The organism is Thioalkalivibrio sp. ALgr3 (assembly GCF_000377325.1).
GTDB lineage: Bacteria > Pseudomonadota > Gammaproteobacteria > Ectothiorhodospirales > Ectothiorhodospiraceae > Thioalkalivibrio.
This window is the reverse complement of sequence record NZ_KB897981.1, coordinates 1-111,660: the sequence shown is the minus strand read 5'-3', so window position 1 is coordinate 111,660 and position 111,660 is coordinate 1. Positions and strand designations below refer to the sequence as shown.

Here is a 111,660-nt window from a genome sequence, read left to right as displayed (position 1 = left end):
TGCTGGATGCAGGTGACGAAGCCGGCATTGCGTTCTTCGCCCTCGTCGACCTGCATGACGATGCCCGGACGCAGATCCACGCCCAGCGGCAGCAGCAGTTCCATCACGTGTCGGTCGCCCTCGCGCCGCACCGTGGTCTGCAGATACGGCCCCTGCTGGCCCTGGTCCTCCACCTGCAGGGTCTGCTGCATCTGGCAGAACTCGCCGCCGTCATCCAGTTCCCAGCAAAGGCTTTCCCAGTCCTGGTGGGTGGTCACCTCCGGTTCCTGCTGTACCGGCTGCGGCGCCTGGCCCTGCGCCGGGGCCGGCTGCTGGGCCTGCTGCCCCGTGGCCATCGCCGGCGCCAGCGCAAGGGCGCACAGCAGCACCGCGGGGCGAACAAAGGAAAAGAACAACGAAGGATGCGAGGTCGATAACATGCAACGGCTCCTGATTGATTAAGAGGATTTTACGTCATCCAGTAAGGGGCGGCCCGGGCTCATTCCACGGCGAGGGTCATGGAGCCGGCCAGCACCAGGGCGACCAGTTCCGCCTGGCGGTGGGTGTCGGTCTTCTGGAACAGGTTGCGCAGGTGGAAGGTGACGGTGGTATTCGACACGTCCATGCGCCGGGCGATGTCGGCGGTGCGCCAGCCGTCCGCCAGGGCCAGGGCGATACGGGCCTCGGTGGGGGTCAGGTCGAACAGGCGGGCCAGGACGTCTTCCGGCAGGCGGGCGCGCCGCTCGGGGTCGGACAGGAGGATTACGGCCGCGGGTTCCTCCTCCCCGGCCTCCCGCCCGGCCGGATCGCTGCCCCCGGGCAGGGGATAGATCATCGCCAGGAGTTCGCGCCGGTGGCCATCGCGCGGCAGGCGCATGCATTCAATGGCGTCATCGGCGGCCGGTTCCTCGGCAAGGACCCGGCGCAGGGCCTCGCGCAGGCGCCGGTCATCCTCGGTGTGTACCGGCTCCGGCGGGCGTCCTTCCTGCAAGGTCAGTGCGTCGCCGGCCATGCGCCGCGCCGCGCGGTTGGCCAGCAGCACGCGGTTGCCGTGGTCGAGCAGGACGACCCCGGGAGCGACCGGATCCAGGGCGCGCGCCGCGAACTCCAGGCTGCGGCGTCCCTGATCCCGGCTCTGGCCGAGTCCACCGAGGGTACGGCGCAGTTCGGCGAACTCGTCCTCTTTCTTCTGGCGCATGCGCCGCACCTGGCGCAGGCGGGCCTCCACGGTCGCCAGCAGCAGGTCGAAGTCCACCGGCTTGACCAGATAGTCGTCGGCGCCCGCGCGCTTGCCATCGACCACCTCGCGCGGGTCGGACAGCGCGGTGAGGAACACGAACGGGGTGTCCGCCAGTTCCGGGCCGCGTTCGCGCACCGCGGCCAGCAGTTCGTAGCCGTTCATGCCCGGCATGTTGATGTCGCACAGGATCAGGTCGGGGTGTACGGCGTCGATCTGCTCCAGGGCCTCGTCGCCGTGGGCCGCCTCGATGGCGACATGACCCGCCTCGCTCAGTTCTTCGCAGATGTCCCGGCGCAGCAGGGCTTCATCCTCGGCGCAGAGGATGCGTGCGGCCGGGACGGCGGCATCATTCGGTGTGCTGTGGTTCATCCGGATCCTGTCCTCGCGGGAGTTCCAGCGTGAATGTAGACCCTTCCCCTTCGCGGGAACGGACGGTCAGGTCGCCGCCCTGGGTGCGCGCGAGCTGGCGGGCGATGCCCAGGCCCAGACCGATGCCGGTATGGCGGGCGGCATTGCGGGCACGGAAGAAGCGGTCGAACAGGCGCGCCTGGTCTTCCTCGGGGATGCCGATCCCGTGGTCCGTGACGTGGCAGGTGATCTTCTCCGGTTCGGCGCGCAGCTCAACCTCGATGGACGCGGTCTCGGGCGAGTATTTTCCCGCATTCGACAGCAGGTTGGCGAGGATCTGCTCGACCAGCGCGCGATCGCAGCGCGCCATGACCGGTCCATCCGGGGTGACGCTCAGATGCATCGGATTGTCCGGGGTGATCTGCCGCTGGGTTTCGATCGCCTGCTCCACCAGCGGGCGCAGGTCGCAGGGACGGGTGGATGCCGATACGTGGCCGCCCTCGAGGCGGGCCGAGGTCAGCGCGTTCTCGATCAGACGGGTCATGTGGGCGACGGTGTCGCGCAGCTGACGGTAGCGCCCCTCGCGGGTTTCGCGGTCCATGGACTCCCCGCGCCGCAGCAGGCGCTGCAGGCCCGAGTCGATGATCGCCAGCGGGGTGCGGAACTGGTGCGAGGCCATCGCCGCGAAGCTGCGGTAGAACTCGCTGACGCCGCGTTCGCGCTCCAGCGAATGCTCGAGACTGCGCGCGGCGTCCTTGTAGCTGGTGATGTCGGCCAGACGCAGCACCTGGCCACCGTCATCGGTGCGGCGCAGGGTCATCTGCACCCAGCCGCGACCGGGGACTTCCAGGTCGTACTGCGCACCGTCGTCCGCGGTGATCTCCTCCGGGTCGCCGTGTTCGGTGTCCGGCCGGGTGACGGCGCGGATACGGTCGAGCAGGGTGTCCAGTGTCTGCCCCTCGTCCAGGGCCCCGTCGGGCAGCGGCAGCAGGCTGGCGAACTGCGGGTTGACCAGGATCAGGCGGTCATCGGAATCGAACGCGGCAAAGCCGTCGGGTGCGGTGTCGATGGCGTCCACCACGCGCCGGCGCTCGGCTTCCAGGTCGCGGGTGCGGTTGCGGACCTCGATCTCCAGCCGGTCGCGGTGTGCGGCCAGCGCCTCCTGTGCGTGGCGCCGCTGCCGCAGGGCATTCATCAGGAGGGCGGTCAGCAGGATCCCGGTGACCAGGATGCCGATCATCATCACAATGGCCTGGATCAGGCTGGCGCGGTGTTGATCCAGGCGTTCCCCCGTGCTCTCCCATTCCTCGATCATCACCGCGTTGGCGATGCGGTTGAGTGCCGACATCAGGGGCTTGAGTTCGGCATGGATCGCGTGGGCCGCCTCGACGTTGTCGGGGGCGACGTCGTCGATCATCGGCTCGATGCGCTCCAGCCGCTCGAAGGTGCCGTCCAGTGTTTCTTCCAGCCCGATGTCCTTGACGTAGCGCCGCTGTGGCCCGGCATCCAGCAGGACCAGGCGGCTGGTGAGGACGTCGTAACGCAGGCCGGGTCGGGCATCCGCGTCCCCCAGGGTCCGTCGGTGGACTTCCTCGTCCAGACGGTGACTGGCGACCTGCGCCTGGGCGGTGACCCACAGCATGTTCTCGTCCACGTTGCTGCGCATGTCCTGCTCCACGTCGTGCAGGCGCATCAGCGACACCGTCAGGAAGATCGCGAAGGTAAGGACCGCGAGCACCGGCAGCACATACGTCGAGACACGGCGCAGGCTGGGGACGGCCGAGGGATCCGGGGCATGGCCCCGCTCGGGTGCGGACTCGCGGGCCGGGCGCGCGATCATCGCACCTCCAGGTGCTCCAGCTGCCAGACCCAGCGGTAGTCGTAGCGGATGTCGTCCAGCTCCGCGTGATCGTCGCGTGGATAGACGATCCACAGCGGACCCTTGTCGCGCGGGGTCAGGGCCTCGCCGTCCCGGGTATGGGCGACGATCACGTCATAATCGTGGAAGTCTTCCATGGGGATGTCGACGATGTAGTCGTTCAGGGCCGTGGCCACCACCTCGTCACCCTCCGCACCGAGGGCTTCCAGCAGGTCGCGCATCAAAAAGCCCTCGAAGTGGTTGACCCCGTCGGTGACCACCGTGGAGGTCTCCAGTTCTCGCTCCGGGAGGCGGTCCAGCATTGCCCGGTCCAGCAGGGCCCGGTCTCCGTCGTTCGCATGCTCGATGGCCCCCTCGACCCGCAGAATCACCTCGCCCTCGGGTTCGGCTCCCGGATCGAACCCCGGAGCGGAGTCCCCGCGATCCGCAGCAGTCGCACTGAAGGGCAGGGTCAGCAGCATGGCCACCAGGGCGGCAAGAAGGCCGGGCGCATGCGCGCCGGGCGGATGAATTCGGACGACGGACATGACAAACCTCCGGACGGATGGTAACCACCAGTTCGAAGGCAGTGTCGCGCGAAATCCTGCCCCATGGAAGAAGGGGGAAATCGCGCGCTGGAAACAGTGTGCCGGAACGTGGCCCGGGACACCCCCTCCGGATGGAGGGGGTGTCCCGGGCCTGTATCGGACGGCCCAACGTCAGTGATCGGCGGTGTCGGCGTAGCGTTCGCGGAAGGCGCAGCGGCCCTCGGGGAGCCAGGCGGGGATGTCGTAGTAGCGTTCGAGGATCGGGCGCAGGACGTCCTCGTGGTAGGTGGCGTAGTCGAAGCCGTGGCCTTCGGCGACCTGCCAGGGGATGCCGCCGGCCTCGCCGGTGCGGATCTCGACGCGGTCGAAGAACGGTTCCAGGTCTTCGCGGTCGACCTCGCCGCGGCGCGGGATGAACACGAAGTCCTCGCCGTCGAGGGCACGGAAATCGGTGATCAGGTCGTCCTGACGGCCGTAGTGCGAGCCTTCTCCGAAGACCCCGAAGTAGTGCCCGGAGTAATGGCTCAGCATGGCCGAGCGCGAGTAGCTGCGGGTAAAGAAATGCCAGTCTGCGTCGGGCTGGTCCGCGTCGGCGTAGGGCTCGGTCAGCGCGGCCACCTCCTCGGGCGCGAGGTAGAACACCGCACTGGCGTGGTCGCCGTGGCCGCGCAGCCAGTCCACCGGCAGGGTGGCGATGGCCAGCAGCAACAGCGCGTGCAGCAGGGCCAGCAGGCCGGACAGCCAGACCGAGATCCGCAGGGCGCGGGTGGTGAGGAACAGCGCGGGCACCAGCAGCAGCGGGGCGAACACTGCCAGCCAGTGCAGCCCGATCCCGGCGAACGGCGAGAGCAGGGCGAACAGGCCCAGTGGGATCAGCCCGGCGGAGACGAACACCCCGAGGCGGTGTTCGCGCACGCCCTGCACCACGGCCCGGCGCTGGCGCGCGAGGAACCACAGCAGCCAGGGCGTGAACAGGTACACCAGCAGGGCGGCATAGGTCAGGGTGCCGCCGGGGTCGAAGCCGTCCCCGCCGTGGCGGTTCACCACGTTGAACATCACGTTGTACCAGCAGTTGTCCCAGTTCCAGTACAGGTTGAGGGCCACCGCCGGCAGTACGCCGAGGATGATCAGCAGCAGGCCGCGCCAGTGCCCGCGGGCGAACAGCACGATGTGCAGGCCGATGGCCACGCCCAGCAGCACGGCGAAGTATTTCGACAGGAACGCCAGCCCCAGCGCGACGCCGCCGAGGAAGAAGGCCAGGGCCGCCACGCCCGGGCGCGGTTCCCGCAGCGCATACCACACCAGTCCGGTGGCCAGCAGGCCGAACAGGATCAGCGGGGTGTCGGTGGCCACCAGCACGGCGATGAACAGCAGCGGCATGAACAGCGCCAGCAGCGAGACCAGGCGGGCGCGCACCGGGTCGTGCCGGTGCCACAGGGCGAGGATCAGCAGCGCCGGGGCCACGGAGACCAGGATGCCGGGGATGCGGATCACCAGCGGGTGTTCGGACACTGCGGTGACTGCGCTCAGCCACCAGCCGATCATCGGCGGGTGGTCGTAGTAGCCGAGATCCGGATGGGCGGCCCAGATCAGGAAATAGGCCTCGTCGCCGGTGATCGGCAGCAGCGTGGCGATCAGCGCCTTCAGCGCGATCACCGCGAGCAGCACCGCCGGGTAGTGGCGGGCGGGCCAGGGGGCGTCGGCGGGCAGGCTCACAGCCGCAGATGCCGGAACAGCGGGTCGGGGATGGCGCGGATGATCGTCATGATCACCCGCCAGAACCATGGCAGATAGGCCACTGAGCGGCCCCGGCGCAGGGCGCGCAGGATGCCGCGGGCCACGCTGTCGGGCGAGGCCCACAGCGGTCCCGAGCGGTCGAAGCCCTCGGTCATCGGGGTGGTCACGAAGCCCGGCTTGAGGGTGACCACGTCGACCCCGGCCGGCGCGAGGCGGTGGCGCAGGCCCTGAAGATAGGTGGCCAGCATGCCCTTGGCGGTGCCGTAGACGTAGTTGCTCTGGCGGCCGCGGTCGCCGGCGACCGAGCCGATGGCGCCGATCACGCCATGGCCCTGCGCCTCGAAGTCGGGGGCGATGCGGGTGAGCAGGGCGACGGCGCTGGTGCCGTTGATCCGCAGTGCCTCCTGGGTGGCCTCCACCGAGTCGTGGCAGGTGGCGGGATCGGGCAGGCTGCCCCAGGCCAGCAGTGCGGCATCCACCGTGCCCAGGTGCTCGCGGGCGGCGGTCCAGGTGTCGGCGTGGGTGGCCGGGTCGGCGGGATCGGCGGCCAGGCCGCGGATGCGCTCGCCGGCCGGGTCGTCGCCGCGCACCCGCAGGTCGGCCAGCAGGCTTTCCAGCCGTTCGGCATTGCGCGCCACACAGAACAGGTGCGCGCCATCGGCGGCCAGGCGGCGGGCCACGGCGGTGGCGATGGCGGAGGTCGCGCCGAAGATCACGACGTGGTTGAGCGGATTCATGCGGTCACCCGGCGCCAGAAGCTGGAGGAGAATTGAGGGTCGGTCAACTTAGCGAACTCGATCCATTCGGGAAACCCGGCACGGAACATCGCGCCGGACATGCGCGCGTCCTTGGCCGGGTACAGCGCCCCGTGCGCCTCGCGCACCACACGGTCGAGGCGCTCGAACAGCGCATGGGTCGCCGCCCCGCGATCGGGGAAATCCAGCGCCAGGGTAGTGCCGGGGCGCGGGAACGACAGCATCCCGGCCGGCGGCTGGCGGCCGAAGGTCTTGAGCACGGCGAGGAACGAGCCCTGGCCGCTGCGCGCGATCTGGCGCAGCAGCTCGGCGACGGCGTCGCGCGCGGTGCGTTCGGGGAGCACGCACTGGTACTGGTAGAAGCCCCGGCGGCCGTAGATACGGTTCCAGTCGCGGATCCCGTCCAGCGGGAACAGCCAGCCGCGATGATGCGCCGGATGCGGACTGCGCCGCAGCGGCTGGCGGAAATACAGCTCGTTGAACACGCGCAGGCCGGGGCCGTTGATCAGCGAGAACGGCGGGTCCACCGGCACCCGCCGCCGGGATTCGCGGAAGCGGGCGCGCGGGGGAGGGGTGACCGCGTGGCGCCCGGCGGAATAGATCCCGCGTCCGGCGGGCTGGCGGTGCCCGTCGGCCAGGCAGTCGATCCAGGCGACGGTGTAGGGCCACTCGCGGCGCGCGCGGGCATCCAGGGCCCAGAAATCGTCCAGGCTGTGGAAGCGTTCCGACCATACCGACATCCAGGCCGAGGACACCGGCACGAGCTGCAGGGTCACGGTCTCGATCAGCCCGGTCAGACCCAGCCCGCCGATGGTGGCGGCGAACCAGCGCGGGTTGTGCTCGGGGCTGGCCTCGACGCGGCCGGCATCGCTGCGGTGCAGGGTCAGGCGCTGCACGTGCGCACCGAAGCTGCCGGCGACGTGATGGTTCTTGCCGTGCACGTCGTTGGCCACCGCGCCGCCCAGGGTCACGAAGCGGGTCCCCGGGACAACCGGCGGGAACCAGCCGCGCGGCACGCTCAGTTCCAGCAGTTCGTCCAGCGTGACCCCGGCCTCGGCGGTGACTACTCCAGTGTCGGTGTCGAACTCGACGAAGCGGTCCAGCCCGCGGGTGTGCAGCAGGTGGCCGCCGGCGTTGAGGCAGCAGTCGCCATAGGAACGCCCCATGCCGTGGGCCAGCAGCGGCCCGTCCGGCAGCCGGTCCGGGCGGAACGCCGGCGCGCTGTGCGCGGCGTGTTGCACCCGCGGGATGCGGTTCCAGCCGCTGGTCGTCATGCCGGTCTCCCGGTGCCCTTTCCGTCCTGGTCATTGCGAGGCCCCGCAGGGGCCGTGGCAATCGCCGAGGGCCGCCCGGGATTCGGATCGTGCGACTGGGTCGCGAGATTGCTTCGCTGCGCTCGCAATGACGGGGTGACAGGTGACGTGGTGTTGTTCGGGTCGGGCATGGAACGCCTACGCATGGTGCTCGTCCGGGAGTGCCCGGCCACGGGCTTCGGGATTGGTGCTCAGCGCGATCAGGCCCAGCAGCACCGCGAACCACAGGGTGGTCAGGCGGATCAGCGTGGTCGCGGCCACCGCATCCGCCGCCGGCATGTCGTGCAGCAGGAGCAGGCCGATCATCACCGCCTCGGTGCCGCCCAGCCCGCCGGGCAGGAAGCTCAGGGCGCCGGCCAGCATGGCGAGGGCGAACACGAAGGCGGCAAACGCGAATCCGGCCTCGAAGCCCATCGCGTTGAGGATCCACCAGAAGGCCAGCGCCTCGGCGCTCCAGGCCACCACGCTCAGGACGGTGGCGCCGGCGAGCAGGTTTGGGGTGTGGCAGCGCCGCGCCTGCAGCAGGATGGTGGCGGCGTGATGCAGGCCGCGCCACAGCCGCCGGCCGGGGCGGTCCGCGTGGCGTTGCAGGGCCTCCAGCGGTCGGCGTTGCGACAGCACCAGCAGGCCCGCGGCCACGGCCGCGACGCCGGCCAGGATCAGCGATTCGCCGTGGGCCACCAGGGTCAGGCCCAGCAGTGTCAGCAGCACGACGGCGACCAGATCCGACAGGCGCTCGCTGACGAACGCCGCGAAGCTGTCCGGATAGGGGACACCCCGGCGCTTGAGCAGCACCCCGCGCAGGGCCTCGCCGGCCTTGCCCGGGGTGGTGGTCAGGGCAAAGCCGGCCAGGTAGATATGCAGGCTGGCGGGTGCGGCGACACGATGGGCCAGCGCCCGCAGGTACAGCTGCCAGCGGGCGAACCGCAGGCTGTAGTTGACCAGCGACAGCGACAGCGCCAGCAGCAGGCCGAACGGGCCGACCTGCACCAGCGCGTGCCAGACCTCTTCCGCACCGGCCCAGATGGCGATGCCCAGATACGCCGCGGCGGCCACGATCACCGACAGGATCAGTCCGCGCAGGCGCCAGCCGGTCAGGACCGGGTTCCCGCTCACGACAGCACCGCGAGGGTCACGCCCAGCCAGGCCACCACCGTCACCAGCAGATGGGCGTCGGTGAACAGGTCGCGCGAGGTGTCGCCGCCGCGCCCGCGAAAATGCAGCAGGAACAGGTAGCGGAAGATCCCGTAGATCACGAACGGCAGGGTATAGATCAGATCATCGGTGCCGTGCAGGGCGATGACCTCCGGGCTGACGGTGTACAGCCCGTAGGCGATCACCGTGCAGGCCGCGCTGATAGCGATGAACTGGTCCAGCAGCGCGGTGGAATAGTCGTCCAGCACGCGCCGGGTGTCGCCCCGCGTGTCGCCCCGGGTGTCGTCTCGGGATTCGGGTGCCGGGTCCGCGGGCGCCGGGCCGGCGGTCACGGCGGTTTCCGCCAGCTCCGAGCGGCGCTTGGCGAAGCCCAGGAACAGGGTCAGCATCAGGCCGCACAGCAGCAGCCACTGCGAGGGTTCGATGCCCAGCCCCAGGGTTCCGGCCAGGATGCGCAGCATGAAGCCGCCGGCGATGCTGAACACATCCAGGATGACGACATGCTTGAGCGCCAGCGAATAGGCGATGTTCAGCACCAGATAGCCCGCCAGCAGCCCGGTGACCCAGGCGCTGACGAGCAGGCCCAGGGCCAGTGCCAGCACCACCAGCACGCTCAGGATGACCCGCGCGGCCGGGATGCCGATGGCCCCGCTGGCCAGCGGGCGGCGGCACTTGGTCGGATGCCGGCGGTCGGCTTCGACGTCGAGGATGTCGTTGAGCACGTATACCGCGCTTGCCATCGCGCAGAAGGCGAGGAACGCGAGCGTGGCCGCCAGCAGGGTCTCGCCCTCCCAGGCATGCGCGAACACCGGTCCGAGGAACACGAACCCGTTCTTGATGTACTGGTGCGGACGCAGCAGTTTGAAAATCGGCTGGAGCATCGGTGCGTGCGGAAAGGCCGGCGGAACGGGCTGGCAGTGTAGGCAAATGCGCCGTCCGGTGCACCCGCGAAGATGGGCACGTGCCCGGTTTCGCAGTGTGCGCGGGTGCGATCGGTTACCATCCGGGACGTTTCTCCGATCAATCCGCTGTCACCGGGAGTCTGTCATGCAAGCACTGTCCGTCCTGAAGAAAACCGTCGTCCTGTCCGCCGGCCTGGGTCTGCTGCTGGCCGCCGCGCCGGCGGCCGCCGATCTGTCCGAGGGCGACGCCTTCCCCGACGTCACCCTCAACGACCAGCACGGGGAGCCGCTGGAGCTGCCCGGCGATGCGCGCGTGGTGCTGATGACCGTGGAGATGGCCCCGGCCGACATCACCAATGATGTCCTCGGGGACATGGGGCCCGAGGCGATCGAGGAGGCCGGCATCCGCTACGTAGCCGATACCCATGGCATGCCGCCGTTCGTGCTGGAGAACGTGGTCATGCCGCGCATGCAGGAGCGCCCCTATCGCACCGGGGTGACCGAGGGACCCGATGACATGGGCTTCATGCCGCATCAGCGCGATCACGTGAGCGTGGTGTTCCTGGATGGCGAGGGAACGGTGACCGGCACCGGCGCGGCCGCCAGCGAGGCCGCCCTGCGGCAGATGCTGGAGGGCGCCGGCGACTGAAATGGCCTTCCTGCTGGGCCTGCTGACCGCGCTGGGCTACGGCGCGGGGGATTTTCTCGGCGGTCTGGCCTCGCGACGGGTTTCGGCGCTGGTGGTGGCCTGCTATTCGCAGCTGCTGGTCACCGCGCCGTTGCTGGTGCTGGCATTGGTGGTGGCGGGGCTGCCCGGGGAGGCGGCCCTGTTGTGGGGCGCCGGCTCCGGCGTGGCGATGGCGCTGGGCCTGCTGGCCTATTACCGCGGACTGGCCGAAGGCTACATGGGGCTGGTCGCGGCGGTGACCGGGGTGCTGTCGGCGCTGGTGCCGCTGGCGGCGGGGCTGGCTCTTGGCGAACGCCCGGGATGGTTGTCGCTGGCCGGGATCGTGGCCATCGTGGTGGCGATCGCGCTGGTGTCGGGCGGGGCCCGGGAGGCCAGTCCGCGTGACCCGGACGCGCCGGTGCGGGGGGCGGATGGCCACGGTCACCGCGGGCCGCATCCGCTGCTGGGGGTGTTCGACGGCGTGCTTGCCGGGGTCGCCTTCGGCCTGGTGTTCGTGTTCCTTGACCAGGCCAGCGAAGGCTCGGCCCTTTGGCCGGTGGTGATGGCCGGCGGCGTGGGCGGGCTGGTGCTGCTGGGCGTGATGCTGCTGCATCGCCCCGAGCGACACATGGCCCGCAGCACGCTGGTGCTGGTCGCGCTGGCGGGCCTGCTGCAGGGGCTCGCCACCCTGGCCTTCGTGGTGGCCGTGCGCATCGGACTGTTGTCGGTGATCGCGGTGGCCGGGGCCCTGTCGCCGGCACCCACCGCACTGCTGGCGCGGTTCTTTCAGGCCGAGCGCATGAGCCGCCTGCAGCTGGCCGGCTTCGGCTTCGCGCTGGTCGGCATCGTGCTGATCGTACTGGGCGGGGCAGGGTGAGCCCCGTGGGCTCGAAGTCCTCCGCGCCATATTCGCGTGCGAGCACGCTCCCACAATGTATGAAGCCGGGCCAGCCGGGATCAGGAATCGGAGAAGGAGAGAGGCATGGAAACGGAACTGACGAATGAACCCCGCACCGACCGCACGTTCGTGACGATCATCTACGTGCTGTATTTCGTCGGCTTCTTCATCGCCATCACGGCCCTGGTCGGGGTGATCATGGCGCACGTGAAGCGCAGCGATGCGGATGCGATCAGCGAGACCCACCTGCAGTATCAGATCCGGACCTTCTGGATCGGTCTGCTGATGGCCGTGCTGGCAACCCTGACCGCGGCGATCGGGATCGGCCTGATCATCGGGCTGCTGTTCCTGGTGTGGGTGCTGGTGCGGTGCATCAAGGGCGTGATCCGCAACAGCGACGACCGGGCCATCGAGGACCCGGCCACCTGGCTCTGGTAAGCCCCGCAGTGCGGGGCTCCGGGCGGGTTCTCAGCGCTCCAGGTACTGCAGCTTGCCCTCGACGCCGTCCCATTCTTCCGCGTCTTCCGGCGGGTCCTTGCGCGCGGTGATCACCGGCCAGGTGCGCGCCAGTTCGGCATTGAGCTCGATCATGTGCACCTGGTCCTCGGGCACGTCATCCTCGGGGACGATCGCCTCGGCCGGGCACTCCGGCTCGCACAGGGTGCAGTCGATGCATTCGTCGGGGTCGATGGTGAGGAAGTTGGGACCCTCGTGGAAGCAGTCCACCGGGCAGACTTCGACGCAATCGGTGTACTTGCACCGGATGCAGTTCTCCAGAACGATGAAAGCCATTGCGCTTCTCCATTGGTCGTGTTGCGACGCCACGGCTCCTGTGTGCCGTCGCTCGGTCCGTTCGGCGTATTGTAACCGCTCCTCCCGAGCGGCCGGGAATCCCGGCTGCCGCGGCTGTTATTCCGCGACTCCCCGTTCCAGGGTGTCCTTGAGTCGGTAGATCGCGTCCAGCGCCTCGCGCGGGGTCAGGCCATCCGGGTCGAGTTCGGCCAGGGCCCGCGCGACGTCCCGCGCCGGCTCGGGTACTTGGGGTGCCCGCGGGGCGGGTTCTTCCGGCGCCGCGGGTGCGGGCGGCTCCGGCGGGAACAGCCCCAGCTGGGGCGAGTCGCTGTCCCGGGCACGGCTTTCCAGATCGGCCAGATGGGTGCGGGCACGCTGCAGCACGTCGGCGGGTACCCCCGCCAGCGAGGCCACCTGCAGCCCGTAGCTCTGGTTGGCCGGCCCCTCGCGGACCTGATGCAGGAACACGATGTCGTGGCCGTGTTCCACCGCGTCGGTGTGGATGTTGGCCACCGCCGGTTCGCGTTCGGCCAGCGCGGTCAGCTCGAAGTAGTGCGTGGCGAACAGGGTCAGCGCGCGGTTCTCCCGCGCCAGGCGCTCGGCACAGGCCAGCGCCAGCGCCAGGCCGTCGAAGGTGGAGGTGCCGCGCCCGATCTCGTCCATCAGCACCAGGCTGCGCTCGCCGGCGTTGTGCAGGATGCTGGCGGCTTCGGTCATCTCCACCATGAAGGTCGAGCGCCCGGAGGTCAGGTCGTCGGAGGCGCCGATGCGGGTGAAGATGCGGTCCACCGGACCGATGCGGGCCACGTCCGCGGGCACGAAACTGCCCATGCAGGCCAGCAGCACGATCAGCGCGGTCTGGCGCATGTAGGTGGACTTGCCCCCCATGTTGGGCCCGGTGATGACCAGCAGCCGGCGGCTCTCGGGATCCAGTCGGGTGTCGTTGGCCACGAACGGGGTGTCCAGGCTGGCCTCCACCACCGGGTGGCGACCCTGCTCGATGTGGACGCCGGTCTCGGGCACCAGTTCGGGGCGGCTCCAGTCGAGCCGTCGGGCGCGTTCGGCGAGGGTGGCCAGCACGTCCAGCCGGGCCACCGCGTCGGCGATCGCCCGCAGGCGGTCGGCGCGCCCCTGCAGGCCGGCGAGCAGGTCGTCGAACAGCTGGCGTTCGCGCGCCAGGGCCTGTTCCCGTGCGGACAGGATCTCGTCCTCGAAGCGCTTGAGTTCCTCGGTGGTGTAGCGCTCGGCGTTCTTCAGGGTCTGGCGGCGCATGAAGCGCCCGGGCAGCTCCTCCGATCGCGAGCGGCCCACCTCGATGTAGTAGCCGTGCACCCGGTTGTAGGCGACCTTGAGCGTGGCGATGCCGGTGGCTTCGCGTTCGCGTGTCTCCAGATCGCGCAGGAAGCCGTCGGCGTTGTGCTCCAGATCGCGCAGGCGGTCGAGTGCGGGATCGAAGCCGGGGCGGATCAGGCCGCCGTCGGTGACCCGGATCGGCGGCTCGTCGACCAGCGCGCGGGCCAGGGTTTCGCTCAGTTCCGTCTCCGGCGCGAGTTCGTCGCGCAGGGCGGCGAGGGTGTCGGCCTCGTCCGCGGCGGGCTGCAGTGCCGCGTGCAGGCCGGGCAGGCGTTCCAGCGCCGCCTGCAGCGCAACCAGATCGCGCGGCCGTGCGGAGCCCAGGCTGATGCGCGAGACGATGCGTTCGACGTCGGCCATGCCGGTCAGGGCCTCGCGCAGGCCTTGTTCGGCCGCGTGGTCCAGCAGCGAGGCGATGCCCTGCTGGCGTTCCCGCAGCAGGGCCCGGTCGGCCAGCGGCTGGTGCAGCCACTGCGACAGCAGTCGGGCGCCCATGGGGGTGCGGCTGGTGTCCAGCAGGTCGAACAGCGAGCCGCGGCGTTCCCCGCTCAGGGTGCGGGTCAGCTCCAGGTTGCGCCGGGTCGCCGGGTCCAGCATCAGCATCTGGCCGCGGTGTTCGCGCCCGAGCCCGGTGATATGGGCAAGGTTGCCGCGATGCTGTGCCTGCACGTAGGCCAGCAGCGCGCCCGCGGCGGCCAGGCCCAGCACCAGGTCGTCGCAGCCGAAGCCGGCCAGGTCCGTGGTGCCGAAATGGCGGGTCAGGGTGCGCTGCGCGGAGATCGCGTCGAAATGCCAGTCGGCATGATGCCGCGGGGCCCAGGCCTCGATCCCGGGGATCGCCGGGGCCGGGTCGGGGACGAGGCATTCCACCGGGTCGAGACGCGCCAGTTCGGCCTCCAGTTCGGTCGCGTCGGCGACCTCCAGCACCCGGAAACGGCCGCTGGCGAATTCCAGGCTGGCGATGCCGTAGCCTTCGTTGCGGCCGCGCACGGCGGCGCTGGCGGCCGGACACACGGCGACCATGCGATTGACCTGGCGGGCCTCCAGCAGGGCGTCCTCGGTGACCGTGCCCGGGGTCACGATGCGCACGACCTCGCGCTGTACCGGGCCCTTGTTCTCGCCCACCTGTCCGGTCTGCTCGCAGATCGCCGCACTCTCGCCCAGCTTCAGCAGCCGCGCGAGGTAGCTCTCCAGGGTGTGCACCGGGATCCCGGCCATGGGGATCGGCTCGCCGGCCGACTCGCCGCGGCGGGTGAGCGTGATGTCCAGCAGCCCGGCGGCGCGCTCGGCGTCGTCGTAGAACAGCTCGTAGAAATCCCCCATGCGGTAGAGCAGCAGGGTCTGCGGGTACTCCGCCTTGATCCGCAGGTATTGCTGCATCATGGGGGTATGTTTTGACAGGGCGTCCGCGTCGCTCACTGGCCGTTCCTGCTGTTCGGGGGCGTCGGTGGCCGGATTGTAACGGGTCCGGTGGGGGGTGCGGGGGGTTATGTGACGCAATCGCCGGAATGTCCGGGGGCCGCGGGACTTCCCTTGCTCAAGGATAAGAGAGTGCTTATATTAGAAAACACTAAATAACAGGAAAGGAGAGCCCGCATGATTCGGAAGAACCTCGGGGAAGAATACAGCCCGATGTATTTCCTGGGCGCACTGGGGGCCGGTGGCACGGCCGTTACGTTTTTCATGTTCCTGATGTTCATGACGCCCTATGACACCCCGATCCCCACATACGAGGCCATGATGGCGCTGATGGCGGGCGAGGGCCCGCTGATCGCCGTGCTGGTGGGTGCGGCCATGGCCGGCATCCTGTTTTTCGTGGCGCTGCATCTGCGCCTGCTGGTGTGGAACATCCGCGAATACCGGCAGTTTCGCCGGACCGAGGCCTTCACCCGGCTGCGCCGTTCCAACCAGGAAGTGGCCCTGATGGCGATCCCGCTGACCCTGGCCATGACCATCAACGCCGGCTTCATCGTCGGCGCGGTGTTCGTGCCGGGGCTGTGGAACGTGGTCGAGTACCTGTTCCCGCTGGCCATGCTGGCCTTCCTGGCGGTTGGCGCCTTCGCGCTGGTGATCTATTCGCGCTTCCTGGCACGGCTGTTCACCGAGGGGGATTTCGATTTCACCGGCAACAACAACCTGAGCCAGCTGCTGGCGGTGTTCGCGTTCGCGATGATCGCCGTGGGGCTGGCGGCGCCGGGCGCGATGAGCGAGAACCTGGCGATCAACGCCGCGGGGATCTTCTTCTCGCTGATGTTTGCCGCGCTGGCCCTGGTGCTGGGGCTGGTGATGTTCGTGCTGGGCTTCAAGTCGACGCTGCGCTACGGGATCGCGGAGGCGGCCAGCCCGAGCCTGTGGATCGCGATCCCGATCCTGACCCTGCTGGGCATTGCCTTCATCCGTCATCAGATGGGGCTGCACCACGGCTTTGGGGCGCCACTGAACGAGGCGATGCTGTTCGTGTTCACCTCGCTGGTGCTGGGCGCTCAGCTGGTGTTCGGCCTGATCGGCTACGTGGTGATGAAGAAGCTGGGCTACTTCCGTGACTACATCCACGGCGAGAAGAAGAGCCCGGTCAGCTACGCGCTGATCTGCCCGGGGGTGGCCCTGGTGGTCTTCTCCTGGTTCTTCATCAATCTGGGACTGGTGTCCAACGGGGTCGTCGAGCCGTTCAGCGTGGCGTATTTCGCCCTGCTGGCCCCGGTGGTCTACCTGCAGGTGGTGACCATCGCCACGCTGTTCCGGCTGAACCGCAAGCTGCTGCGGGCGGAACCGGCGACCGAGGGCGCCTCGCAGCAGGCGTGATCGCGCCGCCCGATCGGTGCCTGACGGGCGGTGTCCGGGGGTTCCCGGGCACCGCCTTTTTTTGTCCGGTCAGGCGGTGGCGGCGGGGCGTTCTTCGCGGCCCTCGCGCGACCCGGTGTAGCGCCAGGCCTTGCGGAAGGTGGTGCGCAGGGGCGATTCGAGATGCGCGCGGGCGCGTGCCGGGGCGATGCCGTGGTCGCGGCAGAACAGGGCCAGGGCCCAGGCGAGTTCGTCGCGGCCGAGGTCGGCGTCGCGATCGGCCGACGGGCCCTTGCACGCCCCGCAGCCGTTGACCCGCACGCGGAACGCGGTGTTGGCCAGAAAGATGCCGAAGCCCATGCGCGTGGCCACCAGCTCGGCAATGGCGTCGGCATTGCCCTCGGCGGCCGGGGCGGGTTCGCGGATGCCCTCCACCCACCAGGCCGCCAGTTCCTGCGCGAAGGTGCCGACCAGGGCCTGGCGATTCCCGATCAGCTGCGGGTCGTAATGGAAGATCCGCTCGCCACCGGCGCTGGCCGCGCCCAGCGCGGTGACCGGCTGCGGTGCCAGTCCTCCGGGTTCGGCCAGGCGGGCCGCGCGCTGCTCCAGGCCCGCATGCCGGCGGACGCTGGCGAACACCTGCTCGGCCATGCCGTGCGGGCTGTCCGCCTCACCCGGGAAGTGCTCACGGATGGGCTGCACCAGGGTCGGCGGGTCGAAGGGCCGGTCGGCGGCGGGCTGACGGTCCACCCACGCAAACACCGCGCGGATCCACTCGCGGGTATCGACATCAAGGACCGGATCGGGCTGGAACAGGCGTGCAAGCATGGCGGGCGCGTTTCTGGAGGTGGTTGATCCATCGTATGCCATTCCGTCCCGTCGGGGCAGCCCCTGCTGCAAACGAACCGGAATGTGTCAGACTCGGAGTCCGAATCCCCAGGGGCAAGGATGGAGACATGTTTGGCGAGGAGGACCGGCGACGGGATCGTCGCATCCCCGTGGGCGTGACCGGGGAGGTGTACTGGACCGGTTCGGGGCAGACCACGCGGGTGGAAATCCATGACCTGGCCGCCGGCGGCTGTGCGCTGATGACCGGCTTCGAGGTGGATGCCGGGGTGGGGGTGATGGTGACGGTGCCGAGCCCCGATCCGCGCATCGAGAACCTGCAGCGGCGGGGACGGGTGCTGCGCTGTGACAGCGCGGATCCCGACCGTGAGGGCCGGCGCCGATGGCGCCTCGCGGTGGCCTTTGAAGAAGAACCCACGGGAGACGCGACACCATGACCGAATTGCGCAAGGCGGATGTCACCGGGCTGTCGGCCCTGGTCTATGACCTGGGCGAGCGGATGACTGCGCGCGGGCTGGTCATGGCCACGGTGGAATCCTGCACCGGGGGCGGGATTGCCCAGGCACTGACCGATGTGCCCGGCAGTTCCGCCTGGTTCGAGTGTGGCTGGGTGACCTACAGCAACGCGGCCAAGACCCGTCTGGTGGGCGTGGACCCGGCGTTGCTGGAGGCCCATGGCGCCGTGAGCGAAGAGGTGGCGGCCGCGATGGCCACGGGCGGCCTGACGCACAGTGGCGCCGACCTGTCCCTGTCGGTCACCGGCGTCGCCGGGCCGGGCGGCGGTTCGCCGGACAAGCCGGTGGGCATGGTGTGCTTCGGCTGGCAGGCGCGCCACGGAGCCGTGCGCACCGAGACGCGGCACTTCGACGGCGAGCGCCACGAGGTTCGTCGCCAGGCCATGCTGCACGCCCTGGCCTCGCTGCTGGAGCACGAACTGGGCTGAAGCACGCGCCCGCGGAGCGGACCGTGGTGCGCGGAGGCCTACTTCGGTCCGAGCAGCAGCCAGGCGATCAGCCCCAGCAGGGGCAGGAACAGCAGGATCAGGATCCACAGGACCTTCACCACCGGGCCGGCGGGACTCTGTGCGGTCCGGACAATCGCCCAGATGATGATCAGCAGCCAGACAAGGCCCAGAATGCCGGTGATTTCAATGCCCATGCGGTGCTCCGGTAGCGGCGTGAATCGCGTCGAACGCACGGATATCACGTGCAGGGCCGGAACACCAGCCCGCCGGGGCGATGGTCTATACGTAAAAGTTACTGAAGGGCGCCGGCGGCACGGGAGGTATGGCCATGCAGAAGATTCCCGCAACGTCGGGTTCGGGTGCTCCCCCGGATCCGGGCACTCCGACGGGGCGAGCGGAAGAGTGCGACAGCGAGACCGGCGACGAGGGCACGCCGACGGCCGCCGCCCGGAGTCCGAGCATGCACGAGGGCGTGGAGGTCTGGTGCGACTGCTGCTCCTGCGAGGCCGAGCCCTACTGGCTTGCGGTGGCCGCGGACCTGGGAATCGATCCGGACTGAGCCGTCCGAACTGCCGAGAGGGAACCATGATAAAGGGGTCAGTGACCGACCGAGGGTCCCGCGTGCCCGTCCGTCGGATGTCGGGGCAGGCGAGGGCATCGGCATGAAGATCTGGGTGGACGCGGACGCCTGTCCGGCGGTCATCAAGGAGATCCTGTTCCGGGCCGCGAAGCGCACCGGGGTGGCGATGACCCTGGTGGCCAATCAGCCGGTGCGCACGCCGCCGTCGAAGCTGATCGACTCGATCCGGGTGGGCAGTGGCTTCGACGTGGCGGATAACGAGATCGTGCGGCGGCTCGAGGCGGGTGATCTGGTGATCACCGCGGACATCCCGCTGGCGTCCGAGGTGATCGAAAAGGGCGGCGAGGCGCTCAACCCGCGGGGCGAGCTCTATACCCGCGACAATATCCGCGAGCGCCTGAGCATGCGCGACTTCATGGACACCCTGCGCTCCAGCGGGGTCGACACCGGCGGGCCGGCGGCACTGGGCCCGCGCGACCGTCAGGCCTTCGGCAATGCCCTGGACCGCTGGCTGGCGCGTAACACCTAGGGCAGTTCCAGCTGGGTGTATGGTCCGTGTTCGACGATCCCGTCGTCGTCGAACTCGAAGGGCGGTCCGGGCGTCTTCGTTCCAGTGCAGAACCAGCCGAGTGTTGGAGGGCATGCGATGAAGTGGCAAGTACTGGCGGTGTTCGCGGGCCTGGCGCTGGTCTGCGCCCCGGTGGCGGCCTCGGACCGCGAGGATCCGGCGGAGCTCGACGGGGTCGCTGTCGAGGAGGTGGTGGAGGAGGATGACGGCGAGGAGGACGCGCTGTCGTTCGACCAGCGTCGGGCGGTGGAGCTGCTGGGCGAAGCGAGCCGGCACTTCGACGAGCTGACCGAGCTGCCGGAAAGCCGCTGGCTGCGGCGCGATCAGCAGAGCGCCCGGGAGGACATCGACGACCTGATCGATGACGCGCTGGAGGTCATGGACGTGCCCGAGATCGTGTCCATGCGCCGCCAGTACCGGGAGCTGGAAGACCGGATCATGACCGAGCAGGAACGTCGGGCCGATCTGCGCGAGGAGCGGATGTTCGCGCCGGATACGGATGCCAGCACGCTCGCTCGGTTCACGCCCACCGAGACCCTGCGCGAGATGACCGCCCGCACCCGGGGTGACTTCGACCGCCTGATCGAGGCACGCGAGCGCAACATCGCCGCCTACGAGGAGGAACTGGAGGCGCTCAAGGGCGAGATGGCCACGGCGCTGGAAGGCGTGGGGCTGTCCATGCCGCCGGACCAGCTGGAACTGTGGATGAGCTCGGCGATCGGCGACGACGTGGTGTCCATGGCGGTGGTGTTCCGCAGCATCCGCACGCTGACGCAGCGTCTCGAGGAGCTCACCCGCGAGAGCGGGGAAAATCTCAATGTGGCCGGTCGTTACTACGGCATGGTGGTGATCCTGCATCGGCTGGTGGTGACCATGCAGGAACGCTTTGTCGAACGGGTGGACGAGGAGATCGTCCCGCGCCTGGAGGCCTACCGCGAAGAGGCCGACGAGATCATCGCCGAGTCGCGGGAACTGATCCGCGAGGGCGGGCACCGCGACAGCCTGGAGTCCAATATCGCGGCCAACGAGCTGACCCGACAGGCGATCGACCTGTACCTGGAGGTGGTGACCGGCCAGCGCGAACAGGTGGCCGAGGCGCTGGAGATCAGCCGTTACGAGAAGCAGGTAGCGGTCAATACCTACCGGACCGTGCAGCTCAGCGCCAACGTGGCGGATCTGATCCGTGATGGCCTGGATACCTTCGAGACCCTGTCCGAACTGCAGGTCCCGGAGACCGCGGAATTCCGCAACGACAAGATCCGCGAGGAATTCCGCCGTCTGACCGAACGGCTGGAACGGTGAACGGCAGGAAGACCTCCCCGGCGCGCAACGCGTCCTGACCCTGTCCCGTCCCCTCAGCCTCGCGGCTGCTGGCGCACCCACAGGTGGGTGGCGCCGATCACTGCCGCCGGGACCAGCAGCAGGTTGACCACCGGCACCATCGCCAGGAGGGTCGTTCCGGCGCCGAACGCGAGGGTCTCCGGACGCCGTCGGCCCAGACCCTTGCGGATTTCGGCGAAGGTCAGGCCGTCGTTGGCCAGCGGCGGCTCCTGGAACTCCACCGCCAGAACCCAGCTGCCGAAGACGAACCAGGCGAGCGAGGCCAGCAGGTTGAGGCCGGGAATCACGGTAATCAGCAACACCGGGATGAACAGCAGCGCGTAATAGCCGAACTTGCGCAGGGCGGTGGCCGTGGCGTGGCCCATCTCGCCCGCCAGCGAGCGCGCGGGCTGGCGCGGTTCGTGGCCGAGGCCCCGGGCGGTGCGGTAGGCCAGCGGTCCGGAGAAAGGACTGGCGATGATCGCGGCCAGGGCCACCGCGGAGACCCCGAAGCCCACCAGCAGGGTCAGCACGAACAGCGGCCAGAGCAGCCAGGCGAGCCAGTCCCAGCCGGCCGGCAGCCAGGTGTCCAGCAGGATCTCGAAACCGAATCCGGCGGCGATGCCGATCCCGACGATGACCGCGATGTTGATCAGCAAGGGCCCGATGACGAGGCCGCGCAGGCCCGGGTCGAACACGCGCGCCAGCCCGCGAAACGGCGCGAGGAACGCGAACAGGGCGTTCATCCCGCCTGCCACTGGGCCAGCCACCGGGGAATCTCTGTGGCCGGCATCGGGCGTGCGATGCCGTAGCCCTGGACGACCTCGCAGCCGAGTGCCCGCAGGCGCTCGCCCTGCTCGGGGGTTTCCATGCCTTCGGCGATGATCTGTCGCTGGAACACCTGGGCGAGCTGGATGATGCCTTCCAGCAGGGCGAGGTCGTCGGGGTCCTCGAGCATGTCGCCGACAAAGCTGCGGTCGATCTTGACCACCTGCACCGGGATGCGCTTGAGGTAGGAAAGCGACGAGTAGCCGGTGCCGAAGTCGTCCAGCGAGAACTGCACGCCCAGCTTGGCGCAGCGTTCGATCACGCGCGAGACGTGGGCGAGGCTGGCGAGGGCGCTGGATTCGAGGATTTCCAGTTCCAGGCTGTTGGCGGGCAGATCGGGGAAATGTCCGAGCAGCCCGGCGATCTGCTCGGCGAAGTCCGGCTCCTGCAGGTGCAGCGCGGGGACGTTCACGCTGACCGGCAGGTGGATGCCGCCTGCCTGCCAGGCACTGACCTGCGCGAGGGCCTGTTCCATCACCCAGCGGCTGACATCCACTTCCAGCGGCTGTTCCAGCAGGTCGTCGAGGAAGGCGCCCGGGGGCAGCAGTCCGCGTTCGGGATGTTGCCAGCGGATCAGGGCCTCCGCGCCGATGACCTCGCGGGTACGCAGGTTCACCTTGGGCTGGTAGAACAGCACGAACTCCTCGCGTTCCAGCGCGAGCTTCAGCCGTTCGAGGGTCTCGTGGCGATCGCGCAGGCGACGATCCCCGGCGGCGTCGAAGAAGTACGGCCGGTTCTTGCCCTGCAGCTTGGCCTGGTAAAGGGCCTGGTCGGCCTGACGCAGCAACTGTTCGCCGTCCACGTCCTCGTCGGCCTGCGGATAGGTGGTCACGCCGATGCTGGCATTGCAGCTCAGGTTCTGCCCGTCGATCGGGATCGGCCGCTGCAGCGTGCGCAGCAGCTCGTCGATCAGGGCGCGGCACTGCTCGTCGCTGTCGAGGTTGACCAGGACCAGGACGAATTCGTCGCCGGCCAGCCGGGCCACGGTGTCGCCCTCGCGGCGACCGGCCTCCAGCCGCCGGGCGAGTTCCAGCAGCATCCGGTCACCGGTCGCGTGTCCCCATTGCTCGTTGATGTCCTTGAAGTCGTCCAGGTCCAGGTACGCCACGCACACCCGGCGGCTTTCGCGCGTGGCGAGCTGCATGGCCTGGCGCAGACGGTCGAGCAGCAGGACGCGGTTCGGGAGTTCGGTCAGCGGGTCGTAATGCGCGAGGAATTCGAGCTTCTCCTGGTATTCCCGGCGTTCGGTGATGTCGGAGAACAGGCCCACGTAGTGCAGCAGCTCTCCGTGTTCATCGCGTACCGCGCTGATGGTGCCCAGCTGCAGGTAGAGCTCGCCGTTCTTGCGCCGGTTCCACAGTTCGCCGTGCCAGTAGTCGTTCTCCTGCAGGTCCTGCCACATCCGGCGATAGAACGCTGCGTCCTGGCGTCCCGAACCGAGGATCGACGGGTTGTGACCCTCGACCTCTTCCGGTGTGTACCCGGTCAGCCGGGTGAAGGCCTCGTTGACCATCAGGATCCGGGACTGCGGGTCGGTGATGATGATCGCCTCGTTGGCGCTGGTGAACACGCTGGCGGCCAGTTTCTGTCGTTCCCGCGCCCGCTTGTGTTCGCTGATGTCGCGGAACAGGGTGACCGCGCCGGTCCGGACCCCTTCCTGGTACAGCGGCCGGCTGGACACCTCCACCGGGATCACGCGGCCGTCCTGATGGCGGAAGGCTTCCTCGCCCTCGAAAACCTGCCCCGTGGTCACGCGCTGGCGGATGGGGCAGTCGCGCTCATCGGGGTACAGGTTGCCGGCGTGCCGATGGAACCGGGTGTGGGCGTCCTTGCCCAGCAGGTCCTCCGGCCGATATCCCAGGATCTCGCTGGCTGCGGGGTTGATGAAGGTGATGCGGCCGGCCTCGTCCTGGGCATACAGGCCTTCGGCCATGGTGTTGGTGATGGCCTGCTGGTAGGCGCGCTGGTTGCGCAGACGTTCACGGGAAGTCACCAGCCGCAGCAGCAGGACCAGCGCCAGTCCGATCAGCAGCGTGGCGCCCAGCGCGGCGGCGGCGAATTCGCGCCGGAACACGCCGGTCAGCGGGTCCGGGGCGTAGGCGAGCACATAGGCCACGCGTTCCCCGGTCGGATCGGCAATCGGCAACAGGTTGGTTGCCCACATTTCGCCCTCCAGCCCCACGGAGAGGGCCCCCTGCGCACCTGCTTCGATCGCCTCGGCGGTCCTCGGGTCGTCGGCCAGTCGCTGGTTGATTGCGCGGATTTCTTCGGACGGCGGCCGCGGCGAGTCGGGGAACACCAGACTGGTGTCCTCGAGGACGTAATCCGGGTGCAGGCAGGAGGTCTCGTACAGCGAGAGGAAACCCGGCGGCACCTTGTCCTCCACTGCGTCGCGCCGCAGGATCAGCTGGAACTCCCGGGTTTCGTCCAGCTCGTTCATCATCTCGCGGACGTAGCGAAACGGGATGCTGAACTCCACGCTGCCGACGAATTCGTCCCCGTCGTGCAGCGGATAGACATAGCGAAAACCGGACAGCGAGCGCCCGGTCTCGAACCCGGCCGCCGGTTCGCGGGTGCGGTGAACTTCGCGGATCAGTGGTCGCGTCGCGTACAGGTCATCACCGTGGTATTCCGGCGAGAAAAAGCGCAGAAAGCTGATTCCCTCGGCGGTGTGGAAATGCAGTTGCCGCAGTTCGCCTTCGCGCAGGCGGTCATAGGTTGGCCACAGGGTGCGATACAGCCGCCCGCGCAGGCGGGCGCGCTCCGCCTCGTCCTCGGCCTGCTGGCCCGCGCGCAGCAGTTCCACGACCTCGGTGCGATTGACCGCTTCGCGGAAGTACGCCTGCGCGGCGAGGTCAAAACTGTTGACCGCGGCCTGGTAGGCGGTGTCGAGCGTCGCGGTCTGGCGCTGTTCGTGCATGCCTGCCTTGTCCTGCCAGTTCAGATACAAAAACAGCAGGACGAGCACCCAGGCCGCCGCGGCCAGCAGCCAGATGATACGACGGTCCAGGGTCATGGTGCGGGGGCCGTCAGGTCGGGGAGCCCGAGCTCGGGAATCGCGACCTCGCCGTGCAGCCGCCGTACCGCCGCGTAATCCTCATCGTCGACCGCCTGCGCGCCGTAGCGCAGGCTTTCGCCCCATTCGGCCATGCGTTCGGCGTCCTCGTCCGATTCTGCGGGCCGCAGACGAACCAGCGCCTCGCGCAGTTCCTGCAGCCGTGCGTCGCTGACGGTATCGCGATTGGCGACCAGAGCGAAGCCGGGCAGCGGTTCGCTCTCGGCCACCGTCACCAGGCCCAGGTGCGCATAATTGCGCGCGATGTGGGTCTTCAGCCCGCCGGCCAGGGCCTCGCCGCGCACCACGGCGAGGGCCACGTCGTCGTGGTGGCCGAGGTAGCGGTAGTCGGTGGCCGCGAGCCGGGTGCCGCCGTCGCGCAGCAGGTGCGCGGTGGCCAGATAGCCGCAGGTGGACAGGGGCTGGGTCAGTGCCACCGGCTGGTCGGTCAGATCGTCCAGCGGGCGGCGTTCGTCGGCGAACATCACCACCGAGCAGGTGTACTGCGCCTCACCTCCGGGTTCGCGGAAGGCCACCACCGGTGTGGTCTCGGGGTAGCGGGCGCGCAGCGAGACATAGGGCAGGGGACCCAGATAGGCCAGGTCCACCGTGCCGTTGTGGAAACGTTCGAGGATCTCGTCGTAGTCCGTGGCGTAGCGGATCTCGAAATCGACCTCCAGTTCCTGGCTCAGGTACTCGAGCATCGGCTGCGTCTCGCGCATCACCGTTTCCGGATCCTGCATCGGCAGCGGGGCAAACCGCAGGGTTCCGGCGAAGGCCAGACCAGGCAGCAGCCCGCACACCAGAAGCGGGATCCGGAAAAGTCGTGCGTTCAGCATGGACACAGGCTAACACTACTTCGGCGATGCGACGGCCAGGCAGGCGGCGCGTGCCCCGTGGCGTTGGATCACGGTCCATTCCTCGATGTACAGACCGGCGGCATCCAGCTGGGCGCGAAAGTCTTCCTCGTAGGTGACGCGGCCGAAGTCGATGCTGGTAAGCCTGCGCAGGGCGGGCTTGAGACGCTCCAGCATCGGTGACGGGCGCTGCTGGATGGTCTGGGTGAAGTAGATCCGGCCGCCGGGGCGCAGCAGGCCGGCACAGTGGCGCAGGGCCGCCCCGGGATCCGGCAGCAGCATGAAACTGGCGGAGAAATACACCGCGTCGTAGGGACCGCCGGCGTGCTCGTAGACCGATTGCCGGTGCACCGTGACCCGCTCGGCCACCGACGATGCCGCCAGCCGCTGCTGCGCGCGTTCGACGTAGTCCGGGTCGATGTCGATCCCCGTGATCGCGAGCTCCTTGCGGGTGACGGCATCGGCGTTCGCCAGCAGTGCGCCGGCGGTACCGATCCCGACGTCCAGCAGGGCCACCCGCGGCGGCATGCGCTCCAGAACCGCGGCGTACCAGCGCGCGGTCATGCGCAGGATCAGGCTGTCGTAGATGCGGCTTCGCAGCATGGAGCGTTCGAACCGTCCGATCACGGGGTGGCCATGCAGGATACCGGACCCCGCAGCGCGCCGTGGACCCCCTGCATCGGGACCATGCCCCAGTATGGTGCGAGGTCTTGGAAGACGTCCTGTCATTGTTTCATTTAAGTTTCAAGTTTCCGGGGCGTTAAATAATTCACAAAACTCGGGGCCGGCCGGATTCCGGTCGGTCGACCAACGGGGGGATACCATGCAATGGCTCGCCAATCTCAAGCTGCGCAGCAAACTTGGGCTCGCCTTTGGCGTGGTCCTGCTGCTGATGCTGGCCATGGCCTTTACCAGCCTCACCGGTGATCGCTACACCACGGCGCAGTATGAAGCCGCGATGGATCGCATGGAGGACGTGCAGTTCCAGATCCAGATGGAGACCCAGCACGTCAAATGGGCGCTGGATCTGTCGCGTTCGTTGCTGACGGGCAGCGAGTTCACCGGCGAGCTGGATCATACCCGGTGCAACTTCGGCCAGTGGTACTACGATTTTCAGGATTCCGAGGCCTACGAGATGGCCAGCCCGGAGTTCCAGCGGGCCTTCGACCGCCTGGAGCAGCCGCATTACAACCTGCATGCCAGTGCGCACGCGATCACCGATGCGGTACGTGACGGCGATGACAGCGAGGCGGAGGCGACCTACAGCCGCCAGACCCTGGCCCATCTGGAGACCATGGAAGAAGGTCTGCAGGACATGCAGCGGGTCCTGACCGCCGAGAGCGAGGCGATGTCCGAGGCGGCCCGCAGTGCGCAGGTTCGTGCAGCGGGCATCATGATCGGCACCTCGGGGGTGGCCATTCTCGCGGGCGTGCTGATGGCGGTGCTGCTGGCCGGTTACCTGGTACGTGCGATCGATGCCCTGCGGGCGCGGGCGGTGGAGATGGCGGACGGCGACCTGCGCGGCGATCCGCTGCCGGTCAAGGGTTGCGACGAGATCGGCGTGGCGACCGAGGCGTTCAACACCATGGAGCAGGACATGCAGACCCTGGTCCGTCAGGTGGTGGACTCCGGGGAGCAGGTGGCCTCGGCGACCGATCAGCTGGCCGCGGTGGCCGAGCAGACCCGCAACGGCGTCGCCAGCCAGAAGGAGGAGACCGATCAGGTCGCCACTGCGATGAACGAGATGTCGGCGACCGTGGCCGAGGTGGCCAGCAATACCCAGTCGGCGGCGGATGCGGCGGGGGCCGGCGATCAGGCGGCCACCGAGGCCAATGCGAGCACGCGCCAGACCGCCGATGCGGTGGATCGCCTGTCGTCCGAGATCCATTCCTCGGCGGATGCGGTGCGCGAGGTGGCCGAGAAGAGCGAGGAGATCGGCCAGATCCTGAACATGATTCAGGAGATCACCGAGCAGACCAATCTGCTGGCCCTGAACGCCGCGATCGAGGCGGCGCGGGCCGGCGAGGCCGGACGGGGCTTCGCGGTGGTGGCCGACGAGGTGCGCGTGCTGGCCGGTCGTACCCACGAATCCACCGAACGGATCGGGTCGATCATTACCGGCCTGCAGAAGGGTGTGAAGACCGCCGTGGGGGCGATGGAAACCAATGAAAACAGTGCCCGCAGCGTGGTGGACGAGGTCCACGGCGTGCGCGATCGCCTGGAGCAGCTCAGTCAGTCGATCCGCACCATCGACGAGATGACCACCCAGATCGCCAGCGCCGCCGAGGAGCAGAGCACCGTCTCCGAGGAGATCAACCGCAATGTGCAGAACATCAGCACGGTCGCGGACGAGAGCCTCAATGCTTCCAGCCAGGTGGCGACGGCCAGCGAGCAGCTTTCGCGACTGGCTTCCGAATTGCGCCAGCGTGTGGAGCGCTTCCGGGTGTAGGATAAGACGGGTTGAATGGTGGAAGGCCGGAGGCCCGCATGCCCACAGAAGGGAGAGAAGGGACGCCAGGGAATGGATCCGGAGAAGGCCCGCGGTCGCATGGGTGGTCGCGGGCTTTTTTGTGCTTGCGGGATGCGGCGTCGACGTGCCGCAGGACGAGCGGACCGTGCTGCATGTCGGGCTGTACGAGAACGAGCCCAAGATCTACACCGATGCCCGGGGGCAGCCGGCCGGGCTGTTCCCGGTGCTGCTGGAGGCCCTGGCCGAACGCGAGGGGTGGCGCCTGGAGTATCGGGACTGCCAGTGGGCCGAATGCCTGGCGCAGCTGGAGCAGGGCGAACTGGATCTGATGCCGGATGTGGCCCTGACCGGGGAGCGCGAGCAGCGGTTTCGTTTCCACGAGGTGCCGGTGGCGCAGTCATGGAGCCAGGTGTACGCCCCGCGCGAGGCGTCGGTGCACTCGCTGGAGGATCTGACGGAGCGGCAGGTGGCGGTGCTCGAGGACTCGGTGCACGAGGACTGGCTGTCGTCGGCGGCAGAGGGGGCACGTCTGGTGCGGCGCGAATCCCTGGACGGGGTGCTGGCAGCGGTAGGCGAGGGGGCCGCGGATCTCGCGGTCAGCAACAATTTCCACGGCGGACGACACGCGGCCCGGCATGGTCTGTTCGAAACGCCGCTGTCCTTCGACCACACGGGGCTCTATTTCGCCGCCTCGCCCACGCTGGATCCGGCCGTTCTGGAGGCCGTGGACGGCCATCTGGCGACCTGGAAGGGTACGCCCGATTCGCCCTATCACCGTGCCATGGTGGAAACGCTGAGTCCCGAGGTGCGGGGTGTGTTACCGGCCTGGGCCCTGCCGGTGCTGGGGGGCGTCGCGGGCGTGGCGGTGGCCCTCGGGGGGCTGGTGCTGACCCTGCGCTGGCAGGTGCAACGGCGCACGCGCGAGCTGGAACGCGCAAGCCGGCGCTTCCGGCACCTGCTGGACAGCTCCCCGGTGGTTATCTATTCGCTGCCTCCCGATACGCGCGACCTGACCTGGGTCAGCGGCAATCTTGCGTCGCTGTTCGGGTATTCGCCGGAAGAGGCCCTGCAGCCCGACTGGTGGCGCGAGCATGTCCATGCGGAGGACCGCACGCTGGCCCGGCGGGCGCGCGAACAGGCGCGGGAACAGGGGCATGCAGTGGTCGAGTACCGGTTGTTCGATGCACAGGGGCGGGTGCGACGCGTGCGCGACGAAATGCAGCGGGTCCCTGTGCACAACGGGCGCGGGGAGGCACGCGAGGAGATCATCGGCAGCTGGACCGATCTGACCCAGACCTTCGAACAGCGCGAGCAGCTGCGGCTGCTGAGCCATTACGACAGCCGGACCGGTCTGCCCAACCGGGCCCTGCTGCATGACCGTATTGGGCACAGCATCGAACTGGCGATGGGCCTGGACGGTGCGACCCGGTTGCTGGTGCTGCTGGATCTGGACCGGTTCAAGGGGCTGAACGAGACCCTTGGCACGGCGCTGGGGGATCAGCTGCTGCTCGGCGTGGCGCAGCGGCTGTCGCAGTATGTGGCGGCGCAGGACACGGTGGCGCGCTCCGGGCCCGACGAATTCGGTCTGTTGCTGGAAGCCCCGGCCGCGGGCGCGGCGCGGGAAGAATGGCTGAATGGTCTGCTGGCCGAGCTGCGCCGGCCCTTCGAGCTGGCCGGGCGTGCACTGCGGATCACGGTCAGCGCGGGCTGCGCCGAATTTCCCCGTGATGGCGCGACCACCGAGGAGCTGTTCACGGCCGCGGAACTGGCGCTGGACGAGGCGCGGCGTGGCGGCGGGGATCGCTGGGAGGTCTATGCCACCGGGCTGGGGGAGCGGACTTCGCGACGCACGCTGCTGGAGCACGACCTGCGCGAGGCCCTGGTGCGCGAGGAACTCGAACTGTTCCTGCAGCCGCAATACGGTCTGGATCCGTTCGTCCTGACCGGGGTCGAGGCCCTGGTGCGCTGGGAACATCCGGAGCGGGGAAGGCTATCGCCCGGCGAATTCATCCCTCTGGCCGAAGAGACCGGGCTGATCGGAGCGATCGACCGCTGGGTACTGGACCGGGCCTGTGCGCATCTGTCCACGCGCGATGCCGAGGGAAGCCACGTGCCGCGCATGGCCGTCAACCTGTCGGTGATGGAGCTGGAGGGCGGCGAGCTGACGCCGGTGGTGCGCGAGGCGCTGGAGCGTCATGGCCTGCAGCCCCATCGGCTGGAGCTGGAGGTCACCGAGACCATGCTGATGACCAGTCCGGAGGCCGCGATGGCCGAGCTGGGCCGGCTCAAGGCCCTGGGCGTGGCGCTGGCGATGGACGATTTCGGCACCGGCTATTCCAACCTGGCGCTGCTCCACCGCATGCCGCTGGACCGGCTCAAGCTGGATCAGTCGCTGGTGCGGGAAATCGGCCGTTCCGGTTCCAGCGAGGACATCATCCGCGCCATCATCGCACTGGCGCGAACCCTGGATCTGGAGGTGCTGGCCGAGGGCATCGAGACCGAGGCGCAGCGCGATTTCCTGCTGCGGGTCGGGTGTCGCGAGGGGCAGGGGTATCTGTGGTCCCCTCCGGTGCCGGCCGAGCAGTGCCCCTGCCGTGACTGAGCAGCCCGCGCTGGCTTGTAATGGGGCCGGGAAGGCCGTATGGTGGCGGATTACCGAACGCCTCGCCCGTCAGCGTCCGTTCACTTGATCGTTTCGATCCCCCCGATGTCGTCTTCCCCGATGGGTGCCCCTTGGCCGAGCGTTGAGCGGCGGGTTGCGCTGGAGCACTCATGTCTGACCAACCGACTTTTGCCGGCCTGAATCTGGCCGAACCCCTGCTGCGCGCGCTTTCCGCCGCCGGCTACACCCATCCCACGCCGATCCAGGCCGGGGCGATCCCTGAAGTGCTGGCCGGTCGTGACCTGCTGGCCGCGGCCCAGACCGGAACCGGCAAGACCGCCGGCTTCACCCTGCCGATCCTGCAGAAGCTCGCGGAAAATCCGCCGGCGCGCGCCGGCAACGGCCGTCCGCGCGCCCTGGTGCTGACCCCGACGCGGGAGCTGGCTTCCCAGGTTCACGATTCGGTGAAGACCTACGGCCAGCATCTGGAGCAACGCTCCATGACCATCTTCGGCGGGGTGGGCATGAATCCGCAGATCCGCGCGCTGCGCAGCCGCATGGACGTGGTGGTGGCCACGCCCGGGCGCCTGCTGGATCACGCGAACCAGAAGACGATCGACCTGTCCGGGGTGGAGATCCTGGTGCTGGACGAGGCGGATCGCATGCTCGACATGGGCTTCATCCGCGACATCCGCAAGCTGATCGCGATGCTGCCGAAGAAGCGCCAGAACCTGATGTTCTCGGCCACCTTCTCCAATGACATCCGCAAGCTGGCCGATGGCCTGCTGACCGACCCGGCCTGCGTGGAAGTCGCGGCGCGCAACACCGCCTCGGAGAGCGTGGAGCAGAAGGTCCACCTGGTGGAAAGCCATCAGAAGCGGGATCTCCTCAGCCATCTGATCCGCAGCAACGACTGGGAACAGGTGCTGGTCTTCACCCGCACCAAGCACGGCGCCGATCGTCTGGCGGACAAGCTCACGAAGGACGGCGTCCAGTCGGCGGCGATCCATGGCAACAAAAGCCAGAACGCCCGCACCCGGGCGCTGGAACAGTTCAAGTCCGGCCGCGTGCCGGTGCTGGTGGCCACCGATATCGCCGCGCGCGGGCTGGACATCGACCAGCTGCCGCAGGTGGTCAACTTCGAGCTGCCCAACGTGCCGGAGGACTACGTCCACCGCATCGGCCGCACCGGCCGTGCCGGCTGTGAAGGTTCGGCGCTGTCGCTGGTCGGTGGCGACGAGCTCAAGCTGCTGGCCGGGATCGAGAAGCTGATCCAGCGTCCGATCGAGCGGATGGAGACCGATGGCTACGCGGCGCCGCAGCCGGTGGCGGATGACCGCCCCCGCCGTGGCCGTGGCAAGGGCAACGGAAATGGCGCCGGCAATCGTTCCGGACGCGGCGGCGGTGGTCCGCGTCAGGGGCAGGGCCGCCGTGCCGAAGGTCGGGGTCGCGGTCAGGCCGCCTCCGGGCGCCGCTGACACGGTTTCCCCGGTGTCGCGGCGCGGCACCGGGGAATGCGGGGCGAGCGTCTTCCGTCCGCTCCCGAAGAAATGTGAAGTAGTACACGAAACGCACCTCCCGGGGTGCGTTTTTTCGTGGGCCTCAAGGCGGCTGGAGATTGGCCGTCAAAGGGATCAGGAACCGGAGGATGACGATGAAGATACAGGGCCTGCGCCTCAAACTGATCCTGCTGGTGATCGCGGTCAGCACCATCCCGCTGTCCATCATGGGCGGGGTGACCTTCCACAGCATGAAGGGCCAGCTGCAATCCAGCCTGGAACAGACGCTGGTGAATGTCGGCGAGCAGGTGCAGGCGGCAGTCGACCGGCGGGTGCTGGATCATGGTCGGGCCCTGCGCAGCGTGGCCCGGGCGGATATCGACGATCCGGCCGATGCACAGGCCGCGCTGGAGGGCATGCGCGAGGAATATTCCGGCTTCCGCTGGGCCGGCCTGCTGGATGAAGACGGCGAGGTTCTGGCGGAAACCGGTGATGCGGGCGAGCTTCCGGGGGTTGGCAGCGAGGGTACCCGCGACGAAATCCTCGCCGCGGCGCGGGCCGGTGAACGTCTGCTGGATGTGGACGTCGAGGCGGATACGGCCGACGGGCGCTTTATCACCTACCTGGAGTCCCTGAACGACGGTCGGGTGCTGGCGGCCCAGCTGCCGATGGACGTGATCCGCGAAGTCTCTGATCGGGTCACGATCGGCGAGACCGGCCGGGTCACGCTGTTCAATGGCGACGGACGGCTGATCGGGCACCGCGACATGGGCCGCTTCGGCTATGACATGAGCGACTACGCCATCATGGAGTCGCCGGTACACCACCGCGAAGGCGACCCGGGCGGGGAGTTCCTCAGTGGCGACGGGGACCGCAAATGGGGTCTGACCGTGATGTTGCCGGAGGTGGCGCAGGAGTATGACGTCCATTGGGGCCTGATCGTCGACCAGACCCTGGGCGAGTTGTACGCCCCGGTGAACACGCTGTGGTGGCTGTTGTGGGGGCTCTGGGTGGTGGCCTTCCTGGTCGCCCTGGCCATTGGCTGGATCTACGCCGGGGTGCTGACCCGGCCGCTGGAGCGCCTGGCCACCGGCCTGGAGGCGGTAGGCAGCGGTTCGGCGGATCTGGGGTATCGCGTGGATATCGCCACGCGCGACGAGATCGGCCGCACCGGCAGTGCCTTCAACCAGGTGATGGAACGGCTGTCCGCCCTGATCGGCCAGGTGGCGGACGCCGCCGACGGCATCGCCGCGTCGGCGCGTCAGCTGGAAGGCCGCAGTGCGGAACTGAGCCGGGCGACCGGCGAGCAGCGCAGCGACGTGGAGCAGGTGGTCACCGCGATGAACCAGATGTCGGCCACCGTGCAGGAGGTCGCGAACAACACCCAGAGCACCGCGGAGCAGGCCGATCAGGCGACTCAGGCGGTGCATGGCGGGCGCGAGGTGGTGACTGCCACGCAGGAGACCATCAATGCCCTGGCCGGGGAGATCAATCGTTCGCGCGATGTGATCGACGATCTAAAGGGGGACAGCGACAACATCGGCACCATCCTGCAGGTGATCGAGGAGATCGCCGACAAGACCAACCTGCTGGCGCTGAACGCCGCGATCGAGGCGGCGCGGGCTGGGGAGGCCGGACGGGGCTTTGCGGTGGTGGCGGACGAGGTCCGGCATCTGGCGCAGCGCACCAACGACTCCACCGGCGAGATCCGCGGGATCATCGAGAAACTGCAGGGTGCGGCGGGGCGCGCGGTGGAGGCGATGGATGCCAGTCAGCGGCAGGCCGAGTCCAGTGTCAGCAAGGCCGACGAGGCCCGCAATTCACTGGACGCCATCGACCAGTCGGTCAGCACCATCGACGACATGACCCGGCAGGTGGCCAGCGCCACCGAGCAGCAGAGCCAGGTCGCCGAGGAGATCAACCGCAACGTGCACCACATCAACGATCTGGCGGCGCAGAGTGCCGATGGGGCCTCCGACATGCAGCAGGCGGTGGAGGCCCTGGAGGCCCTCGCCCAGCAGCTGCAGCAGGAGGTCGCCGGCTACCGCCAGCAGGGCTGACGGGCCGCTACTCCGCCCCCAGGGCCCGGGCGTTCTCCGGGCCCCAGCCCAGCCTCACGCGGCCGGCGTGTTCGATCACCGGACGGCGGATCAGGGTCGGTTTCTCCAGCATCAGGGCCAGTGCGCTGTCCTCGTCGAGGGCCTCGCGCTGTTCCTTCGGCAGCTGGCGCCAGGTCGCGCCGCGGCGGTTGATCAGGGCCTCCCAGCCCAGCTCCATGGCCCATTCCCGCAGCCGTTCGGGATCCAGGCCGTCCTTGCGGAAATCCACGAAGCGATAGTCCACGCCGGCCGCCTCCAGCGCCCGGCGTGCCCGCCGCACGGTGTCGCAGTTGGCGATGCCGTGGAGGACGACCTCAGACATCGCGCAGCAGTTCGTTGATGCCGACCTTGGCCTTCGTCTGCTCGTCGACGCGCTTGACGATGACCGCGCAGTACAGCGAGTACTTGCCGTTCTCCGCCGGCAGGGTGCCGGGCACCACCACCGCGCCGGCGGGCACGCGGCCGCGGATGATCTCGTCGTTCTCGCGGTCGTAGATGCGGGTCGACTGGCCGAGGTAGACACCCATGGAGATCACCGCGCCTTCCTCGACGATCATGCCTTCGACCACCTCGGAGCGTGCGCCGATGAAACAGTTGTCCTCGATGATGGTCGGGTTCGCCTGCAGCGGTTCCAGCACGCCGCCGATGCCGACGCCGCCGGACAGGTGCACGTTCTTGCCGATCTGTGCGCAGGAGCCGACCGTGGCCCAGGTATCGACCATGGTGCCTTCGTCGACGTAGGCGCCGATGTTCACGTAGGAGGGCATCAGCACCACGTTGGGGCCGATGTAGCTGCCGTGACGGGCGGTGGCCGGCGGCACCACGCGTACGCCGCCTTCGCGGAAGTCGCGGCTGGAGGTGTCGGCGTATTTGGACGCGACCTTGTCGTAGTAGTTGGTGAAGCCGCCCTTGATGAACTCGTTCTCCGAGATGCGGAAGGACAGCAGCACGGCCTTCTTCAGCCATTCGTTGACCACCCACTCGCCATCCTTCTTCTCGGCGACGCGGGCACGGCCGCTGTCGAGCATGTCCAGCGCCTCGTTCACGGCGTCGCGCACGCTGGTCTCGACGTTGCGCGGGCTGATCTCGGTGCGGCGCTCGAAGGCGGTTTCGATGGTGTTCTGCAGGTCCGACATGGTGACGTTTCCTTGTGGTCGATCGTAGATGAAAAAACGAAAGGAACGGGTGCGGGAGGATCGGCGGAGCTGATCAGCGATACAGCCCGACGATGCGCTCTGCGGCCTCGACACAGGCCTCGGGTTCGGCGACCAGCGCCATGCGCACATGGCCGGCGCCCGGATTGTAGCCGCTGTCGGGGTGGCTGCGGCCGAGATAGCGCCCGGGCAGCACGGTGACCCCGGCCTCGGCGTACAGCCGGCGGGCAAAGGCCTCGTCGTCGCCGTCCGGTACCCGCGGCCACAGGTAGAACCCGGCTTCCGGCGTGCTGACCTCCATCACCTCCTGGAGCTTCGGCACCACGCGGGCGAACTTCTCGGCATAGAGGTCGCGATTGGCCTCGACGTGGGCCTCGTCCGCCCAGGCCGCGCGGCTGACCGCCTGGGTCGGGGTCGGCAGGGTGCAGCCGTGATAGGTGCGGTACAGCGCGAAGCGTTCGAGGATTCCGGCGTCGCCCGCCACGAAGCCCGAACGCAGACCCGGCAGGTTGGAGCGCTTGGACAGGCTGTGGAACGCGATGCAGCGCCGGAAGGTGTCGTTGCCCATGCGCGCGGCGGCGCCCAGCAGCCCCGGCGGTGGATGGCCGCGCGGATGGTAGATCTCGGAATAGCACTCGTCGGCGGCGATCACGAAGTCGTGGCGCTCGGCGAGTTCGATCAGGGTCTGCAGCTGATCCTCGGGGATCACCGTGCCTGCCGGATTGCCGGGGTTGCAGACATACACCAGCTGCACCGATTTCCACAGCGATTCCGGTACCTGCGAGAAGTCCGGGAGGCAGCCGCGCTCGGCATCCAGGTCGTAGAACGCCGGCTCCGCCCCGGCCAGCAGGGCCGCGCCCTCGTAGATCTGGTAGAACGGGTTGGGCATCAGCACGCGGGCCCCGGCATGCGGATCGACCACCGCCTGGGCGATGGCGAACAGCGCCTCGCGGGTCCCCGCGACCGGCAGGATCTGGCGCTCCGGGTCGACCCCGTCGGGCAGGGTGAAGCGCTGCTGCAGCCACAGGGCAATGGTCTCGCGCAGGGCCGGCGCACCACGCGTGGTGGGGTAGTGGTTGTAGCCGCTGACCGCTGCCTGCAGCGTGGGTTCGACGAAGTCGGGCAGCGGGTGCCGCGGTTCGCCGATGGACAGCGCGATCGGATCCACGCCCCCGGGCAGCTCCAGATCGGCGAACAGTGCCCGCAGGCGTTCGAACGGATAGGGCTGGAGCCGGTCGAGGTCAGGATTCATCGCTTGCTCGCAGTGGGCCGGAAAACCGGTCAGTATACGGAATGAGGCCGGCACGTCCCAGTATTCCCCGCACCGGCCGGGGCCGGGTCGGGCGGGATCAGTAGACGGGCATGTTCACGTCCACCTCGCGCGCCCAGGCGTCCACGCCGCCGCGCAGGTTGATGACGTGGCCGAAGCCGGCCCGTTCGAGAAATCCCGCCACCTGCTGGCTGCGTACGCCATGGTGGCAGATGACGACGATCTCGGCCTGCGGATCCAGTTCGTCCCGGCGCGACGGGATCTGGCCCATCGGCAGCAGGCGTGAGCCCTCGATATGGCAGTGCTCGAATTCCCAGGGTTCACGCACGTCCAGCAGCAGCGGCGGCGGGTCCGCCGTGGCGAGGTAGTCGTTCAGTTCCGGCGCGGTCATCTGGCGCATGCGGTCTCCGCTATGGTTCCCGGCTTATCGGGGTGTTACGCGCAGGGTGTCCGCTCCCAGGGCCTGCATGCGACCGTCCACACGGATGGTCAGGGTGCTCTCGCCGGCTTCCAGGGCAGGGGCGCTGGAGACCCCCTCTGAGCGTGCCATCATCGGCTGCGGTCCGTGACTGCGCTGGCGGGTCAGTTCCATCTCCAGCGGCCGCAGATGCGAGGCGCCGATGCTGCGCGCCATCGCGCGGGCCTGATCCGTCAGGTCCTCCACCGCATCGTCGATCATCTCGCGGCGTGCCTCCCGTTCGTGCTCGGCGGACACGCCGAAGCGGATGCCGCTGACGGTGAGCTCGTGTTCCTGCTGCAGCTCGCCGACGCGCTCGGTGAGGCTGTCGAAGTCGCCGCCGCGCAGTTCCAGACTCTGGCGCACCTGCCAGGCGGTGATCCGGCTGCGGTCATTGCGGTCCTGGATCGCGCGGGTGCTGTAGTCGAGGGTCCGGGTGTCGATGTGTTCGAATGCCTCGAGGTGCGCCAGGGCCCCCTCCATTCGCTGATTGACCTCGGCGGCGGCATCACGCGCTTCGGGCGCGCGGGCCTCGGCCACGAGGGTAGCGATCATGCGGTCGTTCTCGACCTGACGCTCGGCGGTGCCGGAGAGCTTGAATACCGTGGCCCCGTCGCCGCCCGCGGCGGCCGGCGTGGCGGTGGCGGCCCCGGCAAGGACCAGGCCGCAGAGCAGGGTGGTGATGCGGGTCGGAACGGAAGTCGGGGCAGGCATGGCGGTTCCCTCTCGGACATTCGTCCGGTCGTTGTCAATCCGTGCGCTCGCGCACCAGGCGCAGTCCGGCGAACACGTGGCGCTTCTCCGGGGTGAAGAAATTGCGCAGGCTGGGCCGGCACAGGATCGGATCGCTCCATTCGCAGCCGCCGCGCAGGACCCGGTGTTCCCCGTCGAACCACGGCACCGAGAACCCTTCATAAGGATAGGCCCGGAATCCCGGATAGGGAAAGAACGCGTTGTCGCACCATTCCCAGACCTGGCCGGTGGCCTGCAACGCACCTTCCCGCGCGGCGCGTTCCCATTCATGTTCGTGCGGCAGGCGGGCGCCGGCCCAGCGGGCGTGGGCGCGCGCGGCAAACCAGCACAGGCCCATCGCTGGCGCATCCGGGTCCAGCGGGGCCTCGCCATCCGGACGGGTCTGCCACCATTGCCCATCCCCTGCCCGCCACCATCCGAGCGGGCCGCGGGTACCCGATTGCCGGAGCCACTCCAGGCCGGCGCGATCCCAGAATTCGGGGCGCCGGTAGCCGCCCTGTTCGATGAACGCCGCATGATCGGCGTTGCTGACCGGGCGGGCGGCGATCTCGAAGGGTCCGGTGGTGGTTTCGTGGACGCCGCGTTCGTTGTCGAAGGCGTCGACGCCGGCGTAGCCGACGGTGTGGCGGGCGGCGTCGAACGGGATCCAGTCCCGGTCCGGCACCGGGGTGCCCGTGTCCGCGCCCGGCCGCGGCGGGGCGGGCGCCTGTCCGGGTTGCGCGCCGTGCAGCCGGGCGAACCAGCGAACCTGTTCCAGGGTTTCCAGATGCATTGCATGGTGCTGGGCAAGGAAGCCCGCGAGATAGTCGCCGACCATCAGCGGATGGTCCTGGATCGCGGGGTCCGCCAGCCATTCGCGGTGCAGGGTCTGGCGCTCGTGGCCCCAGGCCCGCAGCCGGCCCCGCGGGGGCAGACGACCGCCCCGGCGCCATTTGGGGCTCAGTTCGGGGAAGTACAGGTCGTGCCAGTCGCGCTGCGCCTCGGGCGGTTGCTGCGGCAGGCGCTCGCCCAGCCAGACCGCCTCGATGAAATGGCAGTGGGCATAGTGCCAGTCGACCGGGCTCAGATCGCGATGGTACTGGTTGCGGCCCGCCGTGGCCGGGGTGCCGTCGAGGGCGTCGTTCAGGCGCGCATGCTGGCTGGCCAGGCAGTCACGCAGATTGAGGGGCGGGTTCGCGGACATGTCGGCAAGAGCACGTTACAGGGCGAGAAGTTCCGGCGGGCTCTCGGGCTCCACGCACAGCAGATGATGCGGCGGCACCGCCCGCCAGGCCTCGCGGTCGGTCAGGGGTTCCGAGGCGATCACCACGCTGCCGTCCGGGAACGTCTCGTCATCGGTGGTGTAGTAAAGGCTGGGCGAGTCGGCATTCACCGCGTGACGACTGGCCACGATGCGCCGACCGTCGCCGATGATCACGTTGAGCAGGGCGTGTTCGTCCCCCAGCCATTCGGCCACCAGCGAGAAGGCCTCGCCCAGTGCGCCTTCCAGGGTGGTTTCCGGGTCGTCGGCCAGCAGCTGGCGGATCAGCGCGAACAGGTATTCGGAATCCGTGGTTCCCTGGATGCCCTCCTCGATCGCCGGTTCCAGGCGCTGCTGGATGCAGCGGCGGATGCGCGGGAGGAAGCTCCGGATCAGGCCGTTATGGCTGTACAGCAGTCCGTCGCGCGCGAACGGCTGGGCATTGGCGGTGTCGCCGCCGAAGCCGGGCGTCGCGCTGCGGATGGCCGCCACCCACTGGGGCTGGTGCAGGTGTCCGGCGAGGGTCTGCAGGTTGGGGTCCTGCCAGATGGGGTCGGCACGGCGATAGTTCAGCGGTTCGCCGCGCTCGTCGAACCAGCCGAAGCCGAAGCCGTCGGCGTTCACCCGGGCGTAGACCAGTTCCTGCGGTCCGATGGCCTGCTCGGTCAGCGAATGCGGCGGATCCATCAGCAGGGCCCGCAGGGGCAGGGGAGGACCGAGATAGGCGAGGTGGCGGCACATGGGAGTCGGCGGTTCGGGGTGGTTCGGAGAAAGTCCCGGCGAAGCACTCCGGTGCTGGGAGCCGTCGCGGTTTTCATGCTAGCGTGCCGGAAAACCCAGGACGACGGAACCCCCGATGGCCGCATCTCCCGCCGAGCGCATTCCCGAGCGCTATTCCCGCCGCACCGTCGAGGTTCGCGACGCGCACGCCGAACTGCTCGCCGACTTCCGCGCCGGGATGCTGGAACCCCCGCGCAGCCTGCCGCCCAAGTATTTCTACGATGCCCGTGGCTCCGCGCTGTTCGACGCCATCTGCGATACCCCGGAATACTATCCCACCCGTCTGGAGGCCTCGCTGCTGGAGCGCAACGCGGAGGCGATCATCGCGGCGGCCGGGGCGTCCACGCTGGTGGAGCTGGGCAGCGGCACCTCGCGCAAGACCGAATACCTGCTCGCGCCACTGGAACGCGCGGCCGGCGAGCGGGCGCATTACGTCGCCAACGACGTGTGTCCGGAGATCCTCGACGAGGCCGGTGCGCGGCTGGTGGAGCGCTTCCCGCAGCTGAGCATCCGGGCGCTGGCGGGTGATTACATCGCTGCCCTGGAGGCCCTGACCGATGACGAGGCGGAGAGCGGTCACGGCGAGGCCCGGCTGTTCACCTTTCTCGGCAGCAGCCTCGGGAACTTCGAGGATGCCGAGGCGATCGCGCTGCTGCAGACGATCCGCCGGACCATGGGGCCGGACGATCACCTGCTGCTGGGTCTGGACCGGGTCAAACCGGTGGACGTGCTGGAGGCGGCCTATGACGATGCGGCAGGGGTCACCGCGGCCTTCAATCTGAACCTGCTGTCGGTGCTCAACCGCGAGCTGGGGGCCGATTTCGACGAGCGCGGTTTCGTGCACCGCGCGCCGTTCAATCATCAGGCCTCGCGCATCGAGATGCATCTGGTGGCGCAGGCCCCGCAGCAGGTGCGGGTGGACGCGTTCGACACCACCCTGGAGCTGACCGCTGGCGAAGTGATCCGCACCGAGATCTCGCGCAAGTTCGACGCGACGATGATCGACCGGCTGCTTGCCGGCAGCGGTCTGCTGCGGGATCGCGAGTGGCTGGCCGGCGACGGCTGGTATTCGCTGCTGATGCTGCGCCCGGACCCGGAGGCCTGATCCCGTGAAGCGCCCCGATCTGGTATTGCTGCGCCACGCCCAGTCCGAGGATCCGTCGGCATTCGACGGCCCCGACCGCGATCGTCCCCTGACCCGTGAGGGTGAAGCGAGCGCGGCGGCCATGGCCCGTGCACTGGTGCCGCTGCTGGCGGAGCCGGCGCGGGTCTGGGTCAGCCCCTGGCACCGCGCGGCGCAGACAGCCGCGCCGCTGGCGCGGGCCCTGGCCTGCGAGGCGGAAACCGTGGACTGCCTGCGCCCGGGGCAGCTGGTGGGCCCCGAGCTGCAGGAGCGGCTGCAGACGGAGAAGGATGGCGGCAGCATCGTGCTGGTCGGGCACGAGCCGGATCTCTCGCGGCTCGCCGGCCGCCTTCTCGGGCTGTCCGGCGGCGCGGCACCGGTGGCCATGGGCAAGGGCGATGCCTGCGGCCTGGGCGGCCATCTGCCCGGCCCGCTGCACCTGGTGTGGCACCTGCCGCGCGGGGTGCTGGAACGCCTCGGCGGGGCCTGACCATGACGAACGAGGGGCAGGCTGGCCAGCCCGGGGAGGTCGAGACCGTCGCGGCGGTGGACCTGGGTTCCAACAGCTTTCACATGATCGTGGCACGCCGCCAGGGCAGCGAGGTCCTGATGCAGGACCGCCTGAAGGACATGGTGCGGCTGGCCAGCGGACTGGATTCGCGCGGCGGTCTTGACCCGGCGGTGGCGGAACGGGCGATCGCCTGCCTGGAACGCTTCGGCCAGCGCCTGCGCGGGCTGCCACACGGCAGCGTGCGTGCGGTGGGTACCAATACCCTGCGCCAGCTGCGCAATGCCGATCGTTTCCTGCAGCGCGCCGAGGCGGCGCTGGGTCATCCGGTGGAGATCATCGGCGGCCGCGAGGAGGCACGCCTGGTCTATCTGGGCGTCGCCCATACCCTCGCGGACGAGGGGGACCGGCGTCTGGTGATCGACATCGGCGGCGGCAGCACCGAGTTCATCATCGGGGCGCGTTTCGAGACCGAGCGGGCCGAGAGCCTGGAGATGGGCTGCGTGAGCTTCACCCGGCGGTTTTTTCCGCGCGGGCGCCTGACCCGGCGTGCGTTTGAAGCCGCGGAGCTGCAGGCCGGGCGCGAGCTGCAGCCGCTGGTCGGGACCTATCGCCGGCTCGGCTGGGCGCAGGCCCTCGGATCGTCGGGGACCATCCTGGCCCTCAGCCGGATGGTCGAGGGGCTGGAGCTGGATCCCGAACCGGGGCTCACGCTGGCCTCGCTGGAAGCCCTGCGCGAGCGCATGATCCGCAAGAAACGCAGCGCGGATCTGGACGACCTCCCGGGGCTCAACGAGGACCGCCGACCGGTGATCGCCGGGGGGCTGGCGGTCCTGATCGGGGCCTTCCGCGCGCTGGGGATCGAGCGTCTGCATCCCTCGGACGGTGCGCTGCGCGAGGGCGTGGTGCACGACCTGCTGGGCCGGATCCGCCACGAGGACGTGCGCGGACGTACCATCCATCACCTGCGCGAGCGCTTCGCGGTGGACGCGGAACAGGCGCGGCGCGTGCAGGCCACCGCCGATTGGCTGGCGGAGCAGGTGGCCGACGAGCTGGGCCTGGGGGCGGATGATCGCGATCGCCTCAGCTGGGCCGCGGAGCTGCACGAGATCGGCCTGGCGTTGTCGCACGCGAAGTACCACAAGCACGGGGAATACATCCTCGACTGGGCCGACCTGCCCGGGTTCTCGCGGCCGGAACAACAGGAACTGGCGCGCCTGGTGCGACTGCATCGGCGCAAGCTCAAGCCCTCGCTGCTGAAGGACCCGCGTCCCGGGGACGACGAAGGGTTTCGTCATCTCGTGGTGCTGCTGCGGCTGGCGGTGCTGCTGCACCGTCCGCGCACCGACGACCCGCTGCCGCTGGAAACGGTATGCCCGCGCACGGCGGGCCTGGAACTGATCTTCGCCGACGGCTGGCTGGACGCACACCCGCTGACCCGCGCCGATCTGGAGGCCGAGGCTGCGGAACTCAAACGGGTCGGGGTTCGCCTGGCCTTCGCCTGACCGGGTTCGGGTCGGCGCTGCGCGCCCGGGGGTTACCCGCTGGTGGTCTGGGTGCCAGAGAGCGTGTCCAGCAGCCACTGCTGCACCGACCACGGCGCTTCGCCTTCCGCTGGGGTCACGCGCTGGTAGCGACCGTCCGGCAGCAGGCGCCAGGCCGTGGCGGTATCCCGCAGATAGGCGAACAGCGACTCCTCCGCCACCCGCTCGCGCATGGCCGGATCCGTAACCGGGAACGCGACCTCGACGCGGCGGAAGAAGTTGCGCGGCATCCAGTCGGCGCTGGACAGGTACAGCTCCGGTTCGCCGTCGTTGCCGAACCAGAACACCCGCGAGTGCTCGAGGAAGCGCCCCAGCACCGAGCGCACCTCGATGTTCTCCGACAGTCCTTCCACCCCGGGGCGCAGGGCGCAGATCCCGCGCACGATCAGCTCGATGCGGACACCGGCCTGCGAGGCCTCGTACAGCGCCTCGATGATCGCCGCCTCGTTGAGCGAGTTCATGCGCGCGACGATGCGTGCCGGGCGTCCGGCGCGGGCATGTTCGGCCTCGCGGCGGATCTTTTCCAGCATCGCGTCGTGCAGCCGGAAGGGCGCCTGGATCAGCCGCCGCAGGCGGGACACCTGGCCCAGCCCGGTCAGCTGCTGGAACACCCGGTGGACGTCCTCGGTGATCACCGGATCGGCGGTCATCAGGCCGTAGTCGGTATAGGCCTTGGCGGTGCCGGAGTGGTAGTTGCCGGTGCCCAGGTGGGCATAGCGGTTGATGCCGTTCTCGTCACGGCGCACCACCAGCGCCAGTTTGGCGTGGGTCTTGTAGCCGACCACGCCATAGGTCACGTGCACGCCTTCGTCCTGCATGCGGTTGGCCAGCTCGATGTTGGCGGCCTCGTCGAAGCGCGCCCGCAGCTCGATCACCACGGTCACTTCCTTGCCGTTGCGCGCGGCCTCGATCAGGGTCTCGACCAGAGGCGAGCGGGTGCCGGTACGGTACAGGGTCTGCTTGATCGCCAGCACGTCCGGGTCGCTGGCGGCCTGGCGCAGGAACTCCACCACCGGCATGAACGACTCGTAGGGGTGGTGCAGCAGCAGGTCGTGTTCGCGCACGCAGTGGAAGATCTGTTCGGCGCCCACGTGCGGGCGCGGCAGCGCGGGCACGAACGGCGGGAACTTGAGATCCGGGCGGTCGACCAGGTCGTGGACCGCCATCAGCCGGTTGAGGTTGACCAGGCCGGTGACCTGGTAGAGGGCCTCTTCCGGCAGGTTGAACTGCTGCAGCAGGAAACGGGCGACCTCCTCGGGGCAGTTGTCCGCTACCTCCAGGCGCACGGCAGCGCCGTAGTTGCGCTGTGGCAGCTCGCCCTCCAGCGCGTTGAGCAGGTCGTCGATCTCCTCTTCCTGCACGAACAGGTCGGAGTTGCGGGTGAGCCGGAACTGGTAGCAGCCGGTGGCCTGCATGCCGCGGAACAGCTCGCCGACATGGGCGTGCAGGATGGAGGAGAGCAGCACGAAGTCGTTGTCCCCCGAGGCGACCTCCGGCGGCAGACGCACCAGACGCGGGAGCGAGCGCGGGGCCTGCACCACCGCGCGGCCGGATTCGCGGCCGAAGGCGTCCTTGCCCTGCAGGGTCACGATGAAGTTGAGGCTCTTGTTGAGGATGCGCGGGAACGGATGGGCCGGGTCCAGGCCGATGGGCGTGAGCACCGGCTGCAGCTGCTCGCGGAAGTAGTCCCGCACCCATGCCTGCTGCTCCGGTGTCCAGTGGGTACGGCGCACGAAGTGGATGCCCTCGGCGGCCAGCGCCGGGATCAGTTCGTCGTTGAGGATCGCGTACTGCTCGTCCACCAGCTGGTGCGCGGCCGGGCTGATGCGGCGCAGCTGTTCCTGCGCGGACAGGCCGTCGGGGCCGGGCGCGCTGACGTTCAGTTCGACCTGCTGCAGCAGCGAGCCGACGCGGACCTCGAAGAACTCGTCGAGATTGGTCGAGGAGATGCTGAGATAACGCAGGCGTTCCAGCAGAGGAAAGCCGGGTTCCCGCGCGAGTTCCAGCACCCGGCGGTTGAATTCCAGCAGCGAGAGTTCACGGTTGAGAAAACGGTCGTTGGCTTCCAAGTCGGTATCCTGCATCGGGGACGGGCATATGACGGAATCCGCCCAGTCCAGCACGGCGATGTTACGTTGCGAAGAAAAGGTATCACGATGCCCGCACCCGCGGCCCGGCAAAGGTCGAGTGTTGTACTCGGGAATTGCATCGCCCGCCCAAGGTGACTATCGTTAGCGGGTTCGGGATCGCCCGTGAAGGGGCGGTCCCCGCGAGACATCACCACGAATAACGAACGAACGCGAAGAAGGAGGTCCCATGACCTACGAACTGCCCGATCTGCCGTACGCGAAGGACGCACTGGAGCCCCACATCTCCGCCGAGACGCTGGAATACCATCACGACAAGCACCACGCGACCTACGTGACCAAGCTCAACGGCCTGCTGCCGGGCTCCGAGTTCGAGAACGCCTCGCTGGAGGACATCATCAAGAAGGCCCCGGCCGGCGGCATCTTCAACAACGGCGCCCAGGTCTGGAACCACACCTTCTACTTCAACTGCATGGGCCCGAATGCCGGTGGCGAGCCCTCCGGCAAGCTGGCGGATGCCATCAACAGCGCCTTCGGTTCGTTCGACGCCTTCAAGGAAAAGTTCAACGAGATGGCGGTCGGCAACTTCGGTTCCGGCTGGACCTGGCTGGTGCAGAATGGCGACGGCTCGCTGGAGATCGTCAATACCTCGAACGCCGCGAACCCGATGCGCGACGGCCAGACCCCGCTGCTGACCTGCGACGTGTGGGAGCATGCCTACTACATCGATTATCGCAACGCGCGCCCGAAGTACCTCGAGAACTTCTGGAGCGTGGTGAACTGGGACTTCGTCGCCCGGCAGATGCAGTAAGATCGGCGACGAGCCCGGCGGGTTCCCGCAAGAGGGTTCCGCGCCGGGTGTCCGACCCGCATTCCGGAAGCCGGCGGCACCACCGCCGGCTTTCGCGTTTGGAGAACGGAACATGAACGATTTCCTGCAGCAGACCTACAATCGCCTGCCGGTCGCCTTCGAGCGCGGCGAGGGTGCCTGGTTGTGGGACACCGAGGGCCGGCGCTATCTGGATGCCCTGTCGGGCATCGCGGTCTGCGGCCTGGGACATGCGCATCCGCGGGTGGCCAGCGCGGTCTGCGACCAGGCCTCGACCCTTGTGCATACGTCCAATCTGTACCGGGTGCCGCTGCAGGAGACGCTGGCCCGGCGGCTGTGCTCGCTCGCGGGTATGGGTCGTGCATTCTTCTGCAATTCCGGGGCCGAGGCCAACGAGGCCGCGATCAAGCTGGCGCGGCTGCACGGACGGGCGAAGGGCATCGAGCGCCCGCGCGTGATCGTGATGGACGGGAGCTTCCACGGGCGCACCATGGCGACCCTGTCCGCCACCGGCAATGCGAAGATCCAGGCCGGGTTCGAGCCGCTGGTCGAGGGGTTCGAACATGTGCCCTACGGCGATGCGGACGCGGTGGCGGCACTGGCCGGGCAGGAGGACATCGTGGCCATCCTGGTCGAGCCGGTGACCGGCGAGGGCGGCATCCGCATCCCCCCCGACGGCTATCTGCGCCGCCTGCGGGAGATCGCCGATGCCAGCGGCTGGCTGCTGATGCTGGACGAGATCCAGGCCGGCATCGGCCGTACCGGCCAGTGGTTCGCGTTTCAGCATGAAGGCATCACCCCGGACGTGGTGAGCCTGGCCAAGGGGCTGGGCAACGGCATTCCCATCGGGGCGAATCTGGTGGCGGGGGCGGCCCGCGACCTGTTCCGGCCGGGAATGCACGGCACCACCTTCGGCGGCGGTCCGCTGGTGTCGCGCGCGGCGCTGGCGGTGCTGGACGTGATGCAGGAGGAGGCCCTGTGCGAGCAGGCCGAACGCCAGGGGCAGGCACTGCGCCGGCAGCTGCAGGAGCGCCTGGGCCACCGGCCGGAGGTCGTGGAGATCCGTGGCCGCGGCCTGATGCTGGGGATCGAGCTGGATCGGCCGGCCGGCGAGCTGGTGGGACAGGCGCTGGAGGCCGGGCTGATCCTGAACGTGACGGCGGAGCGGGTGATCCGGTTGCTGCCGCCGTTGATCATCGACGACGAACAGGTCACGCAGATCGCGAACGGCGTGGCCGACCGGGTGGATGCGTTTCTGGCATCCGGGGCCACCAGGGAGGCTTCTGCATGAATCCGCGCCATTTTCTTTCCTTTCTCGATCTGTCCGCCGAAGAGACGCGCGCGGTGCTGCACCGCGCGATCGAGCTGAAACGCCAGCTGAAGGCGGGCGAACACCATGACGACCTGCTGCGGGGCAAGACCCTCGGAATGATCTTCGAGAAGTCGTCGACCCGCACTCGCGTGTCCTTCGAGGTGGGCATGCAGCAGCTCGGCGGCAACGCGCTGTTCCTGTCGCCGCGGGATACCCAGCTCGGGCGGGGCGAGCCGATCGAGGACACCGCACGGGTACTTTCGCGCATGGTGGACTGCGTGATGATCCGCACCTACGAGCACGAGAAGGTGGAGCTGTTCGCGCGGCATTCCTCGGTGCCGGTGATCAACGGGCTGACCGATCTGGAGCATCCGGCGCAGCTGCTGGCGGATCTGCAGACCTTCTTCGAATACCGTGGCGACATCCGCGGCAAGCGCGTGGCCTGGATCGGCGATGGCAACAACATGTGCCACAGCTACATGTACGCCGCCCATCTGCTGGGCTTCGAGCTGGTGGCGGCCTGTCCCGAGGGTTACGACCCGGAGGCCTCGGTGCTGGAGGCGACCCGCGATCACGTGAGCGTGACCCGCGATGCCGGCGAGGCGGCCGCGGGTGCGGATCTGGTGGTGACCGACGTGTGGGCGAGCATGGGCCAGGAACAGGAGAAGAGCGCGCGGCGCCAGGCGTTTGCCGGGTTCTTCGTGGATCAGGCCCTGATGGATCGCGCGCAGCCGGATGCCCTGTTCATGCACTGCCTTCCGGCGCATCGCGAGGAAGAGGTGGCCACCGACGTGCTGGAAGGCCCGCAGAGCGTGGTCTGGGACGAAGCGGAAAACCGCCTGCATGCGCAGAAGGCATTGATGGAATTCCTGGTGCGCGCGGCGGACTGACGCATGCAGGAGACGACCGGGGAGGGGGAGCGAACACCGCCGCCGGGCGCCGGGGGCGGCCCCGGACAGGATCACGGCGGATCCCCCGCCGGAAGCGCGCTGCGTGCGCGCATCGGTCTGTTCCTCGGGCCGCTGGTCTTCGTGGCCTTTCTGCTGGTCCCGCCGCCGGAGGCCTTCTCCCCGGAGGCCTGGCGGGTCCTGGGCCTGACCCTGTTCATGGCCGTGTGGTGGATCAGCGAGGCGCTGCCCATCCCGGTCACGGCCCTGCTGCCCATCGCGCTGCTGCCACTGACCGGCGTGGTGGCGATGGACGAGGCTACCGCACCCTACGCCAACCCCACCATCTTCCTGTTCATGGGCGGTTTCGCGATCGCCCTGGCGGTGCAGCGCTGGGGCCTGCACCAGCGGCTGGCGCTGGCGATCCTGTCGCGTTCCGGCCGCGGGCTGCACACCCTGGTGGGTGCCTTCATGCTGGCCACCGCGGGGCTGTCGATGTGGGTCAGCAATACCGCCACCGCGGCCCTGATGTTGCCGATCGCGCTGTCGGTGCTGGGGCTGATGGAGCGCGACGGGGGCCAGGGCCTGCAGGGCATGGCGCCGGACAGCCGCAGTCCGGCCCTGGCGCTGCTGCTGGGCATCGCTTTCGCGGCCAACATCGGCGGCATGGCCACCATCATCGGTTCCCCGCCCAATGCGCTGACCGTCGCGTTTCTCAATGACCGCTACGAGCTCGGGATCGGTTTCATCGACTGGATGCTGCTGGGCCTGCCGTTGTCGCTGACCCTGCTGGTCATTGCCTGGTTCCTGCTGACCCGCTGGGTGTTCCCGGTGCATCGCATTCGCCTCAACGGGCTCGACCGCATGCTGCAGGAGCAGGTAGGCGATCTGGGGCCGTGGAGCCATGCGGAGTTGCGCGTGGCGACGGTGTTCCTGCTGGTGGCGCTGGCCTGGATGTTTCGTCCCCTGCTGGAGGCGTGGCTGCCGCTGGAACTGACGGACGCCGGGATCGCGATCCTCGGGGCCGGGCTGCTGTTCCTGATCCCTTCCGGGGCCTCGGGTCAGCGGCGGCTGCTGTGCTGGGACAACACGCGGGAGCTGCCCTGGGGGGTGCTGCTGCTCGTGGGTGGCGGTCTCAGTCTCGGTTCCGCGATTGAATCCTCGGGCCTGGCGGAACTGACCGCCGAGGCGCTGATGGGCGCGCAGGCGTGGCCGCTGCTGCTGGTGATCGCGGGGGTGGTGCTGGTCACCATGACCCTCAGCCACGTGACCAGCAATACCGCCACCGCCGCCACCCTGCTGCCACTGGTGGCCGCGCTCGCGCTGCGCATGGACGTGCCGGTGGGGCTGATGACCCTGCCGGTGGCGTTCGCCGCGTCGGTCGCGTTCATGTTGCCAGTGGCCACGCCGCCCAACGCCATCGTGTTTGCCTCCAATCGCCTGCGCGTGGTGGACATGATCCGCGGCGGGGCCCTGCTGTCGGTGGTCGCCATCGTGCTGGTCAGCCTCGCGGTGTATGCGCTCGCCGAGCCGTTGCTGCTGCGGCACGTGGGCTGAGTGCGTGGGGAGGCGTGTGACCCGCGCGGCTCAAGTCAGGCCGCTGCCGGCCGCTAGCGGGAGCGAGAGACTCGCAGAACGGCGCCCGTAACTCCGGGCGCGAAGAAAGCTTCAAGGGAGAGAGAGATGCTCAGGAATATCCGGATCGGAACCCGCCTGATGGGCGGCGTCACCCTCGTGGTGGTCGCGGTCGTGGTGCTCACGCTGGTGGTGGTGATGAACAGCCTCGGCAACATGGCGGACCGTGCGGAACAGCGTGAACTCAATGACCTGAGTGAACTGCTGATCCGGCAGCTCGATCAGGAAGCCGATCGCGGGACCGCGATGGCACAGGCCGTGGCCGCCATTCCGGACGTGCAGCAGGCCTTCGCCCGGCGGGACCGCGAACAGCTGCATGCGATGACCGTACCGGGTTTCGATCACCTCTACGAGGAATACGGCGTACGCCAGTATCAGTTCCATACGCCGCCGGCGACGTCCTTCCTGCGGGCACACCGTCCGGATCGCTACGACGATGACCTCTCCGGGTTCCGCCAGACCGTGGTCGATACCAACCGCGACCGCCGGCCGATCTCCGGGCTCGAGGAAGGGGTGGCCGGCCTGGGCATCCGCGGCATCGTCCCGGTCTCCCACGAGGGTGAACATATCGGGTCGCTGGAATTCGGCATGGCCTTCGACGATGCCTTCTTCGAGGACTTCACGGCGGATACGGAAGCCCCGGTGGCCCTCTACCTGCAGCGCGACGGGACCTTCGAGGCGTTCGGCAGCACCATCAACGGCGACTCCACCTTCAGCCGTGACGAAATGGAGCGGATTGCCGGCGGCGAGGAACTGGTGCGCCGGACCGAGCACGACGGTCGTCCGATGGCGGTGGTCGGGCGTCCGGTGGAAGACTTCTCCGGCGAGCCGGTGGGCGTGCTGGAGCTGATGGTCGATCGCAGCGATTACGTGGCGATGGCCCGCAATGCCACGGCTACCGTGGTGGGCGTGGGCGTGGTCGCCATCGGTCTTGGCCTCCTGCTGGCCTGGCTGCTGTCGCGCAGTATCGTGCGGCCGCTGCGCGATACGGTCGAGCGTCTGGACGACATCGCGTCCGGCGACGGGGACCTGACGCGCCGGCTGGAGGCCGACGGCAACAACGAGCTGGGGGATCTGGCGGCGGCGTTCAACCGTTTTGTGGGCAAGATCCACGAGCTGGTGAAGGAAGTTGCCGCCGGCGGCGACCAGGTGGCGGCCGCAGCCAACGAGCTGTCCGCGACCAGCGAGCAGACCAACGAACAGGTCGGCCGCCAGCAATCCGAGATCGACCAGGTCGCCACGGCCATGAACGAGATGACCGCGACCGTGGCCGAGGTCGCCCGCAACGCCACCGAGGCGGCGGAAGCCGCACAGAGCACGGACAAGGATGCGACCCACGGTCGGGAGCTGGTGGAACAGACCGTCAGTGCGATCAACACCCTGTCCACCCAGGTGGAGAACACCGCGCAGGTGATCGAGCGGCTGTCGACCGATGCCGAGGAGATCAACAAGGTGCTGGAGGTGATCGGGGACATCGCCGATCAGACCAACCTGCTGGCGCTGAACGCGGCCATCGAGGCGGCGCGGGCCGGCGAGCAGGGCCGCGGCTTCGCGGTGGTGGCCGATGAGGTGCGGACCCTGGCGAGCCGGACCCAGGATTCGACCCAGGAGATCCAGGGGATGATCGAGCGGGTGCAGAACGGCACGCGCGACGCGGTGAAGGCCATGGAGGACGGCCGTCGACAGGCGCATTCCAGCGTGGAACAGGTCAACGATGCGGGGCAGTCGCTGCAGTCGATCACGCAGTCCATCAGCAGCATCTCGGACATGAACACGCAGATCGCCAGCGCGGCCGAAGAGCAGTCCTCGGTGGCCGAGGAGATCAACCGCAACGTCTCCAACATCACTCAGGTGCTGGACGAGACCGTGGCCGGATCGCAGCAGATCGCCAACGCCTCGGAGGAGCTGTCGAAGCTGGCCTCGGCGCAGCAGGAGCGCACCGGGCGCTTCCGTGTCTGACCGTGGGTCCTGCCGGCCGGGGTGTTGTGCCCCGTGCCGGAGGATGGGTTTTCGTGACGGCGGCCGATTCGGATCAAGGTTTCCGGATGGCCGCCGTTAGCATGTGAGGGCATGCTGATGTAGCCATCCGGCTGCGCAGGGCCCGGCGGAATGCGCATTGATCAGAATGCCGGAACACCAAAAGAGGGAAAGCCATGCTCAGGAATATCCGTATCGGAACGCGCTTGATGGGCGGCGTCACCATCGTTGTGGTGGCGGTTGTGGTGCTCACGCTGGTCGTCGTGATGAACAGCCTCGGCACGATGGCCGATCGCGCGGAGCAACGGGAGCTGAACGACCTGAGCGGGCTGCTGATCCGCCAGCTGGAGCAGGAAGCCGAACGGGGCGAGTCGATGGCGCGGGCCATCGCCGAGGTTCCGGTGATTCAGCAGGCGTTCGCCGAGGGGGATCGTGAGCGCCTGCTGGAACTGACCGAGCCGGGATATGGCGAGCTTCGCGCCGAGCACGACGTACGCCAGTATCACTTCCATACGCCGCCGGCGACCTCTTTCCTGCGTACCCACAGTCCCGACAACTACGGCGACGACCTGTCGGACGTGCGCCAGACGATCCTCGAGGTGAACCGCAATCGGCAGCCGATCACCGGCCTGGAAGAGGGCCCGTTCGGCATCGGGATCCGCGGGATGGTGCCGGTGTCCTACCAGAACGAGCACATCGGCTCGCTGGAATTCGGCATGGCCTTCGATGACGCCTTCTTCGAGTCCTTCACCGAGGAAACCGGATCACCCGTGGCGGTACACCTGGATCGTGATGGCGGTTTCGAGGTCTTTGCCGGAACCATCAATGGCGATTCGACCTTCAGTCGGGAGGAGATGCGGCGCATCCTCGACGGCGAGGAGATGATCCGCAACGTTCGCCACGACGGCCGCCCGATGGCCGTGGTCGGGCGCGCGGTGGAGGATTTCTCCGGTGAGCCGGTGGGCGTGCTGGAGCTGATGGTCGATCGCAGCGAATACGTGGCGATGGCCCGCAATGCCACCACCACCGTGGTGGCGGTGGGCGTGGTCGCCATCGGTCTTGGTCTGCTGCTGGCCTGGCTGCTGTCGCGCAGCATCGTGCGGCCGCTGCGCCAGACCGTCACGCGTCTGGATGACATCGCGTCCGGCGACGGAGACCTGACGCGCCGGCTCGAGGCCGACGGCAACAACGAGCTGGGAGATCTGGCGGCGGCGTTCAACCGCTTCGTGGGCAAGATCCAGGACCTGGTCAAGGAAGTCGCCGCCGGTGGCGATCAGGTGGCGGCCGCGGCCAATGAGCTGTCCGCAACCAGCGAACAGACCAACGGTCAGGTCACGCGGCAGAAGGACGAGGTCGACCAGGTGGCCACCGCGATGAACGAGATGACCGCGACGGTGGCCGAGGTCGCACGCAACGCCTCCGACGCGGCCACGGCGGCCCAGACCACCGACCAGGATGCCAACGCCGGGCGCGAGCTGGTGCAACAGACGGTGCAGTCGATCAACCACCTGACCTCGCAGGTGGACAACACCGCCGAAGTGATCGAACGGCTGTCCACGGACGCCGAGGAGATCAACAAGGTGCTGGAGGTGATCGGCGACATCGCCGATCAGACCAACCTGCTGGCGCTGAACGCGGCCATCGAGGCGGCGCGGGCCGGCGAGCAGGGCCGCGGCTTCGCGGTCGTGGCCGACGAGGTGCGGACCCTGGCGAGCCGGACCCAGGATTCGACTCACGAGATCCAGGGCATGATCGAGCGCGTCCAGAACGGCACGCGCGAGGCGGTTCAGGCGATGGAAGAAGGCAAGAACCGCGCGCATTCCAGCCGCGAGAAGGTGAACGAGGCGGGCGAGTCGCTGGAGTCGATCACGCAGTCGGTGACCACCATCTCGGAGATGAATACGCAGATCGCCAGCGCGGCCGAGGAACAGTCCTCGGTGGCCGAGGAGATCAACCGCAACATCTCCAACATCACCCAGGTGCTGGACGAGACGGCCAGCGGCTCGCGCGAGATCGCGAATGCCTCGGAAGAGCTGTCGAAACTGGCTTCCGAGCAGCAGCAGCGGGTGGGGCACTTCCGGGTCTGATCCGGTCCCGAGGGGGCGGCCACGTGCCGCCCCCTGTCATTTGCGGGTTCAGGAGCCCTCGGTATTGCGGTCGGCTCCGGCCCGGTCCGGATCAAAGCGCGACTCGAGGTAGTCGATGATCGCGCCCGACTCGTACAGCCAGCGCACGCTGCCGTCTCCTTCCTCGATCCGCAGGCAGGGGACCTGCAGCTTGCCGCCTTCCGTCTGCAGGGTCTCGCGGTGTTCGCCGGCCGGCTGGGCGTTGCGCAGTTCGATGTCCAGCGACAGCCGCTGCATGGCACGGCGCGCCTTGATGCAGAACGGACAGGCGGGGAAGTGGTAGAGCGCGAGGGCGCGGGTCTGTTCGTCCACCCGAGCCTGTTCTTCGGGGTCACGCTGGATTCCGCGCGGGCGGGTCACCTTCTCGCCCACGAGCATGAAGGGTGTGAGTACCAGGCGGACGCCGCGGAAAAAGAGTCGGATCAGGGGTCGCATCCGCCAAGGATGCCACAGCTCCGGTTTGCGACCAATCCGGACGCAGCGGCGCTCGGTGGCCAGGGTCAGCCGGCCAGCTCGAAGTGCTCGTCGCCGTCGAGAACGATCATGTCGCCATTGTTGCGCGCGGCCAGCTGTTCACGGATGGTCTGTTCGTAGCCCGGCTTGAGGTGGGTCACCGCGATACGCGGGCGATGCCGCAGATGGTCGAGATCGCGCGCCAGCTGCAGCGGGGTGTAGTGGCGGGTGGCACCGGCGAGATGGTCCATCTCGTCCGGCAGCCCGGTTTCGATCATCAGCAGATCGAGGCGGGGCAGGGCATTCAGGGTCTGCCACAGACCCCGGGTCGAAGTGGTGTCTCCGCTGAACGCAAAGGCTCCGGCATCCGGCCGGCTCACCGAATACCCTACCGCCGGGACGGTGTGCATCGCGGGAAGGGCCGTGACGGAGCGTCCGTCGATGTCCATCTGCTCGCCGGCATCCAGCGGGCGAAAGCGCAGCGCCGGTTGCTCGGGCGAGGGCAGGGCGGTGAAATCGGGCCAGATCACCCAGTTGAAGATGTGGCGCTGCAGGGCTTCCAGGGTCTCCGGCAGGGCGTGCACCGTGACCGGCGGGGCATCCACCCGGAATACCGTGTCGATCAGCAGTGGCAGGAATGCCACGTGGTCGAGGTGCGAGTGGGTCAGGAAGACGTGGCGAATGGCCTGCAGTTCCTCGAGCTCGAGATCGCCCACGCCGCTGCCGGCGTCGATCAGGATGTCCCGGTCGATCAGGATGGAAGTGGTGCGGCGGCCCGGCCCGATGCCGCCGCTGGCGCCCAGGATACGCACGGAGAGGCTCATTCCGGGCTCCGGCGAAGGGGTATGGGGCCAGTCATCAAGGGAAGATGCGCGTTCATGAGCTGTGGCAAATGACTCGATCAGGGATCTCATTCTAGGCGGCTGCCTGTCCTGCCGCACGCGAAACGGCGCACGGATTGCGGCACGCGTTGCCGAAATGCGACCCGGTCCCGGGAGCACCCGGATGGTCGCCGGGGTTCCCGTGGGCTCGGGTCCCTGCTAGAATGCGCAGCATCTCGAGGGGCGGTAGCTCAGCTGGGAGAGCGTCGCGTTCGCAACGCGAAGGTCGGGAGTTCGATCCTCCTCCGCTCCACCAAACACCTCGCAAAAAGGCCCCGTCGGTCGTAACCGGCGGGGCCTTTTTGTGTGTGTACCCATCCATGACCCCAACAAAAAACAAGAGGGCATGGGGTACGGGTGTCCCGAGGGGCTATATCACCCCGTCGAGGCGGAGGTAGCCGATCAGGAACAGGATCGCCAGCACCCCGGCCAGGGCGTACAGCCAGTTGGACAGGGTCGGATTGTTGGGGCGGCTGAAGAACGCCGCCCACAGCGCCAGCAGGATGAGGACAAAGAAGAAGAACAGAAAGCGCATGCGTCAGGCCCCTTCGGGAACGTCGTAGGGGAGGTCGCACAGCGTCACCGGCGCGCCGTCCGGGGCGCCGCAGCGCAGTTCGGCCTCGGCCGCGTCCACCTTGAGCACCGCCAGTGCGGAGTACTGGCCGTCGGGGTGCAGTTCGGCGGCCACCAGTTCGCCATCGGCCTGATCCGGGTTGCCATCGGCGCGGAATACCGGCATGCCCGGTGTCGGGGGTTCGCCATCCTGGATCGCCAGGCGGAACATGCGCCGCTTGAGCTTGCCGAGGTAGTGCATGCGCGCGACCACCTCCTGCCCCGGATAGCAGCCCTTGTCGAAGCTGATCGCGCCCAGGGCATGCAGGTTCAGCATCTGCGGCACGAACATCTCGGTGGTGGCCTCGAACACGCTCGGGATCCCGGCGAGGATGTCCAGCAGCTGCCATTCGTGCGGGCCCACCGGGGCGCCGCGCACGTTGAGGGCGTCCCACAGCCGACGCATCGCGTCGAAGCCGCCGAACAGTTCGAAACGCGGGTGCACGCCGTGCACGCGCACCGCCGTCACCCCGTCCTTTTCCACGACCTCGTGGATCTCCGCGGGACAGGCGCCCAGGGCGTCCTGCAGCTCCTTCTCGGCATCCGGACCGGACAGGCCGAAGCGGATGCGGCTGTCGCCGGCCTGCTCGATGATCACGTCGGAGCGCAGGACGAACATCTGCAGTCGTTTGGCGACCGGCTCCACGCGATCCGCCGGCATCTCCAGCAGATAGCCGTCCTGAGTGCGCAGGACACGGAACACCGCATAGGTGCGGCCCTTGGGGCTGGCGTAACTGGACAGCTGGGCGTGGCGCTCGTCCACCTGCCGGATATCGTTGCCGAACTGGCCCTGGAGGAATTCGGTGGCATCGGCACCGCGAATCTCCAGCAGCCCGCGATGGGAAAGGTCGCAGATGACATCGCCGTTGACGGCCATCTGCCGTTCACGCTCCGGGTTGCCGTAGTGGACGAGCTCGTCGCCCTCGAATTCGGCACCGGAATCGACAAGGTGTTTCTTCCAGTCTTCGCGCATCACGCATCTCCTGTAGCCGCGGGGGCGGCATTTCCCTGGCGGCCCGATAGTAGACGAACGCCGTGTCGGGTGTCAGGATCCCTTATGTCGCCCATCACGAGCGAGAGGTCGCATGCCCCGGTCACCGGTTCGTCCCGTTTTCCTCGATCTGCGCAGGATCCGGTTTCCGCTGAATGCCGTGGTCTCGATTCTGCACCGCGTGACCGGCGTGCTGCTGATTCTCGCGATCCCCGTGCTGTTGTGGCTGCTGCAGCTCTCGCTGTCCGGCCCCCAGGGTTTTGCCCGCGTGGCCGGCTGGGTCGGTCACCCGCTGGGCCTGCTGGTGCTGCTGGGTGTCCTGTGGTGGCTGCTGCATCACCTGTTCGCGGGCATCCGCTATCTGGCGATGGAATTCGGGATCGGCGAGGACCGCGAGGGGTCGCTGCGCACCGCGCGCCAGGCCCTGATTGCGGGGATCGTCGCCACCCTGATCGTCTGGGGAGGGCTGTGGCTGTGAGACTCCTGAGCGGACAGCGCGCCTGGCTGCTGCAGCGGATCACTGCGGTGTATCTGGGCGTGTTCACCGTGCTGATGCTGGGCTATTTCATCTTCTTCGCGCCGGCCGATCATGCCCGCTGGCTCGCCTTTGTCGGGCATCCGCTGGTGGGCCTGCTGACGGCGGTGGGCGTGGTAGCCCTGCTGCTGCACGCATGGATCGGCCTGCGCGACGTGATCATGGACTACGTCCATCCCTTCGGCACCCGTCTGACGGTGCTGATCCTGTCGGCCACCGGCCTGCTGATCCTCGGCCTGTGGGCCTTCGCAATCCTGTTCAAGGCATGGCTTTCATGAACGTGACCCGGCGCAAGTTCGACGCCCTCATCATCGGGGCCGGCGGGGCCGGCCTGCGGGCAGCCCTGCAGCTGTCCAACGCCGAGGCCAAGGTGGCCGTGGTGTCCAAGGTGTTCCCCACGCGCTCGCATACCGTGGCGGCGCAGGGCGGGGTGAACGCCGCGCTGGCCAACGTGCTGCCCGATTCCTGGCACTGGCACATGTTCGACACGGTGAAGGGTTCCGACTACCTCGGCGACCAGGACGCGATCGAATACATGTGTCGCGCCGCCTCCAGGGTGGTCTACGAGCTGGACCACTTCGGCGTGCCGTTCTCGCGCCTGGACAACGGCAACATCTACCAGCGGGCGTTCGGCGGGCAGAGCCAGAACTTCGGTCAGGACCAGGCCGCGCGCACCTGCGCCGCCGCCGACCGCACCGGCCACGCGATCCTGCACTCGCTTTACCAGCAGAACCTGCGCGCGCGCACCCATTTCTTCGACGAATATTTCGCTGTGGACCTGCTGCGCGATGCCGAGGGCCACGTGCTGGGGGTGCTGGCGTTCGAGATCCTCAGTGGCGAGCCGATCGTGATCGAGGCCAAGACCACGCTGATCGCCACCGGCGGGGCGGGGCAGCTGTTCCGCACCACCACCAATGCGCTGATCAACACCGGCGACGGCATGGCGATGGCCCTGCGCGCGGGGATCCCGCTGGAGGACATGGAATTCGTGCAGTTCCATCCCACCGGGATCGCCGGGCGCGGGATGCTGATCACCGAGGGCGCGCGCGGCGAGGGCGGCTACCTGATCAATTCCGACGGCGAGCGCTTCATGGAGCGCTATGCGCCGAACGCGAAGGATCTGGCCTCGCGCGACGTGGTCTCGCGTGCGATCGCCACCGAGGTGCGCGAAGGCCGCGGCTGCGGGCGCAACGCCGATCACGTGTTCCTCGACCTGCGCCATCTGGGGGCGGACACCATCATGCAGCGCCTGCCCGGGATCCGCGAGGCCAGCCAGACCTTTCTCAACGTGGATCCGATCGAGGCGCCGATCCCGGTGTTCCCGACCTGTCACTACAGCATGGGCGGGATCCCCACCAACCGCGACGGGCAGGTGGTCGCGCCGGTCAAGGACTCGCCCGAGGACCCGGTGCCGGGGCTGTATGCCGCCGGCGAGGCGGCCTGTGTATCCGTCCACGGGGCGAACCGGCTGGGGGGCAACTCGTTGCTGGACATCCTGGTGTTCGGCCGCGCCGCAGCCAATCACATCCTCGAATACCTCGAGGAAAACCGCTATCACCGTCCGCTGGACGAATCCGCGGTGGAGCAGGCCATGGCGCGGCTCGCCCGCTGGGATCGGCGGGATTCGGGCACCGGCGAGATCGAGTCGGTGGACGGGCTCAAGCGCGAACTGCGCAAGGTGATGGAGGACCACTGTTCGGTGTTCCGCACCGACCAGGTGATGCGCGAGGGTGTGGAGAAGGTACGAGAGCTGCGCCGGCGCCTGGACCACGCGGTGATCCATGACCACACGCCCACGTTCAACACCGCGCGGGTGGAGGCGATGGAGCTGGAGAACCTGATGGACTGCGCGATCGCCACCATCCGCTCCGCGCTGGGACGCGAGGAGAGCCGTGGCGCGCATTCGCGCATCGACTTCCCGGAACGCGACGATCAGCGCTGGCTGCGCCACAGCCTGTACTCGCTGGAGGACGACAGCCTCGACTACAAGCCGGTGCGGACCCGGCCGAATACCGTGGCCTCGTTCCCGCCGAAGGAGCGCACCTACTGATGGAATTCTCGATCTACCGCTTCAACCCGGAGACCGACACGCTGCCGAAGATGCAGCGTTTCACCCTGCCCGACGAGCAGATGGAGCCGGGGATGATGCTGCTGGATGCCCTGCTGCTGCTGAAGGAGCAGGACGACTCGCTGGGTTTCCGGCGTTCCTGCCAGCACGGGGTCTGCGGTTCCGACGGCATGAACATCAATGGCACCAACGGACTGGCCTGCGTGACGCCGCTGGAGGAGCTGGATACCCCGGTGACCCTGCGTCCGTTCCCGGGGATGCCGGTGATCCGCGATCTGATCGTGGACATGACCAATTTCTGGGACCAGTATCGCGCGGCCGAGCCCTGGCTGGTGAACGACAGCCCGGAGCCCGAGGTGGAGCGCAAGCAGGACCCGGCCGACCGCGACGAGCTGGACGGGCTGTACGAGTGCATCCTGTGCGGCTGCTGTTCGGCGGCCTGCCCGTCGTACTGGTGGAACCCGGACAAGTTCCTCGGCCCCGCCGCGCTGCTGCAGGCCGCGCGCTTCATCAAGGACACCCGCGACGAGGCCACCGAGCACCGGCTGGACCGGCTGGATGACGCCTGGAAGCTGTACCGCTGTCACACCATCATGAACTGCACCCAGGTCTGTCCCAAGGGCCTCAATCCGGCGAAGGCGATCAGCGACATCCGCCGCACCATGCTGAAGAGGTCACTGTGACGGAACCCGACAGCCGCACTCGCTGGCGCTGCCGCCGGGGCATGCTGGAGAACGACTGGCTGCTCGGGGAGTTTCTCGCGCAGGGATATGCGCAACTGGACCAGGAGGGTCGCGATGCCTTCGAACGGCTGCTGGATTATCCCGACAACGTGCTCTACGAGGTGGTCATGGGCCGCCAGACCACCGCGGATGCCGGGATAGCCCGGCTTGCCCCGCTCATCCGCGCCGCCGCTGCGGCTGCGCCTGCACCCTGATCCGGGGCTCGCGCGCCGGATCCTCGCCGGTCAGGTGCTGCTGAGCACCGCGGTTTTGCTGTACGCCCTGGTCTACACCGTATCGTGGACATGGCCGGTGGCGGGCGTACTGGTGGCGGCCGCGTTCGGCTGGTCCCGGCGTGGCCGCCAGCCGCACTTCGACTGGCTGGGGTGCACCGCGTACGGACGCTGGTGGCTGGCCACCGCCGAGGGCCTGCGCCAGGAACGCATCCACGATATCGAGATCCTGCCGGACACCCGGGTGTTCTCTACCCGCGTGGTGCTGCGCTATCGCCCCGCGGGTGGGGGGCGCCCGGGGACTCTGTGGCTGTACCCGGGGCGTGTGGACGCGGACGACCTGCGCCGGTTGCGCATGCGCCTGCGCTGGCCCGCGCCGGATCCGGCGGAATCCGGGGAGCCGGTGAGGCCTCGCGACGTGATCGCGCGCGGCGTTGCTATACTGGCCGCACTGCGAGCTAGCGGAGGCCGGATCATGGCGGGAGATCAAACGCGTCCCGATAACGCACAGGTCATGGTGGACGTGTCGCACCTGCTGAAGGACGACCCCGATCACGTCTACAGCGAGGAAGAGCTGGACGCGATTGAGGAGCTCGATCCGGAGCTGGCGCTGCGCCTGGACCGGGCCCAGACCCATGCGGCCCGGGAACAGGCCGACGTGCCGGCCGACGGCCCCATCGACGAGGACGCGGTGCGCGAGGCCATCGAGGAGGCGCGGCGCATCATGATGCAGGATGGCGGCGACATCGAGTTCGTCGAGCTGGACGGGCGCACCGTGCGCGTGCGCCTGAAGGGGGCCTGTGTCGGCTGCCCGCGTTCCACCCTGGATCTCAAGAACGTGGTCGAGCGCCTGGTGCGCTCGCGGGCGCCGGGCGTGGCCTCGGTGGCCAATACCTTCTGATCCCGCTGACCCCCCGCTCCTGACCCGGAGCCCCGCTCAGGGCCGGGTGTCGGCAGGCGTTTCCGCGTCCGTGGCCGTGGCCGGCCGGCGCCGCGGGATGCGGGCGAGAGTGGCCTTCAGGGCCTGGCGCTGTTCGTGTCGTCCCTGTCTGTCCAGCGGCGCGAAGCGCAGGGCGTTGTAGTGCCGGGCGAAAGCCTCCAGGGCTTCGCGGTCCTGCGGCCGGGCCGCGGCCACGCGCTGCACCCAGGCATCCACGCTCTCGTGCGGCTGGTGCGCCAGCCCCGCACCGCGCAGGCGCCGGGACAGCCGGTGGAGGGCGCGCTGCGCCGGATCCCGGCGCTCGCGTCCGCGCAGCAGCAGCCACAGCGCGACCCCGGCGGCCAGGGTGCCGAAGCTGACCCCCAGCGCGATCAGCACGCTGCGCCAGTCGCGCGGGTCCAGGCCAAAGCGCTCGAACAGCCGCTGCTGACGCTCGGGGGTGAACGCCAGCACCCAGGTCTCCCAGCGAAAGCCGATGAACTCCCGCCAGTCCTGCAGCTCGAAACGCGCCTGCTGCAGCCAGGAGAGGCCCTCGCGGCGCAGGAAGTCCGGTGTCTGTTCGCCCTCGGAGGGTGACAGGCCCTGCAGGCCCTGCTCGATGCGCTCGGGCGCGATCGCCGCAGTGGGGTCGACCCGCAGCCAGCCCTCGCCGTCGATCCAGACCTCGTTCCAGGCATGGGCGTCGGCGTTGCGCAGGCGCAGATAGCCACCGCGTTCGCGCCACTCGCCTCCGTGATAGCCAGTGACCACCCGCGCGGGGATGCCCGCCGCCCGCATCAGCACCGCGAACGCCGAGGCGTAGTGTTCGCAGTAGCCGGCGTGGGTATCGAACAGGAACGCATCGGTGTGATCGCCCGTCGTCTGCGGTGGTTGCAGGGTGTAGCGATAGGGTTCGCCGGAGAACCGCGTCAGGGCGGTTTCAACGATGGCGCGCGGGTCGTCGTGCGTGGCCGTCCAGAGTCCGGCCTGGGCGCGGGCCTGCGGCGCGGCGCCCGGGGGCAGCGCCAGCGCCCGCTCGCGGGTCTCGGGATCCAGGGCGGGAGTGTCGGCGTCGCTGCCCGGGGGACGCGTCAGATCGGCGCTAGCGGTGTACTGGATGCGTCCGGTGATGCGCTGGTCGCGGATGACCTGATGGTTCGCGCGCAGCTCGGCATCGTCGGGCAGGCGGGCGGGATATTCCAGAACCGGCAGGTAGCGGGAACGCGTGGGTTCCAGCGTGACTGTGTAGTCGACGGTATCGCCCTCCACCGCGGGCGGCTCGATCGAAGAATCTCCGCGATCGGCCCGCCACTGGCGGCCGTCGAAGTCGGTCATCACCATGCTCCGCCAGTACTGTGCGCGGGTCGGCGGGATCTCGCCGTCGAATTCGACCCGGGCGGCGACGGTTTCGTCCTGCAGCAGTTCGGCGATGTCGCCGGGGTTCATCTCGTCGGACAGGCCGGTCTGCGCGGTGTCGTCCCGGTCCTCGCGATCGCCCCAGAGCGGCCCTTCGATGCGCGGGAATACGATGAACAGGATGAGCATGAACGGCAGGGCGTGCACCAGCATGGTCCCGGCGCGGCGGGCCAGATAACCGGGCGTCAGCGGGCGGGCGGCGTGCAGCTGCACCAGGGCCGCGGTCAGCAGCAGCGCCCCCAGCAGCGACCACAGCCCGATCCAGAAGGCCTGGTCGAAGAAATACGTGGTGACGATGACGAAATAACCCAGAAACAGCGCAATGACCACGTCGCGTCGGCTGCGCGCCTCCAGCAGCTTGAGCGCGATCATCACCAGCAGCAGCGCGCTGCCGGCCTCCTGGCCGAACAGGGTGCCGTAATGTGCCAGGGTCATGGCGCCGGCACCCAGGGCGAGGAGGCTCATCACCCACAGCGAGGGCGCGCGGGTCCCGCGCCAGTGCACCCAGCCGCGCAGCAGCACGGCCAGGGCCATCAGCAGGGTCACCCAGGCCGGCTGGTACCAGGCGTGCGGCAGCGCGGCCACCGGCAGGGCGATCAGCGCGATGCCCAGCCCGCGCAGTTCCTCGCGCGGCGGGGCCGGGCGGGTGAGCCAGCCCTCACTCATGCTCCGTCCTCCAGCGGCAGGGGTGCCGGGGCAGTGCGAAAACGGGCCAGCGCCTGCAGGCAGTGGTCACGATGTTCCGGGCCCTGGCCGGGGTCGATGCGCTGGCCCGGCAGACGCAGGCCCCAGACGCGCTCCTGCGCATGGGCCTCCAGCACCTGATGGCAGAGCATCGACAGGCGGGTCTCGGTGTCGCCGTGGGGCAGCGCGTCGTAGTCGAACCAGAGGTCGTCCTGTACCCCGCCGGGACTTTCGCGCACGTGCAGCTTGCCGCTGCGGGCATAGGCCTTCCAGATGATGCGGCCGGGCGGATCGCCGGGGCGGTAGGGCCGGATGTGGTCGGGCGGTTCCTCGGACTGTCCGCGGGCGCCGGTGTCCTCGTCGCCGTCGCCGTGTCCGGCCAGGGGCCGGCCCGGGTCCACGGGCGACGGATAGACCAGGATCTCGGCGTCCAGATTGAGCCAGCTCCAGGCCTCCAGGACCCCCAGCGGGAAGCGCGTGTCCACGCGCTGGCGCGGCAGGCGGTAGACCCCGCGCGGCACGGCCGGCAGCACGATGCGGGCATCGCTCCGGCCACCCGCGGGGATCGCGACCGGTTCGCAAGCGTGTGCACCGACCCGCACGGTAATGGCTTCGCGCCCCCGGCCGTCGGTTTCATGAAGTCGCAGTTGCGCTTCGGGCGCGCTCCCGGCGAACACCGGGGCGATCGGCAGCGGGCGGATCTCCAGTCCCAGCAGGTTGCGATGGGTGTACCAGATGGCGTTGTGCCCGATCCCGGCCAGCAGGAAGGTCAGCAGGAACGCCATGTTGTTGGCGTAGTTGATCGAGCCCAGCAGCATGATCAGGATGATCCCGAGCAGGGTGTAACCGGCGCGGGTGGGCAGGATGTAGATGCGGTCGCGGCCCAGCCGCGCATGCTCGCCGTCGTGCGCGTGGCGGCGGTTGATCCAGCGGATCGCGTCGTCGCGCAGGCGCTGCCAGGCGCCGCGCAGGCGTCGCCGACGGTTCAGCGGCTGGGCACGCATTCCAGCAGGGCCTCCACGGTGCGGGCGGGATCCTGCGGCTCGCGGGCGCGTACGCGGTGGCCGGCCACCGCCGGCAGGACCCGGGCGATGTCGTCGGGGGTGATGTAGTCGCGCGCGTCGAGGAACGCATGGGCACGCGCCGCGCGCAGCAGGCCCACGCCGGCACGCGGCGACAGGCCGTGGGCAAAGCGGGCGGTATCGCGGCTGGCAGCCACCAGCTCCTGGAGGTAGTCGAGCACCTTGGAATCGGCGTGCACGGCATCCACGGATGCCTGCCACTCGGCCAGCTGTTCCGGCGTGGCCATGGTGTCCGGGGCCGGGTGGCCGGTGTCCCCGCGGCGTTCCAGCAGGGCGCGCTCGGCCCTTGGGTCGGGGTAGCCGAGTTCGATGCGCATCAGAAAGCGGTCCAGCTGCGACTCCGGCAGCGGATGCGTGCCGACCTGCTCCTCGGGGTTCTGGGTGGCGATCACGAAGAACGGCTCGGGCAGGTCGCGGGTCGCGCCTTCCACGCTGGCCTGGCGTTCTTCCATGGCTTCCAGCAGGGCGCTCTGGGTCTTCGGTGGTGCCCGGTTGACCTCGTCGGCCAGCAGCACCTGGGTGAAGATCGGCCCGGGATGAAAGCGGAATTCGCCGCTGCCCTGTTCGAACACCGACACGCCCAGCACGTCACCCGGTAGCAGGTCGCTGGTGAACTGGACCCGGCGGTAGTCCAGATTCATCGCGCGCGCCAGTGCGTGCGCCAGCGTGGTCTTGCCCACGCCGGGCAGGTCCTCGATCAGCAGATGGCCGTTGGCCAGCAGGCAGGTGAGCGCCAGACGGATGGCGCGGGGCTTGCCGAGCAGGATCTGGTTCAGGGCCTGTTCCACCCGCTGCAGGGCGTCCGTTCCCGAAGACATGGCGTTCTCGCGTTATGGGGGAGTTGCAGAAGAGTTTGTAGCGGCCGGATGGTTCCCCTGTATCTGCAGAGTGTCCCCCGCGCTCTGGCGCGGCTACCATGGTCGCGCACGAGTCGGGAAAACGGCATGGACACAGCGTCAGGGGCCCAGCGGCCAGCCTTCCAACATGATGCCACAGACGGGCCGTCCCCCGGTCTGCGCCTGTCGGGCAGCCTGGACACCGCCGCGGTGGAACGGTCCTGGGGCCCGCTGCGCGATCGCGTGCGCCTGCTGGCGCGCGAGGCGGGGGGCGGGACCCTGCCCGTGGATGTCACCGGTCTGAGCTATTGTGACGGCGCCGGGGCCGCCCTGCTGCACGCGCTGGAACGCGATGCCGCGGCCGGGGGGGTGACGCTGGAGCTGGTCGGCGCCACGCGCATGGTCGAGGAGCAGCTGGCTCCGTATCGTGAGCTGGATGCGGTGACGCCCGCGCGCGGTGAGGGCCGCAGCGACTGGCGCAGCCGCTGGACGAACGCGGTCGGACAGGTGGGACGCGCGGGCTGGGAGCAGATGGCGTTCATCGGCGAACTGGGCCGTGCCCTGGGGGCGGCGCTGCGCCATCCGCGGCAGGTGCGCTGGGGCGACACCTTTCGCGTGGCCGAGGTTGCCGGGTTCCAGGCCCTGCCGATCGTCTCTTTGATCGCCTTCCTGATGGGCGTGATCCTGGCGTTCCAGTCGGCGATCGCGATGCGTCAGTTCGGCGCGGAGATCTTCGTCGCCGATCTGGTCGCGGTGTCGCTGTTCCGCGAGCTGGGCCCGCTGATGATGGCGATCCTGCTGGCGGGGCGCTCGGGGGCTGCGTTTGCCGCCGAGATCGGGACCATGAAGGTGAACGAGGAGGTGAATGCCCTGCAGACCATGGCCCTGGATCCGGTGCGCTTCCTGGTGGTGCCCAAGGTGCTGGCGGGAATCCTGGTCGCGCCGCTACTGGCGCTGTACGCCAATCTGATTGGCCTGCTGGGTGCGGCCCTGGTGCTGCAGGGCTTCGGCATCCCGTGGGTTGCGTTTCTCAACCAGGTGACCGGCGCGGTGTCGCTTTCGGATCTGTTCTCCGGATTGTTCAAGGCCGGGGTGTTCGGCCTGCTGGTGGCCAGCGTTGGCTGCCTGCGCGGCCTGCAGACCGGCAACGGCGCGGCGGCGGTGGGCGGCTCCACCACCAGTGCGGTGGTTACGGCGATCATCCTGATCGTGGTGTTCGACGGCCTGTTCGCGGTCCTGTTCTATCACCTGGGGGTGTGAGGCATGGCGCAGTCCGATACGGATCCGGTGATCCGGGTGGAAGGCCTGACCATGGGCTTCGACGATTTCGTGCTGATGCGTGATCTGAACTTCGAGGTCCGCCGTGGCGAGATCTTCGTGATCCTCGGGGGCTCCGGGAGTGGCAAGAGCACGCTGCTCAAGCACATGATCGGGCTGTATACCCCGCAGGCCGGAAGGATCTGGATCGGCGACGCGGATATTGCCCACGCCGACGGCGAGCGTTTCGAGGCCATCCTGCGGGGTATGGGGGTGATGTATCAGATGGGGGCGCTGTTCGGGTCCATGACCCTGCTGGAAAACGTGCGCCTGCCGCTGGAGGTTCACACCGCTCTGCCGCGTCCGGTGATGGACGCTGTGGCTCGCGCGAAGCTGCAGCTGGTGGGGCTGGGCGCGTTCGCGGATTTCATGCCCTCGGAGATCTCCGGCGGCATGCAGAAACGTGCCGCGATCGCGCGGGCCATGGCGCTCGACCCCTCGGTACTGTTCCTGGATGAACCCTCGGCCGGGCTGGATCCGATTACCTCGCGCGAGCTGGATCGGCTGATCCGGCGGCTCGCGCGCAGCCTGGGCATGACCATCGTGATCGTGAGCCACGAGCTCGCGAGCATTTTTGCCATCGCCGACCGCGTGATTATGCTCGACAAGGAAACCCGGGGCATCGTCGCCGACGGGGATCCGCGACGCCTGCGCGAGGAGTCGACACACCCCTGGGTGCGGCGCTTTCTGGGCGGCGACCAGGACGAAGCAGCCAACGGCGAGGAGACCTCCGCATGAGTGCCCGACAGCATTTCCGGCTGGGCCTGTTCATCCTCGGCGGACTCGCCGCGCTGGTGATCATCCTGCTGATTGCGACGGCGGGGAATTTCTTCCGACCGTCGATGATGATCGAGACGTACATGGATTCGTCGGTGCAGGGACTGGAGGTCGGCGCCCCGGTGAAATTCCGCGGGGTCCAGATCGGCGAGGTCACCCGGCTGGGTTTCACCTCGGTGGAGTACGAACAGGATGTGCCTCCGGCGGAACGCAAGCGCTACGTGCTGGTGCGCGCGCGCCTGTGGCCGGACCGTTTTGCGACCACGCCGCAGGAAGCCCTGTTCGAGGACGATGTCCTGGAGCAGCTGGTCGAGGCCGGGCTGCGGGTGCGCATGGCGGCCCAGGGCATCACCGGCATGAACTACCTGGAGGCGGACTTCGCCGATCCCGCGGAACACCCGCCGCTGGACCACCCCTGGGATCCGGAGCACGCCTATCTGCCGTCGGCGCCCAGCATCACGATGCAGTTCATTGAATATGCCGAGAAGCTGCTGGAACGCATCGACGATATCGATATCGAGGGCGTGGTGGGGAATCTCAACAGCCTGCTGGTCAATCTCGACGACACCGTGTCGAGCATCGACGTGGAGGGCATCGCCGGACGGGCGGACGACCTGATCGGCGAACTGGAGACCACGGCCACCAGCGCCGAGCGCATCATGGAATCCGTCGAGAATCTCCTCGACCATCCCGATACGCAGGCCCTCCCGGGCGAGACCCGCGAGACCATGCGTCAGCTGAGGCGCACTGCGGAACAGGCCGAGATCGGCGAGCTGGTGGCCCGGATCGAGGGTATGGTGGAACGCCTGGATCGCGGCGTGGAAGTGAACGAGGCGAAACTGGCGGAGACCCTGGAAGAGCTGCAGAGCACCACGCGCAGCCTGCGCAGCCTTTCGGAAGACGTGCGGCGCAATCCGGCGGGTACCCTGTTCGGGGCGCCGCCGCCGCGCAGTATCATGGACCGGGACAACCGGGGAGAGGAACGCTGATGACACGCGCGCTACTGCTGGCGGTGCTGGCCGCATTCCTGCTGGGGGGCTGCGGTCTGCTGGCCGAACGCGAACCGGTGGAGCGGGCGTGGTTCCTGCTGGAACTGCCGGAAGACACCGGGCCGCCCGCAGCCGATGCCGGGGCGCCCGTGGCGGTGGAGCTGGGCTCGGTGCGCGTGGCTCCCGCCTATGCCGAGAAGGGGCTGGTGTACCGCCTGGGGCCGCACGAGTACGAATCGGACTACTACAACGAATGGTTCCTGCGTCCGGCGGAACAGGTGGAACAGCTGCTGCGTGAACGCTGGACCCGTGGCGACGGCGCCGTGGTTCTGGTGGACGACGCCCGCGCCGCGCGGGCGGCCGGGCAACCGGTGGTGGAACTGCACGTGCTGGTCACGGCCCTGTACGGTGACCTGGATACGAACAGCGGCCGCGATGCCGCCCGCGTGGGGTTGCGGACCCGGCTGGGTGGCGCTGACCGGGCCGAGCTGGCGCATTTCGAGGCCACCGAAGCCCTGCAACAACGCTCGCCCCGGGCCCTGGTGGCCGCCCTGTCCCGCGGCATGGCGGCCAGCCTTACGGACCTCGAGGCGGAACTCCAATCCTTCGCGCGACAGGAGGCGGACGGATAATGGCCGACCCGCAAGCCACGGTGTATGACTTCGAAGTGACCCGCGCCGACGGCGGGCGGCAGCGGCTCGGCGATTACCGCGGCGAGGTGCTGCTGATCGTCAACGTCGCCTCGCAGTGCGGTTTCACCCCGCAGTACGAAGGGCTGCAGGCGCTGCAGGACCGCTATGGCGAACGCGGCTTCCGGGTGCTGGGGTTCCCCTGCAACCAGTTCGGTCGCCAGGAGCCGGGCGATGCCGACTCCATCCGGGTCTGCGGCCTGCGCTTTGGCGTGAGCTTCCCGGTGTTCGCCCGCATCGAGGTGAACGGGGAGGGCGCCGATCCGCTGTTCCGCCACCTCAAGACGGCCGGCCCCGGTGCCCTGGGCACGCAGCGGATCAAATGGAACTTTACCAAGTTTCTGGTGGGGCGGGACGGCCGCGTGATCCGGCGCTTCGCCCCCACGCGGCGCCCGCAGGATCTGGCCAGCGCCATCGAACGGGCGCTGGACGAGCCCGCGCCCGCCAGCGCCGCATGAGCGAGCAGGATGACGTGCGCTGGATGGAACAGGCGCTCGCACAGGCCGAGGCCGCAGCCGCAGCCGGCGAGGTGCCCGTAGGCGCGGTGCTGGTGGATGCCGAAGGCAACGCCCTCGCGGCGGCCCACAACGCACCGATCGCCAGCCGTGACGCCACCGCGCACGCCGAGATCCGCGCCCTGCGCGCGGCCGGGGAGCGTGTGGGCAACTACCGCCTCCCCGGCACCACCCTCTACGTGACCCTGGAGCCCTGTTCCATGTGCGCCGGCGCCATCATCCACGCCCGCGTGGCTCGGCTGGTGTACGCGGCGGCCGATCCACGCACCGGGGCCACCGGCAGTGCCATCGACCTGATCCACCATCCGGCCCACAACCACCGCGTGGCGGTCACCGGCGGCGTGCTGGCCGAACGCGCCGCGACCCAGCTGCGCGACTTCTTCCGTGCCCGTCGGCGCAACACGCCGGCCGTCGGGGACGAAAATGGCGCGCAGCCCGAACCCGATCCGCAAAGGAGAACTTCATGATCCGAATCCGCCACATGCTGCTGGCCCTGCCGCTGGCTGCGGGCCTGCTGGCCACGGCCGTTGCCGCGAACGAGATCCACAGCGTGGAAGCCCTGAACCAGGCACCGGAAGAGCTTGAGGGCGAGACGGTGCGCCTGGAAGGCATCATCGCGCAGGTCAACAAGGACATCATGGGCCGTAATTTCCTGCGACTGGTGGACGGCACCGGCGAGCCCGGCGACTTCATTACCCTCACCAGCCAACAGACCGCCGATCCGGGTGACCGAGTGCGGGTGGAAGGGGTCTACGTGCTCGAAAGGGACTTCGGAGCCGGTTACGTCTACCCGGTCCTGATCGAACAGGCCCGCCTGGAGGATGCGGAAGATTGACGGTTGAATTCAGGGGCCTTGACGTAAGCGCAGGCACAGCCCATAGTGAAATCGTTCCCGCTCTGCTCCGGCATCGGGCATTCGAGACTACGCAAAGGTCCGCCCAGCGTAGCCGACTTGGGCAACGGCGATGACAAGTCAGCCTGAGTCGCGTTCAAGCCCCCTTCCTGGGGGCTTTGTCATTTCTTGGGCTCAGATGTGCGGGGCAACGTGTCCTAGATTAAGTCCATGCATGACGCAGCCGTATATTTCTCGCATTCGTTCTTTGCTAAGGCATCGGGTGAAGTACATTCGTTTCCCCGTGCGAGAGTCGCGTTTCCCGAGCTTTATGAGATCCAAACGGTGGAAACCCACCGAATAGACCATATCGCCCTTAACCCACGATGATTGCTCCTGGAATCGCCCCAGCTGAGGCAGCGCTGCGCGTGGTAATTCCAGGTGAAAAGGCATTATCGGGTCCGGCCGTTTCGTGCTTAGAGCCACTACGGTCACGAGATTAGGACGACCCTGCATAAGTGGGGACAGAACGACGACCGGGCGCCCGGACTTGACCATTTCCGGGTTCTTGAACCCGGCAGAGAAATCGCAGAGCAAGATCTGCCCGACTTTTGGGTGAATTGTTATCGCCATGCGACGACGATACCGAAAGTCGCCCAAAGCAGCCATCAATGTAGGGTTTTTGCTTGGCGGCGTTTGGGAACAAACCTGAAATTGGCCGGTGCATTGGCTGTCCGCCGTCGCACTGCTTCATCGCGACGTCCTTATGCAGTCACTCGGTCCTGGCCTGAAGCGATTATCTGAAGCTGCGCCACTCCTGAAGCTTGAGCGGCTCGGATGCATCCTGCCAGCCGCCGACATGAACCCCGAATTGCCGAATTCGTGGCACCACTCCGGTGCGGCCTGAGCTTCTTCTTTGGTATCGAACGGGCAGGCCAAGGGCACACCCAGCGGACGGCTACCGTCGGGGAGGTCCCGATCCAGCGCGACCCAGTGGGTACCGGTGTTCCGGCAGCGGGTGCCTCGCGCGGTGGCCGCCTGGCAGCGGTGGGATGATGCGTGTGAACGGATTCCGAACTGTCACACAACTGGCACACGGGTAAGTTATCGGGTGACCGACAAGCACATAAGTGATTGAAAAATTGGAGCCGGTGACAGGAGTCGAACCTGCGACATTCTGATTACAAATCAGACGCTCTACCAGCTGAGCTACACCGGCCTGGTGCCGGGAGTGGGACTCGAACCCACAAGGCCGAAGCCAGCGCATTTTGAGTGCGCCGTGTATACCAATTCCACCATCCCGGCGTGCAGCGCCCGTAGTGTAGCGCACGCAGGGGGTGTGGCAATACGGCCGAACGGTATCCCGCGAGCCGGGGCATGGTAGGATCGCGCGCCATGCGAGTTGCCGATTTTGATTACGAGCTCCCGTCCGAGCTGATCGCGCAGGATCCGTTGCCGGAGCGCACCGGGTCCCGGTTGCTGGTCCTGGAGGGCGGGGAGCCGGAGGATGCCGTGTTCGCGGACATCGGGCGCTGGCTGCGTCCGGGCGATCTGCTGGTCCTCAATGACACGCGGGTGATCCCGGCGCGGGTGTTCGGGCAGAAGGCGAGCGGCGGCCGGGTGGAGGTCCTGTTCGAGCGGGTGCTGGAAGGCGGGCGCGAGGCGCTGGCGCTGGTGCGTGCGAGCCGGGCTCCGGGCGTCGGAGTGCGGTTGTGGCTGGCGGACGGGGCCTTCGAGGTGGAAGTGACCGGGCGCGAGGGGCCGTTCTTCCGCCTGTCGCTGTGTGGCGAAGGAAAGGCGGGCGAGCAGGATCTGCCGGCCCTGTTGCATGCCCATGGTCAGGTGCCGCTGCCGCCGTACATCGAACGTGCGCCGGAGCAGGAGGACACCACGCGCTATCAGACGGTGTTCGCGCGGCGAGAAGGGGCGGTGGCGGCGCCGACGGCGGGGCTGCATTTCGACGACACCCTGCTGCGCGGACTGCGCGACAGTGGCGTGGAGACGGCAACGGTGACGCTGCACGTGGGCGCGGGGACGTTTCAGCCGGTCAAGGTGGAGGACACGACGGACCACGAGATGCACGCGGAGTGGCTGGAGGTCTCGCCGGAGCTGTGCGCGGCGGTGGCACGCTGCCGCGAGCGCGGCGGCCGGGTGGTGGCCGTGGGCACGACCTGCGTGCGTGCGCTGGAGTCGGCTGCGGCGGGTGGCGAGCTGGAGCCGTTCACGGGCGATACGCGGCTGTTCATCCAGCCGGGATATCCGTTCCGCGTGGTGGACCGCATGATCACCAATTTTCATCTGCCGCAGAGCACGCTGCTGATGCTGGTATCGGCGTTTGCCGGATATCGGCGGCTGTTTGCGGCCTACGCACACGCTGTGTCGCAGCGCTACCGGTTCTTCAGTTACGGGGATGCGATGTGGCTGGCACCCGGCGATCCGGACGATCAGCCGCCGAGCGCGGAGACTTCCGATGCAGTTTGAACATCTGGGCAGCGACGGTGCGGCCCGCCGCGGCCGGCTGACCTTCCCGCGGGGGGAGGTGGAGACGCCGGCGTTCATGCCGGTGGGAACCTACGGCACGGTCAAGGCGATGACCCCCGAGGAACTCACGGGGCTGGGGGCGCAGATCATCCTGGGCAATACCTTCCATCTGATGCTGCGCCCCGGGACGGAGATCATCCGGGCGCACGGCGATCTGCATGACTTCATGCACTGGGAGGGGCCGATCCTGACCGATTCCGGCGGGTTCCAGGTCTTCTCGCTGGCCGAGATGCGCAAGATCAGCGAGGAAGGTGTGCGCTTCCAGTCGCCGGTGGACGGCTCGAAGGTGCTGATGACGCCCGAGTCGTCGATGCAGGTGCAGCGCGAGCTGGGCTCGGACATCGTCATGATCTTCGACGAGTGCACTCCTTATCCGGCCACGCATGACGAAGCGCGCCGCTCCATGGAGCTCTCGCTGCGCTGGGCGGACCGCTCGCGTCAGGCCCACGGGGACAACCCGGCGGCGCTGTTCGGCATCGTGCAGGGGGGCATGATCCCCGAGCTGCGCCGGGAGTCGGCGGCCGGCCTGCGCTCGATTGGCTTCGACGGCTACGCGATCGGCGGGCTGTCGGTGGGCGAGCCGGAGGACGAGCGGCTTGCCACACTGGACGTGACCCTGCCGGAGCTGCCGGTGGAACAGCCGCGCTATCTGATGGGAGTGGGGCGGCCGGAAGACATCGTGGAGGCGGTGCGCCGCGGCGTGGACATGTTCGACTGCGTGATGCCGACCCGTAACGCCCGCAACGGTTTTCTGTATACCCGCGAGGGGGTCCTGCGGATCCGCAATGCACGGTTCCGCGACGATACCCGCCCGATCGACCCCGAGTGCGGCTGTTACGCGTGTCGCAACTACTCGCGGGCCTATCTCAAGCACCTCGACAAGTGCAACGAGATCCTCGGCTCGCGCCTGGCGACCACGCACAACCTGCATTACTACCAGGACCTGATGCGCGGGATGCGCGGGGCGATTGCCGAAGGGGCACTGGACGCCTTCGTGGCGGATTTCTACGGCCGGCGCGGCATGGACGTGCCTGCTGTGCCATAATTCGCGCCGCCTGTTTGACCGAACCGATTTGCTGAACGGAGAAGCTGCATGGATTTCCTGATTTCCGCCGCCCACGCGCAGGAAGGCCAGGCCGCCGGTGGTGGCCTGATCGAATTCCTGATCATGATCGTGATCTTCTTTGCGATCATGTACTTCCTGATCATTCGTCCGCAGAGCAAGCGGGCCAAGGAACATCGCTCCATGGTCGAGTCCCTGTCGAAGGGTGACGAGATCGTGACCAATGGCGGCATGGCCGGGAAGATCACGGAAGTCGGCGAAAACTTCATTCACGTCGATGTGGCCGATGGCGTGAACGTCGTCGTGCAGAAGCAGTCCGTGCAGTCCGTCATGCCCAAGGGTTCCCTGAAAGACCTCTGAAGGCCCGTAGCCGATGCGCAACTCCTATCCGGTGTGGGTGTATGCCCTGATCGTCGTGGTCGTGACGATCGGGCTTCTTTATGCCGCCCCCAACCTGTTCCCCGAAGATCCGTCCGTGCAGATCGACAACCCCATGGCGGGGGAAGTCGAGGAGAACATGGAGGGCGTGATCGGTACCGTGCTCGGTGCCCAGGGCCTGACCCCGATGCGGGCCGAGCGCCGCGACGGCCAGCTGCTGCTGCGGTTCGAAACCGCGGACCAGCAGTCCCGGGCCGCGGAAATCCTGCGGAATTCGCTGGATGACAACCATACGGTCGCGCTCAACATGGCGCCGGCCACGCCCGACTGGCTGCGTGCCATCAATGGCCAGCCGATGTCGCTCGGGCTCGATCTGCGGGGCGGGGTGCACTTCCTGATGGAAGTCGACCTCAATGCGGTGATCGGTACGGCCATCGAACGCTACACCAACGAGCTGCGCCCCCGTCTGCGCGAGGAACGCCTGAGTTTCTCCGCGCTCGAGGATGGCGGTGACGAGTTGCGCATTCGCTTTGCCAGTGACGGCGAGCGCGACGAGGCCGAGAGCTGGCTGAGCAGTGAATACCGCGGCGAGCTCGAGTGGGCCCCGCGCCGGGAGGACGACGACTGGTTGCTGGTCGGCACTCTCGAGGAGGAGCACCTGACTGAACTGCGCCGCCAGGCGCTGCAACAGAACATCTCCACGCTGCGCACCCGCGTGGATGAGCTGGGCGTGGCCGAGCCGCTGATCGCCCAGCAGGGCGAGCATCGCATCGTGGTGCAGCTGCCGGGCGTGCAGGACACCGCGCGCGCCAAGGAAGTGCTGGGTGCGACCGCGACGCTGGAATTCCGCCTGGTGTCCGAAAGCGGGGACCCCATGGAGGCCCGCGAAACCGGCGAGGTGCCTTCCGGGACCCGGCTGTACGAAGAGCGTGACGGCACCCCGGTGCTGCTGCAGCGGCAGGTCATGCTCACCGGGGAGTTCATTACGGACGCCTCGTCCGGCATCGCCGACGATACGGGCGGGCCGGCGGTCTTCATCAATCTCGACGGCCAGGGCGCTCGCATCTTCTCGCGCGTGACCTCGGACAACGTCGGCCGGCTGATGGCCACGGTGTTCATCGAGACCACGATCGAGACCGAGGAAGAAGACGGCGAAATCGTGATGCGCAGCTCGCAGAGCGAGGAAGTGATCAACGTCGCGCGCATCAACGAGCCGCTGGGCGGGCGTTTCCAGATCACCGGGCTGGATTCCACCACTGAAGCGCGCAATCTGGCGCTGCTGCTGCGGGCCGGCGCGCTGGCTGCACCCATGTCGATCGTGGAGGAACGCACGGTCGGCCCGAGCCTGGGTCAGGAGAACATCGACCGCGGGATCCAGTCGGTCATCATCGGCTTCGTGCTGGTCATGCTGTTCATGATCCTGTACTACCGGGTGTTCGGCGTGATCGCCAACGTCGCGCTGGCGCTCAATCTGGTGTTCATCGTGTCGGTGCTGTCGATGCTGCAGGCCACGCTGACGTTGCCGGGGATCGCCGGGATCGTGCTTACGGTCGGCATGGCGGTGGACGCCAACGTGCTGATCTTCGAACGCATCCGCGAGGAGCTGCGCAATGGCATGTCGCCGCAGGCGGCGATCGCGTCGGGCTACGACCGCGCCGTGACCACCATCGCGGATGCCAACGTGACGACCCTGATCGCCGCCGTGGTGCTGTTCATCTTCGGGACCGGCCCGATCAAGGGCTTCGCCATCACGCTGTCGATCGGGATCGTCGCCTCGATGTTCACCGCCATCGTGGTGACTCGGGCCATCGTCAATCTGACCTACGGACGCCAGCCGCGGCTGGCCCGTCTGTCCATTTAAGTCCGGGAGCCGGGGAATGCTGCCGCATCTCAACTTCGCCGAGTCCAACTTCGACTTCCTGGGCAAGCGCCGGGTCACCCTGGTGATCTCGGTGGTGCTGATCCTGCTGTCGGTGCTGATGCTCGCCACCCGCGGGATCAATTTCGGCATCGACTTCACGGGCGGAACCCTTGTGGAGGTCGGCTACCCGGAAGCGGTGGAGCTCGATCCGATCCGGGAAACCATCAACGAGGGCGGGTTCCAGGGAGCGCAGGTCCAGACCTTCGGGACCGCGCGGGATGTGCTGATCCGTCTGCCTCCGCGCGAGGACGAGCCGGACGAGGCGGCGCTGTCCAATCAGGTCATGCAGTTGCTGGAGGCCGGGGGCCCGGAAGGTGCCGAACTGCGCCGGGTGGAATTCGTCGGGCCGTCGGTGGGCGAGGAGCTGCGCGAGCAGGGCGGTCTGGCGATGATCTACGCCCTGGTCGGGATCCTGATCTATGTCGCCGTGCGGTTCGAATGGCGCTTCGCCGCGGGGTCCGTGCTGGCACTGGTGCATGACGTGGTGATCACGCTGGGGATCTTCTCGGCACTGCAGCTGGAGTTCGACCTCGGGGTCCTGGCGGCGGTCCTGGCGGTGATCGGTTACTCGCTGAACGACACCATCGTGGTGTACGACCGCATACGCGAGAACTTCCGGATACTGCGCAAGCAGGGCACCGAGTTCGTGATGAACAATGCGGTCAACAAGACCCTGGCGCGGACGATCGTGACCAGTATGACGACCCTGCTGGTGCTGTTCGCGCTGTTCTTCCTCGGCGGGGCGGCTCTGCAGAACTTCTCGGTGGCGCTGATCATCGGTGTCATCGTCGGGACGTACTCCTCGATCTTCATCGCGGCCACGGCGGCGCTGATGCTGGGGGTCGACCGCCAGGTGCTGCTGCCGGTGAAGAAGGAAGGGGCGGACGAGGAGGATGCGACGCCCTGAGAACGCCCTGATTCGGGGGAGGGCAGGGACGGACAAGGAAGCCCGCCCCCACAGGGATATGAGGGCGTGGCTGCGGGAGCAGAGCGGGGCCGATGACCGCCCCGGGCGATTCAGCCTTCGCCGTGCGGGCTTCCGGTTTTGCGTCCCTCCACCTCCGCAGCGTGCAGACGCTGCAGCATCGTTTTCAGGACCTTGGGGTTCCCGGCCACGACATCGCCCTTGCGAAAGATCTCGTTGCCACCCTGCCAGTCGCTGGTCAGGCCACCGGCTTCCTGCACCAGCAGCAGTCCCGCTGCCATGTCCCAGGGCTGCAGGCCCATCTCCCAGAAGCCGTCAAAACGGCCGCAGGCGACCCACGCCAGATCCAGCGCCGCGGAACCCGGCCGCCGAATGCCGGCCGTGCCCGGGATCATGTGGCGCAGGGTGCGCAGATAACGTTCCAGGTCCTGACCCTCGCGAAACGGGATACCGGTTCCCAGCAGCGCGCCTGCCAGATCCTTGCGCTGGCCTACGCGGATGCGCCGGTTGTTGAGGAAGGCGCCGCCACCGCGTGTTGCGGTAAAGAGTTCTTCCTTGAGGGGGTCGTACACCACCGCGTGTTCCAGGCGCCCCTTCTGCCGCAGGGCGATGGACACCGCGTACTGCGGGATCTCGCGCAGGTAGTTGGTGGTGCCGTCCAGCGGGTCGATGATCCACTCGTGTTCGGCGCCGGTGGCCCCGGGCTGGTTGCCTCCCTCCTCCGCGAGGATCGCGTGGTCGGGGTAGGCCTTCTTCAGCGTCTGGACGATCGCCTGCTCGGCGTTGACGTCGACATCGCTGACCCAGTCGTTGCGGGCCTTCTCGCGCGTGTTCATCCGGTCCGGCCGGCCCCAGGCGCGGGTGGTGATGCGTCCGGCCGCGCGGGCCGCCGATACCGCCGTGTTCAGCATGGGGTGCATGAGGGTTCTCCGACATCGCTTGGGAAGGAATCGGGGCCGGCGCACGGACGCCCCCGAAGGTCGCGAACGATACACAACGCATCGAGGCTTTGGAAGTGTGCGGGCCAGCCGGCGCGGGGCGGTGTACAATCGCGCCCGCATGGGAAGGGGCAGGGGTGCCATGGAATCAAAGACTGACGAGCATCGACAGATCGGTGCGGGCGCGGCCGCCCGGGTGCGGATCGTGCTGGTGGGCACGACCCATCCCGGCAACATCGGCTCTGCGGCCCGCGCCATGAAGGCGATGGGCATGCGCGACCTGGCGCTGGTGGCGCCGGAGCGCTTCCCGCATGCCGACGCCACCGCCCTGGCGTCCGGTGCCGACGACGTGCTGGCAGGGGCCACGGTGGTCGACACGCTGACCGAGGCGGTCGCCGACTGTCATCAGGTGGTGGGGACCAGCGCCCGCACGCGCACCCATTCGGTGCCGGTGCTGGAGCCCGACGGTGCCGCGGCTCGGGTGCTCGGCGGGGCGGCCGAGGGGCCGGTGGCACTGGTCTTCGGCCGCGAGCACAGCGGCCTGACCAACGAAGAGCTCGACCATTGCCACGCATTCGTCCGCATCCCGACCGACCCCGATTTTTCCTCCCTCAATCTCGCCGGCAGCGTCCAGATCATGACCTGGGCGGTGCGCCGGGCGGCGCTGGCCGATGTCGGGGAACCAAATGCCGTGGTGCGCCAGGCCTCGGCGGCGGAGCGGGATCCTGCGGCCACCCACGCGGAGCTGGAAGGTCTGTTCGAACATTACGAGAAGACCCTGGAGGCCATCGACGTGCTCGATCCGGAGAATCCGCGCCACACCATGCGCCGGTTGCGCCATCTGTACCTGCGCGCGGAACCGACGGCCTCGGAGGTGCGGCTGCTGCGCGGCATATTGACGCACACCCTGCGGGGCCGGTGAGCGCGGATTCCCGGCTGTGATACCCTACCGAATAACTCAGGAATGAGACCGTAACCATGTTCAAGACCCTGCGCGAGGATATCCGCTGCGTCTTTGCGCGCGATCCCGCCGCCCGTAATGCCTTCGAGGTGCTGACGGCGTACCCGGGTCTGCATGCGCTGTGGTTTCATCGTGCCGCGCACTGGTTGTGGAATCACCGCATGCGCTGGCTCGGACGGATCCTCGGTAACTTCGCGCGGCTGCTGACGGGCATCGAGATCCACCCGGGCGCGCGCATCGGGCGGCGCTTCTTCATTGACCACGGGATGGGCGTGGTGATCGGCGAGACGGCCGAGATCGGCGATGACTGCACGATCTACCACCAGGTGACCCTCGGCGGGACCAGCTGGGAAGGCGGCAAGCGCCACCCGACTCTGGGCAACGAGGTCGTGATCGGGGCCGGCGCCAAGCTGCTCGGCCCGATCCATGTCGGTGATCGTGCCCGGGTGGGTTCCAATGCCGTGGTCCTGAAGGACGTGCCGGCCGACGCGACGGCGGTGGGGATTCCGGCGCGGGTGCTGGGGCCGCGCCCGGAGCCGGATCCGCGTTTCCAGCAGGCGGCCAGTCGCATGGGTTTCGACGCCTATGGCGTCACCCGGGACATGCCCGACCCGGTGGCGAACGCCCTGCACCGCATCGTGGATCGCGTCCACGAGCTGGATGACCGCATGGAAAAGGCCTGTCAGGCGCTCAAGCGTGCGGGCATCGACCCGGGCGAGGCGATGGGCGAGGATACCGGCCATCCGCTGGAGCCCTGTGACCTCGAGGGGCTGGAACCGGATGACTGTGAAATCCCTCCCCGCAAACAGCAGGGTAATAGTTGACCTTTTTGCTCAGGTATTGCTAGGCTCTCGAGCAACCTGAACAAGAAGGCGCATCGAGCCATGAAACTGACGACCAAAGGACGTTACGCCGTCACCGCCATGCTGGACGTGGCGACCCATACCCGCGAGGGGCCGGTCTCGCTGGCCGAAGTGGCGGGCCGGCAGAAGCTGTCCCTGTCCTATCTGGAGCAGCTGTTCTCGCGTCTGCGCAAGAAGGGGTTGGTGGTGTCCAGCCGCGGCCCCGGCGGCGGTTACGCGCTCAGCCGCGATTCCGCCGAGATCAGCGTGGCCGAGATCATCGTGGCGGTGGATGAGCCGGTGGACGTGACCCGCTGTGGTGGCAAGGCCAACTGCAACAAGCAGTCGCGCTGCCTGACCCACGATCTGTGGGCGGATCTGAGCGATCAGCTCTATGATTTCCTCAGCAATCGTTCGCTGGCCGAGGTGCTGGAACGCCACGAGGCCAGCGTGCAGGCGCGCGAGCAGGGCGAACATCCGGTGACGGTGCACGGCTCGACCGGAAAAGAAAACGATCATGCGGGCGCCACGGTGGCGGCCGCGGACAGGAGCAATGCGTGATGAGTAACCTGAAACTGCCGATCTATCTCGACTATTCATCGACCACCCCGGTGGACGAGCGCGTCGCCGAGGAGATGAAGAAATTCCTGACGCGGGACGGTCTGTTCGGTAATCCGGCCTCGCGGAGTCACAGCTTTGGCTGGGACGCCGAAAAGGCGACGGAAAACGCTCGGGAGCAGGTCGCGGCGCTGGTGGGGGCGGACCCCAAGGAGATCATCTGGACCAGCGGGGCCACCGAGGCCGACAACCTGGCGGTCAAGGGTGCCGCGCACTTCTATCAGCGCAAGGGCAAGCACGTCATCACGGTCAAGACCGAGCACAAGGCGGTCCTGGATCCGGCGCGCCAGCTGGAGCGCGAAGGCTTCGAGGTGACCTATCTGGGGGTCGACGAAAATGGCCTGATCGACCTGCAGGAGCTGCAGGACGCCATGCGTGACGACACCATCGTGGTTTCGGTCATGCACGTGAACAACGAGATCGGCGTCATTCAGGACATCGAGGCGATCGGCAACCTGTGTCGCGAACGCGGCATCGTGTTCCATGTGGACGCGGCGCAGTCGACCGGCAAGGTGGCGGTCGACCTGTCGAAGCTCCCGGTGGACCTGATGAGTTTCTCCGCCCACAAGACCTACGGTCCGAAGGGCATCGGCGCCCTGTTTGTGCGCCGCAAGCCGCGCGTGCGGATCGAGGCGCAGATTCACGGCGGCGGGCACGAACGCGGCATGCGTTCCGGTACCCTCGCGCCGCACCAGATCGTGGGCATGGGCGAGGCCTTCCGCATCGCCGGCGAAGAGATGGGCAGCGAGCTGGAACGTATCCGCATGCTGCGCGACCGCCTGTGGGCAGGGCTGGATGACATGGAAGAGGTCTACCTCAACGGCGACAAGGAACGCCGCGTCGCCCATAACCTGAACGTCTCGTTCAACTTCGTGGAGGGCGAGAGCCTGATCATGTCGCTGCGCGACATCGCGGTTTCCTCCGGCTCGGCCTGTACCTCGGCCAGCCTGGAGCCCTCCTACGTGCTGCGCGCCCTGGGTCGCGACGACGAGCTGGCGCACAGCTCGATCCGCTTCTCCATCGGCCGCTACACCACGGTCGAAGAGGTCGACCACACCATCGACATCGTGCACAAGGCCGTTGGCAAACTGCGCGAACTGTCGCCGCTCTGGGAGATGTACCAGGACGGTATCGACCTCAAGAGCATCGAATGGGCGGCCCACTGAGGCCGTCCCGGAACATCCACCCACGGGTACGCGAACAGGAGAGATACCATGGCTTACAGTGACAAGGTGATGGATCATTATGAAAATCCGCGCAATGTCGGCAGCTTCGACAAGAGCGACGAGGCGGTAGGTACCGGCATGGTCGGTGCGCCGGCCTGCGGTGACGTGATGAAGCTGCAGATCAAGGTCAACGACGATGGCGTGATCGAGGACGCCAAGTTCAAGACCTACGGCTGCGGCTCGGCGATCGCGTCCAGCTCGCTGCTCACCGAATGGGTGCGCGGCAAGAGCCTGGAAGAGGCGAGCCAGATCAAGAACACGCAGATCGCGGAAGAACTGGCGTTGCCGCCGGTGAAGATCCACTGCTCGGTGCTCGCCGAGGACGCGATCAAGGCGGCGATCTCCGACTATCAGGAGAAGCACGACGCCGAGGAACCGGAACAGAAGACGGCCTGAAGACGATATGGCAATCACACTGACCGACAGCGCGGCCGACCGCATCCGGCACTTCCTCGAACAGCGGGGCAAGGGTGTCGGCGTGCGGCTCGGGGTGAGGACCACCGGCTGCTCCGGCATGGCCTACGTGGTGGAGTTCGCCGACGAGGTCGAGGAAACGGACACGGTGTTCGAGGTGGACGGGGTGAAGCTTGTGGTGAGTCCCAAGTCCCTGGTGTACCTCGACGGGACCGAGCTCGACTTTGGCAAGGAAGGCCTGAACGAGGGGTTCCGTTTCAACAACCCGAACGAGAAGGCCCGCTGCGGCTGCGGTGAAAGCTTCAACGTCTGAAGGTACCGGGCCAGCGCGGGGTGCGGCGGGATCGTCCGGATACGGGCGTCCCGCTCACCCCTTTTCTTTGCCGGGCCTGCGGGCCCGGTTTTCGCTACGGACAAGGGATGACAGTCGGCCGATGAACGATCCGTTTGAACAGTTCGATCTTCCGGTCGCCTTCGAGGTGGATCGCGATGCCCTGGAGGAACGTTTCCGGCGCCTGCAGGCGGAGCTTCATCCCGACCGCTTCGTGCGTCAGGGCGATCAGGCGCGGCGCATGGCCGCGGCGATGGCGGCGGACGTGAACGAGGCCCACGATATCCTGGCGAACGACTATCGGCGCGCCCTGCACATCCTGGAGCGGGCGGGGTTCGAATTCGATCCCGAACGCGACACCAGCCGGGACATGGGGTTCATCGAGGCCCAGATCGAATGGCGGGAACGCCTGGAAGATGCGGAACGTGCCGGCGATGCCGCGGCGCTGGATACCCTGGCCGACGAGCTGAATGGGGCGCGGGCCGAGGCACGCGAGAAAGTGGCCACGGCCCTGGCCGATCCGGAGAAACCGGCGGACGATGCCCGTGATCGGGTGCTCGAGCTGCGATTCTTCGACCGTTTGCTGGAGGAGCTCCAGCGAACCCGACAGTCGCTGGCGTCGTAACCGACGCCGGCGGAAGATTCCCCCCGACCGAGAGCTTCATCAGGAGCCGAACGCGATGGCGTTATTGCAGATCACCGAACCCGGCGTTGATTCCGCCCCGCACCAGCGTCACCTGGCCGCGGGCATCGACCTGGGCACCACTCACTCGCTGGTGGCGACGGTCCGCAGCGGCGAGGCCGATACCCTGCCGGACGAACAGGGCCGGCACATCCTGCCCTCGGTGGTGCACTATTCGGCGGACGGTGCGCAGGTCGGATACGAGGCCGCGGAGCATGCCGGCGATGATCCGCACAACACCATCGCATCGGTCAAGCGCCTGATCGGCCGCGCGGCATCCGACGTGGCGACGCTCTCGGGCGAGCTGCCGTTCCGGCTGAAGACCGGAGACGGTTCGAGCGTGCCGCGCATCGAGACCGCCGCCGGGGACAAGAGCGCCGTCGAGGTCTCCGCGGATATCCTCGGCAGCCTGCGGGCGCGCGCCGAGGAGAGCCTGGGTGATGAGCTGGAAGGCGTGGTGATCACCGTGCCGGCGTATTTTGACGACGCCCAGCGCCAGGCGACTCGTGACGCCGCCCAGCTTGCGGGCCTGAATGTCCTGCGCCTGATCTCCGAGCCGACCGCCGCGGCGGTCGCCTACGGGCTGGACCAGGGTGAGGAAAGCACCATCGCGGTGTACGACCTCGGCGGCGGAACCTTCGACATTTCCATCCTGCAGCTGCGTCGCGGCGTGTTCGAGGTGCTGGCCACCGGCGGGGATTCCGCGCTGGGGGGAGACGACGTCGACCGCAGCGTGGCCGAGTGGCTGCTGGAGCAGGCCGGCATGCAGGGCGAAAGTGACCCGCAGCGCCTGCGCCGCGTGACCCTGGAGGCGCGCCGTGCCAAGGAGGCGCTGACCGAAGCCGAGACCACCGAGGTGCGGGTGACGCGCGCCGATGGCAGTGAATGGCAGGGGCAGCTGGATCGCGCCGGCCTGCTGGAACTGGCGCGGCCGCTGCTGGACCGCACCCTCGACTCCTGCCGCCAGGTGCTGGCGGATGCCGGTCTGGAGCGCGACGCCATCGACGAGGTGGTGCTGGTGGGCGGATCCACCCGCATGCCGGCGGTGCGCGAGGCGGTGCAGGAATTCTACGGCCGCGAACCGCGCGCCGGCATCGATCCGGATCGCGTGGTCGCGATCGGGGCCGCGCAACAGGCCGACATCCTCGCCGGCAACAAGCCGGACACCGAGCTGGTGCTGCTGGACGTGATCCCGCTGTCGCTGGGACTGGAAACCATGGGCGGGCTGGTCGAGTTCATTGTCCCGCGCAACACCACCATCCCGGTCAGTCGGGCGCAGGAATTCACCACCTTCAAGGACGGTCAGACCGCCATGTCGGTGCACGTGGTGCAGGGCGAGCGCGACGTGGTGGACGCCAACCGTTCGCTGGCACGCTTCACCCTGTCCGGGATCCCGCCGATGGTCGCCGGGGCCGCGCGCATCCGCGTGAGTTTTCAGGTGGACGCCGACGGCCTGCTGAGCGTCACCGCGCGCGAGCAGACCCAGGGCGTGGAGGCCCACGTGGAGGTCAAGCCCAGTTACGGCCTGACCGATGCCGAGATCGAACAGATGCTGCGTGATTCCGCCTCGGCGGCGCGCGACGACATGGAGGCGCGCCGCCTGCGCGAGGAGCAGGTGGAGGCCGATCGCGTGCTGGAGGCGCTGAACGCCGCGCTGGAAACCGATGGGGACCGCTACCTGGACGCCGAGGAACGCGCGAGTATCGAGAGCGCCCGCGACGCCCTGGCCGAAGAACGCGGCCGGGGCGAGGATCCGGACGCGATCGAGGCCGCGCGCAAGCGCGTCGAGCAGGCCTCCGAGGCCTTCGTCGCGCGCCGCATGAACGACAGCATCCGCCGCGCACTGGCGGGGCACAACGTCTCCGAATACGACGACTCAGGGAACTGACCCATGCCACAGGTGATCTTTCTGCCGCACGAAGAAATCTGTCCGGAGGGCGCCTCCATCGAGGCCGAGCCGGGCATCAGCATCTGCGATCTCGCCCTGAAGAACGGGATCGAGATCGAACACGCCTGCGAGAAGTCCTGCGCCTGCACCACCTGCCACGTGTATGTGCGCGAAGGTATGGACAGCCTCGAGGAGCCCAGCGAGGATGAAGAGGACATGCTCGACAAGGCCTGGGGGCTCGAGCCCGATTCACGCCTGTCCTGTCAGGCGGTCGTGAGCGATGCGGATCTGGTGGTCGAGCTGCCGAAGTACACCATCAATCAGGTGTCCGAGCACCACTGATCAGCGGGAGAGTGCGGTCATGAAATGGACTGATACCAGCGAAATCGCGATGCAGCTTGCGGATGAGCATCCGGACGTGGATCCGCGCAACGTCAACTTCGTTGACCTGAGGAACTGGGTGGTGGAGCTGCCGGAGTTCGATGATGACCCGGACCGTTCGGGCGAGCGGATCCTCGAGGCGATCCAGCTCGCCTGGATGGACGAGGCGGACGTCGACGACTGAGCGGCGGTACCCGATCGCCGGATCGGCCAGGGGGCTGGCCTCCCACAGGTCGAACCCTGTCCCCGGTGGGAGGCCGGCCCTCCGGCCGATTGTGCGGGGTCGGCAGGTGCGGGGTCAGCCAGAGGCTGGCCTCGTACGGGGCGCGCGGCCGTTGCCGCGCGCCGGCCGGGCCGCTACACTGCGCGCCGCATGTTGCCCCGTGACCGCGTTCGCATCGGGAACCCGCCATTCGGCGGGTTTCGCGTTTGCGGGAGCGGGTGGCGACCCGAGTCGAATCATTGCCCCTACAGGAGAGCCGCCCCATGGCCGAAGAACGTACCCTTTCCATCATCAAGCCCGACGCCGTCTCCAAGAACGTGATCGGCGAGATCTACAGCCGCTTCGAGAAGGCCGGCCTGAAGATCGTCGGCGCGCGCATGATGCACCTCGACCGTGCCCAGGCCGAGCGTTTCTATGAAGTGCACAAGGAACGCCCGTTCTTCAACGACCTGGTCGAGTTCATGATCTCGGGTCCGGTCATGGTGCAGGTTCTGGAAGGCGAGGACGCCATCGCCAAGAACCGCGACATCATGGGCGCGACCAACCCTTCCGAGGCGGCCCCGGGCACCATCCGTGCCGACTACGCGGTCTCCATCGACGAGAACGCGGTGCATGGTTCCGACGCTGCGGACACCGCCGAACGCGAGATCGCGTTCTTCTTCGGTGATGACGGGGTTTGCCCGCGCACCCGCTGATTGCGAGCCGTATCCGGTGTCGGGGGCTGGATGTGCCCGGCCTCCGGCCGGGACAGGGTTCGGCCCGTTCGACCCGTAGGAGGCCAGCCCCCTGGCCGACCCGGCGTTGCCCGACCGGGCACAGGATGTTCCCCGGGCGCCCGATCGGCCGGAGGGCCGGCCTCCTGCCGATGGGGGTCGCCCTGTAGGCATGCGGTGCCCGGGCGAAGTACACTGTGGCATCTGCTCCAATCGGTCGTAGGAATGTCCTTGCCCAACCATACCCCCGTCAACCTGCTGGGTTACAGCCGCGATCAGCTGACAGAGCTGTTCGGGGAATGGGGCGAGCCGCGCTTTCGCGCCACCCAGGTCGCGAAATGGATCCATCAGGGCGGGGTCACGGAGTTCGACGCAATGACCAACGTCTCGCGCAAGCTGCGCGAGCGGCTGGCGCGCGAGGCGGAGATCCGGCCGCCCGAAGTCGCGCTGGAGAAGACCTCCGACGACGGCACCGTCAAATGGGTGCTGCGTCTCCCCGATGGCAACGCCATCGAGACCGTCTACATCCCGGACAGCGGTCGCGGCACGCTGTGCGTGTCCTCTCAGGTGGGCTGTGCGCTCGACTGCACCTTCTGCTCCACCGCGCAGCAGGGGTTCAACCGCAATCTGACCAGCGCCGAGATTATCGGTCAGGTGTGGCTGGCCATGCAGCGCCTCCCGGCGCCCGAAGGGCGTCCGCGCGCCGTGACCAACGTGGTCATGATGGGCATGGGCGAACCGCTGGCCAATTTCGATGCGGTGGTCCCGGCGTTGCAGCTGATGACCGACGACAATGCCTATGGCCTCAGCCGCCGGCGGGTGACGGTGTCCACCTCGGGCCTGGTGCCGGCGCTGGACCGCCTGGCCGGACACACCGATGTCGCCCTGGCTCTGAGCCTGCATGCCCCCAATGACGAGCTGCGGGACCGGCTGGTGCCGATCAACCGGAAATACCCGATTGCCCCGCTGATCGACGCCTGCCGACGGTATGTGGAAGCAACGGGGTCGCACAGCGGGGTTACCGTGGAATACGTGCTGCTGGCCGGGGTCAATGACCGGCCGGAACATGCGCGCGAGCTCGCGGCGCTGCTGCGCGAGCTGCCGTGCAAGCTCAACCTCATCCCGTTCAATCCGTTTCCGGGTGCGCCGTTCGACCGACCCTCCGAGGCGGACATCGAACGTTTCGAACGCCTGCTGCAGAAGGCCGGCTATGTGACGACCGTGCGGCGCACGCGCGGCGATGACATCGACGCCGCCTGCGGTCAGCTCGTCGGTCAGGTGGAAGACCGTACCAATCGCGGGATGCGCATGATTCGTCTGCATGCGGAGATCCCGGGAACCGAACGGAGGGCATCGTGATGATGCGCGGTGGCTGGCAGGGGAAGGCGGCCGCAATGCTGGTTTTGGTGGCATTGCTGCAGGGCTGTGCCGGGATGGATCGACAAACGGGGCGCGATGGCGAAGAAGCGGCGGATATCAATGCGGAGCTCGGCATCGGCTATCTGCGGGAAGGCGAAATGGAACAGGCCGAACGCAGCCTGAAGCGGGCGCTGGAGTTCGACCATCGGCATCCGATGGCCAATCTGGGGATGGCGACGGTGTATGAACGCCGGGGGGCGGTCGACGAGGCGGTCGAGCACTACGAGGTAGCGCTGGCGCAGGACCCGGACGATCCCCACATCCAGGTAAGTACCGGCGCGATGCTCTGCCGTCAGGGCGAGTTCGAGCGGGCCCAGGAGCTGTTCGACAAGGCGATCAACAACGTCGATTACGACCGGCGCGATGTTGCGCTCCTGAATTCGGGGTCCTGTTACGCCGATGCGGGTGAATACGAGCGTGCCGAGCAGCGCCTGCGGGATGCACTGGAACGCAGCCCGGAGAATCCGCGTGCGCTCCTCGAGCTGGCGTCGGTCAGTTATCAGGCGGGCAAGCCGATGCAGACGCGCGCCTTTCTGCAGCGACTGAGCGGACGCGGCATCGAGAACGCCGAGACCCTGCTGCTGTGTTACCAGTCGGAAACCGCGCTGGGACGGGATCGCAACGCCAGTGCCTGCGCCGACCGCCTGCGTGAAGAATACCCGGACAGTGACGAAGCCGAACGGCTGCGGCGCCTGGAGCGCGAGAGTGACTGAGCGGCGAAGCCGGGATCCGGATCTGGGGCGCGTCGAGGACGTCGACGATACGGCTTCCTCGCGGCCTCCGCTGAGCGGGGATCCGGGCGTGCCGGAGCCCGATGAACCGCCCGTGGCCGCGGGCCTCACGACTCGCGACCAGCCCGAGGACGATCCCACGAGCCAGGGTGGCGGCGAAGGCGACGAGCAGGATGCGCAGCCGGGACGCGGACTGCGCGTGGCCCGCGAGGGGGCCGGGCTCGAGATTGCCGAACTCTCGCGGCGCACCCATCTGGGGAAGGCACTGCTGCAGGACCTCGAGGCCAATCGCTTCGAGCACATGACCCCGGCCTACGTGCGCGGCTATCTGCGCTCATGTGCCCGGGAGCTCGGGGTGGATCCCGAGCCCTGGATACAGGCGTATGATCGCCGTGCCCCGGCGGAGCCGGCGCCGCGCCCGGTCGCGACCCGCAGGCATCGCCCCCTGCGGCGTTCCGTCTGGCCGTACTGGCTGGCGGCGGCGCTGGTGGTGGGTCTGCTGGCAGTCGCTACGGTGTTCTGGGCGGAAGACGTCTCGGTGGACGCGCTGCGGGAGTTCGGGATCGGGGACGGGCCGGAAGGCGTGCCGGCTCTGGAAACGGAGACCACACCGGAGGAGCCGGCGAGGCAGGAGCCCGCCGACCGGGCACATGACGAGCCCGGGGCCGCCGCCACCAATGGCGACACCGCCCCCGACACGGACGCCGATACCGAAACAGGGACCGTTGAGGCGGAAACGCCGGCGATCGGACCGCCGGAACCCCTGGCCCGGCCGGAACGTGATCCGGCTGCGGAGGAAGGTTCGGAGGAGACCGCGGCGGACACGCGCATGGATACCGTGCCCGAGGATGCGGGGATCGACGAACCGGTTGCGCCGGCCCCGCTGGATGAGGCCGGCACGGCCGGCGAGGAAACCGACATCGTCGAAGCCCCCGAGGAAATCACCGGGGAAATCACCGAGGGAACGACCGGGGCGGCCGAAACGGCGCCGGCCGCGGACGGGCAGGCCGAACTGATCCTGGAGGTTCATGAGACGTCCTGGGTCGAGATCCGTGACACGGACGGAGCGGTGGTTCTGACCGGCGTGCTCTCGCCGGGCACGCGCGAGGAACTGCAGCTGGAACTCCCCGGACGTGCGGTCCTGGGCAATGCCGCCGGCGTCGAACTCACGCTGAACGGCGAGCCGGTGGCGTTTGACGAGCATGTCCGTGACGACCGTACGGCCCGCTTCGATCTGGAAGAATAATCAGGCGCGCATCATCCGGCGCGCCCCAACCCGATACCAATCCGAATACACCCGATGAAAGCCATCCGATCCATTCGCGGGATGCACGACATCCTGCCCGACAGCGTTCACCTGTGGCAGCACCTCGAGGACCAGTTGCGTGACCTGCTGACGCGCTACGGTTACCGCGAGATCCGCATGCCGCTGGTGGAGGCCACGGAGCTGTTCGCGCGATCCATCGGCGATGTCACCGACATCGTGGAGAAGGAGATGTACACCTTCGAGGACCGCAACGGTGACAGCCTGAGCCTGCGCCCGGAGGCCACGGCGAGTTGCGTGCGTGCCGGCATCCAGCACGGGCTGCTGCACAACCAGGTTCAGCGGCTGTGGTACATGGGGCCGATGTTCCGCCACGAGCGTCCGCAGAAAGGGCGTTATCGCCAGTTCCATCAGGTCGGAGTCGAGGTGTTCGGACTGCCGGGGCCGGACATCGATGCCGAGGTCCTGGCGATGACCGCGCGTCTGTGGCGCATGCTCGGTCTGAGCAACGTGCGCCTCGAGCTCAACACGCTGGGAAGCCCGGAATGCCGCGCGCAGTATCGGGAGCACCTCATCGCGCACTTCGAGGCCCATCGGGAGCAGCTGGACGAAGAGGCCCGCAACCGGCTGTACGACAACCCGATGCGCATCCTCGACAGCAAGGATCCGGGGACCCGCGAGGTGGTGGCCACGGCCCCGTCGCTGATGGACCATCTGGACGCGGAATCGCGGGCGCATTTCGATGCGCTCTGCGGTCACCTGGATGCGCTGGGCATTGCCTGGGAGCACAACCCGCGTCTCGTGCGCGGGCTGGACTACTACACCCATACGGTGTTCGAGTGGATCACCGACGAGCTGGGGGCGCAGGGTACGGTGTGCGCCGGTGGCCGTTACGATGGCCTGGTGGAGCAGCTGGGTGGACGCGGGACGCCGGCAATCGGCATGGCCATGGGACTGGAACGCCTGGTGGCCCTGCTGGAGGCCCGCGAAGACGCGCCGGCGGCCGGGGTGCCGGACGCCTATCTGGTGGTGCCGGATACGGAACAGACGGGCGAAGCGCTGCGACTGGCCGAGGAACTTCGCGAGGCGCGTCCCGATCTGCAACTGGTACAGCACTGCGGCGGTGGCAGCATGAAATCGCAGATGAAACGCGCGGACCGGCTGGGGGCGCGCGTGGCGCTGGTACTGGGGCCCGACGAGGCCGCGGCGGGCACCGTGACCGTCAAGCCGTTGCGCGGCGAGGGCGGCGAACAGCAGACCGTGGCGCGTGCCGATCTGTCCGCGCATATGGACACCGCCCTGCAATCCTGAAGGAATACCTGACATGAGTTATCTCACCGACGAAGAAAAGGCGGAACGGATCAAGCAGTGGTGGTCCGACAACGGCATGGCGGTCATCGCCGGGCTGGTACTCGGGATCGCCGGGCTGTTCGGCTACAACTGGTGGAGCGGTCAGCAGGCCGAACGTGCCGAGCAGGCCTCGGAGATGTACCAGGCGCTGCAGTTCAGCATGCGCGCCGGCCAGTACGAGCAGGCCGACGAAATGGCCCGGCAACTGATCGAACATGGCGGGCGTACGCCCTACGTGGCGCTGGCCTGGGCCCATCGCGCCGAGGTCGCGCTGGCCGGTGGCGAGCAAGAGGCCGCGGTGGCCGCCCTGCGCGAGGCCGTGGACGCCGCCCCGGATGACGGGCATCGTGCGCTGTTCCGTCTGCGGCTGGTGCGTCAGCTCATCCGGACCGAGGCCCTGGACGAAGCCGCATCGGTCCTCGCCACCGTCGAGCACGATGCATTCCGCGGCCTGCGGCTGGAACTCGACGGGGATCTGGCACGTGCCCGGGGTGACCACGACACCGCCCGCGAGCGCTACCGCGAGGCCCTGGACGCCGGCCACAGCCCGGAATACCTGCAACTGAAATTCGAGGATCTCTCCGCGTGAGGACGCCCGCCGACATGGATCACTTCGCGAAAATTCGCTACACCCTGCAGTGGCTCGCGGTGGCGGGCCTGGCGCTGTCGCTGAGCGCCTGCGGTCTGTTTTCCCGGGATGAGAGCGAGCCCCCGGCGGAACTGACCGATTTCGAAGTGCGCGGCGAACCCTCCGAACGCTGGTCGGCCTCGCTGGGGCGGGGCGGGGACCGCTTCCTCTGGGAAGTCTATCCGGCGATCGAGGACGACCGGGTGTTCGCGGCCGGCGCGGATGGCCGGATCGTGGCGCACGACGGGGAATCCGGCGCCCGCGCCTGGCAGACGCGACTGGACGACGTGCGCATCGCTTCGGGCGTGGGCGTCGGCGAGGGCATCGTGGTTGTGGGGACCCTGGAAGGTCTGGCGATTGCGGTGAGCGATGACGGCGAAGGCGAGCGCTGGCGGAATCAGCTCTCCAGCGAAGTCATCGGGATCTCGGAGGTCGCGTCGGGAATGGTGATCGCGCGCACCAATGACGGTCGGCTGCACGCCATGGACGCGGCAACCGGTGCGGTGCAGTGGACCGCGCTGCGGACCACGCCGGCACTGAGTCTGCGCGGGGCGCATGTGCCGCAGATCGTGGGCGGGCGCGTGCTGGCCGGCTTTGATGACGGTCGGCTGATGATGCTGGGCCTCACCCGCGGCAACACCCTGTGGGAGGCGACCCTGGGCGTGCCCACCGGCCGCTCCGAGGTCGAGCGCATGGTGGACGTGGATGGTCATATTCCGGTCTACCGCGGTGCGGCGCTGGGTGTCAGCTACCAGGGGCGCATGGCCGCGGTGGATCTCAATTCCGGCGAGCTCTACTGGGACCGGGAGTTCTCGTCCTATCAGGGCGGGGATGTCTCGATCAGCCGCAACGTGATGGTGGTCAGCGACGCCGACAGCCACGTGCGCGCGGTGGATCCGCGCAACGGCGGGGATCTGTGGGAAAACGCGGGTCTGCGCCTGCGCGGGGTGACCGCGCCGGTGATTCACGAGGGTTACGCCATCGTCGGCGATTTCGAGGGCTACCTGCACTGGCTCGACCTGGAAGACGGCGAATTCGCCGCCCGCACCCGCGTGGCGCGCGGCGCCGTGGTGGCACGGCCGGTGCTGGAGGGCGATACCCTGTACGTGATCACCGACAACGGTCGGCTGACCGCGATCGACGCGCGCATCGACGAGGACGACTGATCCCCTCATGATCCCCGTCATCGCGCTGGTCGGCCGCCCGAATGTGGGCAAGTCGACCCTGTTCAATCAGCTCACCCGCTCGCGCGACGCGCTGGTCGCGGACATGCCCGGTCTGACCCGCGACCGCCAGTACGGAATCGGCCGGGTGGGCGAGTTTCCCTACATGGTGGTGGACACCGGCGGCCTGTCCGGCGAGGAAGAAGGGGTCGACCGGGCCATGGCCGAACAGACCCGCCGCGCGGTCGCCGAGGCCGATCACGTGCTGTTCCTGGTGGATGCGCGTGACGGTCTGACGCCGCAGGACGAGGCGATCGCCGAGCAGCTGCGTGCCAGTGGCGTGCGTGCCCGGGTCATCGTCAACAAGACCGACGGCCTGGATGCCGACGTGGTCAGCGCGGAGTTCCACGCCCTGGCCCTGGGCGATGTCACCCCGATCGCCGCGACCCACGGTCGCGGCGTTCGCGGCCTGATGCAGGCCGTGCGGGAAGACGTGGCCCGGGATCGGGAAGCGGCAGGCGGTGAAGGCGAGGGCGCCGGCGACGGCCTCGACGTGGACGCCCAGCAGGCCGCGCTGGACGACTGGCCGGGTATCCGTGTTGCGGTGGTGGGGCGGCCCAATGCCGGCAAGTCCACCCTGGTCAACCGCATCCTCGGGGATGAACGGGTAGTCGCCACCGACGTGGCGGGCACCACCCGCGACAGCATCTTCGTGCCGTTCACGCGCGAGGACCAGGACTACACCCTGATCGACACTGCGGGGGTGCGGCGCCGCGCCCGGGTCCACGAGACCGTCGAGAAGTTCAGCGTGGTCAAGACCCTGCAGGCGATCGAGGCCGCGCACGTGGTGATCATGGTGATTGATGCCCGTGCCGGCCTGTCGGATCAGGACGCCCACCTGCTGGGGCTGGTGATCGATGCCGGCCGTGCGCTGGTGGTGGCCGTGAACAAGTGGGACGGCATGGACCCGGACGATCGTGAGTGGGTCCGGTCCGAGATGCAGCGTCGTCTCGGCTTCGTCGATTACGCGCGCATGCGCCTGATCTCGGCCCTGCACGGCACCAACGTCGGGCACCTGCTGGACGACGTGCGCGAGGCCCACGCCAGTGCGTTCGTGGACATCTCCACCCCGGAGCTGACCCGGTTGCTGGAAGCCGCGGTGGCCGAGCATGCGCCGCCGCTGGTCAGCGGGCGGCGGATCAAGCTGCGCTATGCGCACCAGGGCGGGCAGAACCCGCCGGTGATCGTGGTCCACGGCAATCAGACCGACCGTCTGCCCGGGGCCTACAAGCGCTATCTGGAGAACTTCTTCCGCCGTCAGCTGAAGCTGGTGGGGACGCCCCTGCGGCTGGAGTTCCGTTCCGGAAAGAACCCCTATGCCGGCCGGCGCAACAAACTCACGCCGCGCCAGCAGCAGAAACGCAAAAGGTTGATGCGTCATGTCCGCAAGCGCTGAGCCCGCCCTGTCGGATTTTGCGCAGGTGGTCGAGCCGTTCCGCGTGATGGACATCCTCGACCGCGCCCAGGCGGCCGAGCGCGCCGGCCGCGACATCATCCATCTGGAGGTCGGCGAGCCGGATTTCGTGACCCCGCGTGGTGTGGTGTCCGCCGGCGAGATCGCCCTGGCCGCCGGGGAAACCCGCTACACGCCGGCGCACGGGCGCGAAAAACTGCGCCGGGCGATCGCGCAGGACTACCGCAACCGCCACGCGGCCGAAGTGGACCCGGAACGGGTCGTGGTCACGTCCGGGGCCTCGGCGGCCATCCTGCTGGCGCTGGCGGCCGGCGTGAATCCCGGGGAGGAGGTGCTGCTGCCGGACCCGGGCTACGCCTGCAACCGGCAGTTCGTCGCGGCCCGGGGTGCGCGGCCCCGGCCCCTGGTGGTGTCGGCCGAGGACGCCTGGCAGCCAACCGCCGACGCGGTGGCCGCGGCCTGGAGCGACACGACCCGCGCCGTGCTGCTGGCGTCGCCGGCCAACCCCACCGGCACCTGCCTGTCGCGCGAGACCCTCGCGGAGATCGTGGCGGTGGTGGAGGCCCGCGGCGGGCTGGTGATCATGGACGAGATCTACGGCCAGCTGGTATTCGGCGAGCCCGAGCGCAGTGCCGCGGCCCTGCACCCGAACGTGGTGGTGATCAACAGCTTCTCCAAGTATTTCGCCATGACCGGCTGGCGCCTGGGCTGGATGGTGGTACCGCCCTCGTGGGTCGATCCGGTCCGCCGCCTGGCGCAGAACCTGTTCGTGGCGCCCTCCAGCGTGGCCCAGGCGGCGGCGATGTTCGCCTTCGAACCGGACACCGAAGCGGAACTGCAGCAGCGGGTGCGCGAGCTCGAAAGCCGCCGCGACTTCCTGCTGCAGGCCCTGCCGGAACTCGGCCTGGAGGTGCGCGCACGTCCCGAAGGGGCGTTCTACATCTATGCCGACTGCAGTGCCCATGGCGCGGATTCCGAGGCCCTGTGCGCCCGCATCCTCGACGAGGCGGGCGTCGCGCTGACGCCGGGGACCGATTTCAGTCCATCCGATGGCGCGCGCCATCTGCGCATCGCCTATACCCAGAGCGAGGCCCGGCTGCGCGAGGCGGTCGAGCGCCTGCGCAGCGTGCTGACCTGACCCGGGCGTAGAGCCGGGCCCGTCTCCGGGTCAGGCCGGAGCCGGTTCCTGCAGCGCCGCGAGCGCGGTGCCCCGCGCCAGACGGGCAGTACCGACCGCGGCCTCGTCGTCCGCTGCCATGCTTACTTCGACCCCGAGGATGCGCGCCCGGATCCGGCTCCAGGCGGGGCTGCGCGCGCCACCGCCGAGGGTCACCACGCGCTGCAGCGCGGGCGCGCCCAGTTCCCGCAGCCGTGCATAGCCGTCGCGTTCGATGCGCGCGATCCCTTCGAACAGCCCCTGCAGAAAGCGCGCATCGTCCGTCGGGCGGGGCTCCATGCGGGGCGGCAGATCCGGATCGTTGACGGGGAAGCGTTCGCCGGGGCCGGGGAGCGGGAGATAGTCCAGGCCGCTGTCGCGCTCCGGATCCAGGGCCGCACCCAGCCGCTCCAGATCTGCATCGTCGAAGAACTGCTGCAGCACGGCCCCGCCGCTGTGCGACGCACCGCCGGCCAGCCAGCGATCCCCGAGGCGGTGGCTGTACACCCCCAGTTCCGGCGCGAACAGCGGCCGCGGAGAGAGCTGCTTGAGTGCCAGCGTCGAGCCCAGGCTGGTGACGCCCGTGGCGGTATCCGCGACCCCGGCGGCGAGGAAACCGGCGATCGAGTCGGTGGTGCCCGCGACTACCCGCGAGGCCGGATTCAGGCCGAGGTTCGCGGCCAGTGCCGGGTCCACCGGGCCCAGCGGGGTGCCCGCCGGCACCACCTCGGGCAGCAGGCCGGTCTCGTCGCCGAGCTCGCGGAGCAGCCATTCCGGCCAGCGGCGCCGGACCACGTCGTAGCCCAGCTTGAGGGCATTGTTCTCGTCCATGCGGTCGTAGCGCCCGCGCAGGCGGCCGGCCAGCCAGTCGGCCGGGTGCAGCACGCGGCGCACGCCGGAGAGCCCGTGCTCGCCGCGCAGCCACAGGAGCTTGGCGGCGGAACTGGAGGCCGAGTGGACCGCGGCCTCGGGCGGGGCCAGGCGTGCCAGGCGGGGCACTGCCGGGGCCGCCCGGCGGTCGTCGTACATCAGCGCCGGGTGGAGCGGGTGGCCCTGTTCGTCGGTACAGAGCAGGGTACCCGAGGTGCCGTCCACGGCGATGGCGGCGGGTTCACCCTCCAGGCCGTCGGTCAGCTCTGCCAGCACCCCCTGCAGCGCATCCCACCAGTGCTCCGGCTCCTGTTCGTGCAGTGGACCGTCATGCCGGATACCGGCGGGTTCCAGCGCGCGGCTGGCGGTGGCGCGGCGCCCTCCGTCGGGGTCCAGCAGCACGCCGCGCACCCCCGAGGTGCCGACGTCCAGTCCGATGGCCCGGGGCGGATGCACGGCGATGTCAGTATTCGGTGCCCTGCGGGCTGCGCGTCGGCGGCGGCAGGGTCACGCTCTCCGGCGGGGTCCAGCCCTCCTGACGGTGTTCCGCGACCACCGTGGTGTAGATCCCGCCGCGCACGTAGAAGTTGGCGGTCAGGCGCATGAACCGCGGATCGGTCGCGGCCACCAGGTCGTTGAGGATCTGGTTGGTCACGGCCTCGTGGAACGCCCCTTCGTTGCGGAACGACCACATGTAGTTCTTCAGCGACTTCAGCTCCACGCAGCGCTGGTCCGCCACGTACTGCAGATGCAGCTCGGCGAAGTCCGGCTGCCCCGTCGCCGGGCACAGGCAGGTGAACTCCGGGATCCGGATGTAGATCGCGAAGTTGTTGTCCGGGGAGGGGTTGTCGAAGGTGTCCAGGGTCTTGCTCGGCTGGCTGGGCATGAATGCGTTCTCGTGTTTCGGCTGTTTTAGCGTGCGCGGTTGGAGAAGTGGATCGCGCGCGAGTTCCCTTCGGGGTCACGCGGGGTCACGTTCGACCTGTAAGCGTGTACCATTCTACGCCCGTACACCCCAGGCTGCGGAACACCCAGGATACCGACGTGCGCCTTGCCCGAATCAAGCTGGCCGGCTTCAAGTCCTTCGTGGACCCCACCACCCTGGTGCTGCCCGGCAACCGGGTAGGCGTGGTGGGGCCCAACGGCTGCGGCAAGTCGAACACCATCGACGCCGTGCGCTGGGTGATGGGCGAATCCTCGGCCAAGCATCTGCGCGGGGATTCCGGCGAGGACGTGATCTTCAACGGCTCCTCCAGCCGCAAGCCCGTGGGGCAGGCCAGCATCGAGCTGGTGTTCGACAACTCGGAGGGTCGCCTGGGGGGCGAGTACAGCGCCTATACCGAGATCGGGGTGAAGCGTGCCCTGACCCGCGACGGGCAGTCGAAGTACTACCTGAACGGCCATCGCGCGCGCAAGCGCGACATCGTGGATCTGTTCCTGGGTACCGGCCTGGGGCCGCGCAGCTACGCCATCATCGAGCAGGGCATGATCGCGCGGCTGATCGAGGCGCGTCCGGAGGACCTGCGCACCTATCTGGAAGAGGCGGCCGGGATCTCCAGATACAAGGAACGCCGGCGCGAGACCGAGAACCGCGTGCGCCACACGCGCGAAAACCTGGAGCGCCTGGACGACCTGCGCGAGGAGGTGGGCAAGCAGGCGGAGCGGCTGAATCGGCAGGCGGCGACCGCGGAGCGCTACCAGCAGCTGGCCGCGGATCGCCGGCGCAAGCGGGCCGAGGCGATCCTGCTGCGGCTGCAGGCGGAAGAGGCCGCGCTGGAAAGCCGCCGCGCCGAGCTGTCCGCCGCCGAGACCGAACTCGCCCGGCTGCAGGCCGAGGCGCAGAACGCGCGCACCCGCTCCGAGACCCTGCGCCAGCAGCGCGTGGACCGCGAGGCGGCGGTGTCCGAGGCGCAGAGCGCGTACTACGATCGCGCCGCCGAGGTCTCGCGCCTGGAGCAGTCGATTCGCCATGCCGAGGCCGAACTGGAGCGCGAGACGCGCGAACTGGAGGACCTGGACACGCGCATCCGCACGGCGGGCGAGCAGCAGGATGCGGTGGCCGGGCGCATCCGCGAGGCGGAGCGCGAATGCGAGCGCCTGCGCGAAGCGCTGGAGAATGCGGAACGCGAACAGCAGCGCCTGGAGGCCGCCGCCGAGGAGGCCGAACAGGCGGACCAGGCGGCGCGCGAGGCCCAGCAGGAATGGGAGCGCAATCTGGCCGAACCGCGTCAGGCCGCGCAGGTGGCCCGTTCGCGCATGGACAGCGCCGAACAGACCCGCCAGCGCCTTGCGCGCCGGCGCGAGAAACTGGAATCCGAAAAGGCCGCACTGCCGCAGACCCATCCGGGCGAGGAGGCCGAGCGCGTGGAGGGCGAGCTCGCCGGGCTGCGCGAGGCCCTGGAATCCGAGCAGGCGCGCAGTGCCGAGGCGCGCGCCGAGCTGGAACGTCTGGAGGCGGAGCAGGCGGAGGAACAGGAACAGGCCCATGCCGTGGAGCGCGAGCACCGCGAGGTGGCCGGGCGCCTGGCCGGGCTGGAATCCTTCGGTGGCGAGGCCGATCCCGAGGCGACTCGCAAGCGGCGCGAGGAATGGGCCCGGCGCCACGGTATCGATGCCGGTCGCCCGCTGGTTCAGGCGCTGGAGGTCGAGGACGGCTGGGATACCGCGGTTGAGGCGGTGCTGGGGAGCTGGCTGGAAGCCGAGGTGCCCGAAGGTGCCGGCGATCCCCTGGGGCTGGAGGCCGCGGCTCTGTCCGATCTGCCCGAGGCGCCGCTGCGCCGCCTGGATGGCACGGCGTCCGCCGAGCCGGTACCCGACGACAGCCTGGCCGCGCGGGTGCGCGGTCCGGCAGCCGTGCGGCGCTGGCTGGCCGGCATCTACTGCGCCGCCGATGCGCAGGCGGCGCGCGAGCGGGCCCGGGACTGTGGCCCGAGCGAGAGCGTGATCACCCCCGGCGGGACCTGGCTGGGCCCGGGCTGGCTGGCCCATGGCACGCTGGAAGCCGAAGTCAGCGGGGCGGTCGCGCGGGTGCGTCTGGCACGCGAGCTGGAGCAGCAGCGCGATGCCCTGCAGGAGCGCGGCCGGGCGCTGGAGGCTTCACTGGCGGGGCGCAGGGAGCGCATCGGCGAGGCGCGCGAGGCCCGCGACGCGGTGGACGCGCGGATCGCGGAACAGCGCAAGCAGGTGCAGGAGGGCGAGAACCGCGTGCAGCGGTTGCACGATCAGGCGCGCCAACTGGAACAGCAGCAGGCGCGCATCGACCGCGAGCTGGAAGAAGTTGCCGAGGAGGACGAACGCGTACGCACCCAGTTCGACGAGGCCGAGGCCGAACGTAATCGGGCACTCGAGCGTCTGGAGGGTCTGGAGGCCGATCGCGAAGCCGTGGAGGCCCGGGTGGCCGCGACCCGCGAGGCCCGTCAGCAGGCACGCGAGCAGGCCCGTTCGGCACGCGATGCCGCGGGCAAGGCACGCCTGGCCGAGCAGGAGGCGCGCCATCGGCTGGAGCGCGAACAGAGCGAGCGGGAACGCCTGGAACGCCAGCTGAGCGAGGATCGCGAGCGTCAGGGACGCCTGCGCGAGGGTCTGGAGGGCCGCCGTGCCCCGCTGGAACAGTGGAAGAAGGACCTGCAGGCGGCGGCCGAGGCGCGTCAGGCCGCCGAGAGCGCGCTGACCGCCGCGCGCGGCCAGCTGGACGAGTGCGATCATGCCCTGCGCGAGGTGGCCGGCGAGCTGACGGAGCTGGAGCAGCGGGTGGAGCAGCAGCGTTCCACCTGCGAGGAATACCGGCTGGACCAGCGTTCACGGGCCACGCAGCTGGAACAGCTGCGCGAACAGCTGCAGGAATCCGGATTCGACGCGCGCGAGCTGGCGGCCGAGCTGCCGGAAGACGCCGGCGTGGAGGCCTGGGACCGGGCGATCGCCGAGCTGGACCGGGCGATCGAGAAGCTCGGGCCGATCAACCTGGCGGCGATCGACGAGGCCCGCGAGCTGGAAGAACGTCAGCGCTATCTGGAGGAACAGCACGCCGATCTGATCGAGGCGCTGGAGACCCTGGAGGCGGCGATGCAGCGCATCGACCGCGAGACCCGCACGCTGTTCCGCGAGACCTTCGACAAGGTCAACGCCGGGCTGGGGGAGAAGTTCCAGCGTCTGTTCGGCGGCGGCGAGGCGCGCCTGGAGATGACCGGCGACGACCTGCTGGATACCGGCGTGGCGATCATGGCGCGTCCGCCGGGCAAGCGCCTGTCCACCATCCATCTGATGTCCGGGGGTGAGAAGGCGCTCACGGCTTCGGCGCTGGTATTCGCCATCTTCGAGCTGAATCCGGCACCCTTCTGCATGCTGGACGAGGTGGATGCGCCGCTGGACGAGGCCAACGTGGGGCGTTTCGGCGAGCTCCTGCGGGAGATGTCGGAGCGGATCCAGTTCATCTTTATCACCCACAACAAGTCGACCATGTCCATGGCGGAACAGCTGATCGGCGTTACCATGCACGAACCGGGCGTGTCGCGTCTGGTCAGTGTGGACGTCGACGAGGCCGTGGAAATGGCCGGGGCCTGACGGCGCCGGGCGCAACGAGCGAGGAATTTTCGTGGACTGGATGCGGTTGAGTCTGCTGCTGCTGGGAATCGTCCTGATCGCGGGGATCTGGATCACGCACCGCATGCGCACGCGTGCGCGCGAGCGTGACGAGGCCGATGACGCCGGCGACTGGGCCGATGATGCGGTGCATATCCGTGCCGGCGCGCCCGATCCGCTGGACGAGAGTCCCCGCGTGACCGGCGGACGGCGCGAGCCGCATCTCGGCGTGACCTCGCCGGGCCCGGATGCGGAGCCCGATCCGGATGATCCGTTCGAGGCCGCGCCGCGCGGGTCGACCTCCGCGCAGGAACCGGTCAACGACATCTACGGCGTGCTGGAGGACGAAGAGCCCGGCGCCGGGGCCGCCGACCATGGTGCGTCCGGCCCGCGCGGGTTCGAAACCGATTACGGCGGTGACCTGCGGGCGGCGCCCGAACCCGAACCCGAGCCCGACCCCGAGTCCGGGCGCCGGGCGGCTCCGGGTCGCCAGCGTCGCCGGAGCCCGAAGCCGTCGCCCGGCGAACGCCTGATTGCCGTCGGTCGCCAGGGCCTGGACGCCGTGCGCGCACGCATGCCGGGAGGCGGACGCAAGTCGCGTGGCCCGGTCGGCGAACGCTTGGACCCGGACCACGAGGTGGATCCGGATCTGATCGAGGAGCCGGACCGGCCGGATCCGGAATCGCTGGGCGAATACGTGTCCGATCCGTGGAAGGCGGGCGAAAACCCGCGCGCCGCGTCCGCCTCGCTGCAGGAGAAGATCCTGCTGCTGCACGTGGTCGCGCCCCGGAACAAGCCCTTCACCGGCGTGGCGCTGGGCGCCGCGCTGGATCGCGCCGGTCTCAAGCCCGGGGCGATGGACATCTACCACTACCATGAACCCGCCAGCGACAAACGGCAGCCGCTGTTTTCGGTGGCCAACATGGTGGCGCCGGGCACCCTGCGTGACGAGGACCTGGCGGACATGATGACCCCCGGCGTCACCCTGTTCACCCAGGTGCACTACAGTGCCCATCCGCAGCGTGCGTTCGAGGCACTGCTGGAGAACGCGCACGCGCTGGCACGCGACCTCGGGGGCACCATCCTGGACGCGCAGCAGTCGACGGCGACGAACCAGACCCTGGCGCACATGCGCGAGGACCTGAACCAGTGGCTGCTGCGCAACCGGCCCGACATCCTCCGTCGCGGGAGGACGCAATGAGCGCCGACCGCGAGCGCCTGGAGGCGCTGCGCCGACAGATCGAACACCACAACCGGCGCTACTACGTCCACGACGATCCCGAGATCTCGGATACCGAATACGACGAGCTCCTGCGCGAGCTCGAGGCGCTGGAGGCCGCGCATCCCGAATGGATCACCCCGGACTCGCCGACCCAGCGCGTGGGCGCGCAGCCGGCCGAGGGCTTCGCGACGGTGCGTCACCGCCTGCCGATGCTGTCGCTGGCCAACGGTTTCGAGGCGGACGAGATCCACGACTTCGACCGGCGGGTACGCGAGCGCCTGGCGCGCGACACCGGTGATCCGGCACGTGCCGAACAGGCCGTCACCTACATGGCCGAGCCCAAGCTGGACGGGCTGGCGATTTCGCTGCTGTTCGAGGACGGAGTGCTGGTGCGCGCCGCCACCCGCGGCGACGGCGAGACCGGCGAGGACGTGACCGCCAACATGCGCACCGTGCGCCCGGTGCCGCTGCGCCTGGATCCGGCCGGGGCGCAGGGCGTGGGGGGCACGATCCCGGCCGTGCTGGAGGTGCGCGGCGAGGTGTTCATGCGCCGGGCCGATTTCCTGCGCCTCAACGAGGGCCTGGAGGCCGAAGGGCAGCGCGGTTTCATGAACCCGCGCAACGCCGCCGCCGGCAGCCTGCGCCAGCTGGACCCGAAGGTGACGGCCCGGCGGCCGCTGAGTTTCTTTGCCTATTCCGTGGGGCATGTCGAGGGCGGGGCGCTGCCGGGGCGGCAGTCGGCGGTGCTGGACGCCCTGCGCGATCTCGGCCTGCCGGTGTGTCCGGAGCGCCGCGTGGTGACCGGGGTGGCGGGCTGCCTGGGCTATTACGAGGATCTGGCCGCGCGCCGGCGCGATCTGGATTACGAGATCGACGGCATCGTGTACAAGGTGGACGATCTGGCCGACCAGCAGGTGCTGGGGTTCGTGTCGCGGGCCCCGCGCTGGGCGATCGCGCACAAGTTCCCGGCCGAGGAGCGGACCACCACGCTGCGTGACGTGGCGTTCAACGTCGGGCGGACCGGTGCCCTGACCCCGGTGGCGCGGCTGGAGCCGGTGCTGGTGGGCGGCGTGATGGTGTCCAACGCCGGGCTGCACAACATGGACGAGGTGGAGCGCAAGGATATCCGCATTGGCGACCGCGTGATCGTGCGCCGCGCCGGCGACGTGATCCCCGAGGTGGTCGGTCGCGCCGGTGGTGAGCGGCCGGCGGAAACCCGCCCGATCGAGCTTCCGGCCGCCTGCCCCGAGTGCGGCTCGCACGTGGAGCGCCCGGAAGGCGAAGTGGTGGCGCGCTGCACCGGCGGGCTGGTCTGCCCGGCGCAGCGGCGCGAGGCGCTCAAGCACTTTGTGTCGCGCCGCGCGATGGACATCGAGGGCTTCGGCGAGAAGCTGATCGAGCAGCTGGTCGACAACGGCCGGGTACGCACCCCGGCGGAGCTGTTCGCGCTGGACACGGAGACCCTGCAGCAGCTGGAACGGGTGGGGCCGAAACTGGCCGACAACCTGGTGCGCGCGCTGGAGACCGCGCGCGAGACCACGCTGGCGCGCTTCATCTTTGCCCTCGGTATCCGCGAAGTCGGCGAAGTCACCGCGCAGGCCCTGGCCGGCCATTTCCGCGACCTGGATGCGCTGATGGTGGCGGATGCCGAGACCCTGCAGTCGATCCCGGACGTGGGGCCGGTGGTGGCCGAACACATCGTGCATTTCTTCGCCGAGCCGCATAACCGCGAGGTGGTTGAAGCCCTGCGTGCGGCCGGCGTGCACTGGCCGGAACCGGAGCCGGCGGCGGCCCCGCCCGGCGACGCCGGGGACGAGGCCGCGCAGGCCCCGCTGGCGGGCCGCACGTTCGTACTCACCGGGACCCTGGAGGAGATGAGCCGCGACGAGGCGCGCGCGCGCCTGGAGGCGCTGGGCGCCAGGATCACCGGCTCGGTGTCGAAGAAGACCAGCGCGGTCATCGCGGGGGCCGACCCCGGTTCCAAGGTCGCAAAGGCCGAATCGCTGGGCGTCCCGGTGCTGGGCCCGGAGGAACTGGCCCGGCTGCTGGCGGGCGAGGATCTGCTGGCCGAGCCGGAAGCCACGGAAGGGGCAGTGCATGAGTGACGGTCTGCTGGTGACCCCGCTGCGCGACGCGGCCGCCTTGCTGGAGCGGGCGCTGGCGCAGCCGAAGGACGAGTTCATGCGCGATGCGACCATCCAGCGCTTCGAATACAGCTTCGACCTGGCGTGGAAGCTGCTGCAGCGGCGGCTGGTCGAGGATGAAGGGCGCGAGGCGGTGATGCCGCTCAGTCGTCGGGAGCTGTTTCGTCTGGCGGCAACGCGGCAGTTGATCGAGGATGCCGCGCCGTGGTTTGCCTTTCACAAGGCGCGCAACATGACCTCCCACACCTATAACGAGGCCGTGGCGGAAGAGGTGTACGAGGTTGCGCGAAGGTTTCTGCCCGCCGTGCAGGCCCTGATCGAGAAGCTGGAGCATCCGGATGGTTGATCTTGCGCCGGCTCAGCGGGAGGTGGTGGAGCGTCTCGTGCACCGGCATCTGCCCGCGGGGACACGGGTGTGGCTGTTCGGCTCGCGCGCTACCGGGCACAGCGTGCCCGCTTCGGATCTGGACCTGCTGGTGGATGCCGGCGAGGCCCTGGATTTCGCGATCCTCGGGGAACTGGAGGCCGACCTCGCCGAGTCGGACCTGCCGTTTCCGGTGGATGTGGTGGATCTGCACCGTATATCGGAGGCGTTCGCGGCCCGCATCCGGCCCGAATGCGTGCCGCTGTCGGAGACCGGGACCGGGGAGGCCGGCTAGCGTCCGTCGCGCGCTCGCTGTTCCAGCAGGTTCTGCATCCGGGACAGGCGTTCCTGCAGCGCGCCGGTCTCCTCGTGCAGGGCCTGCAGTTCGTTGTGCAGGGCCTTGTTTTCCTCGTGAACGCTATCGTGGATGGCCTGCTTTTCGATTTCCACCGCGCGGTCGTGCATGCGCTGCATCGCATCCACGATGATGGCGATGAACAGGTTGAGCACGGTGAACGTGGCGATCAGTATGAACGGCACGAAGAACGCCCAGGCCCAGGGGTGCTCCTCCATGACGGGCCGGGCCACGTCTTCCGACCAGCCCTCCAGGGTCATGACCTGGAACAGGCTGTACATGGTCGCGCCGAGACTGCCGAACATCTCGGGATGCGTTTCGCGGAACAGCCCGGTGGCGATGATCGCGAACACGTAGAAGATCAGCAGCAACAGCCCGATGATGGAGATGATCCCCGGGATCGCGCGCAGCAGCGCCTCGACGATGAAGCGCAGCTTGGGCACCAGCGAGACCAGACGCAGCAGACGCAGCACGCGCAGCACCGAGAACGGGCCGGTAGCCGGGATCAGCGCGATGCCAACGACGAAGAAATCGAACACGTTCCAGGGGTTGCGCCAGAACCGCAGGCGGTAGACGAACATCTTGGTCAGGACCTCGACGGTGAAGATCGACAGGATGATCACGTCGGCGCTGTTGATCACGGGGCCGATCGCCTGCATCACCGCATGCGAGGTTTCGAGCCCCAGGGTCAGGGCGTTCAGCAGGATCAGTCCGATGATGAAGCGCTGGGTGTAATTGGCTTCGATCAGGGCCGTCAGGCGGCCGCGCAGGGTTACGGTCTCGGTCATGGTGGCCTGGTCGTGAAAACGAACGTATGAAGAAGCAATCGGGTGACTGCCGGGCGCGCAAAGAGTAGGGCAAACCCGCGCGCCCGGCAATGGAGCCCGGAACATGCAAGGAGTTGATGATGTGGGATGATCGTTATTCAACGGAGGAATTCGCCTACGGCACCGAGCCGAACGACTTCCTGCGCGAGGCCGTGGCCACCCTGCCGCCCGGAGATGCGCTGTGCCTGGGCGAGGGCGAGGGGCGCAACGCGGTGTATCTGGCCGAACAGGGCTTCGACGTGACCGCGGTCGACAGCTCCCTGGTGGGCCTGCGCAAGGCCGAACGGCTGGCGGCCGAGCGCGGGGTGAGTATCCGGACCGAGGTCGCCGATCTGGCGGACTACCGCATTGATCCCGAAAGCTGGGATGTGATCGTGTCGATCTACTGTCACGTGCCACCGGAGATCCGTCGCCGTGTGCATGCCGATGTCGTGCAGGGGCTGCGCCCCGGCGGGACTTTCATCCTCGAGGCGTACACGCCGGCACAGCTGGCGCACGGCACCGGTGGCCCGCCGGTGGAAGAATTGATGATGGACCTGAACGCGCTCAGCGAGGAACTCGATGGCCTCGAGTTCGACTACGCCCACGAGCTGGAGCGCGAGGTGATCGAAGGGGTTTATCACACCGGTCGCGGCGCGGTGGTGCAGGTCGTCGGCCGGCGTCCGTCCTGAGCGGGCTTGCCCGCGGGGATTACAGCAGGCTCTCCACCGGGAACAGGATGGTGAGATCCGAAAGGATCTGACGCATGTGGCCGGCCTTGGGATCGCGCCGCCACGTGCGGCCCTGGTCGTCGCTCCAGATCAGGTTGTCCTCGGCGTCCAGCTCGACCCGGTAGGCGAACTCGGGCTGGATAATCCGCTCGTGCAGGTCCACGACCTGGCCGACCAGCGCCGGTTCGCGCAGGAACACCCCGGATTCGGTATTGCTGTAGGCCGAACGCGGATCGAGGTTGTAGGAGCCGACGAACGCCTCGTGGCCGTCCATCACGAACGCCTTGGTGTGCAGGCTGGTCTGCGACGAGCCCAGGCCCCAGCGCCTTGCCCGTTCCTCGCCGTTGGGCAGGGCGGTGGGACGCAGCTCGTGCAGCTCCACGCCGCCCTGCAGCAGGGTCGGTCGGCGGCGTGAATATCCGCTGTGGGTGAACACCACATCATTGGAGGCCAGCGAGTTGGTCAGCACGCTGATACGAACCCCACGCTCCGCCATCTCGATCAGTTCCCGGGTGCCCCGCCGCTGTGGGACGAAATAGGGCGTGATGATGCGCAGCTCGTTGCGTACCCCGGAAAAGCGGGCCCGCAGCGCCGGGGTGACCCCGCCATCCCGCTCGGGATCGAAACCCGCGGTATCCAGCGCCTTGGCGGGCGGGTCCACCACGAAGTCCGCCGCCGCGGTCCAGACATAGGCCTCGTCATCGTCGATATGTCCGGGGGGCAGGCGCCCGGCCGGGGCCTTCTGCAGCAGCGGGTGGTCGTTCTGTGTCGACAGCCATGCCTGCAGGGCCTCGCGATGCTCCTGTAGCCGGGGCGGATCCGGGAGGCGCGAGACCACGCGCTGGATGCCGATCGCACCCTGGCTGTTCCAGAAATCGTGGAACGAGGCCTCCACCTCGGCGGCCATCGGCCCGACGATCGCCACGTCCAGATCCGCGAAGTTGTATTCCGGGCTGGCCTCGAAGTACTCGTCGCCGATGTTGCGCCCGCCGATGATCGCCAGGTGGCCGTCGACCACCCAGGCCTTGTTGTGCATGCGCCGGTTGAGCTGAACGCCCCGGGTCAGGAACTCCAGTCCCTTGCCGAGCATCCCGTGACGGGTGCGGAAGGGATTGAACAGGCGGATGTCGATGTTGGGGTGCTGATCGACGGCGGCGAGGATGTCGTCGCGGCCGCGGGCATCGATGTCGTCCAGCAGTACCGAGACGTTGACCCCGCGGTCGGCCGCGCGCAGCAGCTCGCCGAGAAGGGCCCGGCCGGCGGCATCGTTGCGCCAGATGTAGTACTGAATGCTCAGCCGATCCTCGGCCTTGCGCGCGCTGAAGGCCCGCCACTGGAAGGCCTCGACACCATCATCCAGCAGACGGAATCCGGATTCCCCCGGGGATGCGTCCACCCGGGGCGTGATCCATTCGGCGAGGGGGCCTTCGTCGGCCGGTGCGGCGGGCGGATTCGCGGGGCGGTCATCGCGTGGTTCCAGCGACGCACAGCCGGAGGCCAGCAACAGCACCGCAAGCCCCGTTACCAACGCCCTGAGCCTGGACTCCATGTCTGACCGCCCCGATCTCCGGCAGCCCGACCCGATGTACGGGTTCCGGGCGAAAAAAAGGCGAGCCGGACCAGGTCGGGCTCGCCTTTCACAAATCTGGTAGGCGCGAGTGGACTCGAACCACCGACCCCCACCATGTCAAGGTGGTGCTCTAACCAACTGAGCTACGCGCCTGTCGTGTCCGAGACGCGTATTCTACAGCGTCTTTCGGGTGTGTCAAAGGATGCTGTAAGTATCGGATTAGTTGAGCTATTTCGAGCGGCATTCTGGCTATTGTGGCACATGTCGCGTTGATCATGGACTGCCCGGTTCCGGATGGGTCATCGCTGGTTCTGCTGCCTGGGCCTTGTGTGGGCCTTACATGTGCCTAGATCGAACGGGGCTGGGCCGATTCGGTGCCGAGGTGGAAGCGCAGAAGTGAGTACCACCGAGTTGGGCCTTAACGGTCGTTCGATGACTCCGAGGGCGGGTGGCCATCTCTGGCACGGCGCTCCAGAAATTCCTCGATCGCCATCCGAACGACATCCGAGCGTGTCGGGATATTCGGGAACTGATCCCTGAGATCGGAGCGGCATTCATCCAGGCGGTCGAGCGTCTCGTCGTCCAGCCGGATGTTCACCTGCTTCTGATGGGTCTTGGAGGGTTTCATGGAGAGATCCGTCGTCGGCTTCGATTCCGGGCAGTATACCCGCGCGTCCGTATAGCCGTATAGCGAATAGCGCCTATTTACTTGACTTCATCGTATAGCCGCTATACACTTAAGACATGGCCGTATAGCGGCTATACATCGACAAAAGGAGATGAATGATGACTTATCTGAGTTCGGCAGAGCTTGCCGAGAAGCTTCACCTCAATCCTCGCTACGTCAACAACGTCCTGCGGCATGAGTGCCTCTCGGAAGGACGGCACTACGTCCGGCCGTTCGGGCGCCGCAAGGTGCTCTACATCTGGGAAACGATCGAAGAGGACATGTTCACCGATGCGGTGGCCGCGATCCCGATGGCCAACGGAGGTAAGACCAATGGGTAGTGTTCGAGTAAGGAAGGAAACGGGCCGCCTGTTTCTGGACTTCGTGTACCAGGGGGTTCGCTGCCGGGAGTACACGGCCATGACCGACACGGTTGCGAACCGAAAGCGGGTCGCGAAACTGCTGGAGCGGGTGGAGGCTGAAATCCGGGTAGGGGTCTTCGATTACGCCAAGACCTTCCCGAACAGCCGCAATGCGCAGCGCTTCGCGCAGCCGGATGCGGTTGTGCCGCAGGATAGCGGTCCCGAGGCGTCCGCGGATCAGCCCACGATGCGGGAGTTCAGTGACACCTGGTTCGCGGAAAACGCTCCGCTGTGGAAGCCCTCGTACCAGACGAAGGTAACCGACATCCTGTCGAAGCACGTGGTCCCGCAGTTCGGGGACCGAAAGGTCGGCGACATCCAGAAATCCGAAATTCTCCAGTATCGCGCAGAACTCGCCAAAGTGAACCGCGATACCGGGAAGGCGCTGTCCGCGTCTCGGATCAACCAGATTCTGAACGTAACGAAGCAGATTCTGGAGGAAGCCGCCGACCGCTTTGACTTTAACACGCCGTTTCAGGGCATCAAGCCCATGCGAATCGGGCGTTCGCAGGTGGATCCGTTCTCTCTGGAGGAGGTGCAGCGGTTCCTGGACGCCGCGCCGCCGGAGTGGCGCGGGTATTTCCTGGTCCGCTTCTTCACCGGTATGCGGACCTCGGAGATCGACGGGCTGAAGTGGGACTGCGTCGACTTCGATCGTCGGGAGATCCTGGTGCAGTCGGCCCGGGTGCAGGGCGAGGAGACCACGACCAAGACCGACGGGTCGACGCGGACGATCCAGATGTCCGAAGTGGTGTACCGCGCGCTGATGGAGGAACGCGAGGCCATGCGTCAGCGCCCGCAGACCCACCGCAGCCGCTACGTGTTTTCCACCCGGTACGGGTACCCGATCGCCTACCGCAACGTGAACAACCGGGTCTGGTACCCGACGCTGAAGAAGGCCGGACTCAAGCGCCGGAATCCCTATCAGACGCGGCACACGGCCGCGACCCTGTGGCTGGCGGCCGGCGAGAGCCCGGAATGGATTGCCCGGCAGATGGGGCATTCCAACACCAAGATGCTGTTCACGGTGTATTCGCGCTACGTGCCCAACCTGACGCGCCAGGACGGGTCCGCCATCGACCAGCTCCTGCGCATGCGCCTGCAGGGCGGGACGGTCGACAGCAGCACGGAGGTGGAACATGAAGGCTGAAACCGTGGAAGACCTCAAGATGTTCGTGGAGCTCGACGACATCGCCTGCCACGAACCGGTGGACCTGTCGGCACGAGTGGAGATCTTCGAAAAAGGGACGGCACCGAGCGGTGAGCCGTACCTGAGGCTGCGCCTGTATGACTCTTCCGGATGGGTCGGGGCGTTTGCCCGGTGCGGTGACTGGGCCGGCCACGGTCTGGTGGACGGCCAGCTCCGGGATCTCTCGCTGCACACGGCGGACACGCCCAAAGGGCAACGGGTGCTGGTCGCGCACCCGGATTACGGTCAACCACCGTGCGAACGGGATGCGCTGGATCTTCTTCCGGCGCACCGGGCGCCGAATCCGGAGGACTTGGGCCGCCTGATTGATCTAGTTGAAGGCCTGGAGACCGAAGGCTATCGAGCGTTCGTTCGGGACGTCTTTTCTGACCCTGATTTCGCCATCAGCTTCGTGACCGGCACCGCCTCGGGCCGCTGTCATCATGCGGAGCGGGGCGGTCTGCTGAATCACAGCCTGGAAGTGGCCGAAGCGGTCTCCGTGGCCACCGAGCGGATGAGCGTGGCGACCTGCATCCGGGAAGCCGGCATCCTGCTGGCGCTCTTTCACGATGTGGGGAAGTGCGCCGTCCCGGATGCGCACCGTATTCCGGAAAAGCGCCACGAGCGGCTGATCGAATATCACCTGCAGGAACCCATGGCCGCGCTGCGGAAGCGGGACCGGGATGCGCATGACGCGCTCTGGCTCACCATCGCCGCCTACCGCAGCGGCGAGACCTATGGTGCGCCGATGGCGGCCCTGGTTCAGGGGCTCGACCAGTGCAGCGCTCAGGCGGATGTTGCGCAGCGGGCACTTCGGGCGGGTCGTAAGGGGTACTGGCATCGGTTCTGCGGCGGGCGCCCGGTATGGATGCCCCCGAGAGATCCCGAACGCCCGGCCGGCTGGCTGGGGAGTACTTGAAGGGCTGTAGGAAGAGGCGGGGCAGGTCCCCGCCTTTTCGCGTTTGGGGGGCGCCGGGTATTTTCGCTTCGTTCCGACAGTACCCAAGCGCCGTAGAGAGTTGATGGGTAGGCAGAAGTAACCCTATTCGCTCCAATTTGGCCGACGTGCGTTCGCGGCGAAGTTGCCAAGCCCCGTGGGTGCGGACACCAGCTCTTGGATCCAATAACCGGGCAGCTGTGGAGAGCCTCAATTCCACCCCGGCCAGAAGCCGGGGAACACGCCGGCGAGACCGGCGGCCTTGGCGTCGGTCATGCTGCTTCAATTCCACCCCGGCCAGAAACCGGGGAACACGCGACGGTCGACT

At 68.2% G+C, this 111,660-nt stretch carries 107 protein-coding genes and 4 tRNA genes (1 of these 111 only partly in view); 69 read left to right on the top strand and 42 right to left on the bottom strand.

Going from position 1 to position 111,660, the window contains the following annotated elements:
• The 9 genes from C998_RS0108730 to C998_RS0108690 all read right to left on the bottom strand — a co-directional run.
• Positions 1-419, bottom strand: the 5' portion of a protein-coding gene (locus tag C998_RS0108730) for an invasion associated locus B family protein (protein ID WP_231364971.1). It extends 157 nt beyond the left edge of the window; the window shows 419 of its 576 coding nt (coding positions 1-419); the start codon lies at positions 417-419; the stop codon falls past the left edge of the window.
• Positions 420-478: 59 nt separating this feature from the next.
• Positions 479-1,588 (bottom strand): response regulator, encoded by a 1,110-nt coding sequence (locus tag C998_RS0108725; RefSeq protein ID WP_018870480.1) that lies wholly within the window; start codon positions 1,586-1,588, stop codon positions 479-481.
• Positions 1,566-3,407 (bottom strand): PAS domain-containing sensor histidine kinase, encoded by a 1,842-nt coding sequence (locus C998_RS0108720; protein ID WP_018870479.1) that lies wholly within the window; start codon positions 3,405-3,407, stop codon positions 1,566-1,568. Before C998_RS0108720 ends, C998_RS0108725 begins: the two co-directional genes overlap by 23 nt.
• On the bottom strand, positions 3,404-3,973 hold the full coding sequence (locus C998_RS0108715) for a molybdopterin-dependent oxidoreductase (protein WP_018870478.1): 570 nt from the start codon (positions 3,971-3,973) through the stop codon (positions 3,404-3,406). The genes C998_RS0108720 and C998_RS0108715 overlap by 4 nt, the downstream gene beginning before the upstream one ends.
• A gap of 171 nt (positions 3,974-4,144) precedes the next feature.
• Entirely contained in the window at positions 4,145-5,689 is a 1,545-nt protein-coding gene (locus tag C998_RS0108710; protein ID WP_018870477.1) for a glycosyltransferase family 39 protein, read from the bottom strand.
• Positions 5,686-6,447: an SDR family oxidoreductase gene (locus C998_RS0108705; RefSeq protein ID WP_018870476.1), complete on the bottom strand. Its 762-nt coding sequence runs from the start codon at positions 6,445-6,447 to the stop codon at positions 5,686-5,688. Before C998_RS0108705 ends, C998_RS0108710 begins: the two co-directional genes overlap by 4 nt.
• Positions 6,444-7,739, bottom strand: a complete 1,296-nt coding sequence (locus tag C998_RS0108700) for an FAD-binding oxidoreductase (protein ID WP_018870475.1) — start codon at positions 7,737-7,739, stop codon at positions 6,444-6,446. Before C998_RS0108700 ends, C998_RS0108705 begins: the two co-directional genes overlap by 4 nt.
• 177 nt (positions 7,740-7,916) lie before the next feature.
• Positions 7,917-8,894 (bottom strand): lysylphosphatidylglycerol synthase transmembrane domain-containing protein, encoded by a 978-nt coding sequence (locus C998_RS0108695; protein WP_018870474.1) that lies wholly within the window; start codon positions 8,892-8,894, stop codon positions 7,917-7,919.
• Positions 8,891-9,814, bottom strand: a complete 924-nt coding sequence (locus C998_RS0108690; protein ID WP_018870473.1) for a UbiA prenyltransferase family protein — start codon at positions 9,812-9,814, stop codon at positions 8,891-8,893. The genes C998_RS0108695 and C998_RS0108690 overlap by 4 nt, the downstream gene beginning before the upstream one ends.
• 166 nt (positions 9,815-9,980) lie before the next feature.
• Here C998_RS0108690 and C998_RS0108685 point away from each other — a divergent pair, with 166 nt between their 5' ends.
• From C998_RS0108685 to C998_RS0108675, 3 genes are all read left to right on the top strand, one after another.
• The gene (locus C998_RS0108685; RefSeq protein ID WP_018870472.1) at positions 9,981-10,484 is read left to right on the top strand and encodes a hypothetical protein; all 504 of its coding nucleotides are present in this window, start codon (positions 9,981-9,983) and stop codon (positions 10,482-10,484) included.
• Position 10,485: 1 nt separating this feature from the next.
• On the top strand, positions 10,486-11,379 hold the full coding sequence (locus tag C998_RS0108680; RefSeq protein WP_018870471.1) for a DMT family transporter: 894 nt from the start codon (positions 10,486-10,488) through the stop codon (positions 11,377-11,379).
• A 105-nt stretch (positions 11,380-11,484) separates the two neighbouring features.
• A complete protein-coding gene (locus tag C998_RS0108675) occupies positions 11,485-11,838 on the top strand; it encodes a DUF4870 domain-containing protein (RefSeq protein ID WP_018870470.1) in 354 nt (117 codons plus the stop codon).
• Between the two features lie 30 nt (positions 11,839-11,868).
• Here C998_RS0108675 and fdxA read toward each other — a convergent pair whose 3' ends face one another.
• A complete protein-coding gene (gene fdxA, locus C998_RS0108670) occupies positions 11,869-12,192 on the bottom strand; it encodes a ferredoxin FdxA (RefSeq protein ID WP_018870469.1) in 324 nt (107 codons plus the stop codon).
• Positions 12,193-12,309: 117 nt separating this feature from the next.
• Positions 12,310-14,964 (bottom strand): DNA mismatch repair protein MutS, encoded by a 2,655-nt coding sequence (gene mutS, locus C998_RS0108665; RefSeq protein WP_018870468.1) that lies wholly within the window; start codon positions 14,962-14,964, stop codon positions 12,310-12,312.
• Positions 14,965-15,141: 177 nt separating this feature from the next.
• Between mutS and C998_RS0108660 the strand changes: the two genes are divergently transcribed.
• Positions 15,142-16,347 (top strand): hypothetical protein, encoded by a 1,206-nt coding sequence (locus C998_RS0108660; protein ID WP_018870467.1) that lies wholly within the window; start codon positions 15,142-15,144, stop codon positions 16,345-16,347.
• 69 nt (positions 16,348-16,416) lie between these two features.
• Here the strand turns inward: C998_RS0108660 and C998_RS0108655 are convergent, their stop codons facing one another.
• On the bottom strand, positions 16,417-17,154 hold the full coding sequence (locus tag C998_RS0108655) for a hypothetical protein (protein ID WP_018870466.1): 738 nt from the start codon (positions 17,152-17,154) through the stop codon (positions 16,417-16,419).
• A 128-nt stretch (positions 17,155-17,282) separates the two neighbouring features.
• On the opposite strand from C998_RS0108655, the gene C998_RS0108650 reads away from it, so the two are divergent.
• Entirely contained in the window at positions 17,283-17,609 is a 327-nt protein-coding gene (locus C998_RS0108650) for a PilZ domain-containing protein (protein ID WP_018870465.1), read from the top strand.
• Positions 17,606-18,115 carry a CinA family protein gene (locus C998_RS0108645; protein WP_018870464.1) on the top strand — a complete coding sequence of 170 codons (510 nt, stop codon included), beginning with the start codon at positions 17,606-17,608 and terminating at the stop codon, positions 18,113-18,115. The genes C998_RS0108650 and C998_RS0108645 overlap by 4 nt, the downstream gene beginning before the upstream one ends.
• Before the next feature lie 38 nt (positions 18,116-18,153).
• Here the strand turns inward: C998_RS0108645 and C998_RS14490 are convergent, their stop codons facing one another.
• The gene (locus C998_RS14490) at positions 18,154-18,330 is read right to left on the bottom strand and encodes a PLDc N-terminal domain-containing protein (protein ID WP_018870463.1); all 177 of its coding nucleotides are present in this window, start codon (positions 18,328-18,330) and stop codon (positions 18,154-18,156) included.
• Between the two features lie 134 nt (positions 18,331-18,464).
• On the opposite strand from C998_RS14490, the gene C998_RS14820 reads away from it, so the two are divergent.
• The 3 genes from C998_RS14820 (at position 18,465) to C998_RS0108625 (ending at position 20,586) form a co-directional block, all read left to right on the top strand.
• Positions 18,465-18,695, top strand: coding sequence for a hypothetical protein (locus C998_RS14820; protein WP_156001272.1), 231 nt, complete (start codon positions 18,465-18,467; stop codon positions 18,693-18,695).
• Between the two features lie 103 nt (positions 18,696-18,798).
• Entirely contained in the window at positions 18,799-19,245 is a 447-nt protein-coding gene (locus tag C998_RS0108630) for a YaiI/YqxD family protein (RefSeq protein ID WP_018870461.1), read from the top strand.
• A 117-nt stretch (positions 19,246-19,362) separates the two neighbouring features.
• Positions 19,363-20,586: a hypothetical protein gene (locus C998_RS0108625; protein ID WP_018870460.1), complete on the top strand. Its 1,224-nt coding sequence runs from the start codon at positions 19,363-19,365 to the stop codon at positions 20,584-20,586.
• A gap of 53 nt (positions 20,587-20,639) precedes the next feature.
• On the opposite strand, the gene cysZ is transcribed toward C998_RS0108625, so the two are convergent.
• The 4 genes from cysZ to C998_RS0108605 are packed head-to-tail and all read right to left on the bottom strand — an operon-like array spanning position 20,640 to position 25,947.
• Positions 20,640-21,350, bottom strand: coding sequence for a sulfate transporter CysZ (gene cysZ, locus C998_RS0108620; protein WP_018870459.1), 711 nt, complete (start codon positions 21,348-21,350; stop codon positions 20,640-20,642).
• Positions 21,347-24,448 carry an EAL domain-containing protein gene (locus tag C998_RS0108615; RefSeq protein WP_018870458.1) on the bottom strand — a complete coding sequence of 1,034 codons (3,102 nt, stop codon included), beginning with the start codon at positions 24,446-24,448 and terminating at the stop codon, positions 21,347-21,349. The genes cysZ and C998_RS0108615 overlap by 4 nt, the downstream gene beginning before the upstream one ends.
• Positions 24,445-25,326 (bottom strand): PhnD/SsuA/transferrin family substrate-binding protein, encoded by an 882-nt coding sequence (locus C998_RS0108610; RefSeq protein ID WP_018870457.1) that lies wholly within the window; start codon positions 25,324-25,326, stop codon positions 24,445-24,447. The genes C998_RS0108615 and C998_RS0108610 overlap by 4 nt, the downstream gene beginning before the upstream one ends.
• Before the next feature lie 15 nt (positions 25,327-25,341).
• Entirely contained in the window at positions 25,342-25,947 is a 606-nt protein-coding gene (locus C998_RS0108605; protein WP_026279549.1) for a bifunctional 2-polyprenyl-6-hydroxyphenol methylase/3-demethylubiquinol 3-O-methyltransferase UbiG, read from the bottom strand.
• Between the two features lie 220 nt (positions 25,948-26,167).
• Between C998_RS0108605 and C998_RS0108600 the strand changes: the two genes are divergently transcribed.
• From C998_RS0108600 to C998_RS15370, 4 genes are all read left to right on the top strand, one after another.
• Complete coding sequence (locus C998_RS0108600; RefSeq protein WP_018870455.1) at positions 26,168-27,793, top strand: methyl-accepting chemotaxis protein; 1,626 nt, start codon at positions 26,168-26,170, stop codon at positions 27,791-27,793.
• 103 nt (positions 27,794-27,896) lie between these two features.
• Entirely contained in the window at positions 27,897-30,416 is a 2,520-nt protein-coding gene (locus tag C998_RS0108595) for an EAL domain-containing protein (RefSeq protein WP_018870454.1), read from the top strand.
• Between the two features lie 170 nt (positions 30,417-30,586).
• The gene (locus tag C998_RS0108590; protein WP_018870453.1) at positions 30,587-31,894 is read left to right on the top strand and encodes a DEAD/DEAH box helicase; all 1,308 of its coding nucleotides are present in this window, start codon (positions 30,587-30,589) and stop codon (positions 31,892-31,894) included.
• 170 nt (positions 31,895-32,064) lie between these two features.
• Entirely contained in the window at positions 32,065-33,975 is a 1,911-nt protein-coding gene (locus C998_RS15370; protein WP_018870452.1) for a methyl-accepting chemotaxis protein, read from the top strand.
• Between the two features lie 7 nt (positions 33,976-33,982).
• On the opposite strand, the gene C998_RS0108580 is transcribed toward C998_RS15370, so the two are convergent.
• From C998_RS0108580 to egtC, 7 genes are all read right to left on the bottom strand, one after another.
• Entirely contained in the window at positions 33,983-34,336 is a 354-nt protein-coding gene (locus C998_RS0108580; RefSeq protein WP_018870451.1) for an ArsC family reductase, read from the bottom strand.
• Positions 34,329-35,150: a 2,3,4,5-tetrahydropyridine-2,6-dicarboxylate N-succinyltransferase gene (gene dapD / locus C998_RS0108575; RefSeq protein WP_018870450.1), complete on the bottom strand. Its 822-nt coding sequence runs from the start codon at positions 35,148-35,150 to the stop codon at positions 34,329-34,331. The genes C998_RS0108580 and dapD overlap by 8 nt, the downstream gene beginning before the upstream one ends.
• Positions 35,151-35,223: 73 nt before the next feature.
• Positions 35,224-36,420, bottom strand: coding sequence for a succinyldiaminopimelate transaminase (dapC, locus tag C998_RS0108570; protein WP_018870449.1), 1,197 nt, complete (start codon positions 36,418-36,420; stop codon positions 35,224-35,226).
• Between the two features lie 97 nt (positions 36,421-36,517).
• Positions 36,518-36,838 carry a rhodanese-like domain-containing protein gene (locus C998_RS0108565; protein WP_018870448.1) on the bottom strand — a complete coding sequence of 107 codons (321 nt, stop codon included), beginning with the start codon at positions 36,836-36,838 and terminating at the stop codon, positions 36,518-36,520.
• 24 nt (positions 36,839-36,862) lie between these two features.
• Entirely contained in the window at positions 36,863-37,609 is a 747-nt protein-coding gene (locus C998_RS0108560; RefSeq protein WP_018870447.1) for an SIMPL domain-containing protein, read from the bottom strand.
• Positions 37,610-37,643: 34 nt separating this feature from the next.
• Positions 37,644-38,831 carry an SUMF1/EgtB/PvdO family nonheme iron enzyme gene (locus C998_RS0108555; protein ID WP_018870446.1) on the bottom strand — a complete coding sequence of 396 codons (1,188 nt, stop codon included), beginning with the start codon at positions 38,829-38,831 and terminating at the stop codon, positions 37,644-37,646.
• A 15-nt stretch (positions 38,832-38,846) separates the two neighbouring features.
• Positions 38,847-39,629 (bottom strand): ergothioneine biosynthesis protein EgtC, encoded by a 783-nt coding sequence (gene egtC, locus C998_RS0108550; protein WP_018870445.1) that lies wholly within the window; start codon positions 39,627-39,629, stop codon positions 38,847-38,849.
• A 115-nt stretch (positions 39,630-39,744) separates the two neighbouring features.
• On the opposite strand from egtC, the gene egtD reads away from it, so the two are divergent.
• From egtD to C998_RS0108535, 3 genes are read left to right on the top strand one after another with little or no spacing between them, the layout of a single operon-like run.
• Positions 39,745-40,773: an L-histidine N(alpha)-methyltransferase gene (egtD, locus tag C998_RS0108545; protein ID WP_018870444.1), complete on the top strand. Its 1,029-nt coding sequence runs from the start codon at positions 39,745-39,747 to the stop codon at positions 40,771-40,773.
• Between the two features lie 4 nt (positions 40,774-40,777).
• Positions 40,778-41,281 carry a histidine phosphatase family protein gene (locus tag C998_RS0108540; protein WP_018870443.1) on the top strand — a complete coding sequence of 168 codons (504 nt, stop codon included), beginning with the start codon at positions 40,778-40,780 and terminating at the stop codon, positions 41,279-41,281.
• A 2-nt stretch (positions 41,282-41,283) separates the two neighbouring features.
• A complete protein-coding gene (locus C998_RS0108535; RefSeq protein WP_018870442.1) occupies positions 41,284-42,804 on the top strand; it encodes a Ppx/GppA phosphatase family protein in 1,521 nt (506 codons plus the stop codon).
• A 32-nt stretch (positions 42,805-42,836) separates the two neighbouring features.
• Here the strand turns inward: C998_RS0108535 and ppk1 are convergent, their stop codons facing one another.
• Entirely contained in the window at positions 42,837-44,927 is a 2,091-nt protein-coding gene (gene ppk1, locus C998_RS0108530) for a polyphosphate kinase 1 (RefSeq protein WP_018870441.1), read from the bottom strand.
• 232 nt (positions 44,928-45,159) lie between these two features.
• Between ppk1 and C998_RS0108525 the strand changes: the two genes are divergently transcribed.
• The 6 genes from C998_RS0108525 (at position 45,160) to C998_RS0108500 (ending at position 53,657) form a co-directional block, all read left to right on the top strand.
• A complete protein-coding gene (locus C998_RS0108525; protein WP_018870440.1) occupies positions 45,160-45,741 on the top strand; it encodes a superoxide dismutase in 582 nt (193 codons plus the stop codon).
• A 112-nt stretch (positions 45,742-45,853) separates the two neighbouring features.
• Positions 45,854-47,050, top strand: a complete 1,197-nt coding sequence (locus tag C998_RS0108520) for an acetylornithine transaminase (RefSeq protein ID WP_018870439.1) — start codon at positions 45,854-45,856, stop codon at positions 47,048-47,050.
• Positions 47,047-47,961: an ornithine carbamoyltransferase gene (argF, locus tag C998_RS0108515; RefSeq protein WP_018870438.1), complete on the top strand. Its 915-nt coding sequence runs from the start codon at positions 47,047-47,049 to the stop codon at positions 47,959-47,961. The genes C998_RS0108520 and argF overlap by 4 nt, the downstream gene beginning before the upstream one ends.
• A 3-nt stretch (positions 47,962-47,964) precedes the next feature.
• The gene (locus tag C998_RS0108510; RefSeq protein WP_018870437.1) at positions 47,965-49,515 is read left to right on the top strand and encodes a DASS family sodium-coupled anion symporter; all 1,551 of its coding nucleotides are present in this window, start codon (positions 47,965-47,967) and stop codon (positions 49,513-49,515) included.
• 126 nt (positions 49,516-49,641) lie between these two features.
• Positions 49,642-51,552: a methyl-accepting chemotaxis protein gene (locus C998_RS0108505; protein ID WP_018870436.1), complete on the top strand. Its 1,911-nt coding sequence runs from the start codon at positions 49,642-49,644 to the stop codon at positions 51,550-51,552.
• A 194-nt stretch (positions 51,553-51,746) separates the two neighbouring features.
• Positions 51,747-53,657: a methyl-accepting chemotaxis protein gene (locus C998_RS0108500; RefSeq protein ID WP_026279548.1), complete on the top strand. Its 1,911-nt coding sequence runs from the start codon at positions 51,747-51,749 to the stop codon at positions 53,655-53,657.
• Positions 53,658-53,705: 48 nt separating this feature from the next.
• Here C998_RS0108500 and C998_RS0108495 read toward each other — a convergent pair whose 3' ends face one another.
• Both C998_RS0108495 and C998_RS0108490 read right to left on the bottom strand, forming a co-directional pair.
• Positions 53,706-54,131 carry a glutathione S-transferase N-terminal domain-containing protein gene (locus C998_RS0108495; RefSeq protein ID WP_018870434.1) on the bottom strand — a complete coding sequence of 142 codons (426 nt, stop codon included), beginning with the start codon at positions 54,129-54,131 and terminating at the stop codon, positions 53,706-53,708.
• A gap of 65 nt (positions 54,132-54,196) precedes the next feature.
• Positions 54,197-54,973, bottom strand: a complete 777-nt coding sequence (locus C998_RS0108490; RefSeq protein WP_018870433.1) for an MBL fold metallo-hydrolase — start codon at positions 54,971-54,973, stop codon at positions 54,197-54,199.
• A 237-nt stretch (positions 54,974-55,210) separates the two neighbouring features.
• On the opposite strand from C998_RS0108490, the gene C998_RS0108485 reads away from it, so the two are divergent.
• A tRNA-Ala gene (locus C998_RS0108485) sits at positions 55,211-55,286 on the top strand.
• A 114-nt stretch (positions 55,287-55,400) separates the two neighbouring features.
• Here the strand turns inward: C998_RS0108485 and C998_RS15040 are convergent.
• The gene (locus C998_RS15040) at positions 55,401-55,565 is read right to left on the bottom strand and encodes a hypothetical protein (protein WP_018870432.1); all 165 of its coding nucleotides are present in this window, start codon (positions 55,563-55,565) and stop codon (positions 55,401-55,403) included.
• A gap of 3 nt (positions 55,566-55,568) precedes the next feature.
• Complete coding sequence (locus tag C998_RS0108475; RefSeq protein ID WP_018870431.1) at positions 55,569-56,615, bottom strand: folate-binding protein YgfZ; 1,047 nt, start codon at positions 56,613-56,615, stop codon at positions 55,569-55,571.
• 112 nt (positions 56,616-56,727) lie between these two features.
• Between C998_RS0108475 and sdhC the strand changes: the two genes are divergently transcribed.
• Genes sdhC through C998_RS0108445 form a run of 6 tightly spaced genes read left to right on the top strand, consistent with a single transcriptional unit; the run spans position 56,728 to position 61,092 of the window.
• Positions 56,728-57,111: a succinate dehydrogenase, cytochrome b556 subunit gene (sdhC, locus tag C998_RS0108470; protein ID WP_018870430.1), complete on the top strand. Its 384-nt coding sequence runs from the start codon at positions 56,728-56,730 to the stop codon at positions 57,109-57,111.
• Positions 57,108-57,446 carry a succinate dehydrogenase, hydrophobic membrane anchor protein gene (sdhD, locus tag C998_RS0108465; protein ID WP_018870429.1) on the top strand — a complete coding sequence of 113 codons (339 nt, stop codon included), beginning with the start codon at positions 57,108-57,110 and terminating at the stop codon, positions 57,444-57,446. The genes sdhC and sdhD overlap by 4 nt, the downstream gene beginning before the upstream one ends.
• On the top strand, positions 57,443-59,218 hold the full coding sequence (gene sdhA / locus C998_RS0108460) for a succinate dehydrogenase flavoprotein subunit (protein WP_018870428.1): 1,776 nt from the start codon (positions 57,443-57,445) through the stop codon (positions 59,216-59,218). Before sdhD ends, sdhA begins: the two co-directional genes overlap by 4 nt.
• Complete coding sequence (locus C998_RS0108455; protein ID WP_018870427.1) at positions 59,218-59,919, top strand: succinate dehydrogenase iron-sulfur subunit; 702 nt, start codon at positions 59,218-59,220, stop codon at positions 59,917-59,919. Before sdhA ends, C998_RS0108455 begins: the two co-directional genes overlap by 1 nt.
• Positions 59,920-59,960: 41 nt before the next feature.
• Positions 59,961-60,173, top strand: a complete 213-nt coding sequence (locus tag C998_RS0108450; RefSeq protein ID WP_019569941.1) for a succinate dehydrogenase assembly factor 2 — start codon at positions 59,961-59,963, stop codon at positions 60,171-60,173.
• Positions 60,127-61,092: a NifU family protein gene (locus C998_RS0108445; protein WP_018870425.1), complete on the top strand. Its 966-nt coding sequence runs from the start codon at positions 60,127-60,129 to the stop codon at positions 61,090-61,092. Before C998_RS0108450 ends, C998_RS0108445 begins: the two co-directional genes overlap by 47 nt.
• Positions 61,093-61,128: 36 nt before the next feature.
• Here the strand turns inward: C998_RS0108445 and C998_RS0108440 are convergent, their stop codons facing one another.
• From C998_RS0108440 to C998_RS0108430, 3 genes are read right to left on the bottom strand one after another with little or no spacing between them, the layout of a single operon-like run.
• On the bottom strand, positions 61,129-63,192 hold the full coding sequence (locus C998_RS0108440; protein WP_018870424.1) for a DUF3488 and transglutaminase-like domain-containing protein: 2,064 nt from the start codon (positions 63,190-63,192) through the stop codon (positions 61,129-61,131).
• Entirely contained in the window at positions 63,189-64,214 is a 1,026-nt protein-coding gene (locus tag C998_RS0108435; protein WP_018870423.1) for a DUF58 domain-containing protein, read from the bottom strand. Before C998_RS0108435 ends, C998_RS0108440 begins: the two co-directional genes overlap by 4 nt.
• Complete coding sequence (locus C998_RS0108430) at positions 64,196-65,110, bottom strand: MoxR family ATPase (RefSeq protein ID WP_018870422.1); 915 nt, start codon at positions 65,108-65,110, stop codon at positions 64,196-64,198. Before C998_RS0108430 ends, C998_RS0108435 begins: the two co-directional genes overlap by 19 nt.
• 126 nt (positions 65,111-65,236) lie before the next feature.
• Here C998_RS0108430 and C998_RS0108425 point away from each other — a divergent pair, with 126 nt between their 5' ends.
• Genes C998_RS0108425 through C998_RS0108395 form a run of 7 tightly spaced genes read left to right on the top strand, consistent with a single transcriptional unit; the run spans position 65,237 to position 70,250 of the window.
• Positions 65,237-66,388, top strand: coding sequence for an ABC transporter permease (locus C998_RS0108425; protein ID WP_018870421.1), 1,152 nt, complete (start codon positions 65,237-65,239; stop codon positions 66,386-66,388).
• Positions 66,389-66,391: 3 nt separating this feature from the next.
• Positions 66,392-67,183: an ABC transporter ATP-binding protein gene (locus C998_RS0108420; RefSeq protein ID WP_018870420.1), complete on the top strand. Its 792-nt coding sequence runs from the start codon at positions 66,392-66,394 to the stop codon at positions 67,181-67,183.
• Positions 67,180-68,211, top strand: a complete 1,032-nt coding sequence (locus C998_RS0108415; protein WP_018870419.1) for an MlaD family protein — start codon at positions 67,180-67,182, stop codon at positions 68,209-68,211. The genes C998_RS0108420 and C998_RS0108415 overlap by 4 nt, the downstream gene beginning before the upstream one ends.
• On the top strand, positions 68,211-68,843 hold the full coding sequence (locus C998_RS0108410) for a membrane integrity-associated transporter subunit PqiC (RefSeq protein WP_018870418.1): 633 nt from the start codon (positions 68,211-68,213) through the stop codon (positions 68,841-68,843). Before C998_RS0108415 ends, C998_RS0108410 begins: the two co-directional genes overlap by 1 nt.
• Positions 68,843-69,358, top strand: coding sequence for a glutathione peroxidase (locus C998_RS0108405; protein ID WP_018870417.1), 516 nt, complete (start codon positions 68,843-68,845; stop codon positions 69,356-69,358). The genes C998_RS0108410 and C998_RS0108405 overlap by 1 nt, the downstream gene beginning before the upstream one ends.
• Positions 69,355-69,882 carry a tRNA adenosine(34) deaminase TadA gene (tadA, locus tag C998_RS0108400; RefSeq protein WP_018870416.1) on the top strand — a complete coding sequence of 176 codons (528 nt, stop codon included), beginning with the start codon at positions 69,355-69,357 and terminating at the stop codon, positions 69,880-69,882. The genes C998_RS0108405 and tadA overlap by 4 nt, the downstream gene beginning before the upstream one ends.
• Positions 69,879-70,250, top strand: coding sequence for a hypothetical protein (locus C998_RS0108395; protein WP_018870415.1), 372 nt, complete (start codon positions 69,879-69,881; stop codon positions 70,248-70,250). Before tadA ends, C998_RS0108395 begins: the two co-directional genes overlap by 4 nt.
• Before the next feature lie 192 nt (positions 70,251-70,442).
• Here the strand turns inward: C998_RS0108395 and C998_RS15365 are convergent, their stop codons facing one another.
• The 3 genes from C998_RS15365 to C998_RS0108385 all read right to left on the bottom strand — a co-directional run bounded on the left by C998_RS15365 (position 70,443) and on the right by C998_RS0108385 (position 71,552).
• Positions 70,443-70,880, bottom strand: coding sequence for a type II toxin-antitoxin system PemK/MazF family toxin (locus tag C998_RS15365; protein ID WP_081617423.1), 438 nt, complete (start codon positions 70,878-70,880; stop codon positions 70,443-70,445).
• Between the two features lie 510 nt (positions 70,881-71,390).
• Positions 71,391-71,466: transfer RNA gene (locus C998_RS0108390), tRNA-Thr, on the bottom strand.
• A gap of 1 nt (position 71,467) precedes the next feature.
• Positions 71,468-71,552: transfer RNA gene (locus tag C998_RS0108385), tRNA-Leu, on the bottom strand.
• Between the two features lie 90 nt (positions 71,553-71,642).
• Here C998_RS0108385 and queA point away from each other — a divergent pair.
• From queA to secF, 5 genes are read left to right on the top strand one after another with little or no spacing between them, the layout of a single operon-like run.
• Entirely contained in the window at positions 71,643-72,728 is a 1,086-nt protein-coding gene (gene queA, locus C998_RS0108380; protein WP_018870414.1) for a tRNA preQ1(34) S-adenosylmethionine ribosyltransferase-isomerase QueA, read from the top strand.
• The gene (tgt, locus tag C998_RS0108375; RefSeq protein ID WP_018870413.1) at positions 72,718-73,833 is read left to right on the top strand and encodes a tRNA guanosine(34) transglycosylase Tgt; all 1,116 of its coding nucleotides are present in this window, start codon (positions 72,718-72,720) and stop codon (positions 73,831-73,833) included. The genes queA and tgt overlap by 11 nt, the downstream gene beginning before the upstream one ends.
• 48 nt (positions 73,834-73,881) lie before the next feature.
• On the top strand, positions 73,882-74,211 hold the full coding sequence (gene yajC / locus C998_RS0108370) for a preprotein translocase subunit YajC (RefSeq protein WP_018870412.1): 330 nt from the start codon (positions 73,882-73,884) through the stop codon (positions 74,209-74,211).
• 13 nt (positions 74,212-74,224) lie between these two features.
• On the top strand, positions 74,225-76,090 hold the full coding sequence (gene secD / locus C998_RS0108365) for a protein translocase subunit SecD (protein ID WP_018870411.1): 1,866 nt from the start codon (positions 74,225-74,227) through the stop codon (positions 76,088-76,090).
• 16 nt (positions 76,091-76,106) lie between these two features.
• A complete protein-coding gene (gene secF / locus C998_RS0108360) occupies positions 76,107-77,057 on the top strand; it encodes a protein translocase subunit SecF (RefSeq protein WP_018870410.1) in 951 nt (316 codons plus the stop codon).
• Between the two features lie 110 nt (positions 77,058-77,167).
• Here secF and C998_RS0108355 read toward each other — a convergent pair whose 3' ends face one another.
• Complete coding sequence (locus tag C998_RS0108355) at positions 77,168-77,995, bottom strand: inositol monophosphatase family protein (RefSeq protein WP_018870409.1); 828 nt, start codon at positions 77,993-77,995, stop codon at positions 77,168-77,170.
• Positions 77,996-78,155: 160 nt separating this feature from the next.
• On the opposite strand from C998_RS0108355, the gene C998_RS0108350 reads away from it, so the two are divergent.
• The 19 genes from C998_RS0108350 (at position 78,156) to C998_RS0108260 (ending at position 95,459) form a co-directional block, all read left to right on the top strand.
• On the top strand, positions 78,156-78,935 hold the full coding sequence (locus tag C998_RS0108350) for an RNA methyltransferase (RefSeq protein ID WP_018870408.1): 780 nt from the start codon (positions 78,156-78,158) through the stop codon (positions 78,933-78,935).
• A 56-nt stretch (positions 78,936-78,991) separates the two neighbouring features.
• Positions 78,992-79,798: a serine O-acetyltransferase gene (gene cysE, locus C998_RS0108345; RefSeq protein ID WP_018870407.1), complete on the top strand. Its 807-nt coding sequence runs from the start codon at positions 78,992-78,994 to the stop codon at positions 79,796-79,798.
• Between the two features lie 60 nt (positions 79,799-79,858).
• Positions 79,859-80,377, top strand: coding sequence for an Rrf2 family transcriptional regulator (locus C998_RS0108340; protein ID WP_018870406.1), 519 nt, complete (start codon positions 79,859-79,861; stop codon positions 80,375-80,377).
• Positions 80,377-81,600 (top strand): IscS subfamily cysteine desulfurase, encoded by a 1,224-nt coding sequence (locus C998_RS0108335; RefSeq protein ID WP_018870405.1) that lies wholly within the window; start codon positions 80,377-80,379, stop codon positions 81,598-81,600. Before C998_RS0108340 ends, C998_RS0108335 begins: the two co-directional genes overlap by 1 nt.
• A gap of 48 nt (positions 81,601-81,648) precedes the next feature.
• Positions 81,649-82,056, top strand: coding sequence for a Fe-S cluster assembly scaffold IscU (iscU, locus tag C998_RS0108330; protein ID WP_018870404.1), 408 nt, complete (start codon positions 81,649-81,651; stop codon positions 82,054-82,056).
• Positions 82,057-82,063: 7 nt separating this feature from the next.
• On the top strand, positions 82,064-82,387 hold the full coding sequence (gene iscA, locus C998_RS0108325; RefSeq protein WP_018870403.1) for an iron-sulfur cluster assembly protein IscA: 324 nt from the start codon (positions 82,064-82,066) through the stop codon (positions 82,385-82,387).
• Positions 82,388-82,508: 121 nt separating this feature from the next.
• Complete coding sequence (gene hscB / locus C998_RS0108320) at positions 82,509-83,030, top strand: Fe-S protein assembly co-chaperone HscB (protein ID WP_018870402.1); 522 nt, start codon at positions 82,509-82,511, stop codon at positions 83,028-83,030.
• 55 nt (positions 83,031-83,085) lie between these two features.
• Positions 83,086-84,975, top strand: coding sequence for a Fe-S protein assembly chaperone HscA (gene hscA, locus C998_RS0108315; RefSeq protein ID WP_026279545.1), 1,890 nt, complete (start codon positions 83,086-83,088; stop codon positions 84,973-84,975).
• Between the two features lie 3 nt (positions 84,976-84,978).
• Positions 84,979-85,317, top strand: coding sequence for an ISC system 2Fe-2S type ferredoxin (gene fdx / locus C998_RS0108310; protein ID WP_018870400.1), 339 nt, complete (start codon positions 84,979-84,981; stop codon positions 85,315-85,317).
• Positions 85,318-85,336: 19 nt separating this feature from the next.
• The gene (iscX, locus tag C998_RS0108305; protein ID WP_018870399.1) at positions 85,337-85,540 is read left to right on the top strand and encodes a Fe-S cluster assembly protein IscX; all 204 of its coding nucleotides are present in this window, start codon (positions 85,337-85,339) and stop codon (positions 85,538-85,540) included.
• A 302-nt stretch (positions 85,541-85,842) separates the two neighbouring features.
• The gene (gene ndk / locus C998_RS0108300) at positions 85,843-86,274 is read left to right on the top strand and encodes a nucleoside-diphosphate kinase (protein ID WP_018870398.1); all 432 of its coding nucleotides are present in this window, start codon (positions 85,843-85,845) and stop codon (positions 86,272-86,274) included.
• 243 nt (positions 86,275-86,517) lie between these two features.
• Positions 86,518-87,651, top strand: coding sequence for a 23S rRNA (adenine(2503)-C(2))-methyltransferase RlmN (gene rlmN, locus C998_RS0108295; RefSeq protein WP_026279544.1), 1,134 nt, complete (start codon positions 86,518-86,520; stop codon positions 87,649-87,651).
• Entirely contained in the window at positions 87,651-88,424 is a 774-nt protein-coding gene (pilW, locus tag C998_RS0108290) for a type IV pilus biogenesis/stability protein PilW (protein ID WP_018870396.1), read from the top strand. The genes rlmN and pilW overlap by 1 nt, the downstream gene beginning before the upstream one ends.
• Positions 88,417-89,688: a helix-turn-helix domain-containing protein gene (locus C998_RS0108285; protein WP_018870395.1), complete on the top strand. Its 1,272-nt coding sequence runs from the start codon at positions 88,417-88,419 to the stop codon at positions 89,686-89,688. Before pilW ends, C998_RS0108285 begins: the two co-directional genes overlap by 8 nt.
• A gap of 54 nt (positions 89,689-89,742) precedes the next feature.
• Positions 89,743-91,017, top strand: a complete 1,275-nt coding sequence (gene hisS / locus C998_RS0108280) for a histidine--tRNA ligase (RefSeq protein WP_026279542.1) — start codon at positions 89,743-89,745, stop codon at positions 91,015-91,017.
• 13 nt (positions 91,018-91,030) lie between these two features.
• Positions 91,031-91,645 (top strand): tetratricopeptide repeat protein, encoded by a 615-nt coding sequence (locus C998_RS0108275; RefSeq protein ID WP_018870393.1) that lies wholly within the window; start codon positions 91,031-91,033, stop codon positions 91,643-91,645.
• A 14-nt stretch (positions 91,646-91,659) separates the two neighbouring features.
• Positions 91,660-92,850, top strand: a complete 1,191-nt coding sequence (gene bamB, locus C998_RS0108270) for an outer membrane protein assembly factor BamB (protein WP_018870392.1) — start codon at positions 91,660-91,662, stop codon at positions 92,848-92,850.
• A gap of 7 nt (positions 92,851-92,857) precedes the next feature.
• On the top strand, positions 92,858-94,303 hold the full coding sequence (gene der, locus C998_RS0108265; RefSeq protein ID WP_018870391.1) for a ribosome biogenesis GTPase Der: 1,446 nt from the start codon (positions 92,858-92,860) through the stop codon (positions 94,301-94,303).
• A complete protein-coding gene (locus C998_RS0108260; protein WP_018870390.1) occupies positions 94,287-95,459 on the top strand; it encodes an aminotransferase class I/II-fold pyridoxal phosphate-dependent enzyme in 1,173 nt (390 codons plus the stop codon). The genes der and C998_RS0108260 overlap by 17 nt, the downstream gene beginning before the upstream one ends.
• A 30-nt stretch (positions 95,460-95,489) precedes the next feature.
• Here C998_RS0108260 and C998_RS0108255 read toward each other — a convergent pair whose 3' ends face one another.
• Both C998_RS0108255 and queF read right to left on the bottom strand, forming a co-directional pair.
• Positions 95,490-96,803: an FGGY-family carbohydrate kinase gene (locus C998_RS0108255; RefSeq protein WP_018870389.1), complete on the bottom strand. Its 1,314-nt coding sequence runs from the start codon at positions 96,801-96,803 to the stop codon at positions 95,490-95,492.
• Positions 96,804-96,810: 7 nt separating this feature from the next.
• A complete protein-coding gene (gene queF / locus C998_RS0108250) occupies positions 96,811-97,233 on the bottom strand; it encodes a preQ(1) synthase (protein ID WP_018870388.1) in 423 nt (140 codons plus the stop codon).
• A 158-nt stretch (positions 97,234-97,391) separates the two neighbouring features.
• On the opposite strand from queF, the gene smc reads away from it, so the two are divergent.
• Genes smc through C998_RS0108225 form a run of 5 tightly spaced genes read left to right on the top strand, consistent with a single transcriptional unit; the run spans position 97,392 to position 104,950 of the window.
• Complete coding sequence (gene smc / locus C998_RS0108245) at positions 97,392-100,907, top strand: chromosome segregation protein SMC (protein WP_018870387.1); 3,516 nt, start codon at positions 97,392-97,394, stop codon at positions 100,905-100,907.
• Positions 100,908-100,938: 31 nt separating this feature from the next.
• Positions 100,939-102,126, top strand: coding sequence for a cell division protein ZipA (zipA, locus tag C998_RS0108240; protein WP_018870386.1), 1,188 nt, complete (start codon positions 100,939-100,941; stop codon positions 102,124-102,126).
• A complete protein-coding gene (gene ligA / locus C998_RS0108235; protein WP_018870385.1) occupies positions 102,123-104,252 on the top strand; it encodes an NAD-dependent DNA ligase LigA in 2,130 nt (709 codons plus the stop codon). The genes zipA and ligA overlap by 4 nt, the downstream gene beginning before the upstream one ends.
• Positions 104,245-104,637 carry an HI0074 family nucleotidyltransferase substrate-binding subunit gene (locus tag C998_RS0108230; protein ID WP_018870384.1) on the top strand — a complete coding sequence of 131 codons (393 nt, stop codon included), beginning with the start codon at positions 104,245-104,247 and terminating at the stop codon, positions 104,635-104,637. The genes ligA and C998_RS0108230 overlap by 8 nt, the downstream gene beginning before the upstream one ends.
• Entirely contained in the window at positions 104,630-104,950 is a 321-nt protein-coding gene (locus C998_RS0108225) for a nucleotidyltransferase family protein (RefSeq protein WP_018870383.1), read from the top strand. The genes C998_RS0108230 and C998_RS0108225 overlap by 8 nt, the downstream gene beginning before the upstream one ends.
• On the opposite strand, the gene C998_RS0108220 is transcribed toward C998_RS0108225, so the two are convergent.
• Positions 104,947-105,798 carry an ion transporter gene (locus C998_RS0108220; protein WP_018870382.1) on the bottom strand — a complete coding sequence of 284 codons (852 nt, stop codon included), beginning with the start codon at positions 105,796-105,798 and terminating at the stop codon, positions 104,947-104,949. The two genes, C998_RS0108225 and C998_RS0108220, sit on opposite strands and share 4 nt — an antisense overlap.
• Positions 105,799-105,917: 119 nt before the next feature.
• On the opposite strand from C998_RS0108220, the gene C998_RS0108215 reads away from it, so the two are divergent.
• A complete protein-coding gene (locus tag C998_RS0108215) occupies positions 105,918-106,508 on the top strand; it encodes a cyclopropane-fatty-acyl-phospholipid synthase family protein (RefSeq protein ID WP_018870381.1) in 591 nt (196 codons plus the stop codon).
• 19 nt (positions 106,509-106,527) lie between these two features.
• Here the strand turns inward: C998_RS0108215 and C998_RS0108210 are convergent, their stop codons facing one another.
• From C998_RS0108210 to C998_RS0108200, 3 genes are all read right to left on the bottom strand, one after another.
• The gene (locus C998_RS0108210; RefSeq protein ID WP_038081857.1) at positions 106,528-108,096 is read right to left on the bottom strand and encodes a phospholipase D family protein; all 1,569 of its coding nucleotides are present in this window, start codon (positions 108,094-108,096) and stop codon (positions 106,528-106,530) included.
• Between the two features lie 97 nt (positions 108,097-108,193).
• Positions 108,194-108,270 (bottom strand) — tRNA-Val (locus tag C998_RS0108205).
• A 265-nt stretch (positions 108,271-108,535) separates the two neighbouring features.
• Entirely contained in the window at positions 108,536-108,745 is a 210-nt protein-coding gene (locus C998_RS0108200) for a CopG family transcriptional regulator (protein WP_018870379.1), read from the bottom strand.
• Between the two features lie 158 nt (positions 108,746-108,903).
• Between C998_RS0108200 and C998_RS0108195 the strand changes: the two genes are divergently transcribed.
• From C998_RS0108195 to C998_RS0108185, 3 genes are read left to right on the top strand one after another with little or no spacing between them, the layout of a single operon-like run.
• Positions 108,904-109,125, top strand: coding sequence for a hypothetical protein (locus C998_RS0108195; RefSeq protein WP_018870378.1), 222 nt, complete (start codon positions 108,904-108,906; stop codon positions 109,123-109,125).
• Positions 109,118-110,356: a site-specific integrase gene (locus tag C998_RS0108190; RefSeq protein ID WP_081617422.1), complete on the top strand. Its 1,239-nt coding sequence runs from the start codon at positions 109,118-109,120 to the stop codon at positions 110,354-110,356. Before C998_RS0108195 ends, C998_RS0108190 begins: the two co-directional genes overlap by 8 nt.
• Positions 110,346-111,314 (top strand): hypothetical protein, encoded by a 969-nt coding sequence (locus tag C998_RS0108185; RefSeq protein WP_018870376.1) that lies wholly within the window; start codon positions 110,346-110,348, stop codon positions 111,312-111,314. The genes C998_RS0108190 and C998_RS0108185 overlap by 11 nt, the downstream gene beginning before the upstream one ends.
• The last annotated feature ends 346 nt before the right edge of the window (positions 111,315-111,660 follow it).

Coding starts and splice junctions, on each gene's coding strand:
- C998_RS0108725 (WP_018870480.1), bottom strand. CDS start 1,588: ATGAACCACAGCACACCGAATGATGCCGCCGTCCCGGCCGCACGCATC.
- C998_RS0108720 (WP_018870479.1), bottom strand. CDS start 3,407: ATGATCGCGCGCCCGGCCCGCGAGTCCGCACCCGAGCGGGGCCATGCC.
- C998_RS0108715 (WP_018870478.1), bottom strand. CDS start 3,973: ATGTCCGTCGTCCGAATTCATCCGCCCGGCGCGCATGCGCCCGGCCTT.
- C998_RS0108705 (WP_018870476.1), bottom strand. CDS start 6,447: ATGAATCCGCTCAACCACGTCGTGATCTTCGGCGCGACCTCCGCCATC.
- C998_RS0108700 (WP_018870475.1), bottom strand. CDS start 7,739: ATGACGACCAGCGGCTGGAACCGCATCCCGCGGGTGCAACACGCCGCG.
- C998_RS0108690 (WP_018870473.1), bottom strand. CDS start 9,814: ATGCTCCAGCCGATTTTCAAACTGCTGCGTCCGCACCAGTACATCAAG.
- C998_RS0108685 (WP_018870472.1), top strand. CDS start 9,981: ATGCAAGCACTGTCCGTCCTGAAGAAAACCGTCGTCCTGTCCGCCGGC.
- C998_RS0108680 (WP_018870471.1), top strand. CDS start 10,486: ATGGCCTTCCTGCTGGGCCTGCTGACCGCGCTGGGCTACGGCGCGGGG.
- C998_RS0108675 (WP_018870470.1), top strand. CDS start 11,485: ATGGAAACGGAACTGACGAATGAACCCCGCACCGACCGCACGTTCGTG.
- fdxA (WP_018870469.1), bottom strand. CDS start 12,192: ATGGCTTTCATCGTTCTGGAGAACTGCATCCGGTGCAAGTACACCGAT.
- C998_RS0108660 (WP_018870467.1), top strand. CDS start 15,142: ATGATTCGGAAGAACCTCGGGGAAGAATACAGCCCGATGTATTTCCTG.
- C998_RS0108655 (WP_018870466.1), bottom strand. CDS start 17,154: ATGCTTGCACGCCTGTTCCAGCCCGATCCGGTCCTTGATGTCGATACC.
- C998_RS0108650 (WP_018870465.1), top strand. CDS start 17,283: ATGTTTGGCGAGGAGGACCGGCGACGGGATCGTCGCATCCCCGTGGGC.
- C998_RS0108645 (WP_018870464.1), top strand. CDS start 17,606: ATGACCGAATTGCGCAAGGCGGATGTCACCGGGCTGTCGGCCCTGGTC.
- C998_RS14490 (WP_018870463.1), bottom strand. CDS start 18,330: ATGGGCATTGAAATCACCGGCATTCTGGGCCTTGTCTGGCTGCTGATC.
- C998_RS14820 (WP_156001272.1), top strand. CDS start 18,465: ATGCAGAAGATTCCCGCAACGTCGGGTTCGGGTGCTCCCCCGGATCCG.
- C998_RS0108630 (WP_018870461.1), top strand. CDS start 18,799: ATGAAGATCTGGGTGGACGCGGACGCCTGTCCGGCGGTCATCAAGGAG.
- C998_RS0108625 (WP_018870460.1), top strand. CDS start 19,363: ATGAAGTGGCAAGTACTGGCGGTGTTCGCGGGCCTGGCGCTGGTCTGC.
- cysZ (WP_018870459.1), bottom strand. CDS start 21,350: ATGAACGCCCTGTTCGCGTTCCTCGCGCCGTTTCGCGGGCTGGCGCGC.
- C998_RS0108615 (WP_018870458.1), bottom strand. CDS start 24,448: ATGACCCTGGACCGTCGTATCATCTGGCTGCTGGCCGCGGCGGCCTGG.
- C998_RS0108610 (WP_018870457.1), bottom strand. CDS start 25,326: ATGCTGAACGCACGACTTTTCCGGATCCCGCTTCTGGTGTGCGGGCTG.
- C998_RS0108605 (WP_026279549.1), bottom strand. CDS start 25,947: ATGCTGCGAAGCCGCATCTACGACAGCCTGATCCTGCGCATGACCGCG.
- C998_RS0108600 (WP_018870455.1), top strand. CDS start 26,168: ATGCAATGGCTCGCCAATCTCAAGCTGCGCAGCAAACTTGGGCTCGCC.
- C998_RS0108590 (WP_018870453.1), top strand. CDS start 30,587: ATGTCTGACCAACCGACTTTTGCCGGCCTGAATCTGGCCGAACCCCTG.
- C998_RS15370 (WP_018870452.1), top strand. CDS start 32,065: ATGACGATGAAGATACAGGGCCTGCGCCTCAAACTGATCCTGCTGGTG.
- C998_RS0108580 (WP_018870451.1), bottom strand. CDS start 34,336: ATGTCTGAGGTCGTCCTCCACGGCATCGCCAACTGCGACACCGTGCGG.
- dapD (WP_018870450.1), bottom strand. CDS start 35,150: ATGTCGGACCTGCAGAACACCATCGAAACCGCCTTCGAGCGCCGCACC.
- dapC (WP_018870449.1), bottom strand. CDS start 36,420: ATGAATCCTGACCTCGACCGGCTCCAGCCCTATCCGTTCGAACGCCTG.
- C998_RS0108565 (WP_018870448.1), bottom strand. CDS start 36,838: ATGCGCCAGATGACCGCGCCGGAACTGAACGACTACCTCGCCACGGCG.
- C998_RS0108560 (WP_018870447.1), bottom strand. CDS start 37,609: ATGCCTGCCCCGACTTCCGTTCCGACCCGCATCACCACCCTGCTCTGC.
- C998_RS0108555 (WP_018870446.1), bottom strand. CDS start 38,831: ATGTCCGCGAACCCGCCCCTCAATCTGCGTGACTGCCTGGCCAGCCAG.
- egtC (WP_018870445.1), bottom strand. CDS start 39,629: ATGTGCCGCCACCTCGCCTATCTCGGTCCTCCCCTGCCCCTGCGGGCC.
- egtD (WP_018870444.1), top strand. CDS start 39,745: ATGGCCGCATCTCCCGCCGAGCGCATTCCCGAGCGCTATTCCCGCCGC.
- C998_RS0108535 (WP_018870442.1), top strand. CDS start 41,284: ATGACGAACGAGGGGCAGGCTGGCCAGCCCGGGGAGGTCGAGACCGTC.
- ppk1 (WP_018870441.1), bottom strand. CDS start 44,927: ATGCAGGATACCGACTTGGAAGCCAACGACCGTTTTCTCAACCGTGAA.
- C998_RS0108525 (WP_018870440.1), top strand. CDS start 45,160: ATGACCTACGAACTGCCCGATCTGCCGTACGCGAAGGACGCACTGGAG.
- C998_RS0108520 (WP_018870439.1), top strand. CDS start 45,854: ATGAACGATTTCCTGCAGCAGACCTACAATCGCCTGCCGGTCGCCTTC.
- argF (WP_018870438.1), top strand. CDS start 47,047: ATGAATCCGCGCCATTTTCTTTCCTTTCTCGATCTGTCCGCCGAAGAG.
- C998_RS0108510 (WP_018870437.1), top strand. CDS start 47,965: ATGCAGGAGACGACCGGGGAGGGGGAGCGAACACCGCCGCCGGGCGCC.
- C998_RS0108505 (WP_018870436.1), top strand. CDS start 49,642: ATGCTCAGGAATATCCGGATCGGAACCCGCCTGATGGGCGGCGTCACC.
- C998_RS0108500 (WP_026279548.1), top strand. CDS start 51,747: ATGCTCAGGAATATCCGTATCGGAACGCGCTTGATGGGCGGCGTCACC.
- C998_RS0108495 (WP_018870434.1), bottom strand. CDS start 54,131: ATGCGACCCCTGATCCGACTCTTTTTCCGCGGCGTCCGCCTGGTACTC.
- C998_RS0108490 (WP_018870433.1), bottom strand. CDS start 54,973: ATGAGCCTCTCCGTGCGTATCCTGGGCGCCAGCGGCGGCATCGGGCCG.
- C998_RS15040 (WP_018870432.1), bottom strand. CDS start 55,565: ATGCGCTTTCTGTTCTTCTTCTTTGTCCTCATCCTGCTGGCGCTGTGG.
- C998_RS0108475 (WP_018870431.1), bottom strand. CDS start 56,615: ATGCGCGAAGACTGGAAGAAACACCTTGTCGATTCCGGTGCCGAATTC.
- sdhC (WP_018870430.1), top strand. CDS start 56,728: ATGCCCCGGTCACCGGTTCGTCCCGTTTTCCTCGATCTGCGCAGGATC.
- sdhA (WP_018870428.1), top strand. CDS start 57,443: ATGAACGTGACCCGGCGCAAGTTCGACGCCCTCATCATCGGGGCCGGC.
- C998_RS0108455 (WP_018870427.1), top strand. CDS start 59,218: ATGGAATTCTCGATCTACCGCTTCAACCCGGAGACCGACACGCTGCCG.
- C998_RS0108450 (WP_019569941.1), top strand. CDS start 59,961: ATGCTGGAGAACGACTGGCTGCTCGGGGAGTTTCTCGCGCAGGGATAT.
- C998_RS0108440 (WP_018870424.1), bottom strand. CDS start 63,192: ATGAGTGAGGGCTGGCTCACCCGCCCGGCCCCGCCGCGCGAGGAACTG.
- C998_RS0108435 (WP_018870423.1), bottom strand. CDS start 64,214: ATGCGTGCCCAGCCGCTGAACCGTCGGCGACGCCTGCGCGGCGCCTGG.
- C998_RS0108430 (WP_018870422.1), bottom strand. CDS start 65,110: ATGTCTTCGGGAACGGACGCCCTGCAGCGGGTGGAACAGGCCCTGAAC.
- C998_RS0108425 (WP_018870421.1), top strand. CDS start 65,237: ATGGACACAGCGTCAGGGGCCCAGCGGCCAGCCTTCCAACATGATGCC.
- C998_RS0108420 (WP_018870420.1), top strand. CDS start 66,392: ATGGCGCAGTCCGATACGGATCCGGTGATCCGGGTGGAAGGCCTGACC.
- C998_RS0108415 (WP_018870419.1), top strand. CDS start 67,180: ATGAGTGCCCGACAGCATTTCCGGCTGGGCCTGTTCATCCTCGGCGGA.
- C998_RS0108410 (WP_018870418.1), top strand. CDS start 68,211: ATGACACGCGCGCTACTGCTGGCGGTGCTGGCCGCATTCCTGCTGGGG.
- C998_RS0108405 (WP_018870417.1), top strand. CDS start 68,843: ATGGCCGACCCGCAAGCCACGGTGTATGACTTCGAAGTGACCCGCGCC.
- tadA (WP_018870416.1), top strand. CDS start 69,355: ATGAGCGAGCAGGATGACGTGCGCTGGATGGAACAGGCGCTCGCACAG.
- C998_RS0108395 (WP_018870415.1), top strand. CDS start 69,879: ATGATCCGAATCCGCCACATGCTGCTGGCCCTGCCGCTGGCTGCGGGC.
- C998_RS15365 (WP_081617423.1), bottom strand. CDS start 70,880: ATGGCGATAACAATTCACCCAAAAGTCGGGCAGATCTTGCTCTGCGAT.
- queA (WP_018870414.1), top strand. CDS start 71,643: ATGCGAGTTGCCGATTTTGATTACGAGCTCCCGTCCGAGCTGATCGCG.
- tgt (WP_018870413.1), top strand. CDS start 72,718: ATGCAGTTTGAACATCTGGGCAGCGACGGTGCGGCCCGCCGCGGCCGG.
- yajC (WP_018870412.1), top strand. CDS start 73,882: ATGGATTTCCTGATTTCCGCCGCCCACGCGCAGGAAGGCCAGGCCGCC.
- secD (WP_018870411.1), top strand. CDS start 74,225: ATGCGCAACTCCTATCCGGTGTGGGTGTATGCCCTGATCGTCGTGGTC.
- secF (WP_018870410.1), top strand. CDS start 76,107: ATGCTGCCGCATCTCAACTTCGCCGAGTCCAACTTCGACTTCCTGGGC.
- C998_RS0108355 (WP_018870409.1), bottom strand. CDS start 77,995: ATGCACCCCATGCTGAACACGGCGGTATCGGCGGCCCGCGCGGCCGGA.
- C998_RS0108350 (WP_018870408.1), top strand. CDS start 78,156: ATGGAATCAAAGACTGACGAGCATCGACAGATCGGTGCGGGCGCGGCC.
- cysE (WP_018870407.1), top strand. CDS start 78,992: ATGTTCAAGACCCTGCGCGAGGATATCCGCTGCGTCTTTGCGCGCGAT.
- C998_RS0108340 (WP_018870406.1), top strand. CDS start 79,859: ATGAAACTGACGACCAAAGGACGTTACGCCGTCACCGCCATGCTGGAC.
- C998_RS0108335 (WP_018870405.1), top strand. CDS start 80,377: ATGAGTAACCTGAAACTGCCGATCTATCTCGACTATTCATCGACCACC.
- iscU (WP_018870404.1), top strand. CDS start 81,649: ATGGCTTACAGTGACAAGGTGATGGATCATTATGAAAATCCGCGCAAT.
- iscA (WP_018870403.1), top strand. CDS start 82,064: ATGGCAATCACACTGACCGACAGCGCGGCCGACCGCATCCGGCACTTC.
- hscB (WP_018870402.1), top strand. CDS start 82,509: ATGAACGATCCGTTTGAACAGTTCGATCTTCCGGTCGCCTTCGAGGTG.
- hscA (WP_026279545.1), top strand. CDS start 83,086: ATGGCGTTATTGCAGATCACCGAACCCGGCGTTGATTCCGCCCCGCAC.
- fdx (WP_018870400.1), top strand. CDS start 84,979: ATGCCACAGGTGATCTTTCTGCCGCACGAAGAAATCTGTCCGGAGGGC.
- iscX (WP_018870399.1), top strand. CDS start 85,337: ATGAAATGGACTGATACCAGCGAAATCGCGATGCAGCTTGCGGATGAG.
- ndk (WP_018870398.1), top strand. CDS start 85,843: ATGGCCGAAGAACGTACCCTTTCCATCATCAAGCCCGACGCCGTCTCC.
- rlmN (WP_026279544.1), top strand. CDS start 86,518: ATGTCCTTGCCCAACCATACCCCCGTCAACCTGCTGGGTTACAGCCGC.
- pilW (WP_018870396.1), top strand. CDS start 87,651: ATGATGCGCGGTGGCTGGCAGGGGAAGGCGGCCGCAATGCTGGTTTTG.
- hisS (WP_026279542.1), top strand. CDS start 89,743: ATGAAAGCCATCCGATCCATTCGCGGGATGCACGACATCCTGCCCGAC.
- C998_RS0108275 (WP_018870393.1), top strand. CDS start 91,031: ATGAGTTATCTCACCGACGAAGAAAAGGCGGAACGGATCAAGCAGTGG.
- bamB (WP_018870392.1), top strand. CDS start 91,660: ATGGATCACTTCGCGAAAATTCGCTACACCCTGCAGTGGCTCGCGGTG.
- der (WP_018870391.1), top strand. CDS start 92,858: ATGATCCCCGTCATCGCGCTGGTCGGCCGCCCGAATGTGGGCAAGTCG.
- C998_RS0108260 (WP_018870390.1), top strand. CDS start 94,287: ATGTCCGCAAGCGCTGAGCCCGCCCTGTCGGATTTTGCGCAGGTGGTC.
- queF (WP_018870388.1), bottom strand. CDS start 97,233: ATGCCCAGCCAGCCGAGCAAGACCCTGGACACCTTCGACAACCCCTCC.
- ligA (WP_018870385.1), top strand. CDS start 102,123: ATGAGCGCCGACCGCGAGCGCCTGGAGGCGCTGCGCCGACAGATCGAA.
- C998_RS0108230 (WP_018870384.1), top strand. CDS start 104,245: ATGAGTGACGGTCTGCTGGTGACCCCGCTGCGCGACGCGGCCGCCTTG.
- C998_RS0108225 (WP_018870383.1), top strand. CDS start 104,630: ATGGTTGATCTTGCGCCGGCTCAGCGGGAGGTGGTGGAGCGTCTCGTG.
- C998_RS0108220 (WP_018870382.1), bottom strand. CDS start 105,798: ATGACCGAGACCGTAACCCTGCGCGGCCGCCTGACGGCCCTGATCGAA.
- C998_RS0108215 (WP_018870381.1), top strand. CDS start 105,918: ATGTGGGATGATCGTTATTCAACGGAGGAATTCGCCTACGGCACCGAG.
- C998_RS0108210 (WP_038081857.1), bottom strand. CDS start 108,096: ATGGAGTCCAGGCTCAGGGCGTTGGTAACGGGGCTTGCGGTGCTGTTG.
- C998_RS0108200 (WP_018870379.1), bottom strand. CDS start 108,745: ATGAAACCCTCCAAGACCCATCAGAAGCAGGTGAACATCCGGCTGGAC.
- C998_RS0108195 (WP_018870378.1), top strand. CDS start 108,904: ATGACTTATCTGAGTTCGGCAGAGCTTGCCGAGAAGCTTCACCTCAAT.
- C998_RS0108190 (WP_081617422.1), top strand. CDS start 109,118: ATGGGTAGTGTTCGAGTAAGGAAGGAAACGGGCCGCCTGTTTCTGGAC.
- C998_RS0108185 (WP_018870376.1), top strand. CDS start 110,346: ATGAAGGCTGAAACCGTGGAAGACCTCAAGATGTTCGTGGAGCTCGAC.